The sequence below is a fragment of the Stenotrophomonas sp. 05N37 genome (assembly GCF_056397365.1).
In genome coordinates this window covers 1-115,343 of the sequence record NZ_JBFTNG010000005.1, presented here as the reverse complement: position 1 = coordinate 115,343, position 115,343 = coordinate 1, and the positions used below count along the sequence as shown (strand labels likewise).

88 protein-coding genes and 1 rRNA gene (1 of these 89 running past the window's edge) are annotated in these 115,343 nt (G+C 69.2%); 27 read left to right on the top strand and 62 right to left on the bottom strand.

From position 1 onward, the window contains the following. The 12 genes in view from AC1DGC_RS14785 to AC1DGC_RS14730 are tightly spaced (at most 22 nt apart) and all read right to left on the bottom strand, a layout consistent with a single transcriptional unit that may run on beyond the window. Nucleotides 1-1,694: the 5' portion of an MMPL family transporter gene (locus AC1DGC_RS14785; protein ID WP_478048232.1), read on the bottom strand. The gene continues 676 nt to the left of window position 1, outside the view; the window shows 1,694 of its 2,370 coding nt (coding positions 1-1,694); its start codon is at nt 1,692-1,694; the stop codon falls past the left edge of the window. Beyond that, complete coding sequence (locus tag AC1DGC_RS14780) at nt 1,687-2,316, bottom strand: outer membrane lipoprotein carrier protein LolA (protein WP_259209504.1); 630 nt, start codon at nt 2,314-2,316, stop codon at nt 1,687-1,689. Before AC1DGC_RS14780 ends, AC1DGC_RS14785 begins: the two co-directional genes overlap by 8 nt. Further along, entirely contained in the window at nt 2,313-2,735 is a 423-nt protein-coding gene (locus tag AC1DGC_RS14775) for an acyl-CoA thioesterase (protein ID WP_259209503.1), read from the bottom strand. The genes AC1DGC_RS14780 and AC1DGC_RS14775 overlap by 4 nt, the downstream gene beginning before the upstream one ends. Further along, nucleotides 2,722-4,269: an HAL/PAL/TAL family ammonia-lyase gene (locus tag AC1DGC_RS14770; protein WP_394163150.1), complete on the bottom strand. Its 1,548-nt coding sequence runs from the start codon at nt 4,267-4,269 to the stop codon at nt 2,722-2,724. The genes AC1DGC_RS14775 and AC1DGC_RS14770 overlap by 14 nt, the downstream gene beginning before the upstream one ends. Continuing rightward, nucleotides 4,259-5,206: an LpxL/LpxP family acyltransferase gene (locus tag AC1DGC_RS14765; protein WP_478048231.1), complete on the bottom strand. Its 948-nt coding sequence runs from the start codon at nt 5,204-5,206 to the stop codon at nt 4,259-4,261. The genes AC1DGC_RS14770 and AC1DGC_RS14765 overlap by 11 nt, the downstream gene beginning before the upstream one ends. Beyond that, nucleotides 5,203-6,006, bottom strand: a complete 804-nt coding sequence (locus tag AC1DGC_RS14760; protein WP_478048230.1) for a glycosyltransferase family 2 protein — start codon at nt 6,004-6,006, stop codon at nt 5,203-5,205. Before AC1DGC_RS14760 ends, AC1DGC_RS14765 begins: the two co-directional genes overlap by 4 nt. Then, nucleotides 5,999-7,684, bottom strand: a complete 1,686-nt coding sequence (locus tag AC1DGC_RS14755; RefSeq protein ID WP_478048229.1) for an ApeI family dehydratase — start codon at nt 7,682-7,684, stop codon at nt 5,999-6,001. The genes AC1DGC_RS14760 and AC1DGC_RS14755 overlap by 8 nt, the downstream gene beginning before the upstream one ends. Continuing rightward, complete coding sequence (locus AC1DGC_RS14750) at nt 7,677-8,228, bottom strand: COG4648 family protein (RefSeq protein ID WP_259209491.1); 552 nt, start codon at nt 8,226-8,228, stop codon at nt 7,677-7,679. Before AC1DGC_RS14750 ends, AC1DGC_RS14755 begins: the two co-directional genes overlap by 8 nt. Nucleotides 8,229-8,250: 22 nt before the next feature. Continuing rightward, nucleotides 8,251-8,508 (bottom strand): acyl carrier protein, encoded by a 258-nt coding sequence (locus tag AC1DGC_RS14745; protein WP_038685533.1) that lies wholly within the window; start codon nt 8,506-8,508, stop codon nt 8,251-8,253. Nucleotides 8,509-8,527: 19 nt separating this feature from the next. Then, a complete protein-coding gene (locus AC1DGC_RS14740) occupies nt 8,528-8,788 on the bottom strand; it encodes a phosphopantetheine-binding protein (RefSeq protein WP_228886160.1) in 261 nt (86 codons plus the stop codon). Next, nucleotides 8,775-9,578, bottom strand: coding sequence for a lysophospholipid acyltransferase family protein (locus tag AC1DGC_RS14735; protein WP_259209486.1), 804 nt, complete (start codon nt 9,576-9,578; stop codon nt 8,775-8,777). The genes AC1DGC_RS14740 and AC1DGC_RS14735 overlap by 14 nt, the downstream gene beginning before the upstream one ends. Further along, entirely contained in the window at nt 9,571-10,305 is a 735-nt protein-coding gene (locus AC1DGC_RS14730; protein WP_394163142.1) for a beta-ketoacyl synthase chain length factor, read from the bottom strand. Before AC1DGC_RS14730 ends, AC1DGC_RS14735 begins: the two co-directional genes overlap by 8 nt. A 231-nt stretch (nt 10,306-10,536) precedes the next feature. Between AC1DGC_RS14730 and AC1DGC_RS14725 the strand changes: the two genes are divergently transcribed. Continuing rightward, nucleotides 10,537-11,562 (top strand): chorismate transformation FkbO/Hyg5 family protein, encoded by a 1,026-nt coding sequence (locus AC1DGC_RS14725; RefSeq protein ID WP_478048228.1) that lies wholly within the window; start codon nt 10,537-10,539, stop codon nt 11,560-11,562. A gap of 346 nt (nt 11,563-11,908) precedes the next feature. Here the strand turns inward: AC1DGC_RS14725 and cydB are convergent, their stop codons facing one another. Both cydB and AC1DGC_RS14715 read right to left on the bottom strand, forming a co-directional pair. Further along, nucleotides 11,909-12,922, bottom strand: coding sequence for a cytochrome d ubiquinol oxidase subunit II (gene cydB / locus AC1DGC_RS14720; RefSeq protein WP_259209477.1), 1,014 nt, complete (start codon nt 12,920-12,922; stop codon nt 11,909-11,911). 1 nt (nt 12,923) lies between these two features. Further along, nucleotides 12,924-14,321 carry a cytochrome ubiquinol oxidase subunit I gene (locus AC1DGC_RS14715; protein WP_259209476.1) on the bottom strand — a complete coding sequence of 466 codons (1,398 nt, stop codon included), beginning with the start codon at nt 14,319-14,321 and terminating at the stop codon, nt 12,924-12,926. Between the two features lie 553 nt (nt 14,322-14,874). Between AC1DGC_RS14715 and AC1DGC_RS14710 the strand changes: the two genes are divergently transcribed. The 5 genes from AC1DGC_RS14710 (at nt 14,875) to hemF (ending at nt 20,845) form a co-directional block, all read left to right on the top strand. Continuing rightward, a complete protein-coding gene (locus AC1DGC_RS14710; protein WP_478048227.1) occupies nt 14,875-17,241 on the top strand; it encodes a S9 family peptidase in 2,367 nt (788 codons plus the stop codon). Then, a complete protein-coding gene (locus AC1DGC_RS14705; protein WP_478048226.1) occupies nt 17,238-17,657 on the top strand; it encodes an NUDIX hydrolase in 420 nt (139 codons plus the stop codon). Before AC1DGC_RS14710 ends, AC1DGC_RS14705 begins: the two co-directional genes overlap by 4 nt. Nucleotides 17,658-17,687: 30 nt before the next feature. Beyond that, entirely contained in the window at nt 17,688-18,287 is a 600-nt protein-coding gene (locus AC1DGC_RS14700) for a hypothetical protein (RefSeq protein ID WP_259209469.1), read from the top strand. A gap of 72 nt (nt 18,288-18,359) precedes the next feature. After that, a complete protein-coding gene (locus tag AC1DGC_RS14695; protein ID WP_478048225.1) occupies nt 18,360-19,892 on the top strand; it encodes a hypothetical protein in 1,533 nt (510 codons plus the stop codon). A gap of 56 nt (nt 19,893-19,948) precedes the next feature. After that, a complete protein-coding gene (gene hemF / locus AC1DGC_RS14690; RefSeq protein ID WP_478048224.1) occupies nt 19,949-20,845 on the top strand; it encodes an oxygen-dependent coproporphyrinogen oxidase in 897 nt (298 codons plus the stop codon). 150 nt (nt 20,846-20,995) lie between these two features. Here hemF and AC1DGC_RS14685 read toward each other — a convergent pair whose 3' ends face one another. Continuing rightward, nucleotides 20,996-21,472 (bottom strand): DUF421 domain-containing protein, encoded by a 477-nt coding sequence (locus tag AC1DGC_RS14685; protein WP_259209462.1) that lies wholly within the window; start codon nt 21,470-21,472, stop codon nt 20,996-20,998. A 372-nt stretch (nt 21,473-21,844) separates the two neighbouring features. Continuing rightward, nucleotides 21,845-24,616, bottom strand: a complete 2,772-nt coding sequence (gene polA / locus AC1DGC_RS14680; RefSeq protein ID WP_478048223.1) for a DNA polymerase I — start codon at nt 24,614-24,616, stop codon at nt 21,845-21,847. A 96-nt stretch (nt 24,617-24,712) separates the two neighbouring features. Between polA and AC1DGC_RS14675 the strand changes: the two genes are divergently transcribed. Further along, nucleotides 24,713-24,991, top strand: a complete 279-nt coding sequence (locus AC1DGC_RS14675; protein WP_259209459.1) for a DUF2782 domain-containing protein — start codon at nt 24,713-24,715, stop codon at nt 24,989-24,991. 85 nt (nt 24,992-25,076) lie between these two features. Beyond that, a complete protein-coding gene (locus AC1DGC_RS14670) occupies nt 25,077-25,316 on the top strand; it encodes a hypothetical protein (protein ID WP_259209456.1) in 240 nt (79 codons plus the stop codon). 49 nt (nt 25,317-25,365) lie between these two features. On the opposite strand, the gene AC1DGC_RS14665 is transcribed toward AC1DGC_RS14670, so the two are convergent. The 3 genes from AC1DGC_RS14665 to AC1DGC_RS14655 form a co-directional block, all read right to left on the bottom strand. Further along, the gene (locus AC1DGC_RS14665) at nt 25,366-25,812 is read right to left on the bottom strand and encodes a universal stress protein (RefSeq protein ID WP_259209455.1); all 447 of its coding nucleotides are present in this window, start codon (nt 25,810-25,812) and stop codon (nt 25,366-25,368) included. A 74-nt stretch (nt 25,813-25,886) separates the two neighbouring features. After that, nucleotides 25,887-26,447, bottom strand: coding sequence for a sugar O-acetyltransferase (locus AC1DGC_RS14660; protein WP_394163124.1), 561 nt, complete (start codon nt 26,445-26,447; stop codon nt 25,887-25,889). 71 nt (nt 26,448-26,518) lie between these two features. Beyond that, nucleotides 26,519-26,791 carry a hypothetical protein gene (locus AC1DGC_RS14655; protein ID WP_259209451.1) on the bottom strand — a complete coding sequence of 91 codons (273 nt, stop codon included), beginning with the start codon at nt 26,789-26,791 and terminating at the stop codon, nt 26,519-26,521. 254 nt (nt 26,792-27,045) lie between these two features. On the opposite strand from AC1DGC_RS14655, the gene AC1DGC_RS14650 reads away from it, so the two are divergent. Both AC1DGC_RS14650 and AC1DGC_RS14645 read left to right on the top strand, forming a co-directional pair. Next, the gene (locus tag AC1DGC_RS14650; protein WP_478048222.1) at nt 27,046-27,798 is read left to right on the top strand and encodes a DUF4386 domain-containing protein; all 753 of its coding nucleotides are present in this window, start codon (nt 27,046-27,048) and stop codon (nt 27,796-27,798) included. Continuing rightward, a complete protein-coding gene (locus AC1DGC_RS14645; RefSeq protein WP_478048221.1) occupies nt 27,776-28,207 on the top strand; it encodes a DUF6326 family protein in 432 nt (143 codons plus the stop codon). Before AC1DGC_RS14650 ends, AC1DGC_RS14645 begins: the two co-directional genes overlap by 23 nt. Here the strand turns inward: AC1DGC_RS14645 and rtcA are convergent. Further along, the gene (rtcA, locus tag AC1DGC_RS14640) at nt 28,197-29,213 is read right to left on the bottom strand and encodes an RNA 3'-terminal phosphate cyclase (RefSeq protein ID WP_259209439.1); all 1,017 of its coding nucleotides are present in this window, start codon (nt 29,211-29,213) and stop codon (nt 28,197-28,199) included. The two genes, AC1DGC_RS14645 and rtcA, sit on opposite strands and share 11 nt — an antisense overlap. A 49-nt stretch (nt 29,214-29,262) precedes the next feature. Further along, on the bottom strand, nt 29,263-30,483 hold the full coding sequence (locus tag AC1DGC_RS14635; RefSeq protein WP_259209435.1) for an RtcB family protein: 1,221 nt from the start codon (nt 30,481-30,483) through the stop codon (nt 29,263-29,265). 305 nt (nt 30,484-30,788) lie between these two features. Here AC1DGC_RS14635 and rtcR point away from each other — a divergent pair, with 305 nt between their 5' ends. Continuing rightward, the gene (rtcR, locus tag AC1DGC_RS14630; RefSeq protein ID WP_478048220.1) at nt 30,789-32,399 is read left to right on the top strand and encodes an RNA repair transcriptional activator RtcR; all 1,611 of its coding nucleotides are present in this window, start codon (nt 30,789-30,791) and stop codon (nt 32,397-32,399) included. 179 nt (nt 32,400-32,578) lie between these two features. Here the strand turns inward: rtcR and AC1DGC_RS14625 are convergent, their stop codons facing one another. The 6 genes from AC1DGC_RS14625 to rpmB form a co-directional block, all read right to left on the bottom strand. Then, a complete protein-coding gene (locus tag AC1DGC_RS14625; RefSeq protein ID WP_478048219.1) occupies nt 32,579-33,133 on the bottom strand; it encodes a hypothetical protein in 555 nt (184 codons plus the stop codon). Between the two features lie 511 nt (nt 33,134-33,644). Beyond that, a complete protein-coding gene (uvrD, locus tag AC1DGC_RS14620) occupies nt 33,645-35,837 on the bottom strand; it encodes a DNA helicase II (protein ID WP_394163111.1) in 2,193 nt (730 codons plus the stop codon). Between the two features lie 85 nt (nt 35,838-35,922). Continuing rightward, nucleotides 35,923-37,305 (bottom strand): FAD/NAD(P)-binding protein, encoded by a 1,383-nt coding sequence (locus AC1DGC_RS14615; protein WP_478048218.1) that lies wholly within the window; start codon nt 37,303-37,305, stop codon nt 35,923-35,925. Nucleotides 37,306-37,349: 44 nt separating this feature from the next. Further along, on the bottom strand, nt 37,350-38,768 hold the full coding sequence (gene cls, locus AC1DGC_RS14610) for a cardiolipin synthase (protein ID WP_259209425.1): 1,419 nt from the start codon (nt 38,766-38,768) through the stop codon (nt 37,350-37,352). Between the two features lie 566 nt (nt 38,769-39,334). Then, nucleotides 39,335-39,502 (bottom strand): 50S ribosomal protein L33, encoded by a 168-nt coding sequence (gene rpmG, locus AC1DGC_RS14605; protein ID WP_172407465.1) that lies wholly within the window; start codon nt 39,500-39,502, stop codon nt 39,335-39,337. A gap of 10 nt (nt 39,503-39,512) precedes the next feature. Beyond that, nucleotides 39,513-39,749 (bottom strand): 50S ribosomal protein L28, encoded by a 237-nt coding sequence (gene rpmB, locus AC1DGC_RS14600; protein WP_005411638.1) that lies wholly within the window; start codon nt 39,747-39,749, stop codon nt 39,513-39,515. Nucleotides 39,750-40,040: 291 nt separating this feature from the next. On the opposite strand from rpmB, the gene AC1DGC_RS14595 reads away from it, so the two are divergent. Continuing rightward, complete coding sequence (locus AC1DGC_RS14595; protein WP_478048217.1) at nt 40,041-41,282, top strand: glycosyltransferase; 1,242 nt, start codon at nt 40,041-40,043, stop codon at nt 41,280-41,282. 228 nt (nt 41,283-41,510) lie between these two features. Here the strand turns inward: AC1DGC_RS14595 and AC1DGC_RS14590 are convergent, their stop codons facing one another. The 15 genes from AC1DGC_RS14590 to AC1DGC_RS14520 all read right to left on the bottom strand — a co-directional run bounded on the left by AC1DGC_RS14590 (nt 41,511) and on the right by AC1DGC_RS14520 (nt 56,895). After that, on the bottom strand, nt 41,511-42,005 hold the full coding sequence (locus AC1DGC_RS14590; RefSeq protein WP_259209410.1) for a hypothetical protein: 495 nt from the start codon (nt 42,003-42,005) through the stop codon (nt 41,511-41,513). Nucleotides 42,006-42,186: 181 nt separating this feature from the next. Further along, a complete protein-coding gene (locus AC1DGC_RS14585) occupies nt 42,187-45,366 on the bottom strand; it encodes an efflux RND transporter permease subunit (protein ID WP_478048216.1) in 3,180 nt (1,059 codons plus the stop codon). A gap of 38 nt (nt 45,367-45,404) precedes the next feature. Further along, a complete protein-coding gene (locus AC1DGC_RS14580) occupies nt 45,405-46,385 on the bottom strand; it encodes an efflux RND transporter periplasmic adaptor subunit (protein ID WP_478048215.1) in 981 nt (326 codons plus the stop codon). Next, nucleotides 46,382-47,674, bottom strand: coding sequence for a TolC family protein (locus AC1DGC_RS14575; protein ID WP_478048214.1), 1,293 nt, complete (start codon nt 47,672-47,674; stop codon nt 46,382-46,384). The genes AC1DGC_RS14580 and AC1DGC_RS14575 overlap by 4 nt, the downstream gene beginning before the upstream one ends. A gap of 56 nt (nt 47,675-47,730) precedes the next feature. After that, nucleotides 47,731-48,102 carry a DUF2946 family protein gene (locus AC1DGC_RS14570; RefSeq protein WP_478048213.1) on the bottom strand — a complete coding sequence of 124 codons (372 nt, stop codon included), beginning with the start codon at nt 48,100-48,102 and terminating at the stop codon, nt 47,731-47,733. A gap of 100 nt (nt 48,103-48,202) precedes the next feature. After that, nucleotides 48,203-49,978 carry a DUF885 domain-containing protein gene (locus AC1DGC_RS14565; protein WP_478048212.1) on the bottom strand — a complete coding sequence of 592 codons (1,776 nt, stop codon included), beginning with the start codon at nt 49,976-49,978 and terminating at the stop codon, nt 48,203-48,205. Between the two features lie 170 nt (nt 49,979-50,148). Continuing rightward, on the bottom strand, nt 50,149-50,490 hold the full coding sequence (locus AC1DGC_RS14560; RefSeq protein ID WP_259209398.1) for a lipid-A-disaccharide synthase N-terminal domain-containing protein: 342 nt from the start codon (nt 50,488-50,490) through the stop codon (nt 50,149-50,151). Next, a complete protein-coding gene (locus AC1DGC_RS14555; RefSeq protein WP_259209397.1) occupies nt 50,490-51,212 on the bottom strand; it encodes a glycosyltransferase family 2 protein in 723 nt (240 codons plus the stop codon). Before AC1DGC_RS14555 ends, AC1DGC_RS14560 begins: the two co-directional genes overlap by 1 nt. Nucleotides 51,213-51,299: 87 nt before the next feature. Further along, entirely contained in the window at nt 51,300-52,265 is a 966-nt protein-coding gene (locus AC1DGC_RS14550) for an NAD-dependent epimerase/dehydratase family protein (RefSeq protein WP_478048211.1), read from the bottom strand. Nucleotides 52,266-52,316: 51 nt separating this feature from the next. Further along, nucleotides 52,317-53,045: a suppressor of fused domain protein gene (locus AC1DGC_RS14545; RefSeq protein WP_259209392.1), complete on the bottom strand. Its 729-nt coding sequence runs from the start codon at nt 53,043-53,045 to the stop codon at nt 52,317-52,319. 41 nt (nt 53,046-53,086) lie between these two features. Continuing rightward, nucleotides 53,087-53,395 (bottom strand): helix-hairpin-helix domain-containing protein, encoded by a 309-nt coding sequence (locus AC1DGC_RS14540; protein ID WP_259209390.1) that lies wholly within the window; start codon nt 53,393-53,395, stop codon nt 53,087-53,089. A 35-nt stretch (nt 53,396-53,430) separates the two neighbouring features. Beyond that, nucleotides 53,431-54,354 carry a ParB/RepB/Spo0J family partition protein gene (locus AC1DGC_RS14535; protein WP_259209388.1) on the bottom strand — a complete coding sequence of 308 codons (924 nt, stop codon included), beginning with the start codon at nt 54,352-54,354 and terminating at the stop codon, nt 53,431-53,433. After that, on the bottom strand, nt 54,354-55,151 hold the full coding sequence (locus AC1DGC_RS14530) for a ParA family protein (protein WP_259209386.1): 798 nt from the start codon (nt 55,149-55,151) through the stop codon (nt 54,354-54,356). The genes AC1DGC_RS14535 and AC1DGC_RS14530 overlap by 1 nt, the downstream gene beginning before the upstream one ends. Nucleotides 55,152-55,361: 210 nt before the next feature. Further along, complete coding sequence (rsmG, locus tag AC1DGC_RS14525) at nt 55,362-56,000, bottom strand: 16S rRNA (guanine(527)-N(7))-methyltransferase RsmG (protein WP_259209383.1); 639 nt, start codon at nt 55,998-56,000, stop codon at nt 55,362-55,364. A 295-nt stretch (nt 56,001-56,295) separates the two neighbouring features. After that, on the bottom strand, nt 56,296-56,895 hold the full coding sequence (locus tag AC1DGC_RS14520) for a 4'-phosphopantetheinyl transferase family protein (protein ID WP_394163085.1): 600 nt from the start codon (nt 56,893-56,895) through the stop codon (nt 56,296-56,298). A gap of 90 nt (nt 56,896-56,985) precedes the next feature. On the opposite strand from AC1DGC_RS14520, the gene AC1DGC_RS14515 reads away from it, so the two are divergent. Beyond that, nucleotides 56,986-57,237 (top strand): GlsB/YeaQ/YmgE family stress response membrane protein, encoded by a 252-nt coding sequence (locus tag AC1DGC_RS14515; RefSeq protein ID WP_259209379.1) that lies wholly within the window; start codon nt 56,986-56,988, stop codon nt 57,235-57,237. Nucleotides 57,238-57,294: 57 nt separating this feature from the next. Here AC1DGC_RS14515 and xth read toward each other — a convergent pair whose 3' ends face one another. After that, nucleotides 57,295-58,062: an exodeoxyribonuclease III gene (xth, locus tag AC1DGC_RS14510; protein WP_394163083.1), complete on the bottom strand. Its 768-nt coding sequence runs from the start codon at nt 58,060-58,062 to the stop codon at nt 57,295-57,297. 94 nt (nt 58,063-58,156) lie between these two features. Here xth and AC1DGC_RS14505 point away from each other — a divergent pair, with 94 nt between their 5' ends. Continuing rightward, entirely contained in the window at nt 58,157-58,492 is a 336-nt protein-coding gene (locus AC1DGC_RS14505; RefSeq protein WP_259209375.1) for a hypothetical protein, read from the top strand. Between the two features lie 164 nt (nt 58,493-58,656). Here the strand turns inward: AC1DGC_RS14505 and AC1DGC_RS14500 are convergent, their stop codons facing one another. From AC1DGC_RS14500 to AC1DGC_RS14490, 3 genes are all read right to left on the bottom strand, one after another. Beyond that, nucleotides 58,657-60,072: a coniferyl aldehyde dehydrogenase gene (locus AC1DGC_RS14500; protein ID WP_478048210.1), complete on the bottom strand. Its 1,416-nt coding sequence runs from the start codon at nt 60,070-60,072 to the stop codon at nt 58,657-58,659. Nucleotides 60,073-60,244: 172 nt separating this feature from the next. Continuing rightward, a complete protein-coding gene (locus AC1DGC_RS14495) occupies nt 60,245-61,900 on the bottom strand; it encodes an MFS transporter (RefSeq protein WP_259209371.1) in 1,656 nt (551 codons plus the stop codon). 61 nt (nt 61,901-61,961) lie between these two features. Next, on the bottom strand, nt 61,962-63,389 hold the full coding sequence (locus AC1DGC_RS14490) for a porin (protein WP_259209369.1): 1,428 nt from the start codon (nt 63,387-63,389) through the stop codon (nt 61,962-61,964). A 438-nt stretch (nt 63,390-63,827) separates the two neighbouring features. On the opposite strand from AC1DGC_RS14490, the gene acs reads away from it, so the two are divergent. The 3 genes from acs (at nt 63,828) to mntP (ending at nt 67,874) form a co-directional block, all read left to right on the top strand. Next, entirely contained in the window at nt 63,828-65,771 is a 1,944-nt protein-coding gene (acs, locus tag AC1DGC_RS14485; RefSeq protein ID WP_394163077.1) for an acetate--CoA ligase, read from the top strand. 198 nt (nt 65,772-65,969) lie between these two features. Beyond that, a complete protein-coding gene (locus AC1DGC_RS14480) occupies nt 65,970-66,635 on the top strand; it encodes a response regulator transcription factor (RefSeq protein WP_259209365.1) in 666 nt (221 codons plus the stop codon). Nucleotides 66,636-67,289: 654 nt separating this feature from the next. After that, nucleotides 67,290-67,874, top strand: a complete 585-nt coding sequence (mntP, locus tag AC1DGC_RS14475; protein ID WP_394163074.1) for a manganese efflux pump MntP — start codon at nt 67,290-67,292, stop codon at nt 67,872-67,874. Between the two features lie 23 nt (nt 67,875-67,897). Here mntP and AC1DGC_RS14470 read toward each other — a convergent pair whose 3' ends face one another. Together AC1DGC_RS14470 and AC1DGC_RS14465 are read right to left on the bottom strand one after the other, a co-directional pair. Further along, nucleotides 67,898-71,344 carry a hybrid sensor histidine kinase/response regulator gene (locus tag AC1DGC_RS14470; RefSeq protein WP_259209361.1) on the bottom strand — a complete coding sequence of 1,149 codons (3,447 nt, stop codon included), beginning with the start codon at nt 71,342-71,344 and terminating at the stop codon, nt 67,898-67,900. 33 nt (nt 71,345-71,377) lie between these two features. Further along, complete coding sequence (locus AC1DGC_RS14465; RefSeq protein ID WP_259209360.1) at nt 71,378-72,745, bottom strand: sensor histidine kinase; 1,368 nt, start codon at nt 72,743-72,745, stop codon at nt 71,378-71,380. A gap of 149 nt (nt 72,746-72,894) precedes the next feature. On the opposite strand from AC1DGC_RS14465, the gene AC1DGC_RS14460 reads away from it, so the two are divergent. Then, nucleotides 72,895-74,826, top strand: a complete 1,932-nt coding sequence (locus AC1DGC_RS14460; RefSeq protein ID WP_478048209.1) for a GGDEF domain-containing protein — start codon at nt 72,895-72,897, stop codon at nt 74,824-74,826. Nucleotides 74,827-74,838: 12 nt separating this feature from the next. Here the strand turns inward: AC1DGC_RS14460 and AC1DGC_RS14455 are convergent, their stop codons facing one another. From AC1DGC_RS14455 to AC1DGC_RS14435, 5 genes are all read right to left on the bottom strand, one after another. Next, nucleotides 74,839-75,849, bottom strand: a complete 1,011-nt coding sequence (locus tag AC1DGC_RS14455) for an OmpA family protein (protein WP_478048208.1) — start codon at nt 75,847-75,849, stop codon at nt 74,839-74,841. Between the two features lie 10 nt (nt 75,850-75,859). Beyond that, a complete protein-coding gene (locus AC1DGC_RS14450) occupies nt 75,860-79,216 on the bottom strand; it encodes a hypothetical protein (RefSeq protein ID WP_478048207.1) in 3,357 nt (1,118 codons plus the stop codon). Further along, nucleotides 79,213-87,096, bottom strand: coding sequence for an SdrD B-like domain-containing protein (locus AC1DGC_RS14445; protein ID WP_478048206.1), 7,884 nt, complete (start codon nt 87,094-87,096; stop codon nt 79,213-79,215). The genes AC1DGC_RS14450 and AC1DGC_RS14445 overlap by 4 nt, the downstream gene beginning before the upstream one ends. A 209-nt stretch (nt 87,097-87,305) precedes the next feature. Next, a complete protein-coding gene (locus AC1DGC_RS14440; protein WP_478048205.1) occupies nt 87,306-88,052 on the bottom strand; it encodes a response regulator transcription factor in 747 nt (248 codons plus the stop codon). A 76-nt stretch (nt 88,053-88,128) separates the two neighbouring features. Then, nucleotides 88,129-90,276 (bottom strand): S46 family peptidase, encoded by a 2,148-nt coding sequence (locus AC1DGC_RS14435; protein WP_478048204.1) that lies wholly within the window; start codon nt 90,274-90,276, stop codon nt 88,129-88,131. A gap of 128 nt (nt 90,277-90,404) precedes the next feature. Between AC1DGC_RS14435 and AC1DGC_RS14430 the strand changes: the two genes are divergently transcribed. The 3 genes from AC1DGC_RS14430 (at nt 90,405) to AC1DGC_RS14420 (ending at nt 95,093) form a co-directional block, all read left to right on the top strand. Beyond that, complete coding sequence (locus tag AC1DGC_RS14430) at nt 90,405-92,093, top strand: molecular chaperone HscC (protein WP_259209347.1); 1,689 nt, start codon at nt 90,405-90,407, stop codon at nt 92,091-92,093. Continuing rightward, nucleotides 92,090-93,619 carry a hypothetical protein gene (locus tag AC1DGC_RS14425; RefSeq protein WP_478048203.1) on the top strand — a complete coding sequence of 510 codons (1,530 nt, stop codon included), beginning with the start codon at nt 92,090-92,092 and terminating at the stop codon, nt 93,617-93,619. The genes AC1DGC_RS14430 and AC1DGC_RS14425 overlap by 4 nt, the downstream gene beginning before the upstream one ends. A gap of 70 nt (nt 93,620-93,689) precedes the next feature. Beyond that, the gene (locus AC1DGC_RS14420) at nt 93,690-95,093 is read left to right on the top strand and encodes a hypothetical protein (protein ID WP_478048202.1); all 1,404 of its coding nucleotides are present in this window, start codon (nt 93,690-93,692) and stop codon (nt 95,091-95,093) included. Nucleotides 95,094-95,132: 39 nt separating this feature from the next. On the opposite strand, the gene AC1DGC_RS14415 is transcribed toward AC1DGC_RS14420, so the two are convergent. The 4 genes from AC1DGC_RS14415 to glyQ form a co-directional block, all read right to left on the bottom strand. Continuing rightward, nucleotides 95,133-98,975, bottom strand: coding sequence for a translocation/assembly module TamB domain-containing protein (locus AC1DGC_RS14415; protein WP_478048201.1), 3,843 nt, complete (start codon nt 98,973-98,975; stop codon nt 95,133-95,135). Then, entirely contained in the window at nt 98,972-100,756 is a 1,785-nt protein-coding gene (locus AC1DGC_RS14410; RefSeq protein ID WP_259209340.1) for an autotransporter assembly complex protein TamA, read from the bottom strand. Before AC1DGC_RS14410 ends, AC1DGC_RS14415 begins: the two co-directional genes overlap by 4 nt. Nucleotides 100,757-101,034: 278 nt before the next feature. Then, nucleotides 101,035-103,131, bottom strand: coding sequence for a glycine--tRNA ligase subunit beta (gene glyS, locus AC1DGC_RS14405; protein ID WP_478048200.1), 2,097 nt, complete (start codon nt 103,129-103,131; stop codon nt 101,035-101,037). After that, nucleotides 103,128-104,039 (bottom strand): glycine--tRNA ligase subunit alpha, encoded by a 912-nt coding sequence (gene glyQ / locus AC1DGC_RS14400; RefSeq protein WP_259209335.1) that lies wholly within the window; start codon nt 104,037-104,039, stop codon nt 103,128-103,130. The genes glyS and glyQ overlap by 4 nt, the downstream gene beginning before the upstream one ends. A 117-nt stretch (nt 104,040-104,156) precedes the next feature. Between glyQ and AC1DGC_RS14395 the strand changes: the two genes are divergently transcribed. From AC1DGC_RS14395 to AC1DGC_RS14385, 3 genes are all read left to right on the top strand, one after another. After that, nucleotides 104,157-106,007 carry a GspE/PulE family protein gene (locus AC1DGC_RS14395; protein ID WP_259209333.1) on the top strand — a complete coding sequence of 617 codons (1,851 nt, stop codon included), beginning with the start codon at nt 104,157-104,159 and terminating at the stop codon, nt 106,005-106,007. Next, nucleotides 105,979-106,698, top strand: coding sequence for a glutamine amidotransferase (locus tag AC1DGC_RS14390; RefSeq protein WP_259209330.1), 720 nt, complete (start codon nt 105,979-105,981; stop codon nt 106,696-106,698). Before AC1DGC_RS14395 ends, AC1DGC_RS14390 begins: the two co-directional genes overlap by 29 nt. A gap of 128 nt (nt 106,699-106,826) precedes the next feature. Then, entirely contained in the window at nt 106,827-107,732 is a 906-nt protein-coding gene (locus AC1DGC_RS14385) for a BPSS1780 family membrane protein (protein ID WP_478048199.1), read from the top strand. A 56-nt stretch (nt 107,733-107,788) separates the two neighbouring features. Here AC1DGC_RS14385 and tatC read toward each other — a convergent pair whose 3' ends face one another. The 4 genes from tatC to AC1DGC_RS14365 all read right to left on the bottom strand — a co-directional run bounded on the left by tatC (nt 107,789) and on the right by AC1DGC_RS14365 (nt 110,301). After that, complete coding sequence (gene tatC, locus AC1DGC_RS14380; RefSeq protein WP_259209326.1) at nt 107,789-108,535, bottom strand: twin-arginine translocase subunit TatC; 747 nt, start codon at nt 108,533-108,535, stop codon at nt 107,789-107,791. After that, entirely contained in the window at nt 108,532-109,092 is a 561-nt protein-coding gene (tatB, locus tag AC1DGC_RS14375) for a Sec-independent protein translocase protein TatB (RefSeq protein WP_478048198.1), read from the bottom strand. Before tatB ends, tatC begins: the two co-directional genes overlap by 4 nt. Before the next feature lie 15 nt (nt 109,093-109,107). Then, on the bottom strand, nt 109,108-109,335 hold the full coding sequence (gene tatA / locus AC1DGC_RS14370) for a Sec-independent protein translocase subunit TatA (RefSeq protein WP_259209323.1): 228 nt from the start codon (nt 109,333-109,335) through the stop codon (nt 109,108-109,110). 75 nt (nt 109,336-109,410) lie between these two features. Further along, entirely contained in the window at nt 109,411-110,301 is an 891-nt protein-coding gene (locus AC1DGC_RS14365; RefSeq protein WP_478048197.1) for a lipid-binding SYLF domain-containing protein, read from the bottom strand. Nucleotides 110,302-110,505: 204 nt separating this feature from the next. Between AC1DGC_RS14365 and hemH the strand changes: the two genes are divergently transcribed. The 3 genes from hemH (at nt 110,506) to AC1DGC_RS14350 (ending at nt 114,445) form a co-directional block, all read left to right on the top strand. Beyond that, nucleotides 110,506-111,468, top strand: coding sequence for a ferrochelatase (hemH, locus tag AC1DGC_RS14360; RefSeq protein WP_394163044.1), 963 nt, complete (start codon nt 110,506-110,508; stop codon nt 111,466-111,468). Continuing rightward, the gene (locus tag AC1DGC_RS14355; protein ID WP_449334738.1) at nt 111,465-112,313 is read left to right on the top strand and encodes an alpha/beta fold hydrolase; all 849 of its coding nucleotides are present in this window, start codon (nt 111,465-111,467) and stop codon (nt 112,311-112,313) included. The genes hemH and AC1DGC_RS14355 overlap by 4 nt, the downstream gene beginning before the upstream one ends. A 416-nt stretch (nt 112,314-112,729) precedes the next feature. Continuing rightward, on the top strand, nt 112,730-114,445 hold the full coding sequence (locus tag AC1DGC_RS14350) for a methyl-accepting chemotaxis protein (protein ID WP_478048310.1): 1,716 nt from the start codon (nt 112,730-112,732) through the stop codon (nt 114,443-114,445). Nucleotides 114,446-115,234: 789 nt separating this feature from the next. Here the strand turns inward: AC1DGC_RS14350 and rrf are convergent. Continuing rightward, nucleotides 115,235-115,343 (bottom strand): 5S ribosomal RNA (gene rrf, locus AC1DGC_RS14345); the annotation flags it as partial.

Sequence of the window (115,343 nt, the reverse complement as noted above, 5' to 3'; positions counted from 1 at the left end):
GCCTCGCCCACCTTGCCGAGCACCTGCGGCTCGACCCGGGCGGTGAGCGCGGCATCGGCGTGCTGGCGCTGGCGGGAGGGCAACCAGTCGCTGATCGCGCGATAGCCGCCGATCTGCTTTTTGGTGGACAGCACGCGCAGGCGCTCGATCAGCGCCTCTTCGCGCTGCAGTACCTGCTCGGCGTCATCGCCCTGCACCAGGTAGAACTGCGCCGGGCTGGGCATGCCCAGCATCTGGCTGATGCGGATCTGCTGGTCGATCAGGGTCTTGGGCGAGGACTGCAGGCTGCGCAGGTCGTCGTTGCTGCCGAGGCGGGCGATGCCGACTGCCGAGAACACCGCCGCCACGCCCAGGAACAGGACGGTACGGCGGCCCTGCAGGCGGGGCCAGCGCTCCAGGGTGCCCCCCAGCCAGCGCGCGAACCGCGTGCTGCGGATCTCGCCGCCGTCCAGCCACGGGAACCAGAAGATCACCGTCAGGAACGCGGCGGCCAGCCCGACCACCGAGAACAGCGCCATCTGGCGCAGGCCGGGGAACGGTGCCAGGCCCAGCGCCAGGTAGGCCAGTGCGCTGGTCAGCAGGGCCAGCCACAGGCCGGGCAGCAGGTGCCGCAGCAAGCGCCAGCGGCGGTCGGCCGGCTCGGCCTGGCGCGAAGCGAACCAGTGGATGCCGTAGTCCTCGGCCACGCCGACCAGCGAGGCACCGAACACCAGCGTGAGCACATGCACCTTGCCGAACACCAGCACCGTCACCGCCAGCGCCACGCCGCAGCCGATCAGCAGCGAGGCCGCCACCAGCAGGATCGGGCGCAACGAACGGAACGCCAGCCAGACCAGCAGCAGCACCGCGGCCAGCGAGCCCCAGCCGATCGTGTTGATCTCGCGGTTGGCCTGCACCGCCGCGGCTTCGGCATGCAGCGGCACGCCGGCGCGCAGCACCTCCAGCCCCGGCGCCTGTTTGGCCGCGGCGGCGGTGGCCGCATCGAGCAGCAGATCGATATGGCGCTCGCCGTCGAGCTGGAACGCCGAGCCGACCGTGTCGTACTGCACGATCGACCAATGCTTGCCCTCGGCCTCGAGCAGGCCGTCATCGCCCACGCGCAGCCCGGACCCCAGCGCGCGCTCCTGCCACCACTGCGGCCACAGCGACAGCGGGTCCTGCCGCCATTCGGTCAGCCGCGGCGCGCCCATCGGGCCATACAGCGCGGCCAGTGCCGACGCGGCCAGGCCATCGACCGGCTCGGCCTGCAGGCGCTGGCGCTGGTCGCTGGTCAGCAGGCGGTCGCGGTACGGTGCATAGAACGCACGCGCCTGCTCGAACCAGCCTTCGATCGAACCACTGTCCACCAGCAACGCCTTGCCTTCGGCGCTGTCACGCAGCGCGCGGCGGAAGGCCTGCTCGGCCGCCTTGGTCCGCGCCGCGTCGGCACTGCCCAGCAGCACCACGATCTGGCGCGCATTGGCATCGGCGATGCGCCGGGTGACATCGGACAGCAGGCGGTCGTGCGCATCCTGCGGCAACAGCGCGAGGATGTCGGTGTCGATCCGCGACTGGCTTTTCCACAGGTGCCATTGCTGCGCGCCCAGGCCGATCAGCACCAGCAGCCAGAGGATGGCCAGCCAGCGCCACACGCGCTGCAGCCGTCCGTTCGGGGCCAGGGCGTTGCCCTGCCCCGCGTGCAGGGACTCATTCAAACTTGCGTCCCTCGTCCGCGCTCAGCTGCGCCGGGGTCTCGCGCATGCCGGCGAAGTGGATGCGGGTGACGTCCTGGTTGGCTTCGGTGATCTGCACCTCGCGCACGTAGCGGTCGCCGCTCAGCGCCAGCCCGGTGAACACCTTGGCCAGCATCGCCGAGCGCGGGCTCAGCTGCATCGTCCAGCCGTTGTTGGGCAACGCCTCCACCTTGACCGTGAACTGCGCCGACAGCGCCTGCGCATCGCCGCTCATCAGCGCGAACATGATCGCGTTGACCGACCGCATCGCCGGCTGCTGGCGGCCGTCCAGTTCCACCCGGCTGCTGCCGTCGCGCTGGCGGCTGAGGATGCGGTCACGGGTCACCACCACTTCGGACGGGAACGGCTTGAGCGTGGTCCAGATGACGCCGTGGTCCTGGGCCAGCACGAAGCTGCCCTGCGAGCGCAGCGGGTTCTTGAAGCCGGCCACCTGTTTCTCCTGGGTGAATTCACCGCGCAGCACGCCGACCTTGGCCACGCGCTGCTTGACCAGATCGACATCGGCGACCGCCGGCGCGGCCAACGCGGGCACGGCCACCAGCAACGACAACAGCACGACCAGCGTGCGCAGCAGAGCGTTCATTGCACTTCAACTCCCAGACGGTCCCACAGCACGGACGGGCACAGGTACAGCATTTCGTTGGTGACCGCGTCCACGGCCACCTGGATGGTGTGGGCGCGGGTCAGCACCGCGCCGCTGTCGGCATCGAGGATTTCGTAGGCGATCTTCAGCCGGTTTTCCCATTCGGTGATCGTCGCGCGCACGCGCAGCGCCTGCCCGTACAGCAATGGCCGGATGTACTTCACCCGCGCATCCACCACTGGCCAGAGGTAGCCGGACTCGCGCATCTGCGGGTAGTCGTAGTCGTAGCGCTGCAACAAGGCGCAGCGCGCAATCTCGAAGTACTTGAAGTAGTTGCCGTGCCACACGACGTGCATCGGGTCGCAGTCATGGAAGGTGGGCGACAGCGCCACCTCCCCACTGAGGTCAGGCCTGGTCATACAGGCTCCAGCGCTGGCCACGGATGTCCTCGAGCAGCGCCCGCAGTTCGCGATCCAGGGCACGGTCTTCATCGACCAGCGCGATACGTGCGCACAGGTCCTGGTACATCGCATCCAGTTCGCCATGCAGGGTGGCGTTCATGCCCACCCGCTGGCGCAGCGCCACGCCCTGGCGGGCGGTGATCAGCAGCGCGGCAACCACCTGCTCGGTCAGCTCGATCACGCGCAGGCAGTCGCGCGCGGCGATGGTGCCCATGCTGACCTTGTCCTGGTTGTGGCATTCGGTGGACCGCGAGAACACCGAGGCCGGCATGGTCTGCTTGAGTGCCTCGGCGGTCCACGCCGACACGCTGATCTGCAGCGCCTTCAGGCCATGGTTGATCGCCGCGCGCGGGCCGCTGGCGCCGGACAGGTTGGCCGGCAGGCCATGGTTGTAGCGCGCGTCCACCACCAGCGCCATCTGTCGGTCGAGCAGATCGGCCAGGTTGGCGATGGCGTTCTTCAGCGCATCCATCGCAAAGGCGATGTGGCCACCGTAGAAATGCCCGCCGTGCAGGATGCGCTCGCCGTCGGCGTCGATCAGCGGGTTGTCGTTGGCGCTGTTGAGCTCGGTTTCGATCAGCTGGCGGAAGAACGGCAACGCGTCCTGCACCACGCCGATCACGTGGGGGGCGCAGCGCAGCGAGTAGCGGTCCTGCAGGCGCTGTTCGTTGCGCGGCGGACGGTCGCTGTGCAGGTCCTGGCGCAGCCGCGCGGCGATCTGCATCTGGCCCGGGTGCGGCTTGGCGGCAAACAGCATCTCATCGAAATGGTGCGCGTTGCCGTCGCTGGCCAGCACGTTGAACGCGGTCAGGCGCGTGGCCAGCCGGGTCAGGTAATCGGCGCGGTCGTACGCCAGGCAGGCCAGCGCGGTCATCACCGCGGTGCCGTTCATGATCGCCAGGCCTTCCTTGGGGCGCAGCCGCAGCGGGGTCATGCCGATCTCGGCCAGGACCTCGGCGGCCGGGCGGCGCGCGCCCTGGTACATCACCTCGCGCTCGCCACACAGCACCGCGGCCACGTAGGACAGCGGGGTGAGGTCGCCACTGGCGCCGACCGAGCCTTCGGCCGGGATCAGCGGCAGCACGTCGTGGCGCAGCAGCGTGGCCAGGCCCTGCAGCAGCGGATGGCTCACCCCGGACATGCCGCGCACCAGCGAGGCCAGCCGCGCGGCGATCACCGCGCGCGTCTCGTTCTCGTCCAGAAAACGGCCCAGGCCGCAGCCATGGTAGGTGAACAGGTGGTGCGGCAGCTCGGCGACCAGCGCCGGCGGGATGTTGACCGTGCACGAGTCGCCGTAGCCGGTGGTCACCCCATAGATGACGCCGTCTTCGCGCAGCAGGCGGTCGAGGAAATCGGCCCCCTTCTGGATGCGTGCCTGGAAGGCCGGATCGTCGCTGACCACGGCCTGGGCCTGGCGCTGCGAGAGCGCGACCACGTCTTCGATGGTCAGCGGCGCATCGCCGAAGCGTATGTCGGGGGGATTACTTGCCATGAGATGCCTGATCCCAGAAGGGGAAGAAATTGAACCAGTCCAAGGGTGCCTGGGTGACCTGAACTTCCAGCCACCGGGCGAATTGTTCGGCCTGCGCGGTCAGCGCGGCATCGCGCGAGCCGCGCGGCAGCACGATGCGGTCGCTGAAGTGCTCGAAGCGCACGCGGTAGCCGTCGCCTTCGTGCAGGCAGGCCATCGTGTAGACCGGGCAGGCCAGCGCGGACGCCAGCACGTAGGCGCCGATCGGAAACTGCGCGACATGGCCGAGGAACGGGGCCGGCACGGTGCGCCCGCCGCGCAGCGGCACGCGGTCGCCGACGATGGCCACGAAGCCGCCGTCGGCCACGCGGCGCTGCAGCTCCACCGCCGTGGCCGGGCCCATGTCGGTGACCTGCATCAGTTCGACCGAGGCCAGCGGGTCCAGCCGCTGCATCAGCCGATTGAAGCGCTGTGCGTGCGCGGTATGCACCAGCACGGTGATGCGGAAGCCGGGCACCTGTTCGGCCAGCACCTGGCACAGTTCCAGGCAGCCGATGTGCGCGGTGAGGATCAACCCGCCCTCGCGGCGCGCGATCTTCTCCAGCATCAGGTCGCGCTGCAGGCGGATATGGCTGGGCGTATAGCGGCCGCCCAGGCCGAGCAGCTTGTCCAGCAGGGTGTCGGCGAACAGCGCGAAGTGTTTCAGGCTGGTCCAGCGCCCCGGCACGTGGCCGAGCACGCCGGTATGCGCCTGCAGCCGGCGCAGGTACTGCTGCGAGGACTGCCGTGCCACCCGGTTGCCAAGCCAGTGGCACAGCACCACCGGGTACACGCACAGGCGGAACGGCCAGCGCCCGAACCAGCGGTGCACCCAGCACAGGAACAGCACCCCGGCGGCCGAGGTGGTCTCGCCCAGGTCGGCCCAATGCGGAGCGGTGGCCGGTGCCGGCGCAGTCATGCCGGTGGCGCTCCCGCCGGCGCGGCACCGCGCAGGCGGCGCCACAGCAACCGTGGCGCGCGGGGCAGCATGCCGAAGAACAGGCGGGTATGCATGCGGCTGATGCGCACGTTGTCGCGCCACACATCGAAGTGCGACACGCCGTCGCTGGGATACGTGACCCTGGTCGGCAGGCTGATCACCGGCACGTCGCGCCAGAACAGCCGCACCAGGATCTCGCTGTCGAAGTCCATGCGCCGGCCGATGGTTTCCTCGCCCACCAGCCGCGTCACCGGCGCCAGCGGATACAGCCGGAAGCCGCACATCGAGTCGCGGATGTGCAGCGACAGCGTGTTGATCCACACCCAGATGTGGGTGGCATAGCGGCCATACAGGCGTGCCTTGGGCACGCTGGCATCGTAGGCGGGGATACCGCAGATCACCGCGTCCGGGTGCTGTCGGGCCAACGCGACGAAGCGCGGGATATCGCCCGGATCGTGCTGGCCATCGGCATCGATCTGCAGCACGTGGCTGTGCCCGCGCCGCGCGGCCTCGGCGAACCCGGCCAGCATCGCCCCGCCCTTGCCCTGGTTGTGCGGCAGGCGCAGCAGCGCCACCTGCGGCGCATGCGCCGTGGCGAGGGCATCCAGCACCTGCGCGCAGCCCGGGTGGGAGCCGTCATCCACCAGCAGGCAGGGCAACCCGCTGGCGAGCACGCCGCGCACCACCGCGCCGATGGCGTGTTCGTGGTCGTACACCGGGATCACCACCAGCGGGGCGAAGGGCGCCGCCGGCATCGCACGGGACGGCGTTTCATGCATCGCCGAACACCACACGGCCACTGGCATGCACGCCATGGTCGGACACGTAGCGGAAGGTCAGCACCGATTTGGCGGCATCCCAGCCCAGGCTGAGCTGCAGGCAGTCGCCCGGGCGCGCCACATGCTGGAACTTCAGCGCATCCATCCGCTCGAAGCGCGGCGGCATGCGGAACACCTGGCGTGCATAGTGGATCGCCCAATCCAGCTGGACCACGCCGGGCAGGATCTTCGCCTGCGGGAAGTGCCCGTCGAAGGCGATCAGGTCCGCCTCCAGCGGCAGGTGGAGCACCGCCGCGTCGGCCTCGCGCTGCTGCCACTGCACCGTCGGCAACACCGGCCGGAACAATGCCGCCAGCGCCGCGGCGGTCACCTTGCCCTGGGCATTGATCGGCAGTTCGTCGACGAAGCGCCAGCGCCGCGGGCGGGTCACGGCATCATGGCTGCTGGCCAGGTGCGCGCCGAGCGCCTGCGCCTGGCGACGGCGCTGCGCGTCATCCCAGCCGGCCACCCCGGCCGGCTGCGGCACGACCACGGCGGCCAGCTGCTCGCGCGCACCCGGCAGCACCAGCACGCGCACGTCCTGCACGTCCGGGTGGGTGCGCAGCTGGTGTTCCAGCGCGTCCAGCGAGACCCGGCGCTCTTCGATCTTGACGATGCGGTCGGCCCGGCCGAGCAGGCGGAAGCTGCGCCCGGCATCGGCTTCGACCCTGTCCTGGGTCTGCCACCAGGCACGGTCCTGCAGGTGCGGCGAGGACACCGACAGGCAGCCGCCCTCGATCCGCCACGCCACGCCGGGCAGCGGGTGCCACTGCGGCTGCTCGGCACTCCAGCGGCGCCAGGCGATGCCGCCGGTCTCGCTGCTGCCGAACACTTCGGTCGGCGCCACCCCCAGCAGTGCGCCGGCCTGCAGCGCGGCCTCTTCCGGCAACGGCCCGCCGGAGGAGAACACCGCGCGCAGGCGGCCCCGCAGCGAAGACCAGTCCAGCTGCCCGGGCAGGCGCTTGAGGTGGGCCGGCGTGGCCACCAGCACCGACGGCCCCTGCGCCAAGGCGCTGACCAGGTCTTCGTGGAAGAAGCGCCGCGGCTGGATCGCGCGCCCGGCCGCCAGCGGCCACAGCACGCGGAACAGCAAGCCATAGATGTGCTGGTGGGAGACGGTGCCATGCACCTGCGCACCCTCGAGCTGCTCGCCGAAGGCGGCATGCAGCGCATCCACCTCCCGGGTCAGCTGGTGCATGCGCTTGACGATCGCGCTCGGCGCGCCGGTGCTGCCGGAGGTGAACACCACCAGCTCCAGCCGGTCTTCGTCCAGCGGCAGCAGCGGTACATCGGCCAGCGCTTCGCGATCAGGGGGCAGCGGTGCGTAGCGGGCCGGCACGTCACCGGCGAACCCGGCCACCCGCGGGCTCAGCCCGTCCAGCGTGGCCGGCAGGTTGTCGCCACCGAGGAAGACCCGCTTGCCGGCATGCCAGGCCCCCAGCAGGGCGGCGGCGAACACCAGCGTGTCATCGAAGTACAGCGCCCAGTCGCTGCCGGGCGCGCGCGCGAACGCCTGCTGCCAGCACAGCACCTGCTGCCTGAAACGCGGGTGGTCGACCACCCCGTCCGGCGCGTGGCCCACGATCCGGCCCGGCAGCGCGGACACGGCCAGGCGATCCAGTGCGATCCATTCAGCCATGCGCGTGCGCTGCCTTGACCCGTCGCCGCACCAGCCATTCCCCACCAAACAGAGCACCCATCATCACGTACGCCAACAATCCGTTGTACAGCGCCCAGACCTGATTGGACGCCCACAGCGCCGTGATCAGGGCCAGACCCCCGTTGAAGACAAAGAAGCCGCACCACACCCAGGTGACACGGCGGGTATAGACCACCGCGAACGGCGGCAGGTCCGGCTCGCTCAGGCGCGCCAGGCGTTCCACCGCGCTGGGCGGGAAGCGCAGGCTGGTGGCGAAGATCACCAGCATCACCGCATTGACCAGCGCCGGGTACAGCTTCAGCGGCAGCGCCTGGTTGAACGCGGTGGCCACCAGCGCCAGCACCCCGGTGCCCAGCGCAGCCACCCACCACACCGGCTGGCGGGTGGTGAGCGCGCGCAGCGCAGCCAGGCTGAACAGCAGCAGCGACAGCCAGCGCGGCTCGAAGCGGCCCAGCGACAGGTACACCACCAGCGGGTATGCCAGCGACAGCAACGCAAACGCCGCGACGCGCACCCGGACCATGGTCAGTGTCCTGCGGCAGCCGTCAGGCGGCTGCTTGACCGGGCAGCAGCCCGTGCACCACGTCGACGATGTCCTGCACGGTACGCACTGCCTTGAATGCCTCCGGCTGCAGGTTGCGGCCGAGCAGCGGCTTGAGCTGCACGATCAGGTCGACCGCGTCGATGCTGTCGATGTCCAGGTCGTCGTACAGGCGGGCTTGGGGCGTGATGCGCGCCGGCTCGATCTCAAAGCTGTCCTTGAGGATCTTGACGATGCGATCGAAAAGTTCGTTCTTGGTCATGGCAAATCCTGACGCGCCGTTACGACGGCTGGCGTGCGGCGACAAACTCGCTCAGGGCACGCACGCTGGAGAAATGGCGACGGGTCTCTTCCGAATCCGCGGACAGGCTGACACCGTACTTTTTCTGCAGGGCCAAACCAAGTTCAAGCGCGTCGATCGAATCCAGGCCCAGTCCCTCCACGAACAGAGGGGCCGCAGGATCGATGTCTTCGGGAGTGATGTCTTCCAGTGAAAGCGATGAAATGATCAATTCCTTGATCTCGTGCTCAAGTGCCTGCACGGCTCGGTTCTCCAGCGAAGTCAAAGTAATGGGCAAGATGATCGGTCACGCGCCGCGCCGCCAAGGCATCCCCCCTGGGCGTGTCACCGGCTACTGCCAGGAAGGGGGCGATCGGGAGATCTTCCCCGACTTCCAGCTGAACGTGAAAACGCCGTGATGGCACACGATACCATTTCTGGCCCTTGGTCAGGGTAGGCGGGGTGCAGGTGATCCTGACCGGGGTTATGTCCAGCCGCCCGCGCACGGCGATGTTGGCCGCCCCGCGCTGCAGGCGCAGTGGCTGGCCGGGCACGGTCCGGGTGCCCTCGGGGAAGATGACCAGGTTGCCGCCGGCCTGCACCGCGGCGATGCAGTCGTCGATCAGCCCGGCCCCGTCGTCGTTGGAGACATAGCCGGCCGCGCGCACCGGGCCACGCATGAACGGGTTGCAGGCCACGGCCTGCTTGACCACACAGTCGGCATTGGGCAGCTGGGCGATCAGCAGGACCACGTCGATCAGGGTGGGATGGTTGGCCAGGATCAGCAGGCCGTTGCGCTGCAGGCGCTCGGCGCCACGGATCTCATAGGTCATCACCCCCAGCCGGCGCATCAGCCCGACATGGCTGGCGAAGCTGAATTGCACCAGGCGCCGGGCCAGGCTGCGGCGCCTGGCCGGGTGACGCACCAGGAACAGCAGCGGGAACAGCAGGCCGCCCAGCAGCAGGCCGCCGAGTCCGAACACGGCAAAGCTCAGGCCGGTGCCGAACACCCGCCAGGCATGGTTCAGACGGGCCGGCCAGCGCTCAGCCATGGCGCTGCCAGGTCCATTGTTGGCCGTCGGCGGCCATCTGCAGGCGACTGTCGCCGGCGAGCAGGAAGCGCATGGCATCCAGCCCGTGCGGCAGCGCGGCCGCCGGGCTGTCGGCGGTGGCCGCGCCCCAGCCCAGCGACAGCCGGATGCCGGGGCGGTCGGCCCGGGCCAGCCGCCAGCACCAGGCGTAATAAGGGTCGGGCTCGTCGGCAAAGCCGGCGTACACCGGGGGCAGCGGCGATTCGTAGATCACCACGCGGACTTCCTCGGCACCGTCGGCCAACAGACCATAAGCCTCGATGCAGGCGGCCTCGACCGTGGCGCGGCCGGCGGCCAGGGCCAGATAGTTGCCGCGGTGGCCGCGGGCGATGGAGTACAGCGCGGCCACCGCGTTGTGCACGGACAGGCCGAACGCGGTCGGGGACATGCTGTTGTCGGTGCGCAGGCTGTCCAGCAATTCCATCGAGCGGGCCACGTCGCCGTGCCGTGAGGCGAACACCAGCGGGACCTGGCCGTCGTCATCGGGCTGTTCGCACCAGCAGGCCGCCTGGATGGCCATGCGGCCCAGGCGCTCGATCCGGCGCCGCTGCATGGCCGGCACTTCGGACAGCGCAGGGGTGTCCTCGCCGTGCGGCAACGCGGGGGCCTGCGCCCATGCCTGCCAGTCCTGCTTCGACGCCAGGCCCGGTGCCCAGGCCGACCAATCCACCACTGAAAACTCGATCATTCACGCCAACATGTTGATGGGCACCCGGGGCGCAGTGCTTGAAGGGGGCGCGCCGGGGCCTTGGACGGAGCCTGCCCGACCCGCAGACACTTCCCCGTGTGTGCAGTGGGCAGCAGGCGCGAAGCGACGCGATGATCCCGGTGGCGCGGCTGGGACATCGCAGCGCACCGCCGTAAAAAGGAGCGCACGCTATCATGACACCCTTGGCACTGGCAGCATTCACAATCTGAAATGAGCAGCACCCTCCCGCACGCATCGACCCCGGCGCTGGCCTCCCCTCCCACCGCAGCCGCGCTGTTCAGCATCGCCTATCGGCCTGCCGCGCGGCGCGAGGCGGCGTTGGCCGACCCGTGCACCCTGGCGGTGTTCGGCTTCGGTGACCGCGATGCGCGGCTGGACGGGGACCCGCGCTGGCTGCAGGTGCCGCTGGCCGAGCACGGTGCGGCGCAGGTGGAAGTATGGCGTTCGCCGACGCCGGTGCGCTGCGGGGTGACCGACGGGGTCCGGTGGTCGCACAACGAGGCGGTGCTGTTCGGGGTGCTGGAGATCGCGGAGGTCGACGGCGATATCGAGTCGGCCGCGGCAGATGCCTACGCGAGGATGAGCAGCTTCCTGGCCAGTTGCGGATTTCCGCACCTGCTGCGGACGTGGAACTACCTGGATGCGGTGACCGAGGGCGACGGCGACCAGGAGCGCTACCGCCGTTTCTGCGTGGGCCGGGTGCGCGGGCTGCGCGAACTGGACGAGGCGGCGCTGCCCGCGGCGACGTGCATCGGGCGTTTCGACGGTGACCGACGGCTGCAGGTGTACTGGCTGGCCGCGCGCGAGGCCGGGCTGCCGCTGGAGAACCCGCGCCAGGTCAGCGCCTTCCGCTACCCGCGCCAGTACGGGCCGCAGTCGCCGAGTTTCTCGCGGGCGCTGCTGGCGCCGGAGGCGACCGGGCTGCCCTTGCTGCAGTCGGGGACGGCGGCGATCGTGGGCCATGTGTCGCAGCACACCGGTGCGGTGGACGAGCAGTTGCGCGAGACGCTGACCAACCTGCAGAGTCTGGTGGACGCAGCCCGCCGGCAACGGCCGTCGTTGTCACCGACGCTGGGCGCCGATTCGGTGCTGAAAGTCTATGTGCGCCGGGCCAGGGACATGCCGGCGGTGGCCGCGCAGATGGCCGCCCTGCCGGGCGCCCCGGCCTTCGTGGTCCTGCACGCCGAGGTCTGCCGCGCCGAACTGCTGGTCGAGATCGAAGGCCTGCACGGCTGAGCCGCGCCCGAACGCGTCCTGCCCGGCACGCACCGGCCAACCGTAGAGCCGACCGTCGGTCGGCTGCCTCAAACACGGCCCCGCCCGGTAGAGCCGACCGTTGGTCGGCTGCATGTCTCAAACCCGGCCCCGCCCGGTAGAGCCGACCGTTGGTCGGCTGCATGTCTCAAACACGGGACCCACCCCAGGTAGAGCCGACCGTTGGTCGGCTGCATATCTCAAACACGGCCCCGCCCGGTAGAGCCGACCGTTGGTCGGCTGCATGTCTCAAACACGGGACCCGCCCCGGGTAGAGCCGACCGTTGGTCGGCTGCTCTGGACCCCTTCCAGCGCCAGCGCCCGCCCCTCAGTGATACCCCGCGTCCGCCCGCACCTTGCCGCGGAACACCCGGTAGGACCAGGCCGTGTAGCCCAGGATCACCGGCAGCAACACCACCAGCCCGACCAGGCTGAAGCCCAGCGACGACGCCGGCGCGGCCGCCTGCCACAGGGTCATGCTCGGCGGCAGCAGGTACGGCCACATGCCCAGCACCAACCCGATGAAGCCCAGGATGAACAAGGCCAGGGTCAGCAGGAACGGCGGCAGGTCGCGCCTGGGGTGCATCGCGCTGCGCCACAACGCCACCGCCACGCCCAGGGTCAGCAACGGCACCGGCGACAGCCACCAGAAGTTGCCGTCGCTGAACCAGCGCGCCATCAGCCGCGAATCCAGGAACGGCAGCCAGGTGCTCACCAGGCCCATGAACACGATCACCGCCACCACCAGCGGCCGGGTCAACGTGCGCGCGAACGTCTGCTCGCGGCCCTCGGTCTTCAGGATCAGCCAGGTGCTGCCCAGCAGCGCGTAGCCGAACACCACCGCCGCGCCGGTCAGCATCGAGAACGGGCTGAACCAGCTGAACGCCCCGCCCACGTACCGGCCATCCACCACCTGCAGGCCCTGCACCAGCGCGCCCAGGATCACGCCCTGTGCGAACGCGGCCAGCAGCGAGCCCAGCCCGAAGGCCACGCTCCACAACCGCCGCGAGCGGTGCGCCTTGAACCGGAACTCGAACGCCACGCCGCGGAACACCAGCGCCACCACCAGCAGCAGTACCGGCAGGTACAGCGCCGACAGCAACGCCGCATACGCCTTGGGAAACGCCGCCATCAGGCCTGCGCCGCCCAGTACCAGCCAGGTCTCGTTGCCGTCCCAGATCGGCGCGGCGGTGTTCATCATGATGTCCAGCTGTTCCTCGTCCTCGGCCATCGGCGCGAGGATGCCGATGCCCAGCACGAACCCATCCAGCACCACGTACATCAGCACGCCGAAGCCGATCACCGCAAACCATGCCACCGGCAGCCAGGTTGTCATCTCCATCTCAGCGCTCCTCCAGCGGTTCGTCGGCACCGGACAGCGGCCGCGCCGGGGTATGGCTGCCGGCTTCCAGGGCCGGTGCCGGCGCATGCGGTTTGGGCCCGGTGCGGATGATCTTGACCAGGTACCAGATGCCCCAGCCGAATACGAACGCGTAACCGACCACGTACACGCCCAGCGACAGCGCGGTCATCCACGCACTCTGCGGGCCGACCGCGTCGGCGGTGCGCAGCACGCCATAGACCACCCACGGCTGCCGCCCCATCTCGGTGACGAACCAGCCGGATATCAGCGCGATGAAGCCGCTGGGCAGCATCCAGTTCCAGCCGCGCACCAGCCAGCGCGACTGCAGCAGCTTGCCGCGCCACCACTGGAACGCCGACACCCAGGCCAGCAGCAGCATCAGCGTGCCCAGCCCGACCATGATGCGGAAGGCGAAGAACACCGGCACCACCGGCGGCCGCTCGCTGGCCGGCACGGAGGTCAGCGGGTCGAAGGTGCCCTCCAGCGAATGGGTGAGGATCAGGCTGCCCAGCCGCGGAATCGCGATTTCATAGTCGTTGCGCTCGGCCTTTTCGTTGGGCAGCGCGAACACCACCAGCGGCACGCCCTCGCCTTCGCCTTCCGCATGCCAGTGCGCTTCCACCGCGGCGATCTTCATCGGCTGATGCTTGAGCGTGTTCAACCCGTGCATGTCGCCGACGAAGATCTGCACCGGCACGGTCAGCGCAGCGAACGCGACGGCCGCCAGCAGCATGGTGCGCCCGGCTTCCACGTGGATGCCCTTGCGCAGGTACCACGCGCCGACGCCGCCGATCACAAAGCAGGTGGTGATGAACGAGCCCAGCGCCATGTGCGCCAGGCGGTACGGGAAGGAGGGGTTGAACACCACCTGCCACCAGTCCTGCGGGTGCACGATGCCGTCGATCATCGCGTAGCCGGCCGGGGTATGCAGCCAGCTGTTGGACGACAGGATCCAGAACGTGGAAAACAGCGTGCCCAGCGCCACCATGCAGGTGGACAGGAAATGCAGGCGCGGCGACACCTTGCCCCAGCCGAACATCATCACGCCGAGGAAGCTGGCTTCCAGGAAAAACGCGGTGAGCACTTCATAGGTGAGCAGCGGGCCGATCACGCTGCCGGCCACTTCGCTCAGCCGCGGCCAGTTGGTACCGAACTGGAAGGCCATGACGATGCCGCTGACCACGCCCATGCCGAAGGACACCGCGAAGATCTTCTGCCAGAAGAAATACAGCTCGCGCCAGACGGGGTTGCCGGTGCGCAGCCAGCGCGACTCCACGAATGCCAGCCAACTGGCGGTGCCGATGGTGAAGGCCGGGAACAGCACATGGAAACTGATGACGAACCCGAACTGGATCCGCGACAACAACAACGCGTCCACGTGACGCCTCCGACGGGTTTCTGGAAATCCGCACCAGTCTGGGCCGGTATCCGTGAAAGGCACATGCGACCCGGTGACGCGCTGCTTCACTTTGTCGCAGGGGGGAGCCCGGTCTTGGGTTGGCGGGTGATTCAGAGGGCAAGGCCCTTCGCCCAGGGTTACCGCGAGCGTGAGGGCCCCGCAGTGGCCGGTAGGCCCCTGGTGCGGTGTCCCCCGGCCGCGTAGCGGCCTCCTCCTTTATTTTGCCCAGGAGCCTACCGGCCGCTACGGGCTCGGCTTGCGGTAAGCAAGTGGACGCCGGGCTTTTCGGGGCCTGTCGGTGGGTCGGGCGCTGGGGCCCCCTACCCTTGGAGGCGAAATAAAGGAGGAGGGGGCGGCCGCAGGCCGACACCGGGGGCGTCGCCGGAAAGGGTAGGGGGTCCCGGCGCCCGACCCACCGACTGCCGCGTTTGCCTCTCGCAGATCACCAACGCACGCCCATGACCTGTGGCCCCTTCCCGCGGCCCTTGCGGCTGCTACGCTTGCAGGGTTTTCTACTACGGTGCCGCCCGCAATGCCCAGAACGCTGCCCTTGTCCCTGCTGCTGCTCGCCGCCCTCGGCGGTACTGCCCACGCGGCGCCGACGCCGATCACCATCGAGCAGGCCATGGCCGACCCGGACTGGATCGGTCCGCCGGTCGAGAGCGCCTGGTGGTCCTGGAACAGCCAGCAGGTCGAGTACCAGCTCAAGCGCACCGGCAGCCCGGTCCGTGACACCTTCCGCCAGCCGCTCAGCGGCGGCGTGGCCGCGCAGGTGGCCGATGACCAGCGCGGCACCCTCGACGTGGACAGTCCGGTCTACGACAGCGCGCGCCAGCGTGCGGTGTTCGTCCGCAATGGCGATGTGTTCGTGCGCGACCTGCGCAGCGGCGCGCTGACCCAGCTGACCCGCAGCTCGGAGAAATCCAGCGCCGTCAATTTCGCCCGCGACGGCGGGGTGATCTGGCGCACTGGCCAGAACTGGTTCCACTGGACTGCCAACGGTGGCGTGCAGCAGGTGGCCAGCCTGAAGGCCGAGAAGAACCCCGACGACGCGCCCAAGGCCGACGTACTGCGCGACCAGCAGCTGCGCACCCTGGCCACCCTGCGCAACGACCGCGCCCAGCGCGAGGCGCTCAAGGCGCAGGAAGCGAGCTGGCGCCGCGCCGACGGCACCCGTGCGCCGGGCCCGGTGTACCTGGGCGCCGAGGTGGAGATCGTCGACAGCGTGCTGTCCCCGGATACCCGCAGCCTGATCGTGGTCACCAAGCCCAAGAGCTTCGATGAAGGCCGCGGCGGCAAGATGCCCAAGTACGTGACCGAATCCGGTTACGAAGAATTCGAGGACACCCGCACCCGTGTCGGCCGCAATGACCCCGAGCCGCACGCGCTGTGGCTGGTGGATGCGGTGAGCGGCACGGTCAAGCCGCTGTCGCTGGACGGCCTGCCGGGCATCGCCACCGACCCGCTGGCGTCGCTGCGCAAGGCCGCCGGCAAGGACGCGCTGAAGGGCAACCGCACCGTGGAAGTGCTCGGCGGCCCCGGCGCGCCCGGGATCCGCTGGAGCGCCGACGGCCAGCAGGCGGCGATCATGCTGCGCGCCAACGACAACAAGGACCGCTGGATCGCCAGCGTCAGCCCGGCCAATGCCAGGCTGGAGAACCGCCACCGCCTCACCGATGCGGCCTGGATCAACTGGAGCTTCAACGATTTCGGCTGGTCCAACGACAACCGCACGCTGTGGCTGCTGTCGGAGGAATCGGGCTACTCGCACCTGTACACCCAGCAGGGCACGGCCAAGCCGCAGGCGCTGACCGGCGGCAAGTGGGAAACCTCGATGCCGGTGCCCAGCGCCGACGGCCGCGGTTTCTACTTCCTGTGCAACCAGCAGAGCCCGGGCGACTACGAAGTGTGCGCGGTCGACAACGCCAGCAGGCAGGTGCGTGAGCTGACCTCGCTCAACGGCGTGGAAGACTTCTCGCTGTCGCCGGATGGCCAGCAGCTGCTGGTCCGCTACTCCGGCGCCTACCTGCCGGCGCAGCTGGCGGTGGTGCCCACCGGCGGCGGTCAGGCCAGGATCCTCACCGATACCCGTACCGCCGCCTTCAAGGCCCGCGAGTGGATCCAGCCCAAGCTGGTGCAGGTGCCGTCCAAGCATGGCGCCGGCGTGGTCTGGGCCAAGTATTACGGCCCGGAAACCCCCGAACCGGGCAAGCAGTACCCGATCGCCATGTTCGTGCACGGCGCCGGCTACCTGCAGAACGTGCACCAGCGCTACCCGGCCTACTTCCGCGAGCAGATGTTCCACAACCTGCTGGTCCAGCAGGGCTACATCGTGCTGGACATGGATTACCGCGGCAGCGAGGGCTACGGCCGCGACTGGCGCACGGCGATCTACCGCAACATGGGCCACCCGGAGCTGGAGGATTACAAGGACGGCCTGGACTGGCTGGTGGCCACCCGGCAGGGCGACCGTGCCCACGCCGGCATCTACGGCGGTTCCTACGGCGGCTTCATGACCTTCATGGCGCTGTTCCGCTCGCCGGGCACGTTCAAGGCCGGCGCCGCGCTGCGCCCGGTGGTGGACTGGCACCAGTACAACCACGGCTACACCGCCAACATCCTCAACACCCCGGACATCGACCCCGAGGCCTACCGCACCTCCTCGCCGATCGAGTACGCCGAGGGCCTGCAGGACCACCTGCTGATCGCGCACGGGATGATGGATGACAACGTGTTCTTCCAGGACTCGGTCAACCTCACCCAGAAGCTGATCGAGCTGCACAAGGACAACTGGTCCATCGCGCCCTACCCGCTGGAACGCCACGGCTACGTGCGTCCGGACTCGTGGCTGGACCAGTACAAGCGCATCCTCAAGCTGTTCAACGAGAACCTGAAGTGAGCCAGGCCGCGGCGCCGATCGAGATCGTCGCCGCGGTCATCCGCGACGCCACCGGCCGCGTGCTGGTGGTGCGCAAGCAGGGCTCGGATACCTTCATCCAGCCCGGTGGCAAGCCCGAACCGGGCGAAGCCCCGCTGCAGGCCCTGGCCCGCGAACTGGACGAGGAACTGGGCGTGCGGCTGGAGGCGGCCAGCGCCGTGCCGCTGGGGCGCTTCGAGGCCTGGGCAGTGCACGAAACAGGCCGTCGGGTGCGGGCCCAGGCGTGGCTGGTGCAGGTCGACGGCATGCCGCAGGCACGCGCGGAAATCGCCGAACTGGCCTGGGTGCCCGTGCAGCCGCCGCATGGACGACGCTTGGCAGCATTGAGCCAAGACCATATCCTGCCCGCGGCCGCACGTGCGGTGGTGGCAGGCTGACGCCTGTCGCCGACTCGACCAGGACACCGGATGTCATCGCTGCTTCCCCCGCCCCTGCCCAACGCCCGCGCTGCGGTCGATCCGTTGGCACCCCCGAAATTCCTCTCGCCGATGACCAAGTCGGTGCTGGCCCTGTGCGTGGTCTCGGCCGTGTGCTGGGTGGCTGCCGCCCTGGTCGCCGCACCGCTGTCCAGCGCGAGCTGGCTGCAGGAGCTCATGCACGACCAGGACCTGTCCTGGCTGGCGCCGTCGCTGCGCTGGCTGGGTGCCAACGCGGTGGCCTTCTGCGTGGCCATGCTGCTGGTCTCCGTGGCCGGCGTGGTGGCCTGCTGGGGCATGCTGTACCGCCAGCGCTGGGCGCTGTGGCTGTTCATCGTGCTGCTGGTGGTGACCGCGCTGTTCAACTTCGCCTGCAGCTGGGTGCTCGATGACGGCTTCCGCCACCTGCTGGACTATCTGGGCAGCGAGACAGCCGGCGTGGAGATGCGCGACCTGCGCAACGAACTGCTGATCCAGCGCATGACCTTCCTGGTGACCACGGTCACCTCGTCGATCGCCTTCGCCGGCCTGCATGGCTGGCTGGTGGTGCGCTTGCTGCGCGCTGACGTGACGGCGTGGTTCCAGCGCTGAGCCACCCGTGCGTTCGTGGCCGCGCCTCTGCCTGAGGCCGGCACGTCTCGTTTTCCGTTCAAGGATGCTGTCGTGACTCCTGCTGTTTTCGCGCGCCGCCGTTTTGCCGGCTGGCGCGCCCTGGCCGTCCTCGTCCTGGCCGCTGCCAGCCTTCCCGCCGCCGCCCAGTCGATGGCCTGCGGCAGCTACACCCGGGACGACGGCAATGCCGTGCTCATCATCGAGAGCGAGGGGCATGGCTTCCTGACCTCGCCCCATGCGCCCACCGAGGAACTGCGCCTGGCCCGCAGCGAAGACGTGCTGGGCATGGTCAACCTGGCCACCGGAGACATGGAAAACTGGTCCTTCGGCGAAGGCGACCGCACGCTGACCGGCGGTTACCACGACTTCGTGCGCCACACGGCCGCCGCCTGCAAGCCCTTCTACGCGGTTGAAGAGGGCAGCTGTCGCGCCGATCCCGTCGCCTGCCTGGAAGACTTCCTGGAGGCCGAGCCCGCGCAGCTGCGGCAGTGGTGTCGCGAGGACGTGCCGGTGGCCTGCAAGCGCCTGATCGAGCTGTACGAGCGCCAGGCCAACGAGGCCGCGCCGGAGCAGGCGCCTCCCTTCGAGAAACCGGCGCAATGCGATGAGACCGCCAAGGTATTCGATGCCGAGGTCTGCATGCGCCTGCTTGAGACGGTGGCCGGCGAGATCATGGGCAAGGCGCTCACCGGGCTGAGCCGCGCCCCGCAGGCCACGCTGCCCGCTGCACAGCTGGTCGAGCTGGCGGACCTGTGCCGGCAGCACCCGCGCGAGGAATTCTGCCAGAGCGTGGCGCAGGCGCTGTGGGACGCCGGCCGGCTGCTGGACGCACGCCAGGCCCTGCAGCATGCCTGCAGCGAGCGGCCGCAGGCCCAGGCCTGCAGCCTGGTCGCGCCGTTGCTCGGGCTGTCGGTGGCGGCGTTGTCGCCGCAGCCCACCACCACCCTGCCCTGTGGCACCTACCAGGCCGAAACCGGCTTGCCGTCGGGCCTTCGCTTCGGTGACGACGGCGTGGTGCAGGTGATCGGCTACGCCACCCGCCTGCGCGCGAGCGTGCAGGACGAGCGGATCCACCTGCGGCGCGACATCGGCGACGATTTCGTGCTGCAGGCCACCGAGGACGGCAACCTGGTGGGCATGGACGGCAGCACCCGCTTTGCCCATTACACGCGCCGGCCCGGCGCCACCGACGCCTGCAGCAGTGGACCGCGGGCGTTCCTGGAGATCGTCCAGCCGTTGGACTGCCCCACGCTGGACCGCGCGGGCGGCGCGGAGGCCTGCTGCAAGGCCGGCCAGCTGCTGGGCTGCAGGATCGCCGCCACCACGCGTGTCCGCGCGGACGACTGGCGCGGCGCGCAGCCGTACTACGCGGCGCTGTGCAGCGCAGGCGTGCGCGCAGGCTGCGTGGGCCTTGCCGAGGTCTTCGAACACACCGGTGACGAGGCCGTGCCGGCGGCCTTGAAGGCCATCTGCGTCGCCGGCGGGGTGGCCCATACCGCCTGTGACGTAGACGCTACGCGCGACTGGCCGGCGCTCCGCGCGATGGTGCGCGCGATCGCTGAGGACGCTGCACGCCGCGAGTGACGCCCGCGGCGGCCACGCCAACCGTGCGCGTCTGCGGCCTGCGGTAAAGTAGCGCCATGAATGAATTCGAGCGCGTGCGCAGTTATCTGACCGACCTGCAGGACCGCATCTGTGCGGCCGTGGAGGCGGCCGACGGCCGCGCCCGCTTTGCCGAGGATGTCTGGCAGCGCGCCGAAGGCGGCGGCGGGCGCACCCGCATCCTGCGCGATGGCGCGGTGTTCGAGCAGGCCGGGATCGGCTTCTCCGACGTGGCCGGGACCCGCCTGCCGCCGTCGGCATCGGCCAACCGGCCGGAACTGGCGGGGGCCTCGTGGCGTGCCACCGGAGTCTCGCTGGTGTTCCACCCGGCCAATCCCTACCTGCCCACCACGCACGCCAACGTGCGCTACTTCCGTGCCGAGCGCGACGGGGTGGAAGTGGCCTCGTGGTTCGGCGGCGGTTTCGACCTGACCCCGTTCTACCCGTTCGACGAGGACGTGCAGCACTGGCATGGCGTGGCGCGTGACCTCTGCGCGCCGTTTGGCCAGGAGCGGTATGCCGATCACAAGCGCTGGTGCGACGAGTACTTCTTCCTGCGCCATCGCAACGAGACGCGCGGCGTGGGCGGGCTGTTCTTCGACGACCTGCACGGCGACTTCGAACGTAATTTCGCCTACCTGCGCGCGGTCGGCGAGGGTTTCCTGGACGCGTACCTGCCGATCGTGGCACGGCGCAAGGACACCCCGTACGGCGAGCGCGAACGCGAGTTCCAGTTGTACCGCCGTGGCCGCTACGTGGAATTCAACCTGGTTTACGACCGTGGCACGCTGTTCGGCCTGCAGAGCGGCGGGCGCAGCGAGAGCATCCTGATGAGCCTGCCGCCGCGGGTGCGCTGGGAGTATGGCTTCCAGCCGGAGGCCGGCAGCGACGAGGCCCGCCTGGCCGATTACCTGGTGCCGCGCGACTGGGTGTAACCGAACGCGGCGCCGCAGCGGCCGCAGCGTTAGCGATGGGGGACGCGCATACGGCCGATGGTTGCCCCGGCGGGTAGAACCCCCCCGTGGGTGGCTGCGGTCCCGAACGATGGCATCCACGCACGGCGTGGATCTACGCCTTCTGCGGATCTACGCCTTCTTCGGCACGATGGTGATGTGGCCGTTGATTTCCAGCACCGCCAGGGCGACGTCGTCGATCGACAGGCAGCCCTGCTGGCGCAGCGCGGCGTCGAGGTCGGACTGGGTCACCATTTCGCGCCGGAGCACCGAGTCGAGCACCTTGCCATCGCGCGCGATCAGCACCGGCTCGCCTTCGACCAGCGTTTCCACGCGCCGGCTGCGCGTGCTCAGCCAGCCCACGCCGTAGTTGAGCAGGATCAGCGTGGCCGCCAGCAGCAGGCCACCGCCCAACGAGGTGTCCTTGCCCAGCAGGGCGTTCTGCACCGCGTTGCCGAGCAGCACGATCAACAGCACGTCGAAGGGCGTGATCTGGCCCAGCGCGCGCTTGCCCGACAACCGCACCATGCCCAGTACCAACACGTACACCACCACCGCGCGCAGGATGAATTCCCACCACGGCATGGCCAATGCAAACAGATCGCTCATGCGGCTCTCCCCGGTCAAGCCCACAGCATGGGCCGCCCGCAGGGTCCACGGCAATCGGCACGGCGCGCTCTGATCCGGGGCGCCGCGCAGGGGCTACGACGGCGCAAATAAAAAGCCCCGCCGACCAGGGGGAGGTCAGCGGGGCCGGGGAACGGGCGCTTGGGGAGGAGCCCCCGTTCCGAGATCTGCTCCAGGGGATGGGAGAGATCCACAACAGGCGTTGCGCCTGTCGAGGTCTATAAAAGCACCTCGAACATTGACACTTCGTGAAGGGGCCCAATTAATGAAAGCGCCACAGGGGAAACATTCATCCGACAGTCAGTTAATCGACCGCCAATGAACCAATTCAGCCATTTCCCCGTGATTTCCGTCTCAATGCGCTTCATCCCAGTTGTCGCCAACGCCCGCATCGACCACCAGCGGCACCCGCAACTGGACCGATGACGACATCAGCTCGACCACATTCAAACGCAAGGTATCGAGAAACTCGCTTTCGGTTTCAAATACCAGTTCATCGTGCACCTGCAGGATCATCCGGGCCTGCCCGGCCTGGCCCTGCAGCCAGTCGTCCACCTTGACCATGGCGCGCTTGATGATGTCCGCCGCGGTGCCCTGCATCGGGGCGTTGATCGCGGCGCGCTCCGCGCCGGCCCGCAGGCCCTGGTTGCGGGCGTGAATGTCGTTCAGGTACAGACGGCGGCCCTCCAGCGTCTCCACATAGCCCTGGTCGCGCGCCTGCTGGCGCATGCGCTCCATGAAGTCGCGCACGCCCGGGTAGCGGCTGAAGTACAGCGCCACGTAGTCCTGGGCCTGGCCGCGGTCGATGCCCAGGTTGCGGGCCAGGCCGAACGCGCTCATGCCGTACATCAGGCCGAAGTTGATCGCCTTGGCGGCACGACGTTCGTTGGGGGTGACCTCGTCCAGTGCCCGCCCGAATACCTCGGCGGCGGTGGCGCGGTGCACGTCCACGCCCTGCTCGAAGGCACGTACCAGGCCCGGGTCCTCGGACAGGTGGGCCATGATCCGCAGCTCGATCTGCGAGTAGTCGCAGGCCAGGATCTTGCGCCCCGGCGGGGCCACGAAGGCGCGGCGGATGCGGCGGCCGTCCTCGGTGCGGATCGGGATGTTCTGCAGGTTCGGGTCGGAGGAGGACAGCCGGCCGGTGGCCGCGCCGGACTGGTGGTAGCTGGTGTGGACCCGGCCGGTGTCCGGGTTGACCATCTCCGGCAGCTTGTCGGTGTAGGTGCTGCGCAGCTTGGCCAGGCCACGGTACTCCAGGATCACCCGCGGCAGCTCGTGCTGCTCGGCAATCGCCTCCAGCGCCTCTTCATTCGTGCTGGGCTGGCCCTTGGGGGTCTTCACCAGCGCCGGCAGCTTCAGCTCGTCGAACAGCACCGCCTGCAACTGCTTGGGCGAATCCAGGTTGAAGGTGTGCCCGGCCAGCTCGGTGGCCTTCTGCTGGGCCGCCAGCATGCGCACGCTCAGGTCCTGGCTCTGCCGGCGCAGCTCGGCCATGTCGATGTGCACGCCGTTGGCCTCGATCCGGGCCAGCACCGGCACCAGCGGCATCTCGATGCCGCGGTACACGCCATCCAGCGCCGGGATCGCCAGCAGCTGCGGCTGCAGCACCCGGTGCAGGCGCAAGGTGATGTCGGCATCTTCGGCGGCGTAGCGGGCCGCCTCGTCCAGGCCCACCTGCGAGAACGGGATCTGCTTGGCGCCCTTGCCAGCCACGTCCTCGAACTTGATCGTGGTGTACCCCAGGTAGCGCATCGCCAGCGAATCCATGTCGTGGCGGGTGGCGGTGGAGTTGAGCACGAAGCTCTCGAGCATGGTGTCGTCGTGGTAGCCCTGCACATCCACGCCATGCCGGCGCAGCACGTGCAGGTCGTACTTGCCGTGCTGGCCGAGCTTCTTCCTGGCCGGGTTCTCCAGCACCGGGCGCAGCGCGTCCAGCACCTGCGCGCGCGGCAGCTGCACCGGCGCGCCGGGATAGTCGTGGCCGACCGGGATATAGGCCGCCCTGCCCGGCTCGACCGCCAGGCTGATGCCCACCAGGTTGGCGCGCATCGCGTCCAGCGCATCGGTTTCGGTGTCGAAGGCGATCAGCTCGGCCGCTTCGGCGCGCTCCACCCAGGCCGACAGCTGCTCGGTGGTCAGCACGATCTCGTAGTCACCCGGCGCGGAGAGTGCCGGATCGAGCGGCACCGGGGCCTCGGCCGGGGCGCTGCGGGCGTAGCCGGCCGCGGTGCCACGCAGGCTCACCGTGGCGTCGCTGGCAGCCACCGCCGCCGCTGCCGGGCCACCCAGCTCCTTCAGCGCCTGGGTGAAGCCGTAGCGCAGGTACAGCTCGCCCAGCACGGGCACGTCGGGGTCGCGCAGGGCCAGCGTGCGCGGGCTGGCGTCCAGCGGCACGTCGGTGCGGATGGTCACCAGCTCGCGGTTGAGCGGCAGGCGCTCCAGCGCGGCGCGCAGGTTTTCGCCGATCTTGCCCTTCATGCCGGGCGCGGCGGCCATCACCCCGTCCAGGTGCTGGTACTCGGCCAGCCACTTGGCGGCCGTCTTGGGCCCGCACTTCTCCACGCCGGGCACGTTGTCCACCGCATCGCCCATCAGCGCCAGCAGGTCGACGATCTGGTCGGCGCGCACGCCGAACTTGTCCATCACCGCCGCATCCGAATCCATCCGGCTGCCGCTCATGGTGTTGACCAGTTCGATACCCGGGCGCACCAGCTGCGCGAAGTCCTTGTCGCCGGTGGAGATGGTGACGTGCAGGCCGTCCTGGTGGCCCTGCAGCGCCAGCGTGCCGATCACATCATCGGCTTCCACGCCGGGAATGCGCAGGATGCTCAGGCCAAGCGCCTCGACGATGCGGCACATCGGCTCGATCTGCGGGCGCAGGTCGTCGGGCATCGGCGGGCGGTTGGCCTTGTAATCGGCATACAGGTCGTCGCGGAAGGTCTTGCCGGGCGCATCGACCACGAACGCCACGTATTCCGGGCGCTCCTTCAGGGTGGCGCGCAGCATGTTGACCACGCCGAACAACGCGCCGGTGGGTTCACCGTGGGCATTGGTCAGCGGCGGAAGCGCGTGGAACGCGCGGTACAGGTAACTGGACCCGTCAATCAGGACTAATCGGCTCATGCGACGATTCTACGCGCCCGGCCCGGCGCGCCCTAGGCACGCGGCTCACGGGACGTGGGGCATAATCGGGCTCCCCTCGCCCTAGGACCTCGGCCCATGAGAACCCTGTTGCTGGTTGGCCTGCTCGCACTGGCCGGTTGCGCCACCTCCGGCGGCATGCCCCCGGTGGATGTCAGCGGCGCCGATGTCACGAACAAGACCCTGGCCAATGGCGATACGATCGACGAATACCGGGTCGGTGGCCAGCTGCGCATGGTCAAGGTGACCCCGGCGCAGGGCGCGCCGTACTACATGTACGACCGCAACGGCGATGGCCGCATGGACAGCGACAAGGACGGCGTCTCGCCGGTGTACTGGAAGCTCTACAGCTGGTGACCGCCGCCGCCGCGCTGCCCCTGCCTGCGGTGCTGGAACGCCGCTTGCAGGCGCAGCTGTCTCCCCTGCCGCTTCGTTGTACCGGATGAATACACCCGAACGCCGCCAGCCCCCCGATCCCGTCCAGCTGCGGGCCGGACTCACCGCCGAGCAACGCCAGGCGGTGGAGACGCTGGAACATTTTGGCTGGCAGCTGCGCTTCGTGCGCCGCCCGCTGTTCCGCGACCCGATCCCGGTGCTGTTCGACCGCGCCGGCGAACGCTACGTGGTGCTGCAGCCCGACGGCAGCCTGGATGAGTCGCAGACGCTGAAGCTGCGCGACTGAACCGAACGCGCCGCCGTCGAGCCGGGCCGGCGCCAGGCAGTGCCGGTCGTCAGCGGATCACCAGCACCGGCACGGTGCTGCGGGCCAGCACCTCGGCGGTCTGGCTGCCCAGCAATACGCGGGTCACGCCACGGCGGCCGTGCGAGGTCATCACGATGAGGTCGCTGCTGCGCTCGGTGGCGGTATCGATGATGCCGTCGGCGGCGTAGCGGTCCAGCACGTGGACGACGTTGGCGCGAAGGCCCTGGGCCTCGGCGGTGGCCTTGGCCGGCGCCAGCAGCTTCTGCGCGGTCTCTTCGCGGTCGGCCTTGTACTCGGGGCTGTTCATGTAGCCCACGCTCCAGCCCATCGCGTCGTACATGCCCACCGCCCACGGCTCGGACACCGTCACGATATCGACCTCGGCATCCAGGTCCCTGGCCAGTTCAAGCCCCTTGAGCAGCCCTTTTTCGGACAGCTCCGACCCGTCGGTGGCAATCAGGATTCGCTTGTACATGGCACGGCTCCATCCAGGGGAAAGGGGATGGCTACCATTGCACACCCCCTGTGGACGCCACGCCTTGAGCCGGATCAATCGCGCGGCGGTACGACCCGGGCCGGGTTGCCGACCACCGTCGCGCCAGCCGGCACGTCGCGGGTGACCACGCTGCCGGCGCCGACCACCGCCCCGTCGCCGATGCTGACCCCGGGCAGCACAATGGCGCCGCCGCCGATCCAGACATTGCGGCCGATCCGCACCGGCCGGGCCAGTTCCAGCCCGCTCGCCCGGGCCTGCGGGTCACGGGGATGGTCGGCCGCGTAGATCTGCACGGCCGGGCCGATCTGGGTGCCCTCGCCGATGCTGACCTCGGCCACGTCGAGGATCACGCAGTTGTAGTTGAGGAAGACGCCGGCGCCCAGGCGGATGTGGCTGCCGTAGTCGCAATGGAACGGCGGGCGGATCACCGCGCCATCGCCGACCTCGCCCAGTCGCTCGCGCAGCAGCTCGCGGCGCACCGTCGGCGATTCGGCCAGGGCGGCGTTGTAACGCACCATCCAGTGCTTGGCCGCGGCCATGGCGGCCTGCAGTTCCGGGTCGCCCGGCCGGTACGGCTGGCCGGACAGCATCTTTTCCTTTTCGCTCAGCGCCATGGTCGATCCTTGCTTCGGGCTGCTGATGATGCCGTGTTCGGCCCGCGCGGGGTGCGCCCCGCGACGCGCGTTCAGCGTAGTGACCGGGGCCACCGCGGCAGACGCGTGGCGGCCAGTGCCGATGCCGCCAGTCCGGCGGCGGTCGCCCAGAACGGCCAGGACCCCAGCAGTGCGCCCAGGCCGTCGGGGCGGGGTTCGCAGCGCAGCCGCACCAGGTCCAGCCCGCCACCGCCCTGCAGGCAGCTGTACGCATGCTCGAACAGGGCCAGCACCGGCGCCGCCCAGCCCGCCGACAGCGTCAGCGCGACAAGAACAGCCAGCAGGTACGGAATTCCCTTGTTCATTTGCGCGCTCCCAGCGGACAGCGCCAGACTCTGGGCGCCGGGCCGCGGCCCCACAAGCGGCACGCGACGAATCCCGGCAAATCCGGGATGAGTGCCGGGCCGGAGCCGACGAGTCGCGGCGGTGGTGGCCGCCGGCACCGGCGATGCGCTGTCCTACCGTCCGTCGGCGCGTGACTTCCGGCAGTCACCGCCGCCTGACCGGCCCCGTACGGTGGTGGCAACCGGTCCTTCCCACCGGTACCCGGAGCGGCGCGATGGCAATGCAGCAGCGGACCGGCCGCCTGGCCGGCGCGGTGTATCTGGTGGTGATCGCCACCGGCATCTTCAGCCTGGCCTACGTGCCCTCCCGGATCAGCGTCGGCGACGATCCCGCCGCCACCCTGGCCAACGTGACCGCGCAGGCCGGCCTGTTCCGCGCCGGCATCGCCGCCTTCGCCCTGGAGCAGATCGCCTTCCTGTTGTTGCCGCTGCTGCTGTACCGCGTGTTCGCCGCCGCGCATCGGCCGGCCGCCAGGCTGATGGTGGCACTGGCGGTCACGGGTGTACCGATCGCGCTGGCCGCGCTGGCCCATCGCCTGGACGCGGTGAACCTGCTCACCGACCCGGCGCTGGCGCGGGTGCTGGCGGCGGGGCAGCTGCAGATGCTGGCCATGGCCGCATTGAAAAGCTGGAGCAGCCACATCTTCCTGGCCAGTATGTTCTGGGGCCTGTGGCTGCTGCCGTTCGGCTGGCTGGTGTGGCGTACGCGCGCCATCCCGCGCGCGCTCGGCGTGCTGCTGATGCTCGGCGGCGTCGGCTACCTGCTCAATGTGTTTGGCGAGCTGCTGATCCCCGGCTATGCCGCGACGGTGCTGTCCGACTACGCCACGCTGCCGGCCTCGCTCGGCGAGATCGGCAGCGGCCTGTGGCTGGCCCTGTTCGGGGCGCGGGCCAGCATGGCCGGCCCGCCGCCGCCCGCATCCCACTTTCCCGACGAGAACGGCCATGAGCACATCCGCGTTGCATGACATACCGGTCCACGTGCGTTTCAAGCTGTCGGCGCTGTGGACCGCGCTGATGTTCTGCTACATCTACGGCGACTACTTCGGCCTGTACGTGCCAGGCAAGTTGCAGGGCATGATCAACGGCACCGGCCCGGTCGGACCGGTCAGCGAAGGCACGCTGGTGGGCACGGCCGTCATGCTGGCGATCCCGGCACTGATGGTGCTGCTGTCGCTGGTGGCGCCGGCGTCGCTGGCGCGCTGGCTCAACATCGGCTTCGGCCTGGTGTACGCGGGCATCATGCTGTTGACGATGCCCGGCGCATGGTGGTTCTACCTCACCCTGGGGGTGATCGAGATTGCGCTGTCGCTGGCCACCGTGGTGGTGGCGTGGCGATGGCCGCGCAGGGAGGTGGCGCGCGCGGTCAACGACTGACCGTCACCCGCCACCCGCCGTCGTGCGGCTGCCAGTCGAACTCGACCGGCAGGAATTTTTCGATCAGGCGTGCGTTGCTGGCCAGGTGCGCGCTGATCGCCCGGGTGGTGAAGGCGCCGGCGCCGGCCAGCGCCATCGGCAACAGCAGCTGGTCGGACAGGTACTCACCGACGCAGCCGCTGCCCTGCAGGTACTGACGCACCTGCCCGGCCAGGCGCGCGCCGACCTGCTCGGCCGACACGCCGCGCTCGCCGTGGCCGCTGAAGACCTCCACATGCTCGGCATGGCGCACATGCACCAGCGCCACGTTGCCCGGGCCCAATGCCGGGCGCACCGCGTGCACGTGGCGCGGATGCGGGTCCACGCCGAGTTTTTCGGCCAGCACCTGCAGCTCGCGCAGGCCGATGTCGCCCGGCAGCCCGGACATCAGCACCTTGGCCTCCATCGAAGCCAGCGCGCCGCGCGCGTCGAACACGCGCGGCTGCAGCGCCGCGCACGGCGCCACCTCGACCTGCATGACGCCGCCGCCGGCCGGGTGGAAGCCATGCTGCTGCAGCTGCAGCGACGCCTGCACGCCCATCTTCGCCAAGGCCGGCAGGTAGGCGTCGGCGATGAAATCCGCGCTGGGTGCCAGGGGGTTGTGGGTGCCACCTTCCAGCCGCAGCCGCGACGGCGCATCGGCCTGCCACAGTGCCGGGAGCACGGTCTGCAGCACCAGCGTGGCCGAGCCGGCGCTGCCGGTAGCGAACTGGTACTCGCCCGCGCACACCGGGCCCGGCTCGAAGCGCAGTGCGGTGGCACCGAGCTCCGCACCGTGCGTGCAGGCGCTGCCCACCCGCGCGGCCGCGTTGACCGCGGTGAGGTGCTGGCGCATCAGGCCGGGACGACGGCGCCTGGCGCGGATGTCCTGGATGGTGAAGCCGATGCCGGTGCACAGGCTCAGCGTCAGCGCCGAGCGCAGCAGCTGGCCGCCGCCCTGGCTGCCGTCGATCTCGATCATGTCCATGTGTGTGTTCCTCCTGCGCGCGGCGCAGTGTACGCCGCGCGCGATTGCCCTAGCCCTTGACGCATACCACCTGGCGCAGCGTGTGCATGATCTCCACCAGGTCGCGCTGTGCCGCCATCACCGCCTCGATCGGCTTGTAGGCGGCCGGCGACTCGTCGACCACCTCCACGTCCTTGCGGCATTCGACGTGCGCCGTGGCCTTGGCGTGGTCGTCCACGCTGATCAGCTTGCGCGCCTGGGTCCGGCTCATCACGCGGCCGGCGCCGTGGCTGCAGCTGTTGAAGCTTTCCTCGTTGCCGAGCCCGCGCACGATGAAGCTCTTGGCCCCCATGCTGCCGGGGATGATACCCAGCTCGCCCTTGCGTGCGCTCACCGCGCCCTTGCGGGTGACCATGACGTCCTTGCCGTAGTGGTGCTCGCGGCTGACATAGTTGTGGTGGCAGTTGACCGCCTCGGCCTGCGCCTCGAACGGCTTGCTGATGACCGTGCGCACCGCGGCCACGACGTTGCGCATCATGATCTCGCGGTTCATCCGCGCGAAGCGCTGCGCCCAGTCGACCGCGAACACGTAGTCGCCGTAATGCGTGCTGCCTTCGGGCAGATAGGCCAGGTCCTGGTCGGGCAGGTTGATCATCCAGCGACGCATCTCCTGCTTGGCCAGCTCGATGAAGTACGTGCCGATCGCATTGCCCACGCCACGCGAACCGGAGTGCAGCATGAACCACACGCGCTGCTCCTGGTCCAGGCAGATCTCCACGAAGTGGTTGCCGGTGCCAAGCGTGCCGAGGTGCTTGAGATTGTTGGTGTTCTTCAGCTTGGGGTGGCGCTCGCAGATCAGCGCAAAGTCCTCCACCAGCTGGGTCCAGCCCTCGACGGCCAGTTCCGGCGGCGTCTCCCAGCTGCCCTTGTCGCGGCCACGGCCGACAGTGCGCCCGTGCGGCACGGCGCGCTCGATCGCGCTGCGCACTGCCGAGAGGTTGTCGGGCAGGTCGCTGGCAGTGAGCGTGGTGCGGGTGGCGATCATGCCGCAGCCGATATCCACGCCGACCGCGGCCGGGATGATCGCACCGATGGTCGGCACCACCGAGCCGATGGTCGCGCCCTTGCCTAGGTGGACGTCGGGCATGACCGCGATCCAGCGGTGGATGAAGGGCAGCTGCGCGATGTTCTGCAGCTGCGCGCGGGCGGCGTCTTCCAACGCCACGCCACGGGTCCACAGCTTGATCGGGGCCGCGCCCGGCTGCTGGATGACGTCGTAGTTGTTGCTCATGTCCGTATTCCTTGTGCGATGTCCTGGGGGAAGCAGTGCGTGCAACGCCCGGTCCGGCCCGGCTGGCCCCATTGCCAGCCGGGCAGTGCCGCGTGCCGCATCCCTGCGGCTGCACCGTCTGCAGCGACCCGGCCGTGGTGGCCTTCGTCGCGTCCTGCAGGGGGTAGAGCAATCGGCGTGCCAACTTATTGCTGCTGGCTCCATGTCATTGATTTAGTAATGATTATCTTCATTCACCGGCAGGCACCGGCCCGCTTGTCCTCGGTTTTATATATATTCAGAGCGCGCCTTTTATAGGAATGGATATGGCAAAGCGACAGGTGGTGTTCGGTATGCTCGGCACCCAGCTCGACGCGGGCAGCGGCCCAGGCCGCTGGCAGAAATGGCGGCCGACGGTGGCGCTGGGCATGCACGAGGACTTCGTACCCGACCGGGTCGAGCTGCTGCTGGACGAGCGTCGCTTCGGCAAGCTGGCCGCGCAGGTGCGTGAGGACCTGGCACTGACCGCGCCGGAGATGGCCGTGCACGTGCACGACACCTACATGGCCGATCCCTGGGAGTTCGAGGGGGTGTATGCGTGCCTGCATGACTTCCTGGCCGGCTATCCGTTCCAGCCGGACGAGGAGGACTACTACATCCACATCACCACCGGCACCCATGTCAGCCAGATCTGCTGGTTCCTGCTGGCCGAGAGCCGGCATTTCCCCGGCCGGCTGCTGCAGACCTCGCCCCCGCGCAAACAGAATGCGGGGGCAGCAGGCACGTACGCGGTGATCGACCTGGACCTGTCGCGCTACGACCACATCGCCCAGCGCTTCGCCCGGCAACAGCTGCTGGACCGCGACCTGTTGAAGGGCGGCATCGCCACCCGCAATGGTGCGTTCAACCGGATGATCGAGCAGATCGAGACCGTGGCCACCCGTTCGCGCGCGCCGATGCTGCTGATGGGTCCCACCGGCGCCGGCAAGAGCCAGCTGGCCAAGCGCGTCTTCGCGCTGAAGAAGCTCAAGCACCAGTTGCCGGGCCGCTTCGTCGAGGTGAACTGCGCCACCCTGCGCGGCGATGGGGCGATGAGCACGCTGTTCGGCCATACCAAGGGCGCCTACACCGGAGCCTCGGCCGACCGCGCCGGGCTGCTGCGCTCGGCCGACAAGGGCCTGCTGTTCCTGGATGAAATCGGCGAGCTCGGGCAGGACGAGCAGGCCATGCTGCTGCGCGCACTGGAAGAGAAGCGTTTCCTGCCGGTGGGCAGCGACCGCGAGGTGGAGAGCGATTTCCAGCTGATCGCCGGCACCAACCGCGACCTGCAGGGGGCGGTGCGCCAGGGGCGCTTTCGCGAGGACCTGCTGGCCCGGCTCAACCTGTGGACCTACGCGTTGCCCGGCCTGGCCCAGCGCAGCGAGGACATCGAGCCGAACCTGGAGTTCGAGCTGGAGCGATGGTCGCGCGAACAGCACGAACGCGTGCGCTTCAACGTCGAGGCCAGGACGCGCTACCTGGCCTTCGCCACCAGCGCCGAAGCGACCTGGCGCGGCAACTTCCGCGACCTGGGCGCATCACTGATGCGCCTGGCGACGCTGGCCACGGCCGGCCGCATCCAGATCGAGGGCGTGGAAGAGGAAATCACCCGGCTGCGCGCGCAGTGGCACGACGGCACGACCGCCTCGCCGCTGGATGCGCTGCTGGGCGAGGCCGTCAACGGGCTGGACCGCTTTGACCGGGTGCAGCTGGAGGACGTGGTGCGTGTGTGCGCCCGCTCGGCGTCGCTGTCGGCGGCCGGGCGCGAACTGTTCGCGGTGTCGCGCGCGCAGCGGGCCAGCACCAATGATGCCGACCGGCTGCGCAAGTACCTGGCGAAGTTCGGGCTGGACTGGGAACAGGTGCGTGGGGCGGCGCGGGCGGTCGATACGGCGTGAGCGTTGCGGGGCTTCGGACGGCAGCCGACCAACGGTCGGCTCTACCCGGATCCGGCCCACCGTAGAGCCGACCGTTGGTCGGCTGCACGCACACCCCGCCCACCGTAAAGCCGACCGTCGGTCGGCTGCACGCACACCCGCCCCGCCGTAGAGCCGACCGTTGGTCGGCTGCACGCCGATCAGGCGACCTTCACCACCCGCGCGCCCTGGCACAGCGGATAGGTAGCCACCAGGTCGGCAATACGCTCGCGCAGGGTCTCGAACGACACGCCGTACAGGTACAGCGCGGTTTCAGTCGGCCCCTGCCACCAGCTGCAGATTTCGCCCACCCCGTCGATGCGCTCGACGATCTGCTCGAACACATAATTCGAGTCGCACTGCTCGTAGACCTCATCGGGCAGGTCGGTGCCGTTGAGGTACAGCGCCAGGCCTTCGGTGACGCCGAACGCCTGGTCGGGCTCGCCTGCACGCTGGATCAGCGAACCCTTCGGCGCGCCCAGTTGTTCCAGCAGTTCGACCACCGCCGGCAGCGAGGCCGCGTCGTTGAGCGCGATCTCGATGTCGCCGTACTCCACTTCACCGTCGTCGGACAGCGCGGTGCCGCCGCCGGTAAGCTGGCCCAACGCGGCGCTTTCCAGCAAGGCGTCGAGCGGGTCCTCGAACAGCTCGTGGCGGTGCTCCGGCTGGAGTTTCGCGTTCAACTTGACGGTGATGTGCAGCGGCGAATCGGTCATGGGGCGGTCTGCGCTAGCGGAATACCGGCCATTGTAGAGCCGAGCCATGCTCGGCTGCTGTGCGCGCTGCGATCGGCACGTTCGGGCTGCGCTCAATGTTACGCAGCCGAGCATGGCTCGGCTCTACCTTGTGGGGTGCCATCGGCACGTTTGGGCTGCGGTTGCTGTTGTGGGGCCGAGCATGGCTCGGCTCTACCTTGCGGGGTGCCATCGGCACGTTTGGGCTGCGCTCGCTATTGTGGAGCCGAGCATGGCTCGGCTCTACCTTGCGGGGTGCCATCGGCACGTTTGGGCTGCGCTCGCTGTTGTGCAGCCGAGCATGGCTCGGCTCCACCTTGCGGGGTGCCATCGGCGCGTTGGGGCTGCGGTTGCTGTTGTGGAGCCGAGCATGGCTCGGCTCTACCTTGTGGGGTGCCATCGGCACGTTTGGGCTGCGGTTGCTGTTGTGGAGCCGAGCATGGCTCGGCTCTATCGCGGGTGGGCGTGGCGCGTCGTCCCGGGCGCGCCAGCGTCAGATCACGGTCAGGTTGGCGTACGCCATCACCAGCCACTTGCTGCCGGCATCGGCGAACTCGACCTGCACGCGGGCGTGCTGCCCGTTGCCCTCGTAGTCGGTGACCATGCCTTCGCCGAACTTGGGATGGTTGACCATCGCGCCCAGCTTCAGCGGCGGTGCTTCCAGCGCGGTGTGGCCCATCACCCGGTTGGCGCCGAGCGAGGCGGTGCGCGAGACCTGCACCTTGGGGCGCACTTCGTTGAGCAACTCGCGCGGGATCTCGCGCAGGAAGCGCGAGGGCACGTTGTAGTTTTCCTGGCCGTGGATGCGCCGCGATTCGGCGTAGCTGAGCACCAGCTTCTGGCGCGCACGGGTGATGCCCACGTAGGCCAGGCGGCGCTCCTCTTCCAGCCGGCCGCTCTCTTCCAGCGAGCGGGCGCTCGGGAACAGGCCGTCTTCCATGCCGGCCAGGAACACGATGGGGAATTCCAAGCCCTTGGCCGAGTGCAGCGTCATCAACTGCACGCCTTCCTCGCCCGCCTGGGCCTGGCCTTCACCGGCCTCCAGCGACGCGTAGGACAGGAACGCGACCAGCTCGCTCATGGTCTCGCCGGTCTCTTCGACGTCGTCCTCGCGGCGCACGAAGCGCGAGGCCACCGAGACCAGTTCGTCCAGGTTGTCCGCGCGCGACTCCGAATCCAGCGCGTTGCGGCTTTCCTTGGACCAGTGTTCGCGCAGGCCCGAGCGCAGCAGCACGTGGTCGATGCGCTCGGCCAGGGTCATCTCGCCGGCTTCGCCGTGCAGCTGGTTGACCAGGGTCAGGAACCCGGCCAGCGCATTGCGCGCACGCGCGGCCAGTTCATTGCCCTGGGTGGTCAGCATGGTGGCCTCCCACAGCGAGATCGCGTGGGTGCGGGCCAGCCGGCGCACTTCGTCCAGCGTGCGGTCGCCGATGCCACGCGTGGGCGTGTTGACCGCGCGCTCGAAGGCAGCGTCATCGTTGCGGTTGGTCATCAACCGCAGGTAGGCCAGCGCGTCCTTGATTTCCGCCCGCTCGAAGAAGCGCATGCCGCCATACACGCGGTACGGCACCTGCTCGGAGATCAGCGCTTCTTCAAAGGCGCGCGACTGTGCGTTGCTGCGGTAGAGCACCGCGGCATCGCCGTAGCTGCCGCCATCGCGCACCCACTGGCGCGCGCGCTCGACCACGTAACGCGCCTCGTCCATTTCGTTGTAGGCCGCGTACAGGTCGATCGGGTCGCCGTCGCCGCTGTCGGTCCACAGCTCCTTGCCGATGCGGTCCGGGTTGTGCGCGATCACCGCGTTGGCCGCGCCGAGGATGTTGGCGCTGGAGCGATAGTTCTGCTCCAGGCGCACGGTCTGCGCGCCGGGGAAATCCTTGAGGAAGCGCTGTACGTTCTCGACCTTGGCGCCGCGCCAGCCATAGATGGCCTGGTCGTCGTCGCCGACCACGAACACGTGCCCGCTGTCGCCAGCCAGCACGCGCACGAAGGCGTACTGGATGGCGTTGGTGTCCTGGAACTCGTCCACCAGGATCTCGCGGAAACGCGAGCGGTAGTGCGCCAGCAGCGCCGGGTTGTCGCGCAGCAGTTCATGCGCGCGCAGCAGCAACTCGGCGAAGTCGACCAGGCCGGCGCGGTCGCAGCGCTCCTGATAGGCGATGTAGGCCTGGCGCATGGTTTCCAGCCACGCATCATGCGGCTCGGGCTGGATGTGCTGGGGACGGCGGCCTTCGTCCTTCTGCTCGTTGATCCACCAGGCGATCTGCTTGGGCGGGTGCTTGCTGTCGTCGATCTCCAGCTGCTGCACCACGCGCTTGACCAGGCGCAGCTGGTCGTCCGAGTCGAGCACCTGGAAGCTGTCGGGCAGCTTGGCATCCTGGTAGTGCAGGCGCAGCAGGCGGTGGGCCAGGCCGTGGAAGGTGCCGATCCACGCGCCGCGGCTGCCCTGCGGCAGCTGCAGGTCGATGCGGTGGCGCATCTCGCCGGCGGCCTTGTTGGTGAAGGTGACCGCAAAAATGCCATGGGTGGGCACGCCGCAGACTTCATTCAGCCAGGCAATGCGGTGGATAAGCACGCGGGTCTTGCCGGAACCGGCACCGGCAAGCACCAGATGGTGGCCGGGCGGGGCGGACACAGCTTCGCGCTGGGCGGGGTTGAGCCCGTCGAGCAAATGGGAGACATCCATCGGCGCATTTTACCCCGTGCGGGGCGATCCGACCGGCCCGGCGCCCAACCGATTCAGCGAACCCTGTCCATCGCGCCTGCCGGGTTCAGGCCACGGCAGCGCGCGCGGCCTGCTGTGCCTGCCCGCGCAGCTCGGGGATGGCCAGGCTTTCCCACAGCGTGCCGATGCGCAGGCTGCCGACCACCTGCACCGCCGGATGCGGCTGGCCGCTGGCATCCAGCAGCTGGCCGTGCTCGACCGAGGTATCCAGTCCAAGCCCGTGCGGACCCGGGCGCGCGTGGCCGTCGGCCAGCAACTGCTGCACCAGCGGATTGCGCATCGCGGTGGCGCGGGTTTCCACGCCGGTGGCGTTGATCAATGCGCTGACCTGCAAGGGCGCGAGGCCGCCATTGGCGCCATGCGCGTGCACCTGCAGGGTACCGTCCAGCACCAGCACCGTATCGAGGCGGGCGCGGTGGCGCTGCAGCTGGCCGGACCGCTCCAGCGCGTCCACCTGCGCGTGTACCTGTTCGGCGATGCGGTGACGGTGCACGTCCCAGTAGCGCACGGCATGGCGCAGGAAACGGCGCTGGTCGGCCGCGTCCAGGCCCCGCCACAGCGCCTGGCCAAGCGGACGGATCCTGTCCATTACCGCCTGCCACGGCAGGCCCTGTGCGGCAGCGTCGCGTGCGTGGCCGCGCAGGACGCGCAGTTTCTGTCGCAGTGACATGGCCAGCAGGGGTTGCGGATCGAATGTGGCCGCGCCGCCGTGCGCGTGCGCCAACGGCAGCAGCGCGTGACGCGACAGCACGTGGATGCGGCCGCGATGCCCGGCGTTGGCCAGCGCCACCACGCTGTCGGCCATGCTCAGGCCCGAGCCGATGATGGCCAGGTCGCCATCGCCGGCCAGCAGGCGTACGCCGTCGTAATCCCAGGCATCCACGACCTTGCCCGGTGGCAGGGCCTCGGCTCCCGGCACCGGCAGGGGCCGCATGCTGTTGCCGCAGGCCAGCACCACCTGGCGCGCCTGCCACTGTTCGCCGCTGGCCAACGTCAGCTGCTGGGACTGCGTGCCCGGCTGCAGGCCGAGTACCGCCGCGTGCACCACCTCCAGGCGTGCCGCACTGGCCGCGCCTGCCTGTTCCAGGCGTGCCTGCAGGTAGTCGGCGTAAAGGCGCCGCGGCGCATAGTCGGCGGCGAGTGCGTCGCGCGACCGGCCCGGGAACGCGTCGACCTGCAGCAGGTAGGCCAGGAAATCATCCGGCGCGTCCGGCAACGCGCTCATCTTGCCCACCGGCACGTTGAGCAGGTGTTCGGGCCATGGCGTGGCGTAGGCGATGCCCTGGGCCAGCGCCGAGGCCGGTTCGAACAGGGCGATGTGCAGCGCACGGGAGGCGCCGCGCAGGGCCTGCAACGCGACCAGCACGCCGGCCGCACCGCCGCCGACGATGGCCAGGTCGCACTGGCGGGAGATATCGGATGCGCTCATGGCCAGCATTGTAGGCGATGCCTGCGCGTGCGCTGGCAACGCGCTCACATCAGCGCGTCCGCCAATCGCGCGATGCCTTCGCGGCTGCGTCGCCACGCCGCACGCTGGCGCCAGGTGTCCAGCGTGAGGTGGCGGGACTGCAGCAGGTAGTCGCTTTCGATCTGCAGCAGCTGGGCGACGATGCCGGTGTCGTAGCAGAGCATGCCGATCTCGGCGTTGAGCGCGAACGAGCGGATGTCCAGGTTGATCGAGCCGACCAGCGCGATGTCTTCGTCCACGGTTAGGTGCTTGGCATGCAGGAAGCACGGTTCGTACAGCGCGATGCGCACGCCCGCGCGCAGCAGCTCGTCGTAATAGGCCTCCTGCGCCCACGCGGTGAGGCGCTGGTTGTTGCTGGCCGACAGGATCAGCTGCACCTGCACGCCGGACAGTGCGGCGATGCGCAGTGCGCTGAGGGTGGCCTCGTCGGGCACGAAGTACGGGGTGACCAGCACGATCCGCCGGCGTGCGAGGTGGATCAGGGCATTGACCGCATCGCGCGCGTTGCTGAAGGGGTAGGCGGGGCCGCTGGGCAGCAGCTGGGTGGCCACGTCGGCCGAGCACACCGGTACCGCGGTCATGACGTCCAGGCGCTGGCCGGTCTCCATGTACCAGTCGCTGGCGAACACCGCCTCCAGGTGGGCCACGCCGGGGCCACGCACGCGCGCGACCAGTTCCTTGTTGGGGAACCCCGGCACGAACTGTGGCTGGGCCAGGTTCTGCGAGCCGATGTAGCCGACGCGGTTGTCGATGACGGCGATCTTGCGGTGGTTGCGCAGGTCCATGCGGCCACTGCGGCGCCAGCGCAGGCCGCCGGGCAGCATCGCGCGCACGTCCACGCCCAGGGCCTGCAGCCGATGCCGGTAATGGCGCAGGCCGCGCTTGGCACCCACTGCGTCCAGCAGCAGGCGGCAATGCACGCCGCGGGCGGCGGCGCGCTGCAGGGCCTGCACGATCGCCTCGCCGACCGCGTCGTCGAGCATCAGGTAGTACAGCAGGTGGACGCGGTCGCGGGCCTGGTCGATATCCTCGATCAGGGCCTGCAGCGAGGCGTCATAGTCGACGAGCAGTTCGACCGCGTTGCCGTGGATGGGCATGAAATCGCCCTGGCGCTCGATCAGCGGGACGATTTCGGCGGTGGCGGTGTCGGGTAAGGGGGTCCAGCGCAGCGGCGGCTGCAGCGCCTGTTCCTCGCGGATGACCTGGGACGCCTCGGCCTGGCGCTGTACGCGCTGACGCGACAGCCATGGGTGGCCGAAGAGCAGGTACAGCGGCAGGCCCAGCAGCGGCACGAAGCCGACCAGCAGCAGCCAGCTGCGCGCGGCGCCCGGCGTGGTGCGGGTGGGGATCCAGAACAGCGCGGCCAGCCGGATCAGCCAATCCAGCATCAACAACCAGGAGCCCAGCAGCCACTCGAACAGCATCGCGTCGCCCGTCGGGAGGTATGCGGGCATTCTTACATGGGCGGTGTATGCACCCGGTAGTGCCGGGCACTGGCCGGTTCCTCGTCAATTCGGCCAGAGTCCGATCGAGCGTGGCATGAAAAGAGGTCCTTCTTCCGGTGGAAGGGAGCACCTGGTTTCAAGGGACGTGGCAGAGGGCACGCGGCGATATGCGCGTGGCCTGGAGTGCAGGCGCCTGCGGATCAGCTGCCGTCTCCGTTCGATTCTGTCGCGAGCGTGAGGGCCCCGCAGCAGCCGGTGGGCCCCTGGCGTAGTGTCCCCCGGCCGCAGGGCGGCCTCCTCCTTTATTTTGCCCAGGAGCCTACCGGCCGCTAAGGGGCTCGGCTTGCGGAAACGAGCGGGAAAGCTGGCTTCTGAGGGCCGTCGGTCGGTTGGGCGCTGGGCCCCCAGCGCCCAACCCACCGACCGCCGCGCTAAAAAAGATTCACAGCGCGCTTCGTGCTTGCCACGCAGATGAAAGAAGAACCAAAAAAAAACCCGCCACGAGGGCGGGTCTTTTTTCGGGGAAGCGCAAGCATCCTTGCGGATTACTTGATCTTGCCTTCCTTGTACAGGACGTGCTTGCGCACGACCGGATCGTACTTCAGGAATTCCATCTTCCCGGGGGTGTTCTTCTTGTTCTTGTCCGTCGTGTAGAAGTGGCCAGTGTTGGCCGTCGAAATCAGACGGATCTTGTCGCGCTTGCCTGCCATGATTAGTTACTCCTCAGACCTTTTCGCCGCGCGCACGCAGCTCAGCCAGAACGGAATCGATACCGTTCTTGTCGATGGTGCGCAGGGCATGCGCGGAAACACGAAGCTTGACCCAGCGGTTCTCGCTGGCAACCCAGAAGCGGCGCTCGTGCAGGTTGGGCAGGAAACGACGACGGGTCTTGTTGTTGGCGTGCGAGACGTTGTTACCCGTCTGCACTCGCTTGCCGGAAACTTGGCATACGCGGGACATTGCGCACCTCGATGAAAGTAATTGTCAGCCCATAGCCCGGGCGACGGCGGCCTCGGCGGTTTCCCGCCACACGTCATGAGAATCAAAGGGTTACGCTGTCGAGGGCGGGCCGGATGACGTGTTCCCGGCCGCCGATCCAAAGGTTTTTGGACACAGCGAGCCGCGCATTATGCCGCAGCCCCCGGGCTGGCGCAAGTTGTCCACAGGGCGGCGGCGGTCTGGCTACGCCGCCTGTTCGCGCCGCCACTGCAGCGGGGCGGCAATACTGGCCCTCCCCCACCGGATCCCCCCATGCGGCTGCTCGTCGTGACCTATGGCACCGAAGGCGACACCCGCCCCCTGGTGATGCTGTGCCACGGCCTGATCGCCGCCGGCCACGAGGTGATGCTGCTGGCCGAAGGCGGCACCCTGGGCAGCGCGCGCGCCCTGGGCGTACCGCATGCGGCGCTGGAAGGGGACATCCATGACGACGTGGTGGCGCTGGTATCGCGTGGCAACGACACCCTGGCCGCTTCGCGCGGGCTGGCGCGGATGGCCCGCCAGCACGTGCCGGCGTGGATGCGCCAGGCCGACGCGGCCGCGGCCGGCTGCGATGCGGTGCTGACCGGTGGACTGGCCGCGTTCGTGGGCATGTGCGTGGCCGAACGCCACGGCCTGCCGGTGATCGGCGCCGGCATGATCCCGCTGACCCCCACGCGCGCGTTCCTGTCCCCGTTCCTGCCCCGGCTGCGCCTGCCCGGCGCGCTCAACCGGCTCAGCTACACGCTGGTCAACCAGGCCGTCTGGCGGACCTTCCGCCAGCCGATCAACCGCGCCCGGCACGCGTTGGGCATGCCCCCGCGCCGCACGCTGTGGCGCGACCTGCCGATGCTGTACGGCATTTCGCCCACCCTGCTGCCGCCGCCCCCGGACTGGCCCGCCGACCACCGTATCTGCGGCCAGTGGCGCGCCCCGGACCTGGCCTGGCACCCGCCGGCGGACCTGCAGGCCTTCCTCGACGCCGGGCCGGCGCCGGTGTACCTGGGCTTTGGCAGCATGACCGGCTTCGATCGCGACCACGTGCTGCCCGCCCTGCTGCAGGCGCTGGCACCGCGCCGGGTGCTGCTGTTTCCCGGCTGGGCCGGCGTGCCCAGCGGCACCCTGCCCCCGCAGGTGTTCGTGGTCGGCCCCACCCCGCACGAGGCGCTGTTCCCGCGCTGTGCGCTGGTGATCCACCACGGCGGCAGCGGCACCACGCATTCGGCCTGCCGCGCCGGCGTGCCCTCGCTGGTGATGCCGTTCGCCGCCGACCAGTTCTTCTGGGCGGATCGGTTGCAGCAGTTGGGGGTCGCGCCGGCAGCGTTGTCGCCCAAGCGGCTGGATGCGGCCCGGCTGGCCAGTGCCATCGCTGTTGCAGAGCGGGCTGACACCCGATCGCGTGCCAACTCGCTTGGCCGGGCGATGACGGTCGAAGATGGGGTGGCCAACGCTGTCGCCCAGATCGAACGCTGGTTGGGCATCATCCCGGCACGTGAACTGGCAAGAGGGCCTTGAAATGAACATTAACGGGGCGCCCCATCCGGTTTTACATGGCTCCAACCGCATGCGATCATTCTCCCCAAGCACTGCTGATCGGGACCTGGCAACAGGAAGGTAGTGCAGCGGAGTCGGGCATGCCCTGTACTTTCCTCAGCCTTTGGCGGGATAAGCGAAAGCCGACGCGATAGAGAATCACCGAGAACGAAATTTGAAAGCGCCCCAGCGATGGGGCGCTTTTTTCGTTCAGGGGCGATGGATGCCCAGCTTGGCGGCAAGTACTTTGACCACACGAAACAAACCATGCCCATGCGGGAGTACTTGGCCCTGCCAATCGCGGTTGTAGGCGCTGGCCACCCAAACGTGCGCCCGGTTCTGCTCGGCGCGCCGCGTGATCCGGGTCCAGATGATGTCGCCATGGCCCATATCGGTGCAAAAGTACTGTTCGCGCGCCTGCCCGCGAACCTGGTGCACGTGCCGGCGAACTGACGCTTCGAAAAACGGACCGCGCATGTAGCGTGCGACGTCGTGACTCAACCGATAGCGATCCACGCAGAAGTAGCGCTCTTCAATGTGATGCTCGAATCGAGGGCCCTTGCCCTTCTGGTCGGTGAAAAGGTGGAAGCTGAACATCACATCCACCTCGACCCGCGTTCCGTACACCATCACCGAGACAGTGAAAGGATCCAGATGCGTCAGGTCGTAGATCTGTGTGCCGATCTGGAATTGCCGATACGACACTGCCGCTCTCCTTGCGCCGGCCTGCTGGCTGAGCGGTTGATGTTAGCGGCGATGGTCGAGCCATTAACGCGACGCATGCCACACGTCGAACAGCACGCTGACGGCAATACCGATCTGCCGCGCAGCAGGCACGTTGTTGCGTGCCTGCTGCGTCACGGTTCATTCGACCAGTGGCCAGGTGCTACCCGACAACCGGGACAGTCTCCTTCCGATGCAGCCACCGGTACAACACCGGCAGCACCAGCAATGTCAGCAACGTGGACGACACGATGCCGCCGATCACCACCGTGGCCAGGGGGCGCTGCACCTCCGAGCCGGCGCCGACGTTGAAGGCCATCGGCACGAAGCCCAGCGACGCCACCAGTGCGGTCATCAGCACCGGACGCAGGCGGCCGAGCGCGCCGTCGCGCACTGCATCGGCCAACGGCAAGCCGCTATCGCGCAGGCTGCGCACGAAGCTGATCATCACCAGGCCGTTGAGCACCGCCACGCCGGACAGCGCGATGAACCCCACGCCCGCGGAAATCGACAGCGGGATCCCGCGGGCGGCCAGGGCAAGCACGCCGCCGGTGAGCGCCAGCGGCACGCCGCTGAACACGATCGCGGCATCCTTGACCGAACCAAATGCCCAGAACAACAGCGCGAAGATGATCGCCAACGTCACCGGCACCACGATCGCCAGGCGCTGGCTGGCCGAGATCAGCTGTTCGAAACTGCCGCCGTACTCGATCCAGTAGCCGTTGGGGACCTGCACGTCGCGACCGATGCGCTGCTGCAGCTCGGTGACGAAACCGCCCAGATCACGGTCGCGCACGTTGGCGGTGACGACGATGCGGCGCTTGCCGTTCTCGCGGTTGATCTGGTTGGGCCCCTCGGTGTTGCCCAGCGTGGCCAGCTCGCGCAGCGGCACGGTGCGTGCACTGCCACTGCGCCAGCTGCCGGCGCGACTGGATTCGTCGGCATCGTCGGCCAGCGCGCTCTCCAGCGAGACCGGCAGGTCGGCCAGCGCGGCCGGGTCCTGGCGCAGCGCTTCGGGCAGGCGCACGACGATGTCGAAGCGGCGGTCGCCTTCGAACAGCTGGCCGGCCACCTGGCCGCCGACCGCGGTGGCCACGGTCGATTGCACTTGCCCCGGGTTGAGTCCGTAGCCGGCCAGCGCGGCGCGGTTGGGGGTGACGGTGAGCAGGGGCAGGCCGCTGGTTTCCTCCACCCGCACGTCGGCCGCACCGGGCACCTTGCCCGCCACTGCCGCAATCCGCTTGCCCACCGCCAGCAGCGTGTCCAGGTCATCGCCGAACAACATCACCGCCACGTCCGCCCGCACACCGGAGATCAGCTCGTTGGTGCGCATCTGGATCGGCTGGGTGAACTCGTAGTTGTTGCCCGGCAGCTGCTCCACGGCTTCTTCCAGTTCACCCAGCAGTGCCGCGCGCGACTTGCGCGGGTCCGGCCAGTCCTTGCGCGGCTTCATCATGATGAAGGTGTCGGCCACCGAGGGTGGCATCGGGTCGGAGGCCACCTCGGGCGTGCCGATCTTGGAGAACACCTTGTCCACTTCGGCGAACTGCACCAGCCGGTTTTCGATCTGCTTCTGCATCTGGATCGACTGGGTCAGGCTGGTGCCGGGGATGCGCATGGCGTGCATGGCGACGTCGCCCTCGTCCAGGTTGGGCACGAACTCGCTGCCCAGCCGCGTGGCCAGCAGGCCGCAACCGACCACCAGCACCAGCGCACCGGCCACCATCCAGCGGCCGCGACGCAGCGAGAACGCCAGCAGTGGTTCATAGCGCCGGCGCACCCATGCCATCAGGCGGTTCTCCTTCTCCTGCACGTGGCCGCCGAGGAACAACGCGATCGCCGCCGGGACGAAGGTCAGCGCCAGCACCATCGCACCGGTCAGCGCCAGCACCACGGTGATCGCCATCGGGTGGAACATTTTCCCTTCCACGCCGGTGAGCGCGAAGATCGGCAGGTACACCGCGGTAATGATGCCCAGGCCGAACAGGCTGGGGCGGATCACTTCGGCTGTCGCACGGGCGGTTTCGGCGAAGCGTTCGGCGCGGGTCATGTCACGGCCGAGGGCGTGCTGGCGTTCGCCGAAGCGGCGCAGGCAGTTCTCGATGATGATCACCGCGCCATCGACGATCAGGCCGAAGTCGAGCGCCCCCAGGCTCATCAGGTTGGCCGACACGCCACCGCGGGCCATGCCGGTCAGCGTGAACAGCATCGCCAGCGGAATCACCGCCGCGGTGATCAGCGCCGCACGGAAGTTGCCGAGCAGCAGGAACAGCACCACGATCACCAGCAGCGCACCTTCGACCAGGTTCTTGGCCACGGTCGCGATGGTGCGGTCCACCAGCGCGGTGCGGTCGTAGCTGGCGGTGACGGTGACGCCCTCGGGCAGGCTCGCCTGCGCCTGCTGCAGCCGCGCAGCCGCGGCCTGGGCGACATCGCGGCTGTTGGCGCCGATCAGCATCACCACGGTGCCCATCACCACCTCGTGGCCGTTCTGGGTGGCCGCGCCGCTGCGCAGTTCCGGCCCATCCTTGACCTCGGCCACGTCGTGCACGTGGATCGGCACGCCTTCGCGCCGGGCCAGCACGATGTTGCCGATCTCCTCCAGGTTGGCCACCTGGCCGGGGATGCGCACCAGGAACTGCTGGCCGTTGCGCTCGATGTAGCCGGCGCCGACGTTCTGGTTGTTGGCCTCCACCGCCTGCGCGACGTCTTCCAGGGTGAAGCCGAGCGCGCGCAGCCGCGCCGGGTCCGGGGTGATGTGCACCTGGCGCTGGAAACCGCCAATCGTGTTGACCTCGGTCACGCCCGGCACGTTGCGCAGCTGCGGCCGGATCACCCAGTCCTGCAGGGTGCGCAGGTCGGTGGCGGTGTACGGCGTGCCATCGGCCTTGCGTGCCTTGGGATCGGCGTCGATGGTGTACATGAAGATCTCGCCCAGGCCGGTGGAGATCGGGCCCAGCTGCGGGTCCAGGCCGTCGGGAATCTGCGACTTCACCTGCTGCAGGCGTTCGGCCACCTGCTGGCGGGCGAAGTAGATGTCGGTGCCGTCCTCGAACACGACCGTGACCTGCGACAGCCCGTAGCGCGACAGCGAGCGCGCCTGCTCCATGCGCGGCAGCCCGGCCATCACCGTTTCCACCGGGTAGGTGATGCGTTGTTCGGTCTCCAGCGGCGAGTAGCCGGGCGCGGCGGTGTTGATCTGCACCTGGACGTTGGTGATGTCCGGGGTGGCGTCGATGGGCAGCTGGGTGAAGCTCCAGACGCCGACCGCGACCAGCACGGCGGTGAGGGTCATCATCAACCAGCGATGGGCGATGGAGGCGCCAATGATGCGCTCAAGCATGCGGGCATCCTCCGCGCTGCGCCGCGCGCGGCACGCGATCAATGTTCATGCGATGCCCCCGCCTTGCCGATGTCGGCCTTGACCACGTAGCTCTGTTCGACCACGACGTCTTCGCCCGCCTTCAGCCCCTCGGTCACTTCGACCTGGCCGGCATCGCGCGCGCCAAGGGTGACGGCACGCGCGGTGTAGGTATCGCCGACGCGCACGAACACCACGTCCTTGCCGTCCATGCTCTGCACCGCAGCCAGCGGCACCACCAGCGCGGCCGGCTGGGTGGCCACCACGATGCGTGCCTTGACCGCCGCACCGGGCCGCCACAGGCCATCGTCGTTGCGCAGCGTGGCGCGGGCCACGGTGCTCTGGCTGGCGGTGGCGGTGCCGGGCAGCACGCGTTCCAGCGTGGTGGTCTGGCTGACGCCGTCGGTCATGCGCGACACGGTGACCGGGACGCCGGCGGTGATGTGCTGGGTATCGTTGCCGAAGATGTGCAGGTCCACCCACAGCGTGGACAGGTCGCCGATCTCGAACAGCGGTGCACCCTCGCCCGCCACGCCGCCGACCTGGGCCTGGCGCGCCAGCACCACGCCGCCGATCGGTGCGCTGACGGTGTAGGTGGTGAGGCTGAGGTTGCTCTCGATGCTGGCCAGCACCTGGCCGGCGCGGACGCTGTCGCCGACGTTGGCACGCAGCGAGCGGATCGGGCCGGGGAAGCGCGCCATCACCTGGGCGACGCGGCCATCGACCGGGGTCAGCAGGCCCTGCACGTCGTGTTCGTCGGCGATGGTGCCGGCAGCGACCGGGGCGACGCGGATGCCCGCCTGTTCGGCCATGGCCGCGGCGATGGTGGTGCGCTCCGGCGCGTCGTGGTCATCGTCGCCGTCGGTGTGGCCGGCGTCGCCATGGCCCTGGTCGGTGTCGGCGGGGGCCGTGGCGGGGGCGTCCTTGCCGCAGCCGGCCAAGGCCAGTGCGGCGAGCAGCAGCGTGGCGGCCAGCGCGATGCGATGTGCGGAACGGTTCATCGGCGGTCCTCCGTGGACACGTGGGGCGTGGGGGTGTCGCTGGCGGCGACCATGCTTTGGCCGGTCAGGCGCTGGATTTCGATCAATGCGGTCTGTGCGGCGATGGCGGCATCGAGCTGGCGTTGGCGCGCGTCGATGCGCATGGCCTGCAGCTGCGCCCATTCCATGTAGCTGATGGCACCGGCACGCCAGGCCTTCTCGGCGGCATTCTCGGCGCGCTTGAGCTGCGGCAGCACATCGCGCGCCATGCGCGTGACCTCCAGCTGCGCGGTCAGGTAGCGCCCGTGCGCCTCGGCCAGCGTGGCGTACAGCTGCAGCGCGCGCGCGTCGCGTTCGACGCTGTTGAGCGCCAGCTCGGCCTCGGCGGCGCGGATCTCCGGGGCGGCGCGGGCGACGCTGCCGAGCGGCAGGCTGAACCCGGCCACGAAGGCGGTGTCGCGGCTGTCGCGGGTGTTGCGGACGCCGACCTGCCAACTGAGATCCGGTCGCGCGGCGGTGCGCGCCAGTTGCACCTGCGCCTCGCGGATACGGCGCTCACCGGCGAGCAGGGCCAGTTCCGGGGTGCGCTGCAGTTCCTCGGCCAACACCGCAAAGTCCTGCAGCGCGGGCAGTTGCAGGGGGTCACCGGTGACCACGTCGAAGCCCGGATCACGCTGCCGCCAGAGCGCGGACAACGCGGCGCGCGCGGACTGGTCGGCCTGGCGCGCGCGATCCCGGTCCAGTTCGGCTTGGGCCAGCATCGCCTGCGCGGTCAGCAGCACCGATTCGGGCGAGGCGCCGGCCTGCAGGCGCAGACGCGCGGCGGCGACCGCGCGCCTGCGCTGCTCGATGTCGGTGCTGGCGATGCCCAGTCGCTGGCGCGCCTCGGTGATGGCGAGATAGCGGCGGGCGACCTCGGCCAGCAGATCCAGGCGGGCGGTTTCGCGCTGCGGGGCCAGGCTGTCGATGTTGGCCTGGGCCACGGCACGGCGCGCGTCCAACTTGCTGCCGCGTTCCAGCACGCCGGCCAGGGTGACGGTCAGCTCGGCGCTGCGGAAGCCGCTGGCATCGCCGGTGCCGAGCGCGTTTTCAAGCTCCACGCCGACGGTGAGCGGCGGCGTCAGCGCTGCCGCATCGCGGCGGGCGTCCCAGATCGGGCGCTGCGCATCGGCCAGGCGCAGGCCGGGGTGGTACTGGGCGACGCGCGCGATGGCGTCGTCGAGGGTCAACGGGTCAGGCGTCTTCGTACCCTGCGCATGCACGCACGGCACGAACGCGACGACAGCCAAGGCTGCCAGGCGCATCCACATGGGGAATCTCCAGATAACGGTTCAGATGGACAACGGCGGCGCGCGGCCGCGTGGCATCAGGACGCTATCGGGGGGCGCAGCAGGCTCTCGGGCGGCTGGGTACGCAGTTGCGCGGCCAGGCTGGTCGGCACGGCATGCGCGGGGGCCGCCGGCAGTACCCAGGGCAACGACGCCATCGGCAGCACGCCGCCGTGGCCATGGCAATGGCCGCAATGCACCAGGGTGTGCAGCAGGTCGCCAGCGTCGGGGTCGGCGTCGGGCGCTTCGCCGGCGACGTCATCGGCCCCATGCGCGGCATCGGCATGCAGGCTGATGTGGATGTCGGCCAGCGCCGACGCGGTGGCCGTGCCGAATACGCCCAGGCCGACCGCGACCAGCATCAGCAGGCGCAGCAGCAGGGACGGACGCGGGCGGGCATGGTGAAGCATGCCGGCAGGGTAGCCGGCGGCTCGTCCGTTACACAATCGCAGGCGCGGGCCGCGGTTCACGAAGGCGGGATCGGCCATGCGGCGACCGATCCCGCATGGATCAGCCCGCGGCCTTGCGCTGGGCGATGTAGGCCTGGATCTGCTGCTCCAGCACCGGCAGCGGCACCGAGCCCTGCTTGAGCACGGCGTCGTGGAAGCCCTTCACGTCGAAGCGGTCGCCCAGCGCCTTTTCCGCCTGCGCGCGCAGGCGCACGATCGCGATCTCACCCAGCTTGTAGCTCAACGCCTGGCCCGGCCAGGAGATGTAGCGATCCACCTCGGTGGTCACTTCATGCTCGCTCAACGCGGTGTGGTCACGCAGGTAGGCGATGGCCTGTTCGCGGGTCCAGCCCTTGTGGTGCACGCCGGTGTCGATGACCAGGCGCGCGGCGCGCCACATCTCGTAGGTGAGGCGGCCGAAATCCTCGTACGGGGTTTCGTAGATGCCCATCTCCACGCCGAGCTTCTCGCAGTACAGGCCCCAGCCCTCGCCGTAGGCGGAGATGTAGGCATTGCGGCGGAACTCCGGCAGCTGGCCCTGCTCGGCGGCCAGGGCACCCTGCAGCGCATGGCCCGGGTCGGACTCGTGCAGGGTCAGCGCCGGCAGGTTGTACAGCGGGCGCGCCGGCAGGTTGTAGGTGTTTAGCCAGTAGGTGCCCATGCCGCCACGGCCGGCGGTCCAGAACGGGGCGATGTCCGGCGGCACCGGCACGATGGTGAAGCGCGCGCGCGGCAGGGTCATGTACTTGCCGATCACCCCATCCACCCGCTTGGAGATCCACGCGGCGCGATACAGCAGCTCGTCCGGGGTCTTGGCGTAGAACTGCGGGTCGGTGCGCAGGAAGGTGAGGAACTGCGCGAAGCTGCCCTTGAACTCGACCTGCTTGATGACCGCGTCCATTTCCTTCTGGATGCGCGCCACTTCCTTCAGGCCGATCTCGTGGATCTGCTGCGGGGTGAGGTCCAGCGTGGTGTATTGATGGATCTGCTGCTTGTAGTACGCCTCGCCACCAGGCATCGCCTCGGCGGCCAGCGTGGTGCGCGCCTGCGGCACGTACTCGCCCACGAAGAAGGTGCGCAGTTTGGCGAAGGCCGGCACCACGCTGCCGCTGATGGCCTGCCGCGCCTGCGCCTGCAGCTGCGCCTGGTCGGCGGCGGGGATGCTGGACGGCAGCGTCTTGAACGGTGCGTACAGCGGAGAGGCGGTCGGGTCCTTCAGCTCGGACACGGTGGCGATGGAGACCTCGCGGCCGTCCAGCACCGCGCGCGGCACGCTGAAACCGCGCTTGAGCCCGGCACGCATGTTCCCGGTCTGCTGGTCGAAGTAGCGCGGCACATCGTTGAGGCGGGCGATGTAGTTGCGATAGTCCTGCGCGGTCTTCATCTCGCGGCGGGCCATGAAGGACAGGTTCGACCAGAACGAGGAGTCCGCGTTGAACGGCATTTCATAGCCGCCCAGGCGCACCTCGGCGGCCAGGTTGAACACCTGGTCGCGGTAGATGGCGTAGTTGACCTGGTTGTCCGGCGACAGCGCCGTGCGGTCGACCTTGTCGAGCTGGCCCAGCACGTCGTCCCAGACCTTCAGCCGCGCCTGCTGGGCAGCCGGGCCCACGTCGGGCATGCGGGTCGCATTGGCCGGGCCGTCGTCGTCCTCGCTGGCCGCACCACCGCCGTCCTGGCGCCACGTCCACTCCTTCTCGTAGATCGCGCGGAACTGCGCATCGGCGGGGCTTTCGGCGGCCAGGCTGGCCGGGGCGGCAGCCGGCGCGGCGGCCAAGGCAGCGCCGGCAGGAAGGGCCAGGGCGAGCAGCAACGCAGCAACGAGCGGTGATTTCACGATCAGGGGTTCCCGTGGGACGGCAAACCCCGATCATGGCACCCGATGCAGGCCCTGTGCATGGATCAAAGGTCCTGCCCGCCACGCGGGCAGGATGGGCGACCGGCCAACGGCCGGGACCCAAGCGCCGCAGGCGCGCGTAGATCCACGCCATGCGTGGATGCCCCTGCCTAATGCGACGCCTTGTCCCGCTTCCACCCACGGTGCTGGATGTCCAGCTTCAGGCTGTACAGCGCGGTGAACGCCGGGAACAGGTTCTGCAGCACGCCGACCGAGTCCTGCTTGGCCGAGAACAGGAAGTAGCTCAGCGTCATCAGGCTGCCGACCACGCTCATGTACCAGAACAGGCGCGGGATCACCGGCTTGCCGGCGCGCTTGGAGGCGACGAACTGCACCAGCCAGCGGCCGCCGAACATCAGCGCGCCGGTATAGCCGATCAGCTTCCAGCCGGTCACGTGCAGGCCGGTCCAGTACAGCCAGGTCAACGGTTGGTCGAGCCAGTGCAGCTCCATCAGCGTTCTTCCACGGCGGTGCGCTTGCTGCGCGTGATCAGCCAGGCCACCCCGCGCAGGTCGCGGATGCCGACCAGGGCACGGCCCAGGTTGTTGTACTTGGATACCCCGGCGGTGCGGTGGCGGTGGTTGACCGGCACGCTGACCGTCTTCCAGCCGGCGCGCTGCATCAACGCCGGCAGGTAGCGGTGCATGTGGTCGAAGTACGGCAGGTCCAGGAAGGCCTCCCGCTCGAACAGCTTGATGCCGCAGCCGGTGTCGGGGGTGTCATCGCGCAGCATGCGCGCGCGGATGGCGTTGGCCCACTTGCTGGCCCAGCGCTTGCTGCCCGAGTCCTGGCGGTTGACCCGCCAGCCGGCGAACAGCTTGACCTCCGGTGCGGCGGCCGCGCGCGCGGCCAGCAGCTTGGGGATGTCGGCCGGATCGTTCTGCCCGTCCCCGTCGAGGGTGGCGATCCAGGGCGCGCGGGCGTGCCGGACCCCGGTACGCACGGCGGTGCTCTGCCCGCTCTGGCTGACGTGGTGCAGCACCCGCAGCTCCGGGTTGGCGGCCTTGAGCCCCTGCAGCACGGCCAGGGTGTCGTCGCGGGAGTGGTCGTCGATGTAGACGATCTCGAAGGCGAGCTGGCCACGCAGGGCCGCGGTGATCTCGTCGATCAGGGGTTTGACGTTGTCGCGTTCATTGAAGACCGGGACGACGACCGACAACAGGGGGTGGCTCATGGTCGGGCTCTGCGAATGGCCAGTATCGAAAACGAGCGCGCATTGTCCGCACCCGGGGTTATCCAAAGATGAATGCGGAGCCGTGTGTCAGGCGTGATCGCCGAAATAGTCCCGGCACCAGGCCACCACCGGCGGCAGGCCGCGCTCGATCGGCGTGGCCGGATCGTAGCCGAAGGCGTCATGGGCGCGCGTGGTATCGGCCATGGTGCGGACCATGTCGCCGGGCTGCATCGGCTTGTAGACCTTGCGTGCCGGGCGTCCGGCGGCGGCTTCGATGACCCCGATGAAATGCTCCAGCTCGATCGGGGTGTGATTGCCGAGGTTGAACACACGGTGCGGCACGTCCTCGCCGGACGGATGCGCCAGCGCGCCGAGGATACCGGCCACGATGTCGGAAACATGTGTGAAGTCGCGCTGCATGTTGCCGTCGTTGAACACGTCGATCGGGCGGCCGGCCAGCACCGCGCGCGAAAACAGCAGCGGGGCCATGTCCGGGCGGCCCCAGGGACCGTACACGGTGAAAAAGCGCAGGCCGGTGGCATGCAGGCCATACAACTGCGCGTAGGTATACGCCATCAGCTCGTTGGCGGCCTTGGTGGCGGCATACAGCGAGCGCGGCTTGTCGATGCGTTGGTCTTCGGAGAACGGCGGGGTGGCCGAGTCGCCGTACACCGAGCTGCTGGAGGCATAGACCAGGTGGGCCACGCCGCGATGCCGGCACAGTTCGAGCATGTTGACGAAGCCGACCAGGTTGCTGTCCACGTAGGCGTGCGGGTTTTCCAGCGAGTAGCGCACCCCGGCCTGCGCGGCCAGGTGGATCACCCGGGTCGGCTTTACCTCGTCGAACAGCGCGGCCAGGCCGTCGCGGTCGGTCAGGTCGAGCACGCGGATGTCCGCGTCCGGGCACAGCGCGGCGACGCGGTCGCGCTTGATCTGCGGGTCGTAATAGTCGTTGTAGTTGTCCAGTCCGACCACCGTTTCACCCGCGTCGAGCAGGGCACGGACGGTGTTGGCGCCGATGAAGCCGGCAGCGCCGGTGACGAGAAGGGGCATGGCAGGGGTCCTGGAAATTCCTGTGGACAGGATATCGCCGATGCGCCGGGCTCAGAACAGCCCGAAGCGCTTCCTGGCGGCGTTCACCCGGCCAGGTTCGATGATGTCGCTGATGCCCTTGGCGTCGAAGCGGTCCAGCAGCGCGTCGCTGCCCTTCTTCAGTTTCAGGGCCAATTCTTCCGGATACAGCGGCACGATGGACATGAACACGATGGTTTTTTCATCGTTGATGACCAGATGGCCGAACGCCTCGGGGGCGGTGACCGGCGGCAGCACGATCGCGCCGTCGAAGCCCACGCCCGGCGCATAGGGTTCGGCCGGGTGGCCGTTGGGCACGGTGTGGCCGAAGCCCAGCCAGGTATCGAACTTGTGCGGCAGGCGTGCCAGCACCTTGAGCAGGCGGATCGGCCAGTAGTGGCGCTCGTCCTCGAAGTCGGCCTGCTGCAACGGCCAGTCGGCCGGCAGCGTCACCATCAACTCCATGTACTGCGGTGAACCTTCCGCGCCAGCCGACAGGGTCATCGGCAGATCGCTCATGCCCGACGTCACCAGCCGCAGGTGCGGGAAATCCTCCGTGGCCGGCACCACATGCACGTCGATGTGCACGGTATCGGACACGATCTCATGGAATACGTGGGCGATCGGGCCGAGATGCTGCTCGATATGCGCGCTGATCTGTTCGATGCATGCATCACCGGCAGCCGGCGCGAAGTCGCTGGGTCGGGTGTGCATCAGCATCGGACTACCGCCCGGGCTTACGTCATCGTAGGGAGTGCTCATGCACGGCTCCTTGTTGGTGGCCAGCGCCTGCCACGGACGCATCACCACAAGGTGAGCGGTGCGTCCTTGGCCAGCGTGGCCTTGCGTTCCTTGCTGAAATCCCACCAGGGGCGCGGCGCTTCGCCCTGCATGAAGCGCAGGATCGACAGGAACACGTCGATCACGCAGGGATCGTGCATCACGCCAGTACGCAGGCACAGCTGCGCGTACATGTCATAGGCATCGCGGCCGCGCAGGTGCGCGGGGACGCGGATGCCGATCAGACGCAGATCTTTCTCACAGGCCGGCCCGACATTCGGCAGGTCGGTCAGACGCAACAGATGGTTGCGGTCGACCTTGGTGGGGTTCATTACGGTGGGGTAATCCTCTTGCGCAGGCGGGGGACTCAGCCCTTCTGTACGCGGAGTCGTTCGAGCACGCCATCCAGCGTGTCCAGGTCGGTGTAATGGATGATCAGCTTGCCCTTGCCGCCACGGCCGTGGTTGATCGCCACGCGTGCGCCCAGCGACTCGGACAGCTCGGTCTCCAGCGACGCGATATCGGCCTGCGGTGCGCTGGCGGTGGGCTTCTTGCGCAGTGCGCCCGGTACCTTGCCGGCGGCGAACTGCTGCGCGCGGTGCTCCACTTCGCGCACCGACCAGCCCTGGTCGGCCGCTTCCTGGGCGAGCTTGCTGGCCAGTTCCGGGGCCAGGGTGAGCAACGCACGCGCGTGGCCCATTTCCAGCCGGCGGGTTTCCAGCAGCAGGCGGATGGCGATCGGCAGCTCCAGCAGGCGCAGCAGGTTGGACACCGCCGCGCGCGAGCGGCCGACGGCCTGGGCGGCCTCGGCGTGGGTGAGCGCGAATTCGCTGATCAGGCGCTGCAGGGCCTCGGCTTCTTCAAGCGGGTTGAGGTCTTCGCGCTGGATGTTCTCGATCAGCGCCATCGCGATGACGGTGCGGTCTTCCAGTTCGCGCACCACCACCGGTACTTCGTCCAGGCCGGCCAGCTGGGAGGCGCGCCAGCGGCGTTCGCCGGCGACGATCTCGAAGCTGTCCGGGCCGAGCTGGCGGACCAGGATCGGCTGGATCACGCCCTGCGCCTTGATCGACTCGGCCAGCTCGGCGAGCTTGGTTTCGTCCATGTCGCGGCGTGGCTGGTACTTGCCCGGCTGCAGGTGGCCCACCGGCAGCTTGCGCAGCACTTCACCGGGCAGCGGTTCGACCACGGCGGCAGCCTGCACCTGAGTCACCGCGCCCTTGGGCCCCAGCAGCGCATCGAGGCCGCGGCCGAGGCCGCGTTTCTTGCCGAGGGCGGGCTTGGTGCTCATCAGGCGGTCTCCAGGGCCTTGTCGGCCTTATTGCGTTGTTGGTGGCGGCGGATGATTTCCCCGGCCAGGCCGAGGTAGGCGACGCCACCGCGCGAGGCGCGGTCGTAACCGACGATGCTCTGCCCGTGGCTGGGCGCTTCGGCCAGGCGCACGTTGCGCGGCACGATGGTGCGGAACACGCGGTCGCCGAAGTGGTCGGTGAGTTCGGCCGACACCGCGTTGGCCAGGTTGTTGCGCACGTCGAACATGGTGCGCAGCACGCCCTCGATCTCCAGGCTGGGATTGAGGTTGGCGCGCAGCGCTTCGATGGTTTCCACCAGCGCGCTCAGGCCTTCCAGCGCGTAGTACTCGCACTGCATCGGCACGATCACCGAATCGGCGGCGGCCAACGCGTTGAGGGTGAGCAGCGACAGCGCCGGCGGGCAATCGATCAGGATGAAGTCGTATTCGTCGCGGACCGGGGCCAGGGCGCGCTTGAGGCGCTGCTCGCGTTCGCCCTGGTCCATCAGCTGGATCTCGGCGGCGGTCAGGTCGATGTTGCCCGGTAGCAGGTCGAAGCCTTCCGGGGTGGTCACGCGCACTTCGACCGCGGTGGCTTCGCCGAGCAGCAGGTCGCAGGTGGAGGCGGCCACTTCACGCTTGTCCACGCCGCTGCCCATGGTCGCATTGCCCTGGGAATCGAGGTCGACAAGGAGCACGCGCTTGGGTGCAGCAGCCAGGGAGGCGGCCAGATTGACGGCGGTCGTGGTCTTGCCGACGCCACCTTTCTGGTTGGCGATGGCGATGATGCGGGCCATGCGGGTGAGCCTCATCGGCAGGGAGTGGGACTGGTCATTATGCGTATATGGGGCGTGTCATGCACTGTGAGATGCGCGCCGGGCCGCGCCCGCGACCGGCCGGGGACGCATGGGATGCGCCCGGTGGACAGCGCAACGGCTGCTGTGACGGGCGCTGCCGCCGATATCCGCCCGCGTGCCGGCAAGGGCGCTGGTACGCAGGCGGTGGCCTCAAGGACCGGCCACGACCACCAGATGGCGCTCGCCGGTGAGCCCGGGCACGTGCAGCGGCAGTACCTGCTCGACCTGCCAGCCGCTGGGCAGCTGGGCGATTTCATCGTGCGGGTGCACGCCCTTCATCGCCAGCAGGCGGCCGCCGGGCCGCAGCAGGTGGCCGCCGACCTGGATGATCCCGGCAAGGGTATCCATGGCGCGCGCGGTCAGGTGGTCGTAGGCGCCGGGTTCGGCCAGGGCCTCGGCGCGTGATTCGGCGACGCGGGCATTGCCCAAACCCAGCTGGCGGACGGCCTCGCGCATGAAGCGGGCCTTCTTGCCATTGCTTTCCACCAGGGTGACCTGCAGCTGCGGGCGGGCGATCGCCAGCGGGATGCCGGGTAGCCCGGGGCCGGTGCCGAGGTCGGCCAGGGTGCCGCTCTCCAGGAACGGCTGCATCGCCAGCGAGTCGAGCAGGTGGCGGGTGACCATGTCCAGCGGATCGCGGATGGCGGTGAGGTTGTAGGTGCGGTTCCAGCGGTCGAGCAGGGTCAGGTAGGTCAGCAACGGCGGCGCCAGGGCGGCATCCAGGTCCATCGCGGCCAGGCCACGCTCAAGCGCTGCGGCCACGCCGGCCGGGAGTGTGTGTTCGGTCATGGGGCGATTATCGCAGGTCGACAGCGGGGCAAGGGCAAGGGCGGCACACGGATTCCCCCACGGAGGGCGGGCGTCGATCCCGCCCACGGGTAGAGCCGAGCCTGCTCGGCTGGCCTTGGTAGAGCCAAGCCACGCTCGGCTGGCCTTGGTAGAGCCAAGCCACGCTCGGCTGGCCTTGGTAGAGCCAAGCCACGCTCGGCTGGCCTTGGTAGAGCCGAGCCATGCTCGGCTGGCCGCGCGCAGCGCGGCAATGATCGGCGCCTTCAGCAGGCCATCGCCCGGCAGGCCCCGTCGCTCAGACCGCGTGCCAGGCCAACGCGGCGCGGAAATCATCGGCCGCGGCCCATTCGTGCAGGTGCCAGCGCGCGGCGTCGCCCAGCTCGGGGTCGCACCAGGCCAGGTGCAGGGCGGCGTCGGGGGCTGGCGCCAACTGCAGGCGGTGCAGGCCGAAGGAAATGCCCTGCCCCTGTGCCTTGAGGATGGCCTCCTTGGCGCACCAGACCCGGAAGAACCAGCGCTGGCGGGCGTCTTCGTCCAGCCCAAGCAGCCAGTCGACCTCGCCCGGGTGGAAGAAACGTTCGATGATCTCGCGCATGCGCGGCCGCGGCCGCAGCGGCTCCAGGTCCACGCCCAAGCGCACGCCCTCGCCCAGCGCGACCAGCAACCGGCCGTGGCTGTGGCTCCAGCCGGTGCCCAGGTGCGCAAACGCAGCGTGCAGCTCCGGGCGGCCACGCGGGTCGCGCTGCAGCGGCAGGGTATCCGGGTCGGTGCCGAGCTGCCCCGCCAGCAGCACCCGCGCCTGCGGCTCGCCGCGGGTGCCGTTGACGTGCGGCAGGCACCAGACCGTGACAGGGCCGAACCGCCAGGGACCGCCGAGGCCGCTATCGGTGCTCATGCGTGCGCGCGGTGAGGACGGCTGCACGGTGATTTCACGGGCGCTGCCGTCAACTGGTGCCGTCGTTCACACCACCTGGGAGTCAAGACTATGGGCATCATCATCTGGTTGATCGTTGGTGGCATCGTGGGCTGGCTTGCCAGCATCATCATGCGACGCGACGCGCAGCAAGGCATCATCCTCAACATCGTGGTCGGCATCGTCGGCGCACTGATCGCCGGTTTCCTGTTCGGCGGCGGCATCAACGAAGCGATCACCATCCGCACGTTCCTGTTCTCGTTGATCGGCGCAGTGATCCTGCTGGCCATCGTGAACCTGTTTACGCGCAAGAGCATCCGCTGACCAACGCGCGATGGAGTCAAGGACAGGGCCCGGCATTGCCGGGCCTTGTCGTTTCTGTCACCCCAGCTGCACCCAGGCCGGCGCGTGGTCGCTGGGGCGGTCCCAGGTGCGTGGCTCACGGTCGATGCCCGAGGCGATGGCGCGGGCCTTGAGCGCATCGGAGACCAGGGTGAGGTCGATGCGCAGGCCCAGGTTGCGGCGGAAACCGGCGGCGCGGTAGTCCCACCAGCTGAAAATGCCTTCTTCCTCGCTGTGCAGTCGGAAGGCGTCGTGCAGGCCCAGCTGCAGCAGCTTGTTCAGCGCGCCACGCTCGGCGGTGGAGGTCAGGATGTGGTTCTCGTTCCAGACCAGCGGGTCATTCACATCGCGCGCGTCCGGGGCGATGTTGAAGTCGCCCATCACCACCAGCTCCGGGTACGTGGCCAGCTCGGCCTCGACCCAGGCGTGCACGGCCTCCAGCCAGCGCAGCTTGTAGGCGTACTTGTCGGTGCCCACGTCCTGGCCGTTGACCACGTAGAGGTTGATGATGCGCACGCCGTTGACGGTGCCGGCGATGACGCGTTTCTGCTCGTCCTCGAAGCCCGGGATGCCGATCTGCACGTCCTGCGCCGGCTCGCGCGAGAGCAGCGCCACGCCGTTGTAGGTCTTCTGCCCGGCAAACACGCTGCGGTAGCCCAGCCCGGCCAGCACCGCGTCGGGGAACTTGTGGTCCTCCATCTTGGTTTCCTGGATGCCGACCACGTCCGGCGCGAACGCGGTGAGCCACTGTTCCAGGTGCGGCAGGCGCACGTTGAGCGAATTGACGTTCCAGGAGGCGATTTTCATGGGCGCCATTCTACCGGGTCGTGCCGGCCGTTGGCCGGCAGCCCTGGGGCCTGGTTCCACGCTAGGCTGTGGGCCCTCATCGCACGCAGACCCCATGGACGCAGACACCTTCGTCGCCAACTGGTACGCCGAGAAAGAGCAGCTGCTGGCCGCCGCCTGGACCCCGGGCACGGCGTCCGCGGCAAGGATCGCGTCCATGGCGCTGTCACCCGGGCAGGCGCAAGCGTTGCGGGACATGCTCGACGTGTTCGTCAGCGATGCCATGTACACGCTGCTGCTCGGACTGGATGGCAGCGCCGCACTGGGAGGCGACCAGCGCCACTACACGCTGTTGGACGAAGATGGCTCGGTGGTCGCGGAGGAAGGCGATCTGGAGGCTGCTGCCTATGCGTGGTTCCACGAAGGACGGCGCTCGCGGCCTGGCTCCTGATCGTTCCTGTCAGTCGGGCTGATTCGGGCCGGTCCGGACGTGGTTGCGCGGTCGCGTGAGCCGAAGAGGCGGGCCATTGGCGCATCCGACGCGGTTTGCGGGGTCATGGGCGGTGCCAGGCGCAGCCGAGCATGGCTCGGCTCTACCCTTGGGGTTGGCTGCCGCTAGCGCAGCAGTGCCTTCAATATCCCGGCGATCTTCGAATACGGCGGTTTGAGCAGGTCGCTGGCGGCCCAGCGCGACTGCCACAGGATCGGCAGCTGCTTGCTCAGGCCATCGAAGCCGGCGCGGCCATGGTAAGCGCCCATGCCGCTCGGCCCCACCCCGCCGAAGGGCAGGTCGTTGACGGCGAAATGCAGCAGGGTGTCGTTGACGGTGACGCCACCGGCCACCACCTGGCCCAGCACGCGCTCGACGCTGTCGCGCTGCTGGCTGAAGACGTACAACGCCAGCGGCCGGTCGCGGCCCTGCACCTCGGCCAGTGCCGCATCCAGGTCCGGGTAGGCGCACACCGGCAGGATCGGGCCGAAGATCTCCTCGCGCATCAGGTCCAGGTCGGCCGGCGGATCGAGCACGATGGTCGGCGCGATCAGGCGCTCGCGGCGCGCGCGCTCGGGATCCACGTTGGCCAGTTCGATCACCGGCACGCCGCGCGCGCGGGCCTGGTCGAGGTAGCCACGCAGCCGCTGGTACTGGCCTTCATGGATGATCCGGGTGTAGTCCGATGCATCGCTGAAATCGCCGTAACGCGCGCGCACCTGGGTCTGCAGCTGCTGCACCAGTTCGCGCTGGCGGGCGCCATCGATGAGCACGTAATCCGGCGCGATGCAGGTCTGGCCGGCGTTGAACCACTTGCCGGTGGCCAGGCGTGCGGCGGCCTTGTCCAGCGGGTAATCGCTGCAGACGATGGCCGGCGACTTGCCGCCCAGCTCCAGGGTCAACGGGGTGAGGTGCTCGGCCGCGGCGGCCATCACCTTGCGGCCCACCGCGGTGGAGCCGGTGAACACGAGGTGGTCCAACGGCGAGCCGGCCAGCGCGCTGGCCAGCGCGGCGTCGCCCTGCACCACCGCCACGCGGTCGCGCGGAAACACCTCGGCCAGCAGCGCCTGCAGGAAGGCGCTGGTGCGCGGGGTGTGCTCGGAGGGCTTGAGGATGACGTGGTTGCCGGCGGCGATCGCGGTGGCCAGCGGGATCAGCGCGAGGTTGACCGGGTAGTTCCAGGGCGAGATCACCGCGACCACGCCCAGCGGCACCGCGCGGGTCTGCGCGCGCGCCGGCCAGAACCGCCAGCCGACACCGACCCGGCGCGGCCGCATCCAGCCGCGCAGGTGGCTGCACAGGTGGTCGATATCGCCGAGCACGGTCATGCCGTCGGCGATCAGCGATTCATGGGTGGAACGGTGGCCGAAGTCGGCCGAGATGGCCTCGGCCATCTGCGGCAACCGCGCCTTCAGCGCGGCGCGCAGGCGCTGCAGGTCGCCGCGGCGCTGGTCCAGCGACGGGCGCTGGGCCTGCCACGCGCTGCGCAGGCTGTGCAGGATCGCGGGTAGCGCGGCGGGATCGGTGTGGGCTTCGCTCATGCGGCGACTATAGCGGCAGGGGGTGTGATGGGCGGTCGTGCCGGCCGCTGGGCGGGGACGTCCTGCACCGCCGGATGGGGTTGCCTGGTTGCCGGCCAACGGCCCGCACTGCGGGAATGAAAAGGGCCGCGATCTGCATCGCGGCCCCTGTTTCATACCGTGTGGTGCACCGTTACTTGGTGATGTCCACCCCGCGCGTCTCGCGCAGGAACAGGCCACCGACCACGACCGTCATCAACGCGATGATGATCGGGTACCACAGGCCGTAGTAGAGGTTGCCGGTGCCGGCCACCAGCGCGAAGGAAATCGCCGGCAGGAAGCCACCGAACCAGCCGTTGCCGATGTGGTACGGCAGCGACATCGAGGTGTAGCGGATGCGGGTCGGGAACAGTTCGACCAGGTAGGCGGCGATCGGGCCGTAGACCATGGTCACGTACAGCACCAGCAGCCACAGCATGAAGATCGTGCCGGGGATGTTGATGCGCGCGTTGTCGGCCTTGGCCGGGTAACCGGCGGCGGTGAGCGCGGTCTTCAGTTCGGCGCCGAACGCATCGGCCTTTGCCTTGCCGTCTTCCTTGGTGAGCCCGGCCGCCTCGTAGGAGGTGACGCTGGCGCTGCCCACGTTGACGATGGCCAGGGTACCGGCGGCGGCCGGCTTGACCTCATACGGCACGCCGGCCTTGGTCAGGGCCGCGGTGGCCACGTCGCAGGAGCTGGTGAACTTGCGCATGCCGACCGGATCGAACTGGAACGAGCAGGTGTTCGGGTCGGCCACGACCAGCGCCGGCGAACTGGAGCGGGCTTCTTCGATGGCCGGGTTGGCGAAGTGGGTCAGGCCCTTGAAGATCGGGATGTAGGTGACGGCCGCGAGCAGACAGCCGGCCAGGATGATCTTCTTGCGGCCGATGCGGTCGGACAGCCAGCCGAAGAAGATGAAGAACGGCACGCCCAGCGCAAGGGCGGCGGCGATCAGCAGGTAGGAGGTGGTGGCATCGACCTTGAGCATGCTGCTCAGGAAGAACAGCGCGTAGAACTGACCGCCGTACCAGACCACGGCCTGGCCAGCGGCGGCACCCAGCAGCACCAGCAGCATCAGCTTGAGGTTGCCGTCCTTGAGGCTGTCACGGAACGGGGTCTTGGAGCCCTTGCCTTCGGCCTTCATCTGCTGGAACAGCGGCGATTCGCTCAGCTGCAGGCGGATCCACACCGAGACGCCGAGCAGCACGATGGAGACCAGGAACGGAATGCGCCAGCCCCAGGCTTCGAACGCCTCGTTGCCGAGGAAATAGCGGCAGGCGAGGATGATCAGCAGCGACATGAACAGGCCCAGCGTCGCGGTGCACTGGATGAAGCTGGTGTACAGGCCACGCTTGTCGACCGGGGCATGCTCGGCCACGTAGGTGGCCGCGCCGCCGTACTCGCCGCCCATCGCCAGGCCCTGGGCCAGGCGCAGGATGATCAGGATCACCGGGGCGGCAAAGCCGATCGAGGCGTAGTTGGGCAGCACGCCGACCAGGAAGGTCGAGATGCCCATGATCAGGATCGTGACCAGGAAGGTGTACTTGCGGCCGATTCGGTCGCCGAGGCTACCGAAGAACGCCGCGCCGAACGGGCGCACGAAGAAGCCGGCGGCGAAGGCCAGCAGGGCGAAGATCATGCCCGTGGTTTCGTTGACGCCACTGAAGAACTGCTTGGCGATGATCGCCGCGAGCGAGCCATACAGGAAGAAGTCGTACCACTCGAAGACGGTACCCAGGCTGGACGCGAAGATGACCTTCTTGTGTCCCTGGGTAAGTTGGGCTTTCGCCGGTGCAGGTGTTGTTGACATGGGACGCTTCCCCTCCGAAGCAATCGTTGTTGGCAGGTGCCGACCGTGGGCCGGCACTCATTTAGAAACTGTATTTCGTGGTGAACTGCAGGCGGTTGATGTCGCCCTTGCGCCCGTCCTCGATCTCGCGCACGCCGTACATGTATTCGGCGCCGATATCGACCTTGGGCATCGGGGTGTAGAAGATGTTGCCGCGGATGCTCTGCACGCTCTTGGTGACCAGTGGGCCCAGGCTGCCGTCGTTGTCGTAGTCGCTGCGCGCGTAGATCAGGTTGGTGCGCAGCTTCGGGGTGAAGGCGTGGCGCCAGCCGACGTAGCCGGCCAGCACGCCGGTCGGGTTGAGCTCGTCGCGGGCCACGTCATAGGCGGTATCGGCGGTGACGCCGAGGCCGACGTAACGGGCGATGCCTTCGCCGCCGCTGATCTGGTAGTGCAGGGTATCGGTGCTGCCCATCACCCACTTGCCGCCCAGGGTCAGGCCGCCGCCGATCTTGTCCGCGTCGGCGCCGGTGGCCTGGTTGTCCACCTTGAGCTGGCGCACCACCGCACCGACGCCGAAGGTGCCCCAATCGCCCTTCCAGCCGTAACGCAGGGTCAGGTCGGGCAGCGCGCCGCGGTCGGAGTTGCTGGCCACATTGGTCCACGCCCCGGTGATCGGGTTGCGGGTGCCGGTGAGCAGGGTGGTTTCCGGGTTTTCCAGCGCGACGCTGAAGCCGCCCTGGGTATAGCGGATCTGCGCCTGGCGCACGAACAGCACGCCGTCGGTGGGACCGACGAAATCGGCCGCTTCCGGCAGCGAGGCCGCGTCCATGAAGTTGGACCAGGTCTGGCCGGCGAGCCAGTTGTTCCAGTACATGTAGGCATGCCGCAGGGTGACGCCGTAGGTGTTGGTGGCGGTCTGGTTGCCCAGCGAGTTGCCGAAGAAGTCCATCTCGAAGAACGCACCGGCCTTGTTGCCGGCATCGCTCACGTTGTCGATACCCAGGTTGAAGCGCGAGAACTTGGCGTGGGCGTTGTAGTCCACGTCCGAGCGCTTGCCGCTGCCGCCGGCCCCGGCGACCGGGGTCTGCCCGGGCAGGTACAGCGCGCGGCCGGTGGCATCGTCGGCCAACTGGCCATCGCTGGTCTGGGTGGCGAGGAAGTCGGCCTTGATGAAGCCACCGATCTTGACCGTGGTGCCCGGCGCGGCGCCCGGGGTGATGGTGGTGACCTGGATCGGCTGCTTGCCTGCCGGCACCTGCGCGGCCACCGGCTGCTGGGCCTGCACGGTCTTGACCGCGGTGACATCGGTCTGGGCCTGGCTGATCTGGGTCTGTTGCTGCTGGCTGGTGTTGACCAGCATCTGCACCTGGCGCTCCAGCTCGGCGATGCGCGCTTCGAGCGCCTTTTCTTTGGCGGTGTCGGCGAACGCCACGCCTGGCGCGATCAATGCAACGAACAGGGCGGCCGCCAACGGCCGGCGTGTCGTCTTCAGTAAACGGTGGCTCATGTTGCCCTCTCTCCCGGGTGGCAATGCGAACGCCGCGCTGGGCACGGTCGAGCCGACAGTGCGGCTGTGCCACCGGCAGCGGCTATTGGCCATTAGTCGTACTCGCCCCACCGGGCGAGCACGACCCGGGCGCCGCGGGCGAACGGCAGGTGCCGCCGACACCCGGGCGGGTTCCGACCATTGGCCGGTACGCTTTCACCCGCAGACGAGGCCACACCAACCCACCGCCGCCGCAAACGCGCCGCGTACCCGTCGACCGTCGGTCGTGGCCGCCCTGCCGCACGCCAGGCGTCGCGCCCTGCCCGGGGTCTCCCGGGTTCGACCAAGGTCTAACCACCCAGGCAACGCGAAGGAGGGTGGATGCGGCAAACTGAGGGGGAAGGGTCGCGGGTTATGCTGCGATCGCACAACCCAAGTCCTAGTGCAAGTGAGGGTGCCATGGCCGATCTTTACCCCGTCAAGGCGGATTTCTCCGCCAAGGCGCGCATTGACAAGAACACGTATGAAGCGCTCTACCGCGAGTCGGTGGAGCACCCGGATGCTTTCTGGGGCAAGGCCGCCGAGCGCCTGCAGTGGTTCAAGAAGCCGACCACGATCAAGAACGTCAGCTACGACCTCGACGATTTCCGCATCAAGTGGTTCGAAGACGGCGAACTCAACGCCAGCGTCAACTGCCTGGACCGGCAGCTGGACACGCGCGGCGACAAGGTCGCCCTGCTGTTCGAACCGGACAGCCCGGATGCGCCCGCGCAGGGCGTCACCTATCGCCAGCTGCATGAGCGCGTGTGCCGGCTCGGCAATGCGCTGCGCAGCCTGGGGGTCAAGAAGGGCGACCGGGTCACCATCTACCTGCCGATGATCGTCGATGCAGCCGTGGCCATGCTCGCCTGCGCGCGCATCGGTGCGGTGCACTCGGTGGTGTTCGGTGGCTTCGCGCCCAACTCGATCGCCGACCGGGTGATCGACTGCGGCAGCAAGCTGATCATCACCGCCGACGAAGGCCTGCGCGGTGGTCGCAAGGTGCCGCTCAAGGCCAACGTCGACGCCGCGCTGAAACTGCCCGGCACCACCACCGTGGAAACGGTACTGGTGGTGCGCCACACCGGCGGTGCGGTCGACATGCAGGCCCCGCGCGACCGCTGGTTCCACGACGTGGTGGACCCGCAGCCGGCGCAGTGCGAACCTGAGCGGATGAACGCCGAAGACCCGCTGTTCATCCTGTATACCTCCGGGTCCACCGGCAAGCCCAAGGGCGTGCTGCACACCACCGGCGGCTACCTGCTGTACGCCGCCTACACGCACGAAGCGGTGTTCGACCTGCGCGAGGACGACATCTACTGGTGCACCGCCGACGTCGGCTGGGTCACCGGCCACAGCTACATCGTGTACGGGCCACTGGCCAACGGCGCGACCTCGCTGATGTTCGAAGGCGTGCCGAACTTCCCGACCACCTCGCGGTTCTGGGAGGTGATCGACAAGCACCAGGTGAGCATCTTCTACACCGCCCCGACCGCGATCCGCGCGTTGATGCGCGAAGGCGATGCCCCGGTCAAGCGCACCTCGCGCGCCTCGCTGCGCCTGCTGGGCAGCGTGGGCGAGCCGATCAATCCCGAAGCCTGGCGCTGGTATTACGACGTGGTGGGCGACAGCCGCTGCCCGATCGTGGACACCTGGTGGCAGACCGAAACCGGCGGCATCCTGATTTCCCCGCTGCCGGGCGCGGTCGACCTCAAGCCCGGGTCGGCCACCCTGCCCTTCTTCGGCGTGCAGCCGGCGCTGGTCAATGCCGAGGGCGAGATCCAGGACGGCCCCACCGAGGGCAACCTGATCATCCGTGATTCGTGGCCGGGCCAGATGCGCAGCGTCTACGGCGACCACCAGCGCTTCATCGACACCTACTTCCGCACCTATCCGGGCAGCTACTTCACCGGTGACGGCTGCCGTCGCGACGAGGACGGCTACTACTGGATCACCGGCCGCGTGGACGATGTGATCAACGTGTCCGGCCACCGCATCGGCACCGCCGAAGTGGAAAGCGCCCTGGTCTCGCACCCGAAGGTGGCCGAGGCCGCCGTGGTCGGCTTCCCGCACGACATCAAGGGCCAGGGCATCTATGCCTATGTCACCCTGATTGCCGACGAGACCCCCAGCGAGGAACTGCACAAGGAACTGATCGCCTGGGTGCGCAAGGAGATCGGCCCGATCGCCGCGCCCGACCACCTGCAGTGGGCGCCGGGCCTGCCCAAGACGCGGTCGGGCAAGATCATGCGCCGCATCCTGCGCAAGATCGCCGAGAACGCGCCGGACCAGCTGGGCGACACCTCGACCTTGGCCGATCCGTCGGTGGTGGCGTCGCTGGTGGAAGAGCGCAAGGTGAAATAGTCCTCCGGCACCCGGCGCAGAATGGGACCGCGTCAGCGCATGTGCGCTGCCGCGCCCACCTCCGCAACCGGATCGTGGGCCCGGTCTCACCCGCACCCGCATCCCGCCGCTTCGCGGCCGCCCCCTGACTCAGGGGGCTGGCCCCTCGCTACACTTTTTCGTTGCGTCGCTGCACTCCTCCGCAACATGGCCCCCACCATGACAACCCTCCTGATTGCCGACGACCACCCGCTGTTCCGCGAAGCCCTTCGCGGGGCCGTGCAACGCGTCATCCCCGGCGTGCAGCTGTTCGAGGCCGACAGCGTGGAAGCGCTGTACCAGCTGGCCGACCAGCACACCGATGCCGACCTGGTCCTGATGGACCTCAACATGCCCGGTGCCCAGGGCTTCAACGCGCTGGTGCACATGCGCGCCCTGCACCCGCAGCTGCCGGTGGTGGTGGTGTCCGCGCGCGAGGAAGCCACGGTGATGCGCCGCGCGCTCGACCATGGCGCGTTCGGCTTCATCCCCAAATCCGCCGATTCGGACACCATCGGCCACGCCTTGGGCACCATCCTCGATGGCGAGACCTGGGCCCCGCCGGAGGCGCACAACGTGCCGCCGACCGGGCGCGAGGAGCGCGAGATCGGCCAGCGCCTGCGCGAGCTCACCCCGCAGCAGTTCCGTGTGCTGCAGATGCTCGGCGCCGGCCGGCTCAACAAGCAGATCGCGTACGACCTCAACGTGTCCGAGGCGACGATCAAGGCCCACGTCACCGCGATCCTGCGCAAACTCGGCGTCACCAACCGCACCCAGGCGGTGCTGATGGCCGGCAAGCTGGCGATCGACGACGAACAGATCGTGTTGCCGCCGGAAGAAGAGTAGATCCACGCCACGCGTGGATGGCGCGATGCCGGAACGGAGAGCATCCACGCATGGCGTGGATCTACGCGATTTGGAGCATCCACCGGCGATCGACGACGAACAGATCGTGTTGCCGCCGGAAGAGGAGTAGATCCACGCCATGCGTGGATGGCGCGATGCCGGAACGAAGAGCATCCACGCATGGCGTGGATCTACGCGATTGGGAGCCTCCGCTGGCGATCGACGACGAACAGACCGTGTTGCCGCCGGAAGAAGAGTAGATCCACGCCATGCGTGGATGGCGCGATGCCGGAACGAAGAGCATCCACGCATGGCGTGGATCTACGCGCTTGGGCTGGGACGCCGAAGGCATCGGAGCAGCCGAGCATGGCTCGGCTCTACCCGATTGGGCTTATAGCCGGGGCTATGAAATCCAGCGTTGCCTGCGCAATTGCTGGTGAACGCTCCAATCCGCAGGCCCGGTGCTAAGCTTCGCGTCCCCTTGGGGAGTAGCCTGATTCCTGCTGCAGGAATCGCCCGCATCAACATACTCGGCCAGTGCGCCGTGGTGCGGGTAGCCATGATGGTTGGCGAGACCAGCGGTCCGCGTGCGCAACGACAGGTTGGGCGCGAGCGCGGTCCGTTGCCTGCCATTGCCCAACCTGCCGTGTCCCCATGTCCCCCCTCTCGATTCTGTTGATCGGCTTTGCCATGTCCACCGATGCCTTCGCCGCGGCGATCGGCAAAGGCGCGGCCATGCGCAAGCCGCGGTTCCCCGATGCGTTGCGCGCCGGTCTCATCTTCGGCGTGATCGAAGCCATCACCCCGATCATTGGCTGGCTGCTGGGCCGCGCCGCCCTGCAGTACGTCGAGGCATTCGACCACTGGATCGCCTTCGGCCTGCTCGGCGCGCTGGGCGTGCACATGATCATCAACGGCATCCGGCCCGATGACGGCGACGAGGACGAAGACGAGGACACCCGCAAGCATCACGGCTTCTGGCGCCTGGCCGTCACCGGCTTCGCCACCAGCATCGACGCCATGGCGGTCGGCATCGGCCTGGCTTTCCTGGATGTGCACATCGGGGTGATGGCGCTGGTCATCGGCCTGTGCACCTTCACCATGGTCACCGCCGGGGTCATGCTCGGCCGCGTGCTCGGCAACATGGTGGGCAAGCGCGCGGAGATCATCGGCGGCATCATCCTGATCATCATCGGCGCCACCATCCTGTACGAACACCTCAGCGGCGCCATGGCCTGACGGCGCGGCCCGGCGCCGCGTGGCTACAGGTCGCCGCGCGGCGCGTGGAAGGCGGCCAGGAAGGCGCGCAGGGAGGCCGGCTTGATCGGCTTGGTCAGCAGGCGGTAGCCCCGCTCACGCGCCATCCGCTTCAACTCGTCGCGACCGTCGGCGGTCAGCAACGCCCCGGGAATCGCCCGGCCGGCCTTGTCGCGCATCGCCACCAGCGTGTCCAGCCCGTCCAGGCGGTCGTGCAGGTGGTAGTCCACCAGCATGACATCCGGCTGCGCATCCACCTTTTCCAGCGCCTGGTCCACGGTGCTGGCGGTGATCACCTCCACCTGCCAGCGGCCGAGCAGCGCGCGCATGCCATCCAGGATCTCCTGGTCGTTGTCCACGCACAGCACCCGCATGCCGGCCAGCGAATCGGTGCGCGGCGGTGGCGCGGGCGCGGTGGCCGCGGCCTGGGGCAGGGCCGGCGCCTCCACCCGGGGCAGCATGATCGAGAACATGCTGCCACTGCCCACCCGGCTGCGTGCATTGAGGCGGTGGTCGAGCAGGCGCGAGATGCGCTGGCAGATCGACAGCCCCAGCCCCAGGCCCTGCTCGCCCCAGTCGAACGGCTGCTGGTAGCGGTGGAACTCGTCGAAGATCTGCTGCATGTGGTGCTCGGGAATGCCCGGCCCGGTGTCCCAGACCTGCAGCTCCACCTCGTCGCCCCGATGCCGCACCGCCAGCACGATCCGGCCCTGCCGCGTGTAGCGCAAGGCATTGGCCAGGAAGTTCTGCAGCACGCGCCGCAACAGGCGGCGATCGCTGCGGATCCACGCCGGGCGCGCGAACAGGTCCAGGCGCAGCCCGCGGCCGGCCGCGACCGGTGAATACTGCGCGGCCAGCTCGCGCATCAACAGGCTGACGTCGAAATCGCCGATCACCGGGTGCAATCCGCCGGCATCCAGCCGCGACACGTCCAGCAGGCCGTCCAGCAGTTCTTCGGCGGCACGCAGCGAAGCGTCCACGCGCTCGGCCAGATGCCGCTGCTCTTCGTTGTGGTGGTGGCTCTCGCGCAATGCCGACGCGAACAGGCGTGCCGCGTTCAGCGGCTGCAGCACGTCGTGGCTGATCGCGGCCAGGAAGCGGGTCTTGGACTGCTGGGCCACCTCGGCCTCGTGCGAGCGCTCGGCCACGCGCTGCTCCAACGTTTCGTTGGCCTCCAGCAGCGCCTTCTCCGCGTGCTTGTAATCGGTGATGTCGTTGTAGCTGGTGACATAACCACCGCCGGGCAACGCCTGCCCGCGCATCTCGATGACCTTGCCGTCGCTGCGGGTGCGCTCGAAGATATGCGGCGAGCCGGCGCGCATGTAGCCGATGCGGCGGTTGATCTGCACCTCGATGTCGCCCTCGCCGAGCTCGCCGCGCTCGGCGTTGTAGCGGATCAGGTCGGCCACCGGGCGGCCCACGTAAAGCATGCCGTCGGGGTAGCCGAACATCTGCTGGTAGCGGCGGTTCCACGCGGTCAGGCGCATGTCCGGGTCGACCACGCTGACCCCGGCGCTGATGTTCTCCAGGGTGGTGGACAGGATCTCGCGGTTGAAGCGCAGTTCCTGCCCGGCCTCGTCCAGCACCGCCACCACTTCGCCCAGGTCCATGCCCGAGCCGCGCAACAGGCTGGTCAGCAGCAGGCGCGCCGAGGCCGCGCCGATCGAGGCGGCGAGCAGGCGCTCGGTGAACTGCACCCAGGCGCGGTCGGCCGGCGCCGAGGCCTGCAGTTCGCGGCCCATCGACTGGGCCTGCTCCAGGAACGAACGCCGCGCGTGCCGGTCGCCCACCACCCGCGAGGCCAGCGCCAGCAGGTCTTCCACGTGCACGTGGCCCGGCCACGCGCCGGCCACCGAGGGCCGCTGCGCGTACGGGTCGAGGAACGGCGCCGCGCGCAGGCGCTCGTCCACGCCCGGGCGCCAGCGCACCGAGACCAGCAGCATCGCCGCCACATTGACCAGCAGCGACCAGAACGTGCCATGGGTCAGCGGATCCCAGCCGCTCATGCCGAACAGGTGCTGCGGCTGCAGCCAGGCGATGCCGAACGGCCCCTGCACCAGCCACGTCGCGTCCATCCAGCCGGCGTGGGTCAACGCCGGCAACAGCAGGGTGTACACCCAGGTGCCGAAGCCGAGCAGCATGCCCACCTCCACGCCCCGCCGGCTGGCGCCGCGCCAGTACAGGCCGCCGATCAGCCCGGGCGCGAACTGGGCCACCGCGGCGAACGCCATCAGCCCGTAGGAGGCCAGGGTGCTGTCGTTGCTGCTGCCGCGGTAGTAGCTGTAGGCGACCAGTGCCAGCAGCAGGATCGCGGTGCGGCGGATCCACAGCACGCGCGAGGCGACGTCGGCCGCTTCCTGGTGGTCGCCACTGCGGCGCAGCAGCACCGGCATCACCAGGTCGTTGCTGACCATGGTGGCCAGCGCGATGGAGGCCACGATGACCATGCCGGTGGCCGCCGAGAAGCCGCCCACGTAGGCCACCAGCGCCAGGAACTTGCGGCCCTCGGCCAGCGGCAGGGCCAGCACCATGCTGTCGTCGGCGACGCTGCCACCGGTGCCGAACAGGGTGACGCCGGCGGTGGCGATCGGGATCACCATCGCCGAGATGATCACCAGGTACGCACCGAACATCCAGCGCGCGCGGCGGATGTCGCGCACGTCGCCGCACTCCACCACGGCCACGTGGAACTGGCGCGGCAGGCAGATGATCGCCAGGAAGCTGAGCAGGGTCTGCGAGATGAAGCCCACCGGCGGCAACCCACTGAACAGCGTGTGCGCGGACTGCAGCACCGCATCGGTATGGTCGTTGAGCCACAGGTAGGCGAACAGGCCGAGCGCGACCATCGCGATCAGCTTGATCATCGATTCCAGCGCGATGGCCAGCATCATGCCGTGGTGGTGCTCGGTGGCGTCCACCTGGCGGGTGCCGAACAGCGTGGCGAACAGCGCCATCAGCAGCGCCACGTACAGCGCCGGATCGGTGAAGAAACCGGTCGGCCCGACGTTGCCGGTGAGCACCTGCAGGCTCATCGCCACTGCTTTGTACTGCAGCGCCAGGTACGGCACGATGCCGATCAGCGCGATCACCGCCACCAGCGCGGCCAGCCGCCGCGAGCGCCCGAAGCGGGAGGAGATGAAGTCGGCGATGGACACCACGTTCTGGCTGCGTGCGACCAGCGCCAGGCGTTCGATGATGCGCCAGCCGAACAGCCACAGCAGCAACGGCCCCAGGTAGATCGGCAGGTAGCCGATGCCGTTGCGCACCGCGGTGCCGACCGCGCCGTAGAAGGTCCACGACGAGCAGTACACCGCCAGCGCCAGGCTGTAGACCACCGGGCGCAGCCACGGCCGGTCCGGGTACATCGGGCGACGGTCGCCCCACCACGCCACGCCGAACAACAGCGCGGCGTAGGCCACCGATACCAACAGCAGGATCCAACTGGAGACCACGGGATGATTCCGTGCGAGCAGACCGCTAGTAGATCACGACGCTTGCTCGACAGGGGCAGCGCGCGCCGGCAGGCGGATGTCCACGCAGGTGCCGTGGCCAAGCCGGCTTTCCACCTCGATGCGGCCACCGGCGGCCGCCACCAGGCTGGCGCTGACGGCCAGCCCCAGCCCGGTGCCCTGCCCGACCGGCTTGGTGGTGAAGAAGGGTTCCAGGCAGCGCGCCCGGACCTCCTCGCTCATGCCCAGGCCGGTGTCGGCGGCCTGTATCGACAGCTCGCCGGCGTCGGGCAACCACCCCAGCCGCAGCGCGAAGCGCCCCCCCTCGGGCATCGCCTGGCCGGCGTTGACCGCCAGGCTGAGCAGGATCGATTCCAGCTGCGCCGGGTCGAAGTGGACGCGGCACTGCACCTGGCCGCTATCGACATGGCAGTGGACGCTCTCGCCGAAGACCTGGCGCAGCGTCGGCGCCATCGCGTCGATGGTCGCGGCGGCATCGAGCAGCTGCGGCCGGCTTGCCTCCAGCCGGCTGAAATCCAGCAGCCGCCGGCTGACCGCGCTGGCCCGGCGGGCGGCCGAGTCGATGCCCTGCAATGCCTCGGCCACGGTCGCCGGGTCGGGCGCGCGGCGCGCCTTGCCCACGTACCCGTGCACCAGCGCCAGCAGGTGGTTGAAGTCATGCGCGATGCCGCTGGCCAGCCGGCCCACGTTTTCCATTTTCATCGCGTGCACCAGTTGGTCGCGCGAGCGCTCCTTCTCCTGCATTTCCAGCTGCAGCTCATCGCGCTTGCGCGCCAGCTCGACGCCGTGCTGCCGCGCCACCTGCAGGCTCTCACGCAGGCCGGTGACGCTGTGGTGCAGCAGCCAGGCCACCAGTACGCAGCCGAACACGCACACGCCCAGGTCGGTGACCACGTGCGCGACGCGGTCGGGGCGGAACAGGATGCCGGCCAGGTCGATCCAGGCGCCCAGCAGCATCGCCAGGCACGCCCAGAGCGTGGCCCAGCGCAACGGCGCCGCGCCCAGCAGCGCCGCCACCAGCAGCACCGGCACCACCTGCACGAGTTGGACCCGCGACAGCGACGCCAGGCCCCAATAGCCTTCGGTCACCGACAGCAGCAGCAACTGGCCGACCACGAACAGCGTCGCCGCACGCACCCCACGGCCGCGCCGCTGCTCGACCAGGCAGCCCACGCACACCGCCAGGTGCGCCCCGGCCAGGGCCAGGACCAGGGTGTCCACTCCGTCGCCCAGGCGCAGCAGCAACCAGCTGGCGGTCAGCAGGTGGAAGGCCGCCACCAGCAGCCAGAGGCCGCGCAACATGGCGTCGGTGCGCTCGCCCAGGCCCGGTGTGGCCGCGCCAGGCGCATCGTCAAGGAGGGAGGAGAACGGGGTAATCGGCATGTACGGCGGGTCCGAACGGGCCAGAAGCGTCAAGTTTTGTCGACAACGCCGGTATATTAGCCTTCCACGATCCGGCATCCCCCGATTGGCGGCAGCCTTCTCGCCGCCACGCCCGCCTCCGCCGGATCGCCGCCAGGATGTTGTGGACCATGAACTGCTTGTCGCGTGTCCGGCGCAGTCTGCCTGCGCTGCTGTGCGTTGCCCTTGCCGTTTCCACCTTGCCTGCGCTGGCACAGCGCCCGGGCGATGGGCGGCCGTTGATCGCCCAGGTGGAGCAGTGCAATGCCCTGCTGGCCAGCACCCCGGAGACATCGCTGCAGATCGCCACGGCATTGCTGGCGCGACCGACGCTGCCCACCTCGGTGGAGATCGGGGCGATCGGCTGCCTGGGCATGGCGCTGCGTTCGCAGGGCCGCCTGGCGCAGACCGAGGGCCTGCCCGAGCGCCTGCTGGCCGCCGCCGCACGCGCCGATGCCAGCGCCGAGGACACCCAGCGCGCACGTGCGCTGGCCGCGCACCTGCTGCTGTGGCGCGGCGACCAGGCCCAGGCCCTGGAGCTGACGCGCACCCTGCTCGACGATGCGGTACGCACCCGCGACGTGCACGGCCAGATCAGCGCGCTGATGCAGATCGCGATGATCCGCGGCGATGCGATGGGCGATGCCCAGGGCGCGCTGACCTACCTGCAGAAGGCCGCCTCGCTGAGCGAGCACCTGCGCCGGCCGCCCAACCCGGGCGACCTGTTGATCCACTACAACGTCGGTTATGCGCTGCTGTCGATGCAACGCTACGAAGAGGCGCAGACCGCCTTCGATCGTGCGGCCGCGATCGGCGCACGGCTCAACGGCCAGGAGCTGCTGATGCACCGCATCGGCAGCCACCGCGCCGAGATCCAGCGCGTGCGCGGCGAACTGGACCGGGCCCAGAAGGGGCTGGACCAGGCCCTGGCCTGGCAGACGACGCAGGACGCGCAGGGCCGGATCATCACCCTGCAGCGCCTGGCCCGGGTGGCGCTCGACCGCGGCCAGGCCGCCCAGGGCCTCGCCCTGGCCGAACAGGCGCAGGCGCTGGCCGACAGCGGCCACTTCACCGATGAGATCCGCCATGGCCTGGATGTGCTCGGCGATGCCTACACGCTGCTCGGCCTGCGCCAGCAAGCGCTGCAGGTGGCCCGCCAGGCGCGCGACCTGGACCAGGCGCGCAGCAAGGGCGACACCCTCAACCGCCTGGCCAGGCTGCAGGCCAGCGCCGAGCGCCACGTCGCACCGGCCGAGGTCAACGCCGAACAGGACCTGGGACGGGTGCGGGTGGTCCGCAACAGCGCGGTGGCCGCGCTGCTGGCGGTACTGGCGATCGCGGCCGTCCTGATCCTGCGCCTGCGCCGCCAGCGCCACGAACTGGCGGCGCTGAGCCGGACCGATGCGGTCACCGGGCTGCCCAGCCGGCACGAGGCCGAACGCCTGCTGGGCGATGCCCGGCCATCGGGCCAGCGGCGCAGTGCGCTGCTGCTGCTGGAGATCGACGACTTCCAGGCACTCAACGACCGCCACGGCCAGGCGGGCGGCGATGCGGTACTGCGCGCGGTGGCGCGCTGCCTGCGCAGCGCCGTGGACCGCGGCGACCTGGTGGCCCGCTGGGGTGGCACCCGCTTCCTGGTCGCGCGCCACGACACCTCCGAGGCCGCCGCGCAGGCGCTGGCCAACCACCTGCGCACCCGCATCGAGCACCTGCTGGTGGACACCCGCCCCGGGCAGCCGATCACCCTCAGCGCCAGCCTGGGCCTGGCCCCGCTGCCGTTGTTCGCCGACCAACCCGCGCACCTGGACGACAGCCTGCGCGCGGCCGACCGCGCCCTGCAGAGCGCGCGCCGCAGCGGCCGCAACGCCTGGGCCAGCCTCTGGGGCGCAGCCACCGGCAGCGAGGTCGACCTGTACAGCGTGCTGCACGACCCGACCGAAGCGCAGGTGCTGGGCTGGGTGACGCTGGCCGGCAGCCGGCCGCTGCCGTGGACACCGCCGCGGCCGGAGCCGGCGCGGCCCCACCCGGCTACCACCGAGGCGGCAACCGGGCCCCGCGACTGAGGGCCTGTCGCCTCAGCGCGTCACGTCGAAACGCACTTCCACCCGGCGATTGGGCAGCAGGCATTCCAGCAGCGCCGCGCGCGGACGCACGCCATCGCACTGCTGCACCTGCTGGGTATCGCCGCGGTACTCGTAGCGGATCAACGCCGGGTCGATGCCGCGGCCGACCAGCAGATCGCGCACGGTGCGGGCGCGCCGCTCGGACAGCGCCTGGTTGGCATCGAAGCCACGCCCCTGCATGCGGTCGGCGTGCCCGACCAGCGCGATGCCGCGCAGCTGCAGCGCTTCGCTGCGCACGCTGGCCAGTGCGCGGTCCACGCTCTCCAGCGAATAGGTGCGGATGTCGCGGTAACCGTCGCGGTCGAACTCGAACAGCACGTTGGCCACCAGCGGGGTCGGTGACGCCGCGGCCGGCGTGCCCACCGCGCACTGGCGTGCCGCCGCTTCGGCATCGTTGACCAGCTCCTCGGCGATCTGGATGTACGGCTTGGAATGGCGCCACTGCTGCTGGTTGAACTCGTTGCCGGCATGCACCAGTTCGACCTCGCCACAGGCCACCTGCTGCTGCGCGCAACTGAACCCCGGCGCGCCGTGGAGCACGCGCAGGCGCTGCCACAGGTCATCGCGCAGGTACTTGGCGCCATTGACCAGCGGCGTGTCGGTCGGCAGCGGCGAGGTGCCCTGCTCCATGCCCACGATCAGCGTTTCCGACTCGGTCAGCGCCTGCTGCGGGAAGTCGCTGCGGTCGTTGCGGCTGTACTCGTGGAAGGATACGTCGAGCCAGCACTGCGCCTTGGACAGGTGGTAGTCGCGGATCGGCCGGCCGCCGTCGTTGAGCGCCTGGATGCGGCCCTGGGTCGCTTCGTAGGCCTGGTGGTCGGCATGGATGGCCGCATCGGTGATGCGCTGCTGCTCCGGCCGCAGCCGGGTCTGCTGGGCAGCGGCGGTACCGGCCAGCGTGGTGGCGATGGCCACCACCAGCAGCGCGGGGACAACTCGGGAAATCGGGGAAAGCGTGGTCATCGGGGCATCCTCAGCGTGCCGGGTCGCGGTAGCGGACGGGGTCCGGCCGGAAAAGGTCTTCATCGAACTTGAAGCGCAGGCGCACGAACACGCCCTGCTGGGTGTACTCGTAGCCATTGAGATCGCGGTCGCCGGTGAAACCGCTCCAGTTGTAACCGGCCGACAGCCACAGGTTCTGGCGCAGCAGGCGCCCGACTTCCATGCCCCAGGCGTACTGGTTGGCGCCGGTCTGGCCGCGGAAGGTCGAGCCGAGCACGCCGATGTCCCAGTTTTCGGTGATGTCATACACCACCCGCCCGGACACCAGCACCGCATGGAAACGGCTGTTGACGCGCACCCCGTCGCCGTAGGCGAACTGGTCCTGCTGCCACTTGCCGGCAATGCGCCCGGTCAGCCACCACGGCCGCGACGGATGCCAGTCGGCATGGGTGGAGACGATGTGCGCGCGCGTGCGCACGTCCTGGCTGCTGCCATCCACGGCCGCGCCATCGGACAGGGTCAGCCCGCTCTCATCGCGTTCGAGCTTGTACTCGTAGCGGGCCAGCGCATTGATCCGGTTGCGGTCGGTATCGCGGTAGGCCACGCCGAGCTGGAAGCGGTCCTGCAGCACGTCGCCACGCGCGTCGTAGCGGGTGCTGAGCAGGTAGTTGCGGGCCAGCAGCGTCCAGTCGCGGCTGAGCTTGCGGGCCAGCATGGCCTGCAGCAGCGTGGTGTTGAAGGCCTCGTTGGTCGCGGTGTCCGGCACATCCTCGGAGATCCGGTGCTCGGCGCGGATCGCACCGCGCCACAGCGGGTTGGCGCTGTAGTCCAGCGCGAGCGCCAGGCCGGTGGTGTCGCCGGCGCTGCCGTCGATCACCTTGACGTGCTCGGCCGAGCTGCCCAGGCGCAGGCCCTCGGCGATATCCCAGGTGTTGCGGATGCCCGATGCGGCCTGGACGTCGCGGCCGCTGATCGAGTCGCGCAACCGGTACTCGCTGAAGGTCTGGGTATCGCGCAGGTAGCTGCTGTCGATGCCGAACACCAGCGCATCGGCCTCGCGGTCGGTGGTGGTGATGCCATACGCGCTGGTCAGGCCGGTCTGCTTCTCGTACCGGCCGTAGACGCGGCTGCGTTCGAACACCTGGTAATCCAGGCCGGCCGCCAGGCGCTTGCGATCTTCGCCGCTGACGCTCTGCTCCACCTCGGCACCGGCGCTGAGGCGATCGCTGACGCGATAACCCAGGCCGATGCGGGCACTGTCCGACGCCAGCTCGGTGCCCACCGGCAGGTCGCTGGTGATCGGGCTGCCGCTGCTGCTGCCGTTGATCACCATCAACCCGGTGAGCGGATCGAGCGCCTGCTGGCCGTAGCCGAGCGCGCCGCCACCACTGCCGGTGGCAAAGCCACCGGTGAGCCCGCCCGCGTCACCGAAGGGAGCGCCCGACGACCACGGCGAGGTCACGCCGATGGTCTCGCGGATGCTGCGCACGCCCACGTCCACGGTGAGCCGCTCGCTGGCGCCAATGCGCACGCCGGCACCGCCGGCGTCGCGCTTGCCACCGTCCGGGTTGCGGTCTTCGCTGCGCAGGCCTTCGGCGTAAAGCTCCAGCCGCGGGCCGACCCGGTAGCCGAGCCGGGCGTTGTATTCGCCACGGCCGCCGTACAACGGCGCCGCCGGATTGTTGAAGGCCGGATCGGTGCGCGCGGCGAACAGACGCGCGTCGAAGCGCGCGCCGTCATGCGCGAACTCGACCCGCCACGCATCGCCCTCGACCTCGCCGGTGACGTCCTTGAGCCCCTGCGAGGTGACCTGGTTGATGGTGTTGGTGTTGACCTCGCTGCGGGTACGCGCGAACTCGGCCACCAGCAGCGTACTGTCGCCGAAGCGGTAGCTGGCGTTGGCGCTGCCCATGCTGAACTCGGCATACGGGTTGCGGTCGTCGACCACCGCCGCCCCCACTTCCATGCGCTCGCCCAGCTTGACCTGGGCATCGGCACCGACCACCCAGAACTTCTCGGTGTCCTGGTCCAGTTCGTAGGTGATGCGCAGCGAGACCGTGTTGAGGTCGCTGTCGAACGCCGGCAGGAACTGGTTGAGCAGGATGCGCCCGGAGAACGGCTCGAAACTGTAGTCGACCAGCCGCGCCAGCGCGCGCACCGAGACGATGCGGGTGGGCTGGTTGCGGTCGCGCACGATCACTTCCACCCGCTCGCTGCCTTCGAGTACGGCGTTGTTGCGCAGCGCGTACGGGCCGCTGCCCTGGCTGCGGAACTCCTCGATCACCTGGCGCAGCGAATCCTGCATCGCAAACACGTTGCTGCGCACGCGCTCGCTTTCGAAATGCCAGCCCAGGCCGGTGGCGGTGCGGTTGTAGGTGCCCAGGCTGCGCTGCGGCAGCGCGCCGCTGCCGCCGATGCCGGTAGCCGTGGCCAGCCCGTCGCCGGTCTGGAAGTCGCCATACAGCAGGTAGCTGCGGCGGTTGTCCACGCGCACGTACAGGCGCTCGGCCGAGCGCGCATCGAAGCCGCGCAACGATGCGTCGCCGTAGACCGGATAGAATTCCTCCGGCTGGATGTCGCGCAGCAGCCGGCCGCGGGTGTCCTTGTCCGAATCGTAGGCCGCGGTGAGCAGGTACTCGCCCTTGATCCGGCCCTTGACGAAGAACGCGGTGCGCGCGGCGGCATTGGCCTTGCCGTTGTTGAACTGGCGTTCCCAGCGGCGGATATCGCGGTCGAACGCGTCGTCGTGGTCCACCGGCGCGACCAGCCCGGCCGTGTTGCGACGACGGAAGTTGACCACGCCCTCGATCAGGCCGGTGGCCAGCATCTCGCGCATTTCCGGCAGGAAGGCGATGCTGCCCTGCGCAGTCTCCGCCCCCGCGGTGACCCGCAGCAGCACGTCCTGCGGATCGTGCGGGGCCAGCAGGTCGAACTCGGCCAGGCCATCGACCACCTGCAGCTGCACGCCCGGGGTGATCGTGTCGGCATCCAGTGCACCGGGGCCCAGCTCATCGGTACGCGAGCCCGGCAGGCGGATGCGACCGGCGCTGTGTTCGATCGTGGCGTAGCGGCTGCCGCTCAGCGCGCGGCCCTGCGCATCCAGCAGCTGCACGCGCACGTGCACGGCGCTCTGGCCATCGGCCGGCACGCCGTCGCGATCCAGCTCGACCACGATGCGGTCCAGGGTGCCCGCCGCGGCACCGTCCAGCGCGCGCGGCGCGGCGTCGGTGCTGGTGGCACTGCGCGGATACAGGCCGGAGGCCTCGCCGAGCACCGGGGTGAAGCGGCCCGGGGTGCCCACGCTCTGCGCCATCGCCGGCGCGGCAGCCAGCGCACACGCCAGCAGGCTCAGCCGCGGCAGGCGGGTCAGCGGATGGCGGCGGCTCATGGCTGCACCTCCACGGCGGCGCCTGCGGCAGGCGGGAGGGTCCTGGGATGCACGATCGGTCTCTGGTTGGCCGAGTCGGTCGCCTGCTGCGGCGCCCGCGCGGGTTTGCTGTCAAAGCGCAACGGCGGCTGCCCGGTTTCGGTTTCCGGTGCGCGCACCTCGCCCTGGGTGCGGCGCGCCTTGACCTGCTCGAGCACCGGGTTGGCGCAGCTGCCCTCGATGAAGTCGGCGCGGTGCAGCTCGCCGTTCTTGAGGTCCAGGAACAGGCTGTCGGCATCGCCCAGGTTGCGGTTGCTGCTGGTGGTCAGGCGCGCCCCCAGCGGCAGGGTGGCGGCATCCACCTTCAGGGTGTGGCTCTGCGGCGGCAGGCCGCAGTAGCTGTACTTGCCCTCCGAATCGCTGATCACCCAGGTGCCGTCGGAGAAGTACAGGCGCACCCCGGGGATGCCCAGTTCCTCGCGGTCCTGCACGTGGTTGTTGTTGCAGTCCACGAACACCTTGCCGAGCACGCAGGCCTGGTCGGTGAACACGCCGCCGGTGACCCGCACGCGGTACTCGGCGCGGTTGGAGGGCAGCGCGCCGGGTAGCGGGGTGAGGCTGTCGGTGATGCAGCCGCCGTCGAAGGCGCAACCGAACGCCTGCGCGCGGTTGATGCCATCGCCCTGCTGCGCACCCACGCCGACCCGCACGCGGTAGGTCAGCACGATCTGGCCCCCCACGCTGATCGAGCCAAGGCGGAAGCCCAGCAGCGGGCCCGGCTTGCCGTCCGGGTCGACCACGGCGCGGCCATCGGCACGGGCAGTGCCGTCGATGTAGGTGAAGCCACGCGGCAGGCGGTCGACCACGTTGACGGTGCGCAGCGCGCTGCCGGCGGTCTGGCGCACGGTGATGGTGTACTGCACGGTGTCGCCGATCTCGGCGGTCTGGCGGTCACCGTTCTTGCTGATCGCCAGCCCGGTGGCCACCGCGGTGTCCAGCGGCAGGTGGTTGTGCACGATCGCGGCGGTGTCCGAACCGCCGAACAGGCCCAGGTAGTACTGGGTGGCCGTGCCGACCGCGCCGGTGGGCGCTGCGGTGTTGGGCTGGACCACGTGGTTGGCGCCGCCGCCGCCGAGCGGCGACAAGGTACCGTCCTGCGGCGGGATCAGGGTGGACACGAACGCATAGCCGCCCGGCGGGGTCACGCTGATCTGGAACTCGCAGCGGGCCGGCGCGGCGGGGCCGAAGGCGAACTGGTAGAAGCCCTCGCTGCCCACGGTCATCGAGATCGTGTTGCCCTCGATGCGGTAACCGCCCTGGCCTGCATTGAGCACGGCGGTGCGCGGGTCGTAACCGCTGCACATGCCCACCGGCGACAGGGTCACGATCGCACCTGGCACCGGGTCGCGCGACACCGCGTCGTAGACCACGCCGGACGGATCCACCGGCAGGCTCTGCTGCGGCAGGTACTGGCCCGGTGCCAGCACCACCTCGAGCACGCTGCTGGCGTTGTCGTTGACCTGGCAGGCGCTGGTACCGGCGCGCGCGATGGCGCCGGCGGCGTCGCAGATGGCCTGCACGCCGGCCACGCTCTCGCGGGTGACCGGGTGCGGCCAGACGATGTTCGAGCGCGGGTCGCGGAAGCGGATGTTCCACTTCACTCCCGGCAGCACGTCGTTGAACCGGTAGCTGCCATCGGCCGCGGTGACCTGGCTGGCCACCACCTCGCCGGTGGCCGGGTCGACCAGTTCGACGATCCAGGCCGGCAGGCGCTGGTCGCCGCCATCGAGCAGCTGGTCATCGCCGCCCACGTCGTACCACACCGTGCCCCCCACCGAGGCGCTGAGCTGCACCTTGCTGGGCACGCGGCACACGTTCAGGGTGATCGCCGGATCGCACTCGGGCAGCGCGGTGACATCGCCCTCGAACGCCGCGCGTTCGGCCGGGCTCGGGCCGTGCGGCGCATCTTCGCCACCGCCCTGGACCAGCACCGCGTTGTGCACGGTGCTGCCATTGGCCGCGTCGGCGCCCACCTTCACCTTGACCGTGATCGCATCGGGCAGGGTCGCACCGGCAGCGATCAGCGTGCTGCTGCGGCACACGAAGCGCTGCGCACCGGCCGCACCTTCGCACAGCCAGCCGTTGCCGGTCGGCGTGTCGAGCAGGGTCAGGCCGACCGGCAGGCGGTCATGCACGTCGTAGCCGGCCAGGGTCTGGCGTGGGCCGATGTTGCGCACCTGGATCTGGTACTCGGCTGCATGGTTGACGGTGAACACCGCCGTGGTGGCGCGCTTGCTGACCACCAGGTCCGGGGTGTCGGCCACTTCGCCGAAGTTGTTCTGCACCGACTGCATGCCCGCGCCCAGCACCACCTGGCTGATCGCCGACGGTACCGTCGTGCGGTCGGTGGCCACGCCCACCACGCTGCCCTGCACGGTGCCGGCGCTGGTGATGCCGTTGGTGGTGTAGGCCGGCTGGTCCGGTTCGGTCAGCACGTAGCTGCCCGGGCGCAGGTTGGGGAAGCTGTAGTTGCCCTGCGCATCGGTGCGGGTGGTGAGGTTGACCGGCTGCCCGGCGTCATCGGTGCCGGTGAGCACGATCTGCACGTCGGCGATGCCGGTTTCGTCGGCGTCGATGCTGCCGTTGTCGTTGTTGTCGTAGTACACGCGGCCGGCGATCGAGGCGATCGGGATCTCGCCGAAGTTGTAGGCCGCGGCCGCTTCGTTGCTGCCCAGCACGATCGTGCTGATCGCCGATGGCACGGTCTCCGGCGCGGTCGCGGTGCCGCCCTTGTCGCCGGGCACGGTGGTGCCGTTGAGGGTGTTGCCCGGCTGGGTCGGTTCGGTCACCACGTAGGTGCCCGGCAGCAGGCCGACGAAGGCGTAGCTGCCGTCGGCGGCGGTGGTGGTGGTCAACTGCACCGGCTGGCCGTTGCGGTCGGTGCCGGTGAGCACGATCTCCACGCCGCCCAGGCCGGTTTCGGTCGGGTCGATGACGCCGTCGTTGTCCAGGTCCAGCCAGACCCGCCCGGCGATCGAGCTGCCGTTGGGGTTCTCGCCGAAATTGAAGTTCTCCCCATCGGCACCGGTGCCCAGGTCGATACCGGTGATGCGGTCGGTGCTGGCCGCGTCCGGCCCGCCCGGGCTGGCCACGCCGGTGCCCACCACGCACGTGCCGACGGCGCAGGCCGCGGCACCGATGGTGCCGGCGTTCACGGCGCTCGGCCGGTTGGTATAGGGGCCATTGGGCAAGGGCTCGCGCACGGCGTACAGCAGGTGCGGGTCCAGGTCGTCGAAACGGTAGTGGCCGTTGGCGTCGGTCTGCACGGTGGCCAGCACCGCGCCGGTGTTGGCGTCCAGCAGCTCCACGCTGGCACCGACGATGGCGCTGTCGGTGCCCACGGTGCGCTGGTTGTTGAAGTCCAGGTCCACGTAGACGTAGCCGGACAGGCTGGGGCGCCGCACTTCGGGGAAGTTGTAGTTCACCGCCACCGCGCCGACGCTGCCGATCGTGCCACCGGGCACGGCCACGTCGGTGCCCAGCAGCACCACGTAGCGGCTGTCCGGGCTGCCGGCCTGGTAGCTGTCCGGGTTGAAGCTCGCGGCCTGCGCGCCACTGGTGGGCGGATCGATGCGGCCATTGGCATAGCCGGCCGGCTGCACTTCCAGCACGGTGTAGCCGGCCGCGTCGGACGGGGCCAGGTTGTCGAAGCGGTACTGGCCGCTGGCATCGGTGGTGACGGTCAGGTTGACCGCCTGGCCGTAGGCATCGGTGCCGCTCAGGCGGATCGACACACCGGCGATGCCGGCTTCACCGGCTTGCACGGTGCCGCCGTTGCCGGCGGCCTGGTCGCTGTCCACGAACACCTTGCCGGCGAGCGACAGGTTGACCACGTCCAGCGGCACATCGACGCTGTCGTTGGCCGGGTTCTCGTCGACCTGCTCGGTGCTGATCTGCGCATGGTTGCTGGCACTGCCACGCGGTGCGGTGCTGCCGGCCGGCAGCTGCGGCCACATCGCCGGCACCAGGATGCGGACCTGGCCGGGGTTGCCGGTGGCGAAGGTGGTGTCGCCCACTTCGCAGGTCACCACCCGGTCGAGCACGCTGCAGGTGCCGCTGCCGTCGGGGGTGGCCCCGGCGTAGGCCGGGCCCTGCTTCTGCCAGGTGACCGGGCCGGTGACCTGGACGCCGGCCGGCAGCGTATCCACCACCACGGTGCCGGTACCACGCAGCTGCGCGGTGGCGCTGCGGTCGCGCGACAGGCTCTGGCCGGGGCCATTGTTGACGCCGGTGATGACGTACCAGAACGGCTGGCGCACGGTGACGCCGGCCACGCTGGCCGGCAGTGCCACGCTCGGGGCGGCCCCCGGCGACACGGTCACCATGGTCTTGCGCACGGTCATGTCCGAGCGCATGAACACGCTGGTGGTTTCGGTGGTGCTGTTGTCGGCGCGGTTGGCATCGCCGGCGGTCAGGTCGGCGCCCTGGCGGGTTTCGGCCGAGTGCGCCAGCGCGGTGTTGCTCAAGGTATCGCCACCGCCGCCCGGCGCGCTGTCGTAGCGGTAGCGCAGGAACAGTTCGCTCTCCGCGCCGGCGGCCACGGTGCCGTCCTCGTTGCTGCCGGCAAAGCCGGCGCCCGGCATCAGGCAGTCCAGCACCATCGCGCTGCTGCCGTTGCCGGTGAACGGGTTGGTGCCCTCCACCACGCTGCAGCCGGCCACGTTGAAGCTGCCGCCAGCCGTCGTCGATGCGCCGATGAAGGTCACGGTGCGGCCATCCGGCGGCACCAGGCTGTCGCGGATGCGGGTATCGCTGGCCAGCGACGGGCCCTGGTTGCCCACCGTCACCCGATAGGTGAGGTAGTTGTTGGCCGGCACCTGCGGGTCGAAGCCCAGCGGGTCGATGCCACCGGCAAAGCCCTGGTCGTTCTTCTGCACCAGCAGGTCGACCCGGCCTTCGCCGAAGGTCAGCCGCGCCTGCCGGGTGTCATCGGCCGCGGTGCTGACCAGGTTGTAGTTCCAACTGCCGTTGGCATCGCTGCCGGTGGCGCCATCGGGGAAGCTGAAACCGGCCACGTTGTCGAACACACGGCCGGTGTTGCTGGCGTTGACGTTCGGGCGGATGCCCAGGTTGACGGTGTCCACCGCGCCATTGGCCAACGCCACCGCCGGGCAGGTCAGGGTCAGCGTGCGCGGGTTCGCGGTATCGGTATTGCGGTAGGAAATGCCGCCGGCGGTGTTGCTGGCGGTGATGCCCGTCTCCATCGCGGTGATGGTGCAGGCCTGGTTGTTGGAGGCCAGACGCGCGTTGACCAGCACGAAGCCGCTGTCGCCGGCCGGCAGGGTGAAGGTATCGGTGAAGGCGACCCGCGGGATCGCCGACGGGCCCTGGTTGCGGTACTGGATGCGGTAGTCGGCGACCACGCCGGCACGACCGCTGTTGTCGCCGCTGGTGATCACCTTCTCGACGGTCTGCATGTTGGCCACGCGCTCCACGCGCAGCCAGTCGGTGGCGTAGTTGTCGCTCCAGTCCGACTCGCCCACCGAGCCGGTGATGCGACCGTCCACGCCAACGCCGGCGCGGTTGCAATGGAAGTGGCCCGACGCCGGTACCGTGCCGGCCGCCACGCAGGCCGCGTTGGCGCCACTGGCGGCGGTCTTGCCGACGCTGTCGAACAGGATGCCCGGGGTGTTGCCGGCCGTGCGCAGGCGCAGGCGGATCACCGCGGTGGCGTTGCGGGCCAGGACCACGTTGCCCGATTCGCAGATCAGGCTGCCGCTGTTGATGCGGCAGTTGGCGGCCGGCCAGCCGGCTGGCGCGGTGATGTCCACCACGGTGCGGTTGTTGTCCAGGAAGCCCGGCAGCGGGTCGTTGACCACCACGCCGGCGGTATCGGCACCGCTGTTGCGCACGGTCAGCAGGTACTCGGCCCAGGTTTCGGTGACGCCCACCACCTTGTCGCCGCCGGCTTCGGTGCTGGCGACCTTGGTGATCGACAGGTTGGCCGCATCGTCGGTGGCGCGGATGCCGCTGCCGGCGCAGTCGTTGCCGGTGATCTTGTCCTGGTTGACGCCGCTGTCGGTGGTCGGCTCCACCGAGGCCGGGCCACCGCTGGGTGCCGAACCGCCGGTGCAGGCGTTGTTGGTCAGTACCCCGGCCGCGCGCGCGCGGGTGGTCATCACCAGCGTGGCGAACGCGTTGCCATTGCCGGTGCCGGTGGCGACGGCCACCGGGTAGGTGCCGGTGAAATCGCAGGTCACCACCTGGCGCGTGCCCGGGGTGTACGCGGCCGGCACTGCCGAGCAGCTGAACGGTCCGGTGGTGGCGATGAATTCCTCGCCATCGGCCAGCACGTCCACGATCTGCGCACCGGCGGTGATGCGGGCCGGGCCGTTGTTCCACAGGCGCAGGGTGGAGGTCATGTTGCTGGCCGAGGTGGTCCCGACCGGCACCACTTCGCCGTTTTCGTTGCTGCCCAGCTTGCTCTTGGCCAGGCGCAGGTCGGCGCCATCGGCGAGCACGGTCAGCGCGGTGGTGGCGATGTTGTTGTTGGTGCCATGGGTGGCATCGTTCGGGTCGGGGGTGAGCGCCGACTGGATCTGCACGGTGGCCGTGACATTGCCGGGCGTGGCCGGGGCCGTCGCCTGGATCTGCAGGATGTCCTTGCTGCCAGCCGGCATCGCACCGCTGCGCGAACAGGAGAACGTGGTCGGGGTCGGGCTGGTGCAGGTCCAGTTGGCCGGCAGCGAGCCGGTGCCGGTGAAGCTGAAGCCCGCCGGCAGCTGGCCGGTCACGCTCACGCCGCTGGAGGCCTCCGGGCCAAGATTGTCGGCGGTGACGGTGAACACCACCGGCCCGTCGGTGGCGGCGGGGGCCGGCGAAGCGACCATCGCCACGGTCACGTCGGCACCGGTGGTCACCACGGTGTTGGCGGTGGCCACGTCGTTGTCCGGACGGGGGTCCGGAGTGCCGTTGGCGGCCACGCGCGCGGAGTTGGTGACCGCGCCGCTGGACACGTTGGCCTTGGCACGGAAGGTGAACGTGCTGGTCAGCCCATTGGCCAGGCTGCCGGCGTGGGTGGCCGTGGTGGAGCCGTAATTGAAGGTCCAGCCGGTGCCGCTGAAGCTGCCCGGGACCACCGCGAAGCCGGCCGGCAGCGTGTCGATCACCTGGAAGTTGGTGGACGGGCTGGGGCCGGCGTTGCGCACGGTGAGGGTGTAGGTCACCTCGCCGCCGGCAATCACCGAGGCGGGGTTGCCACTCTTGGTCAGGCCCAGGTCGGCGCCGGCGGTCAGCGTGGTGTTCTGTTCGAGGCGGTTGTTGGCCGGGTTGCTGTCACCGGCGAAGAACGGATCGGCGTTGGTCAGGCTGGCGACCGGCGTGGTCGACGGCGGCAGGGCCGATTCGTTGCCGATCGCCGCCACCACCTTGGTGGTGCCCGGCTGCGCGTTCTGGGTATCGACCTTGAGCTGGAAGCTGATGCCACCGGCCGCCTGGCCGGGGAAGCTGGCGTAGCGGCAGACGATGCGCGTATCGGTCTGCGCGGTGCAGGCGGCAGGCAGCTGGTAGGCGCGGGTATTGGCCGGCAGGTCGAAGATCGCCGCGACGCCGCTGGCTGCGGCGGTATCGCTGTTGGACAGGGTGACGTCGTACACCACGATCGCCCCAACCGGCGCTGGATCGCTGCTCGCCGTGCCCGAGGCGGTGCCATCCCCACGCAGCCAGCCGCTGGTCGAGTCGGACAGCTGCGACACGCTGAGGTTGGCGGCCATGGCGGCGGGCGCGAGCAGGCAGCCCAGCAGGCTACCGCACAGCAGCTGCCAGCCGCGTACGCGCCACGACGAACCCCACGACGATGCGATGCCTGCGACGGCATCCGTCCGAACCTGCTGCTTGTGCACGACTGTTCCCCTGCTGGCGACAAAGCCAGGGCCGCAGCCGCGATTGCAGACCCGCCTCCCTGGCATTCATGGCGCGCCGTCGACGACGGACGCGCGGCCTCGGCCGGTTGGCCGGAGGCGGCAGGGATTCTGGTGAGGGCGGCGTGCAAAGGCAGTACCAGCACCTCACGGTTGCTCTCACTTGCTCACACGCACCCCATGGGTCGGGCTCAGGACGCCTCGTCGGTCCACAGGTAGCCGGCCCCGCGCAGCGCGCGCACCGGCAGGGTCAGGCCGATCCCCCCGCGCACCCGCGTGCGCAGCCGATGCACCAGCACTTCCAGCCGATGCGGATCGAAGTCCCAGGGTTCATCGGTGACCGCGGCGATCAGCGCGTCGCGCTCGACCGGGCGGCCGGGCGCGGCCAGCAGCGCCCGCAGGAAACCACGTTCGGCGCGGGTGATGGCCAGCACCGCGCCGTTGGGGGCGCAGAGGTCCCACCCGTCCGCCTGCAATCGCCAGGTACCGGTTGCAGGTGCGGCATGCGCGATCGGTGCCGCCGCGGGCAGGCGGCGGCGCAGGCTGGTGAGTGCGGCAGCCAGCAGGTCGCCGTCCAGCGGTTTCACCAGGTAGACATCGGCACCCAGCGACAGCCCGTGGGCCATCTCATGGGAACTGCCACGCCCGGTCAGCATCACGATGCCGATATCGGCGATCCGGCGCAGGTGCCGGGCCACGGCATAGCCGTCTTCGCCGGGCAGGCCGACGTCCAGGACCACGATGTCGCAACGGCCCACCGCCAGGGCCCGGTACAGCGCCTCGGCGCTGTCCAGTCCCATCACCTCGGCGCCCCGCCAGCGCAGGTCGTCCACGCTGAGCGCAAGCAGCTCCGGATCATCCTCGACCACCCATACCCGAAGCCCGTGCAGATCCCGCCGTGCCGTCGTCGGCGTCGTGCCTTCGTCCTCGTCCTGCATTGCCACCACGTGTGTCCGCTCCCCAGCGCCAGCACGCAGTGTAGGCCACGACCGGCGGTCGTGGCCTACCCGCGGGTCATTCGGCCGGGACGCCCATTTCCTTCAGCAGCTCGGGCGCCGGGTAGACCTTGGCCAGCAGCCAGCGCAGGTAGCGCATGTCCACGTGCACCGCGCGCTTGTAGCGCGGGTCGAACCACCAGCTGGCACTGACCGACTCCCAGTTGCTGTCGAAGTTCAGCCCGATCAGCTCACCCTTGGCATTGAGCACCGGCGAACCGGAGTTGCCGCCGGTGGTGTCCAGGTTGGTCAGGAAGTTGACCGTCTGGGTCTTCAGCACCGGATCGGCGGTGGAGCCGAAGTCGCCCTTGGCGATCGCGGCCAGCAGCGGCTTGGGCGCATCGAACGGGTAGGCGTTGGTGTTCTTCTCGACGATCCCGGCCACCATGGTCACCGGGTCGAAATGCACCGCATCGCGCGGCGACAGCGCCTCCACCTTGCCGTAGCTGATGCGCAGGGTGCGGTTGGCATCGGGGTACACCGCACGGCCCTGGCTGGCGCGCCAGGCGAACAGGGCCTGCATGTAGGCCGGGCGCAGGCGCAGCTGCTCGCCGGCGCGCTCCTTGGCCTGGTCGTCCAGGCGCACCTGCGCGGCCACCAGCGGGCCGGCCAGGTCGATCAGCGGATCACGGGCCAGTGGCTTGCCTTCCCTGGCCGCGTTGAAGCGCGACAGGCGCTGGGCCTCGTCGCCCAGCGTGGTGGCGGCATACAGGCCATCCAGCGCCTTGGCCAACGCCGCCGGGGTGCGGCCGAAGGCCGCATCGAACTCGGGCACGCGCTGCGCGTCGGGCAGCTGCTGGTAACGGGTGAGCAGGCTGGTCAGCAGGGCTTTTTCCACGGCCGGCGCATAGCGGCGCTGGACCTGCTTGAGCACGCCTTCGATCAGCGCCAGGTCGCGCTGCTGGTAGCCGCTCTCGCGCTCGGCATCGGGCTTGGCCGACTCGATGCGCAGCCGTTCCAGGGTGAGTGCCGAACGCAGCAGCTGGCTCTGCGTCGAGAGCAGGTCCAGCAGCAGGTCGCGTTCGCCCACCGAGGCGCCCTGCGACAGCGACCCCAGCAGGGACTGGATGTCGCCCTGGTACCGCGCGTCGGTGGCCTTGAGCATGGCCGTTTCATCGGCGGCACGCTGGGCCTTGGCATCGCTGCGCAGCAGGCCTTCCAGCTCGCCGGCGGCGCGCTTGCGGTTGTTCTTCAGCGATTGCAGCTGCGAGGCATAGCGGGTGCGCGCCTGCGCATCCTTGGCGGTGGCCGCCTCGATGGTGTCGATCATCTGCTGGAACACCGCCACCCGGCGCGGCAGCACCGCATCGATCTGCCCGGCGAACTCGGCGGCGGTGCGGTGGCGGTAGGTGATGCCCGGGTAACCGGCCAGCATCGCGTAGTCGCCGGTTTTGGGCCCATCGATGGCCATCTTCAGGTGGGCCGGCGGCTGGTAGGGCACGTTGTCCGGGCTGTACGGGGCCGGCTTGCCATCCTTGCCCACGTAGGCGCGCAGCAGGGTGAAATCGCCGGTGTGGCGCGGCCACATGAAGTTGTCGATCTCATCGCCGTAATTGCCGATCGCACGCGGCGGTGCGTACACCAGGCGCACATCGCTCAGCTCCAGCTGGCGGATCCGGTAGAAATCGGTGCCGTAGTACATGTCGGCCACGCTGCAGCGCACGTTGCCGTCCTTCTCGCAGTCGGCCACCAGCTGCTTGCTGGCACGGTCCACGGCATCGAAATAGGCCCGGCCGGTCTTGCCGCGCGCCGCGCCCAGTACCTGCTCGGTGACCTTGTCGAAGCCGGTGGTGACCAGCACCCGGAAGTCCGGGTTGGCGGCGCGTTCGTCGCTGCGGCCCTGGGCGATGAAGCCGTCGTCGATCAGGTTGTGCTCGGGCGAGCTGTTGTACTGGATCACGCCCATCGCCACGTGGTGGTTGGTGAGCAGCAGGCCGTCGCCGGACACGAACGAACCGGTACCGCCACCGGCCCGCACCACCGCGCTCAGCGGCGCGGCGGTCACGTTGGCCAGGTCGGCCGGGTCGCCCTTGAAGCCGGCCGCCTTCAGCGGCTTGGCCAGTTCCGGCAGCTGGGTCGGCATCCACATGCCTTCATCGGCGTGGGCGCCGGCGGCGAGGGTGAGGCCGAGGGCCAGGGCGGCGGTCAGGGGGTTGCGTGGCGACATGGGCACATCCGGTACGTCAGAACGAGCCGGAACCATAGCCATTGGGGCGGCGTCGGGCAACGCCCGATGGTCAGGGGTGCGCTGCGCTCCTACAATCGCGTTTTTCTGCACACAACGGACGGACGCAGATGATCGTCGGTATCGACCTGGGCACCACCCATTCGCTGATCGGCATCCATGGCACGGATGGCCCACGCTTGTTCCCCAACGCGCACGGCGAGCTGCTGACCCCCTCGGTGGTCAGCCTGGTCGATGACGCCGTGCTGGTCGGCCAGCCGGCCCGCGACCGCCTGGTCAGCCACCCGCAGCACAGCGTGGCCAACTTCAAGCGCTGGATGGGCAGCGACCGCGAGGTCCGCCTCGGCGGCCGCCGGTTCCGGCCGGAGGAGCTGTCCGCGCTGGTGCTGCGCTCGCTGCTGGCCGATGCCGAGGCCGCGCTCGGGCAGCCGGTGGAGGAAGCGGTGATCAGCGTGCCGGCCTACTTCTCCGATGCACAGCGCAAGGCCACGCGCGCGGCCGGCGAGCTGGCCGGCATCCGCGTGGAACGGCTGATCAACGAGCCGACCGCCGCGGCGCTCGCCTACGGCCTGCAGCAGCGCGACGAGGAGGGCCGCGTGCTGGTGCTGGACCTCGGCGGTGGCACCTTCGACGTCTCGATCCTGGAGCTGTTCGACGGCGTGATCGAAGTGCATGCCAGCGCCGGCGACAACTTCCTCGGCGGCGAAGACTTCCTGCACGTGCTGGCCCAGGCCTTCCACGCCGAGAACGACCTGGACCCGGCCAGCCTGTCCAGCGCCGAGCAGGCCCAGCTGCTGCGCCGGCTGGAGCTGTTCAAGCGCGAGCTGAGCCAGCAGGGCGACGGTCGCCTGGAGATCGCGCTGGGCAGCCGCGAGCTGTCCTGGCAGCTCGACGAAACCCGCTACGCCCAGCTGTGCGAGCCGCTGCTGCAGCGCATGCGGGCGCCCATCGAACGCGCCATCCGCGACGCCCGGCTCAAGCCGGAGGCGCTGGATGACATCGTGCTGGTCGGCGGCGCGGTGCGCATGCCGATGATCAGCCGCCTGGTCACCCGCATGTTCGGCCGGCTGCCGCTGCGCCACATCCACCCCGACCAGGCGATCGCGCTGGGCGCGGCCGTGGCGGCGGGCCTGAAGGACCGCGACCAGAGCCTGCGCGAGATCGTGCTCACCGACGTCTGCCCCTACACCCTGGGCACCCAGGTATCGCGGCGCGGGCCGGACGGCAGCGAGCGCAGCGGGTACTTCCACCCGATCATCCAGCGCAACAGCGTGGTCCCGGTCAGCCGCGAGGACCGCTTCTTCCCCATGCGCGACGACCAGCGCGAGGTGGTGATCGACATCTACCAGGGCGAAAGCCCGACGGTGGACAAGAACATCAAGCTGGGCGAACTGCGCGTGCCGTTGTCGCGCCAGGGCACGGCCGCCGACAAGGCCGTCACCACCCGCTTCACCTACGACGTCAATGGCCTGCTGCAGGTGGAAGTCACCGAAGACGCCAGCGGCACCCGCCACGAACTGATCCTGGAACAGAATCCCGGGCTGCTCTCCGCGCAGGACATCCGTGAGCGACTGCTGGCCCTGCAGGACCTGAAGATCCACCCGCGCGACCAGCAGCAGAACCTGGCCACCGTGGCCCGTGCCGAGCGCCTGTACGAGGAGTACCTGGACCAGCGCGACCTGCTGCAATCGTGGCTGGAACAGTTCCGGCACGCGCTGGACAGCCAGGACATCAAGCGCATCGACCAGCACCGCGGTGAGCTGTCCGCGGCGATGGACGCGCTGGAACGCGACGCATGAGCTGGGGCCACGCGGCCCTCGACCTGGCGGAGGATGCCGACGAGCGCGCGGTCAAGCGCGCTTACGCCGCGCGCCTGCGCACCACCCGGCCCGACGATGACCCGGTCGCGTTCCAGCAGCTGCACCAGGCCTACCAGGCCGCGCTGGACTGGGCGCGCCATCGCGCGCACTGGCAGGACGAAGACGAAGACGAGGACGAGGACAACCGCGGGCACGACCTGTCCGCCGCGCAGGCCAGCGGCATCGCAGAAGCGCTGCCGCTGGACCAGGCGCTGGCGCGCTCGTTCGCCCACGACGCCACCGCGGCGCCGGCCGAGGTGGTCTGGACGGCCGTGGTCGATGACGCGGACGCGCACGACCAGGTGCGCATCCTGGACCGGGGTGACACCACCTTCCCGCCCGCTGCCCCGGCCGCACCCGCGCGTGCGACCGAGCCGCTGCCGCAACCGGCAGCGGCGCAGCTCGATCCGGGCACCTTCGCGCAGCGGGTCATCGCCGAAGCCCAGCAGTCCGAACCGGCCGCGTTCGAGCGCTGGCTGCAGCTGCGCCCGGAACTGTGGTCGCTGCGCGACAAGCCGCTGATCGGCGACCACGTGCTGCACCACCTGCTGACCCACGATGCGCCGATCTGCGCCGACAACTTCGACCTGCTCGCCCAGTGCTTCGGCTGGGACGACGTGGGCAGCGGCCTGGACCCTTACGAAGCGAATGCGTGCCGGCTGCGACTGCATCGGCTGTGGGTGCTGCAGCCGCGCAACCAGCACGGGCTGGCGCGCTACCTGCACCGCCCGCAGGCACCGGTCAATGCGGACGAGGCGCGCACCCGCCTGCAGCGCCTGACCCGTCCCTGGCAACCCTGGCGCGCGCTCTGGGACGCATGGCCGGCACATCGCGTGGCCGCCATGCGCGACACCCTCGACCTGCTCGGCGTGCACGATGCCGACGATGCGGTCCCGCCGCTGCGGCCGGCACAGGTCGCGTTCTGGCGCGCACTCGCCGATGGCCAGCGGCTGAGCTGGCCACGCATGCAGCTGGCGCTGCTGCGCAGTGCGTTGTGCGCGCTGGTGGTGCTTGCGGTGATGACGCTGCTCGGCGTGCTGGGGCGCGCTCCCGCCGTCGCGATGCAGGGTGTGTACGCGGCGCTGCTGGTGATGGGAGTGGGCGCCTTGCTGTTGCCGCTGCGCAGCCTCGGCCAATGGCAACTCGCCGAGGAACACCCGCCGGTGCGCTGGCCGCTGCTGCGGCTGTGGCTGATCCCGCTCCTGGCGATCGGGGCGCTGCTGATCATCCACCTCGCCGATGCGCGCATCGCCGGCAGCGCGCTGGCCTGGGCCACGCTCGGCCTGTCGATCCGGCGCTGGTGGCATCGCGCCGGCTACGTCTTCCAGTTCAATGGCTGGCTGCTGCTCGGGATCTGGCCGTTCCTGAAACTGGGCGGGCTGGCGCTGATGTTCGGCGAGATCGCCGTGGTCGGCGCGCTGCTGGCCTGGACGGTGGATGCGATGACCAAGGTCGTGCATCGGTGAGGCGCCACGCAGCGCGCCCCGGGCCGGCGCGTCCGGGCACCGCCGGCGCGCTGCGCCTTGAACAGCGCGCATGAGCTGGGGCCTGACCTGGCTGGGCCTGGATGACGGCACGCCGGTCGACGTGCGCGCGGTCAAGCGCGCGTACGCGCAACGGCTGCGGGTTACCCGGCCGGACGACGATCCGGAGGCGTTCCAGCACCTGCACGCGGCCTACCAGGATGCGCTGGCCTGGGTGCAGGCGCAGGACGATGGCCCTCCCCCTCCCGGCAGGGGCGTCCCTGCCCGTGCCCGTGCCGACGCGCCTGCAGCGGCCCCGGCACGGCCATCGGCACCGGCAGTGGATGTCGACGCGGTAGGCAGCCGCATCGCCGCCTTCGCCAGGGAGCACGACGCCGTCACGCTCGAGGCCTGGCTGCAGCAGCAACCGGAACTGTGGTCGCTCGGCGACAAGCCGGCCATCGGCGAGGCCGTGTTGCAGGCCCTCCAGGCCGGCGACCCACCGCTGCCGCCGCCGGTGGTCGCCTGCCTCACCGCATGCTTCGCCTGGGACGACCTGCGCGGAGACATCGATCGCTGGGACCTGGAGGCCGCCGTGCGCCGTTGGCACCAGGCCTGGCTGCTGTCGCCGCAGGGCGCCGCCAGCCTGGCCCAGCGCTACCTGGACGTCACCGACAGCCTGCTGCTGCCCGACAGCAGCGTGTTGCGCAGCCTGCGCCAGGACCGCCCGCTGTGGCGCAACCTGCTGACCACGCTGGTGCCCCCGCGCGTCAACGAAGCCATCGGCGTGCTGCGCGCCCTGGACTTCTGGACCACCCGGGAGACACCGCCTGGCCTGGCCCCTGCGCAGGTCGCGTTCTGGGCGCGCTTCGGCAACGAAGGCGATCGCATCCACCTGCTCAGCGGCGCGCTGCGCGCCGGCACGCTGGCCGCCTTCTGCGGGCTGGTCTGCCTGTGGGGCGTGCTGGGCAGCTGGCCGTTGCCGCCGACCGGCGATGGCCAGTTCAGCGGCACCCAGCGCGCCATCCTCATCATGCTGATCGGAACGCTGTTCGTGCCGACGCTGTGGTTGTCCGGCGTGGCCCTGCGCGCGCTGGTGCGTTGGCAGCGCGCGCCGGAACAGATGCCCACGGCCCTGCCCGGGTTGCGCATCCTGACCATTCCACTGCTGGTCGCCAGCGCCATGGGCAGCCTGTGGCTGGCCCTGCGCCTGACCCCCGGCATCCCGGTGGCCGCGCTGGCGGGCCTGCTGGTGGCCAACGCGATCATCCTGCATGTCGCGTGGCAGCGGCTGCTGGCCCGCTGCGGTCCCTTCACTCCCAACGCCGATGAATTCCGGGGACTCTGGCGGGTGCTGGCGCTGCTGACCATCGTGCCCGCCTGGGGGATGGCCCTGGTGTGGTGGGCGCAGGACCTGCACCAGCACCGCGACCGGCTGCGCTGGTCCAATCGCACGGCTCACGACCCGCGGTCGTGAGCCGCCGATGACGCGCCGACGCAGGTGCGCCGTCGCCCCTTACTTCTCGCGCCGCCAGTTCAACGACCCGCGGTTTTCCACCGTGCTCGATTCCACTTCGATATCGAAGCCGCGGCGCAGCAGGTACTTCAACGTCAGCACCGAGCCGCTGCCGACCAGCGAAACGCCGTAACCGACGTACAGCTTGGGCGAGATGTACTTGCCCACGCCGATCACCGATCCGCCCAGCGCGCGCGACTGGCTCACCCCGGCATCGTCCAGGCCCAGCTTGGCGCCCAGCTGCGACGCCAGCAGGCCGCTGCCGGCCGACAGCGCCGCCGAGGCCGCGTTGACCTGCTGGGCCTGGTCGCTGCTGGCGCCGGTCAGGCTGCGGCCCAGCACCAGGTAGGCCAGCGCTTCGGACTGCGACATCGCCGGGGTGGACCACACGTCCACGCGCGGCGACTGCGCGCGACCGGTCACATCGATACCGGCCACGACATCACCGATGGTGCGTTCGGCGCGGATGTTGATGCGCGGGTCGGAGACCGCGTTGTAGTTCCAGTTGAGGTTGCCGCGGGTGATGGTCAGGTCCTGGCCGTAGGCCTTGTAGCGCCCGCTCACTTCCAGCCCGCCGTTGGCGGTCATCTCACGGCCCGGCCGCGACCACACCTGCATCTTGCCGCCCAGCGCGCCCTTCAGGCCGAACCCGCTCATCTTGACCTTGTCGCCCAGGCTCACGGTCAGGTCCATGTCCAGCGGCGAGGTCGGGGTCTCTTCCGGATCCACCGGGTCCAGCACCACCACGTCTTCGGACACCGAGGTGCCGCGATCCAGCCGCTCCAGGTCGAGGTCGGCCTCGGGCACGTGCACGCTGCCGCGCAACTGCATCGCGGTGCCGGCCAGGGTGAAGTCGAGGTTGGGGTTGGCGATCACGCGCAGCTCGCTGGTATTGGCCAGCAGCACGTTCTCGCCATGGATGTGCAGCTGCAGCGGCTGGGCATCGCCGAACCACGACAGCCCGCCATCCACGAACAGCGTGCCCTTCCCGGAATTGGCCTGCGCGGTGATCTTGGCCGAGCCATCCGGCTGCGCGGTGAAGCTGCCCTTGCCCTCATCGAAGGTCAGGCCCAGCGCCGGGAACTCGCCCTTGAACTTGCTCAGCGTGGCCTCGCCACCCAGCGACGGCGTACCGCGCGTGCCGCGCAGGCTGACGTGGCCTTCGATCAGCCCGGTCGGGCGCACGATGTCGGGTGAGAACAGCTCCAGCCAGTACAGCCGCGCGATGTTCATGTACAGCTCGCCGGTCAGCGGCGCGTTGGCGTCCCAGCCGGTCTGCACCTTGGCATCCACGAAGCCGTCGCCCTGGAAGCCGACGCCGAGCTTGCCGTTGATCTGCGACTGGGTCATCTCCACGTCCACCGAGAAGTGGTCGTAGCGCACCAGTTCACCGCGCGCGTTGTCGCCCAGCCGGATCCCGCCTTCGGCCGAGGCGATCTTGGCGCTGCCTTCCCACGCGTTGCCGCGCGGGCGGATGCGCCCATCCAGGGTCAGCTCGCCGCGCAGGTACATGCGGCGGCCGGATTGCGGTGGCAGCCACGGCTGCACCAGCGCCAGCGGCAGCGCATCGCCGCGGACCAGCAGGCCCTCGCGCGGCCAGTTGGCACTGGCGCACAGCGCACCGCCGGTGGCCGCGCCCAGGCAGGCGTCGCTGAGCGTGACGTTGCTGCCCTGCACGCTGAAGGTCGCCGGCGCACGCAGGCTCCACGCATCGCCCTTGACCGGTGCGATACGCAGCGCGCCCAGCTCGCCACGCCACGCCTGGCCCTGCTGGCGCACGCTGCCACTCAACGCCACCGCGCCCAGCTCGTTCTTCGTCTGCGCATCCAGCCGCAGGTTGGACACACTGCCGCGGGCGTCCACGTTCACGCTGTCCAGCAGCATGCCCACCTGCACCTTGCTGCCCTGCACCGCCAGCGTGCCGCTGTCGCCCTGCCACGGCAGGCGGCCCTTGATGCTGATCGCCTCGGCGCTCCAGTCGTCCCAGCGCAGGCCATTGCCGACCAGGTCGGCGGTGATGTCCGGCGCAGTCCGCGGGCCCTTCACCAGCACGTGGCCGCGCAGGCTGCCGCTGCTGCCGGGCAGCAGGTCGTCCAGCTGCACCGGGTCGAGCTGTGCATCGATATCGAGCCGGTCACCGACCGAGCCCTTCGCGGTCAGGCGGCTGTTGCCCACCGCCAGCTTCACGTTGCCCTCGCCCTGTTCGCCGCGCAACGCGAACCGGCCCTGTGCATCCACCGCGCGCTTGCGCAGCGTGCCCTTGATCCCGGGTACGTCGACGGTCGCCTCGTAACTGCCGGCGGTGCCCACCGGGCTGCCCGCCGGTGCCGGCAACTGCCGGCCCTTGGAGGCCAGCGCGCCGGATAGCTTGCCGTCCCAGCCCGGGACGAAATAGCCCGGGTCGAACGCGGCCAGCTTGACCGCCACATCCCAATCCAGCTGCGGTGCCCAGGCCACCTGGCCGGTCACATCCAGCGACCCGCCCGGGGTGCTGGCCAGCAACTGCTTGATCGCGGCGGCCTGGTCATTGCCGCGCACGTCGAACTGCAGGTCGGCGCTCTGCTTCTCGCGCTCGACCGAGGCCTTGCCCACGGCCGCCCAGTTCTTCAGCGTGCCCGCCAACCCCAGCCGGGCCTCCTTCAGCGTCACCGGCACCGGTGCGGCAGCGCCGGCGGTGGTGGTGTCGGGCGCCGGCACGAAGGTGAGGTCGTTGGCCACCACCGAGAAGCGCAGGCTGGCGTTCTCCTTGTCGGTGAAATCGGCCTTGCCCTGCAACCGCGCCTGCCCACCGAACGCCTTGATCTGCAGCGGTGCCACGGTCAGTACCTGGTCGGCCAGGCCGACCTTGGACGGGGCCAGTTCCACCGCGATGTCGCCCTGCTTGAAGCTGCCTTGCAGGTTGGCCTGGCCGCCTTTGCCGTCGGCCTGCACATCCAGCGCCATCGGCGTACGGGTGGTCGCGTCCATGCCCGGCACCAGCAGTGCCAAATCCAGTTCCCTGCTGCGTGCGCCGGCCTTCCACACCGGGTCGGTGCGGCCGTCGAACACCAGGCTGGCCTGCAGCGGCGCCGGTGCATGGCCGGCAATCGCCACTTCCATATGGCCCAGGTCGCCGCGTGCGACCAGGCCCAGCCGCGCCGGGGTGCGCCCGCGCGGCGCCGGCAGCAGCGCGCCGATGGTGATGTCGGTGTCGTAATCGCTGCGCGGCAGGTAACGCCCGTCCACGCGGAAATCGCCCATGTCGCTGTCGACCTTGAGCTGGCTCGCGCGGAACTCGCCGTTGGCGATCTCCACCCCGCCGCGCACCTTGGCGATGTCGATCAGCGGCTGCTGGGCCTGGGTGATGCGGAAGCCATCGATGATGATGGTGTCGGCCTGGATCGCCAGTGGCATTTCGATCTGCGGCAGCGACTCCGGCCACGACGGCAGTTCGAACGGCTCATCGCTCTTGGCCAGGTTCAAGGTGGCGTTCTTGAGCTGCAGCGCATCCAGTTGCAGCTTGCGCCCGAGCAGCGGCCGGATGTCCGGATCCAGGTAGGCGCGCTCGGCGGTGAAGTGGATGTCGTCGTAACGGAAGTCCAGGTCGTGCAGCACCAGCGGCCCGGCCACCGGGCCGTCGACCTTGCTCCAGGTCAGCGTCGCACCGACCGGCAACCGCGCCACCACCTGGGCCAGCAGCACGTCGCGGCCGGCCACCGTCTGCAGCAGCCAGTACAGCAGCAGCAGCGCCAGCAGCACCAGGCCCAGCACGGTGAACCCGGACCACGCCCAGAAGCGGCGCTTGCGGTAGAAACGCACGCGATGCGGCGGTGTCGGGGTGGCGGGAGGCGTCGGCGTGCTCACAGGTCCGCTCCGATGTTCAGGTACAGCTGGAACTGCGAATCGGGGTCATTCAAGCCATGCGCGATGTCCACGCGCACCGGACCCACCGGCGATTTCCAGCGCACGCCGAAGCCCACGCCGGTGTGCAGGTCGATGGTGTTGTCGAACGCGCTGCCGGTATCGACGAACACCGCCGCACCCCACGGCCCGCCCTTGAAATAATGCTCGTACTCGGCCGAGCCGATCACCAGGTTTTTCGCGCCCAGCGCGTATTTGTCCGGTGCGGGTGTGCGTGGGCCGACTTCGCGGTAGGCATAGCCGCGGATGCTGCGATCGCCACCGGCGAAGAAACGCAGGCTCGGCGGCATCGCCACCAGGTCGCTGGTCCACGTCGTGCCGCCTTCGCCACGCAGGATCAGGCGGTCGCTGTCGCCGATCGGCACGTACCAGCGCAGCACCATGTTGGCCTGCACGAAGCTGGTGTCCGAGCCCGCCCCTTCCACGCCGCCGCGCAGCGTGGCGCTGCCGCTCACGCCCCTACGCGGGAACAGGTCGTCGTCCACGTTGACGTAGTCGGCCACCAGCTGCGGGTACACCAGCGTGGAGGTGTTGTAGACCGCGTCGGTGAACTCGGTGCCCGAGGCATAGCGCCAGCGCTCGCGCAGTGCGTTGATCGACGCGATCGCGGTCCAGTGTTCGTTGATCTCGCCGCTGCGGCTGGCCGACAGCTTGAAGTTGCGCAGGTCGATGTAATCGGTCTGCTCGTCATACGCACTGGCGGTGAACGCATACCAGCCGTCCAGCCAGGCGAACGCGGGAATGCGGTAGCTGGTCACCAGGCTCTTGCGCTTCTGCGCATAGTCCAGCTGGGTGTTCATCTTGTGGCCGCGGCTGTTGAGGAACCGCCGCTCCAGGCCGCCGCGCACACCGGCGCCGCTCTCGCTGCCGTAGCTCAGGCCCGCGGTGTAGATGGTGCGCTTGGCGCGGGTAAGGTTGACGTCCACCGGCACGTCGCCATTGTCGTCGGCCTGGTCCGGGCGCGGCTGGATGTCGATCACGCTGAAGTAGTCCAGCTTGGTCAGCGACTCGCGCAACCGGTCCAGCTTGCCTTCGTGGAAATAGCTGCCCTTGTCCCAGTACACCAGCGGATCGAACAACGTATCGACGAAATAGTCCTGGTGGAAGCGGATATCGCCCATGTTGTAGCGGCGGCCGCTGTCCCAGGTCAGGTCGATGTCCGCGGCGTTCTCGGCGCGGGTGATCTGCACCTGGCGCTGGGTGTAGTCGGCGTCGAAGTAGCCGCGCTCGGCCAGGCGCCGGGTCACCGTGATCTTGCTGGCTTCGTACTGGGTATGCTCGAAGCGCTGGCCCTTGCGCGGCTTGAACTTCTCCAGGTCTTCCTGCAGGTACTGATCGTTCTGCGCCGGGCCGGTGATGTCGATGTTCTCGCGCCGCACCAGGGTCGGCGGCCCCTTTTCGACGTGGATCACCACGCGCAGGTTCTCGCCCTCGCGCGGGCTCTCGACCTTGATCACCGGGTTGTAATAGCCGAATGGCTCCAGCGCCTCGCGGGTCTGGCGCTCGGCCTGGGACAACAGGTATTCCAACCGCGATTCGCCCTGCGGCTTGCCGATGGTGTCGTACAGCGACAGCGAGACCTCGATGTTCTCGATCATCTCCGCGTCGTCGCCCTTGTCCAGTCCGTTGATGTCCACCTTGTCGATCGTTCCGCGGGCGTGTGCCACCGAAGCGGTGGCCAGCGACAGGAACATCAGGGGAAGGGCGTAATTCTTTGGCTGCATGGACACAGCATAACGGGCCATCGCAAGCATGCGAAATCGGCGTGGCTGTTTCAGAACGGCAGTGAAGGACCCGTTAAAATCGGCCAGAAGACGGCGTGTGACGTTAACTGCCTGATCGATGCCGGCAGGTGGTCGGACAGAACCGTCCGCAACGGTTCGCCCGCCCCTCGCCACGCGGCCCCACGATGCGGGGGAACGCCGGAAAAACAGAAGGCGCGAACGGCGTTGGCCATTCGCGCCTTCGGAGGTTCCACGGGGCAATGGATGCCCCGGCCACCTCAGCTGGACAGATGCTCGATCGCCGCCACGCTGCCCAGGCGGTCGCCCAGGCGCTTGAGCAGGGCCAGGCGATTGCCGCGCAGCGCGGGATCCTCGGCGTTGACCATCACCGCATCGAAGAACGCATCCACCTGCGGGCGCAGGCGCGCCAGCCGGTTCAACACGCTCACATAGTCCTTCTGGTGCAGGCTGGCGTTGCTGTCGTCGATGGCCGCTTCCACCGCTTCGGCCAGTTCGCTCTCGGCCGGCTCGGCCAACAGCGCCGGATCGACCATGCCCGGGATGTCGCCCTCGACCTTGCGCAGGATGTTGCGGATGCGCTTGTTGGCGGCGGCCAGCGCCCCGGCCTCCGGCAACGCCGCGAAGATGCCGATGGCATCGATGCGGCGGTCGACGTCGTACAGCGAGGCCGGCTTCAGTTCGGCCACCGCGTTGAAATGCGTGGCCGGCACGCCCTTGTCGGCGTAGTAGCCGCGCAGGCGGTCGAGGATGAAGTCGTACAGCTCCTGCGGCAGCGCCTCGGTCTTGCGCTCGGCACTGGGCTGCACGCCCGCCGGCAGCCCGGCGATGGCGGTACCGATCAGCGCGCGCAGGTCCAGGTCGAACCCGCTCTCGATGATCGTCCGCGCCAGGCCCAGCGCATTGCGGCGCAGCGCGAACGGGTCCTTGTTGCCGGTCGGCTTCAGGCCCGCGGCAAAGCCGCCGGCCAGCGTGTCCAGGCGCTCGGCGATGGCCAGCACCTTGCCCAGCACCGACAGCGCGATGTCGTCGCCGCCGAAGCGCGGCTGGTAGGCCTCGTCGATGGCCAGCGCCACCTCGGGCGACTCACCACCGGTCAGCGCGTAGTGGCGGCCGGCGATGCCCTGCAGCTCCGGGAACTCGTTGACCATGCGCGACTGCAGGTCGTTCTTGGCCAGCACCGCGGCGCGCCTGGCCAGCACCGGATCGGCGCCCACCTGCGGCGCGATCGCCTCGGCCAGCGCCACCACGCGGGCCACCTTGTCGGCCACGCTGCCGAGCTTGGCCTGGTAGGTGACGGTCTTCAGGCCGTCGCCCATCGCGTCCAGGCCCTGCTTGAGGTCTTCGTCGAAGAAGAACTTGGCATCGGAGAAACGCGGACGGATCACCCGCTCGTAGCCCTTGGCCACCTCGGCCACGTCCTTGGATTCGATGTTGGCAATGCCGATGAACTTCTCGGTCAGCTTGCCGCCGGCATCCAGCACCGGGAAGAACTTCTGGTTGATCTCCATCGTCTCGATCAGCGCTTCCTGCGGCACCGCCAGGAACTCGCGTTCGAAACTGCACAGCACCGGCGCCGGCCATTCCACCAGGTTGACCACCTGTTCCAGGTTGTCATCGGTAATCCGCGCCTGGCCACCGGCCCGGGCGGCTTCGGCATTGACCTGCTCGACGATGCGCGCGCGGCGCACGTCGGCATCGACCAGCACGAAGGCAGCCTGCAGCGAGCTCACGTAGTCTTCCGGCGAGGACAGCCACACGGTCTTGTCGTGCATGAAGCGATGGCCCCGGCTCATGCGGTCGGCCGTCAGGCCCAGCAGCTCGGCTTCCACGATGTCCTTGCCGTGCAGCAGCACCAGCCAGTGCACCGGCCGGGCGAAGCCGTAGGCATGGCTGCCCCAGCGCATCGGCTTGGGGATCGGCATCGCCGCGATCGCCTCGCGCAGGATCTCCGGCAGCAGCGTCGCGGTGCGCGCGCCCGGGGTGGTGGAGCGGTGCACGAAGCGCTCGCCCTTGGCATCGGAGGTGCGCTCCAGCGCCGTCCACTCGATCCCGGCCTTGGCCGCGAAGCCCTGCAGCGCCTTGGTCGGCTGACCCTCGGCATCCAGCGCGATGTTCAGGTACGGGCCCAGCACTTCGCTGTGCTGTTCCGGTTGTTCGACGGCCACGCCAGGCAACAGCACGGCCAGGCGGCGCGGGGTCGACAGCGGCTTGGCATCACCCATCTCGACCGCGATGCCGCGCTTGGTCAGGCCGTCCACGATGCCATCGAACAAGGCCTGGGCCAGGCCCGGCAGCGCCTTCACCGGCAATTCTTCGGTGCCCAGTTCGATCAGCAGCGGCAGCATCGTGCTCATGCCTGCACCTCCTTGGCGGCGACGGCTTCGAGGCGCTTGGCCTCGTACAGCTTGGCCACCGCCTGGGCCAGCGCGCGCACGCGCAGGATGTAGCGCTGGCGCTCGGTCACGCTGATCGCGCGGCGCGCGTCCAGCAGGTTGAAGGCATGGCTGGCCTTGCACACCTGCTCGTAGGCCGGCAGCGGCAGGCCGACGTCGACCAGCGTCTGTGCTTCCTTTTCGCACGCATCGAAACGGTGGAACATTTCCTCCACGTCGGCGTACTCGAAGTTGTAGGTGCTCTGCTCGATCTCGTTCTGCAGGTACACATCACCGTAGGTGACCGGCGTGCCATCCGGACCGTAGGTCCAGACCAGGTCGTAGACGTTGTCGCAGTTCTGCAGGTACATGCACAGGCGCTCGAGGCCGTAGGTGATCTCGCCGAGCACCGGCTTGCACTCCAGGCCGCCGGCCTGCTGGAAGTAGGTGAACTGGGTGACTTCCATGCCATTGAGCCAGACTTCCCAGCCCAGGCCCCAGGCGCCCAGCGTCGGCGATTCCCAGTTGTCCTCGACGAAGCGCAGGTCGTGCACCAGCGGGTCGATGCCCAGCGCCTTGAGCGACTCCAGGTACAGCTGCTGGATGTTGTCCGGGCTCGGCTTCATCGCCACCTGGTACTGGTAGTAGCGCTGCAGGCGGTTCGGGTTTTCGCCGTAGCGGCCGTCGGTGGGACGACGCGAGGGCTGCACGTACGCCGCGTTCCAGCTTTCCGGACCGATCGAGCGCAGGAACGTGGCCGGGTGGAAGGTGCCCGCACCGACCTCCAGGTCCAGCGGCTGGATCAGCACGCAGCCCTGCTGCGCCCAATACTGGTTGAGGGTCTGGATCAGGCCCTGGAAAGTGATCGGAACGCTCTTCGTGACGGACATGCGGCGGATTCTTGCCTGCAGGAGGGGTGCGCTAGTATAGCCAGCGACTGCGTTGCCGCCTCCCGGACGGCCCCACCCCATTACTGCGCGCCCGGCGCGCTACGAGGACTTTGGCGGATGGACCAGCGCCCCCCGGACCTTTCCGGCCCTGCCCCCGACCCTGCGGTGGCCGCCCCGGTGCCACTGCCGACCGGCCGCCTCGGCTTCGACCAGGTCGCCACCGCGCTGGTCGCCGACGGCCTGGTCGCCGATGCCGACCTGGAACGGATCCGTTTTTCCGCCCAGGGCGCGCGCAACGCCAGCGAAGTGCATCCGCTGGTCCTGCTGGCCAACCTCAAGCTGACCGCCAGCGGCGGCGGCGAGCTGGGCCTGGAACGGCTGACCGAATGGCTGGCCGAACGTACCGGCAGCCGCTACCTGCGGATCGACCCGACCCGGGTCGACGTCGCCTCGGTCACCGCGCTGGTCTCCCATGCCTACGCGCGCCGCCATCGCTTCCTGCCGCTGGCGGTGGATGGCGAACGCCTGCTGGTGGCCACCAGCGAACCGCTCGCCCAGGAATGGCTGCGCGACCTGCAGCACCTGACCCGGCGCCGGATCGAGCTGGCCATGGTCAACCCGCTCGACCTGCACCGCTACACCATGGAGTTCTTCGGGGTCACCCGCTCGGTGCGCGGTGCCCGCGGCGACGTGCGCGGCGAAACCAACGGCACCCTGCCCAGCTTCGAGCAGCTGGTCGAACTGGGCCGCGCCGGCGACGTCAACGCCGACGACCAGCACATCGTGCACATCGTCGACTGGCTGCTGCAGTACGCCTACGAGCAGCGCGCCTCGGACATCCACCTGGAGCCGCGCCGCGACATGGGCCGCATGCGCTTCCGCATCGACGGGGTGCTGCACAAGGTGTTCGAGGTACCACCGGCGGTGATGACCGCCGTGGTCAGCCGGATCAAGGTGCTCGGGCGCATGGACCTGGCCGAACGGCGGCGCCCGCAGGACGGCCGCATCAAGACCCGCTCGCCGGGGGGCCGCGAAGTGGAAATGCGCCTGTCCACCATGCCCACCGCGTTCGGCGAGAAGTGCGTGATGCGCATCTTCGACCCGGATGCGGCGTTCAAGAGCATCGACCAGCTCGGCTTCAGCCCGCAGGAAGCGGCCGGCTGGACCGCCCTGGTCGAGCGCCCGCACGGCATCGTGCTGGTCACCGGCCCGACCGGCTCGGGCAAGACCACCACCCTGTATTCCACGCTCAAGCGCCTGGCCACCCCGGACGTCAACGTCTGCACGGTGGAAGACCCGATCGAGATGATCGCCCCGGAATTCAACCAGATGCAGGTGCAGACCAACATCGACCTGGACTTCGCCAGCGGCGTGCGCACCCTGCTGCGGCAGGACCCGGACATCATCATGATCGGCGAAATCCGCGACCTCGAAACCGCGCAGATGGCGGTGCAGGCCTCGCTCACCGGCCACCTGGTGCTGTCCACCCTGCACACCAACGACGCCCCCTCGGCGATCACCCGCCTGCTCGACCTGGGCGTGCCCCACTACCTGCTGGCCTCCACCCTCAACGGCGTCCTGGCCCAGCGCCTGGTGCGCACCCTGTGCCCCCACTGCAAGGTGCCGCGCCCGCTCAGCGCCGCCCAATGGGCGGTACTTTCTGATGCCGAAGAAGCATTACCTCAGGCACCCACGCCATATGCACCGGCCGGCTGCATCGACTGCCGACGCACCGGTTACCTGGGTCGGGTCGGGCTGTATGAGTTGCTGCCATTGGGCTCGCGCCTGCGCAGCCTGATCCGCGCGGACATGGATCTGGCCGCATTCAACCGGGCTGCGCGTGCTGAAGGGGTGCGAACCCTGCGCCGCGCGGGACTTGAAAAGGTGGCCGCAGGGCTGACTACAATCGAGGAAGTCCTGTCAGTGCTGCCGCCCCCGGATGAATTCCGCCCCGTTCCTGATTCTTGAAACCGGCCAACCCGTCGCCTCGCTGCGCCGCTACGGGCGGTTCCCGCATTGGATCCGCGTGGCCGCCGGGCTGGACGCGGACGAAACGGTGGTGGTGGACGTCGAACATGGCGGTGCCCTGCCCGACCACCGCCACTTCGCCGGCGTGATCGTCACCGGCTCGGCGGCCTACGTCACCGACCGGGCCGAGTGGAGCGAACGCAGCGCTCAGTGGCTGCGCAGCGCCGTCCACGACGAGCGCCCGGTGTTCGGCATCTGCTACGGCCACCAGCTGCTGGCGCATGCCCTCGGCGGCGAGGTGGCCTACAACCCGGCCGGCCGCGAGTCCGGCACCATCGAGCTGGCCCTGGACCCCTCGGCCAGCAGCGACCCGCTGTTCGCCGGCCTGCCCGAGCGCTTCCCGGCCCACGCCACCCACCTGCAGACGGTGCTGCGTGCACCGGACGGGGCGGCGATCCTGGCGCGCTCGGCCCAGGACAACTGCCATGCCTTCCGCTTCGGCCGCCAGGCCTGGGGCGTGCAGTTCCATCCGGAGTTCGCCACCCACCACATGCGCGGCTATGTACGCGCCCGCGCCGAGTGCATCCGCAGCCACGGCGGCTGCGCGCGCAGCGTCGCCCGCGGGGTCAGCGCCGCGCCGTTGGCGCGGCAGTTGCTGCGCCGTTTCGTGCGCCAGGCGCGCAACGCCTGAGCCGCGCGCCGGGTGTGCCGATGGCGTGTCCCGGCCAACCCACCCGGCCTTCAGGTGCCGCGCACGGAAAACAGGGATAATCCAAAGGATTCGGGGCCAACAGGCCCCTTCCCCTGTTCCGGAATGGTATGAGCGAGATTCGCAAGCTGCCCGCCTCTGCGGGCGCCCAATGGCTGCTGGACGCGTTTTCCGTGTATGGCCGAGCCCCCATGCAGTTGGCGGTGCTTGGCGTGATCGGCATGCTGGTCAGCTCGCTGATCCTGGTGCTGGCGCAGATGCTGCCCGGCTGGCTCGGCGTGCTGGTGCAGCTGCTGTCGCTCGCGGTCGGGCCGCTGGTGTTCGGCGGCATGTTGTGGGCGGTGGGCGAAATCGACCGTGGCAACCGCGCCGTGCCCAACCACCTGCTGCAGCCGATCCGCGATCGCCGCGTCACCCACCTGCTGGTGCCGCTGGCCATCCAGCTGATCGCGGTGATCGCGCTGGGCACCCTGCTGTTGGCCCTTGTCGGTACCCAAGGCCTGGCCGCCTCCAGCGAGATGCTGCAGAAGCTGCAGGAACTGCAGCAATCCACGGCCCAGCCCAGCAACGATCAGATCATGGCCGTGATGGCCGATGTGCCGGTCAAGCGCATCCTGCTGTGGATGGTGATCGCGTTCGCCGCGTTCGTGGCGCTGAGCATGGCCATGTTCACCCAGCCGGCGCTGGTCGTGTTCGACCGCCAGAGCGGCATGCATGCGCTGCGCATGAGCCTGCAGGGCTGCCTGGAAAACTTCGGCGCGATGGCGGTGTTCATGGTGCTCGGCCTGATCGCCACGCTGTGCATCTACTTCCTGGTGTTCGTGCTGATGCAGGTGGCGCTGCTGGTCGGCGGCATGGGTGCGGCGACGTTCGTGATGCAACTGGCGGTGGCCACGGTGATCATGCCGCTGTATGTCGGCGCCGTGTACGCTGCCTGGAAGCAGATGTTCGCGCACCGCGGCCGCACCACGCCGCCCCCGGCACCGGGTGGCCCAGGCAACGTGTTCGCGGCCTGATGCGCCAACAAAAAACCCCGGCCAAGGCCGGGGTTTTTTGTTGTTGACGCGGCCCGTCACCCGGCCGGCTTCACCACCGAGGAGGGCACCAGCCACCTGGCCGCGTGGATCCCCAGCTCGTAAAGCACGCACATCGGGATTGCCAGCAACAGCTGCGACACCACATCCGGCGGCGTCAGCACCGCCGCCACGATGAAGATACCCACCACCGCGTAGCCGCGGCTGTCCTTGAACTGCTGCGGCGTCACCCAGCCCAGCAGCACCAGGATCACCATCGCCACCGGCAGCTCGAAGCTGCTGCCGAACGCGAAGAAGATCGCCAGCACGAAGTCCAGGTAGGCGTTGGCATCGGGGGTGATCGCGATCACCTCCGGGCGGAAGGTGGTCAGGAAGTGGAACACCGCCGGCAACACCAGGAAGTAGGCGAACGCGCAGCCCAGGTAGAACAGCAGCACCGACGACACCAGCAGCGGCACCGCCAGGCGTTTTTCACGCGCGTACAGCCCCGGCGCCACGAACGACCACAGCTGGTACAGCAGCCACGGCACCGCCACGAACACGGCCACGAAGAAGGTCAGCTTGAGCGGTGCGAAGAAGGCACCGGCCGGATTGGTCGCAATCATCGTCTGCCCGTTGGGCAGCTGCGAAATCAGCGGTTCGGCCAGCCACGTATAGATCGTGCGCGAAAACGGCAGCAACAGCAGCAGCACCACCAGCAGGCCGATGATCGCGCGCACCAGGCGCGCACGCAGCTCGATCAGATGCTCCACCAGCGAGCTTTCCGGATACTCGTGGTCGCTCATCGCGGCGCCTCGTTGCCCGGCGACGGCGGTTCGGCCGCTGCGTCGTCGGTGTGCGGCCGTCGCGCGGGGTCCGGCGCGACCGGTGCCGGGGTCGCGCGCGGCGAGGTGCCATCGATACCCGGCGGCGCCATCGCGTCACGCGGCGGCGTCTGGGCGTCGGCCGCATCCGGCGCCACCACGTGCTGGGCAACACTGGCCGGCGAACCCGGCGCCGGGCCGGTCATCACCGGTTCGTCGCTGGCCGCAGCGGCCACCGCATCGCCGTGGCGTGCCACGTCCTGACGCATCATCTCGGCCTCGCGGCGCACCGCTTCGCCACTGGCGCGCAGCTGCGCCTCGGTGTCCCGCACGGACGACTGCACGTCGCGGAACTGTCGCTTGATCTCATCGGCGTGCAGTTCGCGCTCCAGCTCCTGCTTCACCGAATCCCACTGGTTGCGCGCACGGCGCACCCACAACCCGGCAAAGCGCGCCGCCTTGGGCAGGCGCTCGGGGCCAAGCACGACCAGGGCCACCACCGCGATGACCAGCAGTTCACTGAAGCCGATATCGAACACGCCGATCCGTCCCGATCAACGCGGGTCGCGGTCGTGCTCGGTCTGCGACGTCGTCGTCGAGTCCTGCGGACGCGAGCTGTCGCCGAGCTGCGCGTTCGGCTTGTCCTCGTCGCGCATGCCCTTCTTGAATTCCTTGACGGCGCTGCCAAGGTCCTTGGCGCCGCTGGTCAGTTTCTTGGTGCCGAACACCAGCAGAACGATGACCAGCACGACCAACCAATGCCAGATGCTGAAACTGCCCATGAGCGGCTCGCGTTACGTAGTGATCAGACGGTTGAGCATAGCGCACCGGCCATGGGCCGGCGCGCGTGACGAAAGTCAGTTGCCGTCCAGCGATTCAGTGCGGACCTCGCCCTCACCCACCGACTGGAAACCCTGCTGCGGCGCCGGCTGGGCCGGGGTCGGCTGCAGCGGTGCGGTGGTCGCCCCACCCACCGGGGCCTGTTCAGTCACGGGCGCGGCAACCGGGGCGGCCTGGCGTGCCGCCGGGGCCGGCGCCGTGCCGGCGGTACCGCGCTTCTCGCGAGCCGTATAGGTGGCTTCTTCCAGGCGATCACGGAAGGCCACCACGTCGATCGACGGCGGTTCGCCCATGCGACCTTCGAACACCATGCGGGGGGTGGTGTTGGTGCCGTAGGCATCCAGGTTGGCCGCATCATCGATCTGCAGCACCGCGCCATCCAGCGCCACGCCGGCAAACAGGCCGCGCGCCCGCGACCACGACCAGATCTCGGCCTTCAGCTGGCCATCGGTGGCGGCCGCAGCATTGCGGCCGACCGGGCCAGCGGCCACGCCGGCATCGGCGCCGAGGGTGAACTTGCCGTTGACCAGATTGTCCAGGCTGCGGTCATTGCGGAACACCAGCACCACGTCCGAGGACTGCACCCCGGCCTGGAAGCCGATGCTGCCCCCGGTGAGCTTCACGAAAACCGGGTTGGACCAGCTCCCGTCGGGGTTCTTGACCGACATCAGGCCATGGCCACGGCGCCCGCCAATCACCAGGCCTGCCTTGATCGTGTCGGGAATGACCACGATCGCGCGGCCTTCATCCAGCAACTTGTCCGGAATGCCCTGCTCAGGGATCTCCTGGATTTCATTGAGCACCCGCACCGCGTTGCGGGCGCGCTGGTCTTCCTGCGGCCCGGCCATCGCCTGGGAGGACAGCATCAGGCTGGCGGAGATCAACAGTGCAAGGCTAAGGCGGCGCATGGTGGGCTCCAGAAGTCGATTCAGACAAAGATAAAGCAAGTCGGCGCGGGCAACGTCGCGCAAGGGCGATCAATATGCTTTCCCGACGTTAGAAGCACGCCGATGAATCGGCAATGAGTGATACCGCCTATGGATATGCGAAACACATGACATCCATTGGTTGATTCCATCCCGTCAATCGCGCAGACCTGCGAGAATGGCCCCATGCTCGACGCACCCGACACCGCCGTGCTGGCGGTCAATCTAGGCACGCCCGAGACGCCAACCGCCCCGGCGGTGCGTCGCTACCTTGCTGAATTCCTCAGCGATCGCCGCGTGGTCGCGATCCCGCCGATCCTGTGGAAACCCCTGCTGTACGGGCTGATCCTGCCGCTGCGCAGCGGCCGCTCGGCGGCCAAGTACGCCCAGGTCTGGCTGCCCGACGGGTCGCCGCTGATGGTGTACACGCGTCGGCTGGCCGAGGCCATGCAGGGCCTGATGCCCAACCTGCGGGTGCGCCATGCGATGCGCTACGGCGCCCCCGCCCTGACCGCCGAGCTGGACCGGCTGGCGGCCGAGGGCATCCACCGGATCGTGGTGCTGCCGCTGTATCCGCAGTACTCCACCACCACCACCGCCTCGATCGAAGACCAGGTCCGCGATTGGCAGCCGCGCCATCCGGGCGTCACGGTCACCCTGGTGCGCGATTACGCGGTCGATCCGGACTGGGTGGAGGCGGTGGCCGAGAGCATCCGCCAGTGGTGGGCCGAACACGGTCGCGGCGAGCAGTTGGTGTTCTCCTTCCATGGCATCCCGCAGCGGCTGGCTGACGCCGGCGATCCCTATCCGCAGCGTTGCCAGGCCAGTGCGCAGGCGATCGCGCAGGCGCTCGGGCTGCCCGACGACGCCTGGCGCCTTACCTACCAGTCGCGCTTCGGCCGCGAAAAGTGGCTGCAGCCCTATGCCGAGCCCACCCTCTGGGCGATGGCCGAAAGCGGCGTGCGCCGGATCGACGTGGTGTGCCCCGGGTTTGCCACCGACTGCCTGGAAACCCTGGAGGAAGTCGCGCTGGGGTTCACCGAGACCGTGGCCGAACGTGGCGCGCAGATGCGCTACATCCCCTGCCTCAACGATGCCCCCGGACACGCGCTGGCCTTGTCGCGGCTGAGCATCGCGGCGTTGGCATGACCCTGCAGCCGTTCTCCATGACGGTGGGCGGCTTCGTTGCCGCCGGGCTGCGCGCCGCCAACCCGGACGGGCGGCGCGTCCTGGCCCTGCACGGCTGGCTCGACAACGCGGCCAGCTTCGTGCCGCTGGCCGCGCAGTTGCCGGGCCTGGACCTGGTCGCGCTCGACCTGCCTGGCCATGGCCACAGCGCGCACCTGCCCGCCGGCACCCAATACAACACCCCCGGTGCAATCTGCCACGTACTCGACGTGGCCGATGCGCTGGGCTGGGATCGCTTCACCCTGCTCGGCCACTCGATGGGGGCCGGCATCGCCAGCCTCACCGCCGCTGCCGCGCCGGAGCGGGTGGAGCGGCTGGTGGCCATCGAAGCGCTGGGGGGCCTGCGCGGCCCGGAGGATGAAACCGCCACGCGCCTGCGCGAGCACGTACGTGCCGCCCGCGCGTTGCCGGGAAAGAACCTGCGCGTGTTTACCGACCTGGCCGCGCCGATCCGCGCCCGCATGATGACCAACCAGCTCAGCGAGGCGTGCGCGCGCCTGCTGGTCGAGCGTGGGGTCAAGCCGGTGGAAGGCGGGTACAGCTGGTGCAGCGACCCGCGCCTGATGCTGCCCACGGCGATGCGCCTGAGCGAAGCGCAGATCGACGATCTGCTCGCCGCCATCGAGTGCCCCACCCAGGTGATCTATGCCACGCCAGCGCAGTCCTACTATCCCGAGCCGCTGCGCAGCCAGCGCATCGGCCTGCTGCGCGATGGCCGGCTGGCGGTGTTTCCCGGCACGCATCACCTGCACATGGAACATCCGCAGCGCGTCGGCGACGTGATCAACGCGTTCCTCGCCGACTGAGCCCATCGGTCGCGAGGTACTGCGACAACCTGACGCACTCAATTTCCACGCGATTGGACCGATACCGATAAGGCAGGACGATGTCTTCGTCCTGTGCCGTCGCATGCTCCGCCGCCGCGAAGCCGCGCACCACCCCAAGGCTTCAGGGAACGTCGTCGCAATGCCGTGTTGGCCGTGCCACCGCCCAAAGGACCGGGCCATGCCGGCGGTGCTCCGTACCGTCGCCGCGGCCACGTGCGCCGCGCGCCGCCCCCCCATCTTCCGCATCCTCGCAGCGCCCACCGTATCGGTGACCGGCGCTCCCCCGGCCTGTCCGCATCGCTGCGCGATGGGCTTTTCCGCCTGTTTCTGACCCCGGAGTCGTCATGTCTGCCCATCCGCTCGCCCCGTCACGCCCGCCCGACCCCGTCCGCGCCATGCAGCCGCCGGTCGTCCGCCACACGGCGCATGCCCTGCTCTGCATCGCCGCCGCGCTGCTGCTGGCCATCACCGGCGGTGCCGCCATCTGGCAGTCACAGCCGTGGTTGTTGCTGCCGCTGGCACTGGCCACGGTGGTGCTGAGCATCCTGGGCGCGCGCCTGCGCCGGGACGCCCAGGAGCTGCAGCGCGAGCTGCGCCGCGCCGAAAGCGACGCGCGTGCCCGCGCCGACGTGCACGCAGGGGCCGCCGCGGGGCACGCCGAGAACGCGCAGATCCGCCAGGCGCTGGATGTGTCGCGCACCGCGATGATGATCGCCGACAACGACCACGTCATCCGCTACGTCAACCAGTCCGTGGTGACCTTGCTGCGCAACCAGCAGGTCAGCCTGCGCGAGGCCTTCCCGGACTTCGACGCCGAACGCCTGGTCGGCAGCAGCATCCATCGCTTCCACGTGGACCCCGACCGCATCCGCGCCATCCTCAACACGCTGCAGCAGGTGCATCACGGTCGCGTGCGGATCGGGCCGGTGCATTTCGCCCAGGTGGTGACGCCGGTGTTCGACGCGGCCGGCGCGCGCCTGGGCTTCGCGGTGGAATGGCATGACCGTACCCAGGAACTGCAGCTGGAGACGGCGGTGGCCGACATCGTGGCCGCTGCCACCCGGGGCGACCTGGACCAGCGCCTGCCGACCGCCAACGCGGGCACCAGCTTCCTCGACGGCCTGACCGGCGGGATCAACCACTTGCTGGAGAGCGTCGGCGGCACCGTCGGCGAGATCCGTCGCGTCCTGTCCGCCCTGGCCCAGGGCGACCTGGACCAGCGCATGCAGGGCCAGTTCGACGGCGCGTTCGCCGCCATGCAGCGCGACGCCAATGCGACCGCGGCGCAGCTCACCGCCATGGTCGAGCGCATCAAGCAGTGCACCGGTGCCATCTCACTGGCGGCTGGCGAGATCGCCACCGGCAACAGTGACCTCTCCGAGCGCACCGAACGCCAGGCCGCGCACCTGGAGGAAACCGCCGCCTCGATGGAGGAACTCACCTCCACCGTGCGCCAGAATGCCGAGCACGCACGCCAGGCCACTGCGCTGGCGCAGGGCGCGCAGGACGTGGCCAGCCGCGGCAGCGACGTGGTCGGGCGCGTGGTCACCACCATGGAGGCCATCCAGGCCGCGTCGCGGCGGATCGGCGACATCACCGGCGTGATCGACGGCATCGCCTTCCAGACGAATATTCTCGCCCTCAATGCCGCCGTCGAAGCCGCGCGTGCCGGCGAGCAGGGCCGGGGCTTTGCGGTGGTGGCCAGCGAGGTACGTACCCTGGCGCAACGCTCGGCCGACGCCGCCAAGGAGATCAAGGCCTTGATCGACGCCTCGGTGCTGCAGGTCGCCGATGGGGCGCGCCTGGCGCACGATGCGGGCAGCACCATGACCGAGATCGTCGGCAGCGTGTCCGCGGTCAGCGGGATCATGGCCGAGATCTCCTCGGCCTCGCAGGAGCAGGCCAGCGGCATCGACCAGGTCAACCAGACGGTGGCACAGATGGATGACGCTACCCAGCAGAATGCGGCACTGGTGGAGGAAGCCAGCGCGGCCGCGCGCCTGCTGGAGGAACAGGCCGCCGAACTGACCGAGGCGGTGGCCGTGTTCCGGCACGCGCAGCAGGCGCCACCGAGCGCGCTGCTGCGCCAGGCCCAGGCCGTGCCGGCCTGACACCGCGGCATCGGAAGTGCGGCAGGTCATTGCTGCAGGGCTGACAGACGAACGGCGCCCGCAGGGGCGCCGTTTTTCTGCGTGCGTGCAGCAAAGGCCTTCTCGGGATGAGGATGCGGGTCCGGGCCGAACTGCATGCCTTGGCAGCGTCGCATCCTGATCGATCGCCGGAGAGGCCCATGCGTCGACGCGGTCGCAGGCAAGATCGGGGGCGGAGTGTGAAACGACCGTGCCGGGTAGGGCCGAGCCATGCTCGGTAGCTCAGGTGGGTTCATTCCTCGCGATCGGGTAGTCCCGAGCCATGCTCGGCAGCCCAGGTGAGTTCATTTCCCGCGATCGGGTAGTGCCGAGCCATGCTCGGCAGCCCAGGTGAGTTCATTTCGCGCGATCGGGTAGTGCCGAGCCATGCTCGGCACCGCAGCGGTGGGGATCATGCAGAGGTGTCGGGACAGCAGCCGAGCATGGCTCGGCTCTACCGAGGCGGGRAYACGCGGAACCGACRCCGGGAGCGGAGCGCGCCATGCGTCGCACCTCAGGTGAACGCATTCCTCGCAGCCCAGTAGTGCCGAGCCATGCTCGGCACCGTAGCGGTGGCGCTCATGCAGAGGTGTCGGGAAAGCAGCCGAGCATGGCTCGGCTCTACCGAGGCAGGGACACGCGGAACCGACACCGGGGCAGGGACACGCTGAAGCGACGCCGGGACTGTGCCGAGACAGGAGCACGATCGACGCCGGGAAGACGCACAAAGAAAAAACCCCGCTGCGTGAGCAGCGGGGTTTTGGGTATAAACCCTGGCGATGACCTACTCTCGCATGGCTTGAGCCACACTACCATCGGCGCAGCTGCGTTTCACTTCCGAGTTCGGGATGGGATCGGGTGGTTCCACAGCGCTAATTTC

Coding starts and splice junctions, on each gene's coding strand:
- AC1DGC_RS14585 (WP_478048216.1), bottom strand. CDS start 45,366: ATGCTTGAGCGCATCATTGGCGCCTCCATCGCCCATCGCTGGTTGATG.
- cydB (WP_259209477.1), bottom strand. CDS start 12,922: ATGGAGATGACAACCTGGCTGCCGGTGGCATGGTTTGCGGTGATCGGC.
- AC1DGC_RS14670 (WP_259209456.1), top strand. CDS start 25,077: ATGAATACACCCGAACGCCGCCAGCCCCCCGATCCCGTCCAGCTGCGG.
- AC1DGC_RS14500 (WP_478048210.1), bottom strand. CDS start 60,072: ATGAGCGAAGCCCACACCGATCCCGCCGCGCTACCCGCGATCCTGCAC.
- AC1DGC_RS14685 (WP_259209462.1), bottom strand. CDS start 21,472: ATGAGCGATCTGTTTGCATTGGCCATGCCGTGGTGGGAATTCATCCTG.
- AC1DGC_RS14540 (WP_259209390.1), bottom strand. CDS start 53,395: ATGAACCCCACCAAGGTCGACCGCAACCATCTGTTGCGTCTGACCGAC.
- rtcA (WP_259209439.1), bottom strand. CDS start 29,213: ATGGACATGATCGAGATCGACGGCAGCCAGGGCGGCGGCCAGCTGCTG.
- AC1DGC_RS14745 (WP_038685533.1), bottom strand. CDS start 8,508: ATGACCAAGAACGAACTTTTCGATCGCATCGTCAAGATCCTCAAGGAC.
- AC1DGC_RS14730 (WP_394163142.1), bottom strand. CDS start 10,305: ATGATCGAGTTTTCAGTGGTGGATTGGTCGGCCTGGGCACCGGGCCTG.
- tatC (WP_259209326.1), bottom strand. CDS start 108,535: ATGAGCGACCACGAGTATCCGGAAAGCTCGCTGGTGGAGCATCTGATC.
- AC1DGC_RS14775 (WP_259209503.1), bottom strand. CDS start 2,735: ATGACCAGGCCTGACCTCAGTGGGGAGGTGGCGCTGTCGCCCACCTTC.
- AC1DGC_RS14425 (WP_478048203.1), top strand. CDS start 92,090: ATGAGCTGGGGCCACGCGGCCCTCGACCTGGCGGAGGATGCCGACGAG.
- hemH (WP_394163044.1), top strand. CDS start 110,506: ATGCTCGACGCACCCGACACCGCCGTGCTGGCGGTCAATCTAGGCACG.
- AC1DGC_RS14625 (WP_478048219.1), bottom strand. CDS start 33,133: ATGACCGATTCGCCGCTGCACATCACCGTCAAGTTGAACGCGAAACTC.
- AC1DGC_RS14520 (WP_394163085.1), bottom strand. CDS start 56,895: ATGAGCACCGATAGCGGCCTCGGCGGTCCCTGGCGGTTCGGCCCTGTC.
- mntP (WP_394163074.1), top strand. CDS start 67,290: ATGTCCCCCCTCTCGATTCTGTTGATCGGCTTTGCCATGTCCACCGAT.
- AC1DGC_RS14515 (WP_259209379.1), top strand. CDS start 56,986: ATGGGCATCATCATCTGGTTGATCGTTGGTGGCATCGTGGGCTGGCTT.
- glyS (WP_478048200.1), bottom strand. CDS start 103,131: ATGAGCACGATGCTGCCGCTGCTGATCGAACTGGGCACCGAAGAATTG.
- AC1DGC_RS14395 (WP_259209333.1), top strand. CDS start 104,157: ATGGACCAGCGCCCCCCGGACCTTTCCGGCCCTGCCCCCGACCCTGCG.
- acs (WP_394163077.1), top strand. CDS start 63,828: ATGGCCGATCTTTACCCCGTCAAGGCGGATTTCTCCGCCAAGGCGCGC.
- AC1DGC_RS14435 (WP_478048204.1), bottom strand. CDS start 90,276: ATGTCGCCACGCAACCCCCTGACCGCCGCCCTGGCCCTCGGCCTCACC.
- AC1DGC_RS14465 (WP_259209360.1), bottom strand. CDS start 72,745: ATGCCGATTACCCCGTTCTCCTCCCTCCTTGACGATGCGCCTGGCGCG.
- AC1DGC_RS14615 (WP_478048218.1), bottom strand. CDS start 37,305: ATGAGCGCATCCGATATCTCCCGCCAGTGCGACCTGGCCATCGTCGGC.
- polA (WP_478048223.1), bottom strand. CDS start 24,616: ATGAGCCGATTAGTCCTGATTGACGGGTCCAGTTACCTGTACCGCGCG.
- AC1DGC_RS14735 (WP_259209486.1), bottom strand. CDS start 9,578: ATGGCTGAGCGCTGGCCGGCCCGTCTGAACCATGCCTGGCGGGTGTTC.
- AC1DGC_RS14780 (WP_259209504.1), bottom strand. CDS start 2,316: ATGAACGCTCTGCTGCGCACGCTGGTCGTGCTGTTGTCGTTGCTGGTG.
- AC1DGC_RS14495 (WP_259209371.1), bottom strand. CDS start 61,900: ATGTCAACAACACCTGCACCGGCGAAAGCCCAACTTACCCAGGGACAC.
- glyQ (WP_259209335.1), bottom strand. CDS start 104,039: ATGTCCGTCACGAAGAGCGTTCCGATCACTTTCCAGGGCCTGATCCAG.
- AC1DGC_RS14410 (WP_259209340.1), bottom strand. CDS start 100,756: ATGCAGCCAAAGAATTACGCCCTTCCCCTGATGTTCCTGTCGCTGGCC.
- AC1DGC_RS14635 (WP_259209435.1), bottom strand. CDS start 30,483: ATGAGCAACAACTACGACGTCATCCAGCAGCCGGGCGCGGCCCCGATC.
- AC1DGC_RS14750 (WP_259209491.1), bottom strand. CDS start 8,228: ATGGTCCGGGTGCGCGTCGCGGCGTTTGCGTTGCTGTCGCTGGCATAC.
- AC1DGC_RS14655 (WP_259209451.1), bottom strand. CDS start 26,791: ATGAACAAGGGAATTCCGTACCTGCTGGCTGTTCTTGTCGCGCTGACG.
- AC1DGC_RS14430 (WP_259209347.1), top strand. CDS start 90,405: ATGATCGTCGGTATCGACCTGGGCACCACCCATTCGCTGATCGGCATC.
- AC1DGC_RS14755 (WP_478048229.1), bottom strand. CDS start 7,684: ATGGCTGAATGGATCGCACTGGATCGCCTGGCCGTGTCCGCGCTGCCG.
- AC1DGC_RS14570 (WP_478048213.1), bottom strand. CDS start 48,102: ATGCTTCACCATGCCCGCCCGCGTCCGTCCCTGCTGCTGCGCCTGCTG.
- cls (WP_259209425.1), bottom strand. CDS start 38,768: ATGCTGTTCGAGTGGCTGCTGGGCTCCTGGTTGTTGATGCTGGATTGG.
- AC1DGC_RS14595 (WP_478048217.1), top strand. CDS start 40,041: ATGCGGCTGCTCGTCGTGACCTATGGCACCGAAGGCGACACCCGCCCC.
- AC1DGC_RS14530 (WP_259209386.1), bottom strand. CDS start 55,151: ATGGCCCGCATCATCGCCATCGCCAACCAGAAAGGTGGCGTCGGCAAG.
- AC1DGC_RS14760 (WP_478048230.1), bottom strand. CDS start 6,006: ATGCATGAAACGCCGTCCCGTGCGATGCCGGCGGCGCCCTTCGCCCCG.
- AC1DGC_RS14350 (WP_478048310.1), top strand. CDS start 112,730: ATGCAGCCGCCGGTCGTCCGCCACACGGCGCATGCCCTGCTCTGCATC.
- AC1DGC_RS14355 (WP_449334738.1), top strand. CDS start 111,465: ATGACCCTGCAGCCGTTCTCCATGACGGTGGGCGGCTTCGTTGCCGCC.
- AC1DGC_RS14770 (WP_394163150.1), bottom strand. CDS start 4,269: ATGGCAAGTAATCCCCCCGACATACGCTTCGGCGATGCGCCGCTGACC.
- AC1DGC_RS14490 (WP_259209369.1), bottom strand. CDS start 63,389: ATGAGCCACCGTTTACTGAAGACGACACGCCGGCCGTTGGCGGCCGCC.
- rpmB (WP_005411638.1), bottom strand. CDS start 39,749: ATGTCCCGCGTATGCCAAGTTTCCGGCAAGCGAGTGCAGACGGGTAAC.
- AC1DGC_RS14420 (WP_478048202.1), top strand. CDS start 93,690: ATGAGCTGGGGCCTGACCTGGCTGGGCCTGGATGACGGCACGCCGGTC.
- AC1DGC_RS14700 (WP_259209469.1), top strand. CDS start 17,688: ATGTCATCGCTGCTTCCCCCGCCCCTGCCCAACGCCCGCGCTGCGGTC.
- AC1DGC_RS14480 (WP_259209365.1), top strand. CDS start 65,970: ATGACAACCCTCCTGATTGCCGACGACCACCCGCTGTTCCGCGAAGCC.
- AC1DGC_RS14545 (WP_259209392.1), bottom strand. CDS start 53,045: ATGAGCACTCCCTACGATGACGTAAGCCCGGGCGGTAGTCCGATGCTG.
- AC1DGC_RS14710 (WP_478048227.1), top strand. CDS start 14,875: ATGCCCAGAACGCTGCCCTTGTCCCTGCTGCTGCTCGCCGCCCTCGGC.
- AC1DGC_RS14665 (WP_259209455.1), bottom strand. CDS start 25,812: ATGTACAAGCGAATCCTGATTGCCACCGACGGGTCGGAGCTGTCCGAA.
- AC1DGC_RS14575 (WP_478048214.1), bottom strand. CDS start 47,674: ATGTGGATGCGCCTGGCAGCCTTGGCTGTCGTCGCGTTCGTGCCGTGC.
- AC1DGC_RS14645 (WP_478048221.1), top strand. CDS start 27,776: ATGAGCACATCCGCGTTGCATGACATACCGGTCCACGTGCGTTTCAAG.
- AC1DGC_RS14535 (WP_259209388.1), bottom strand. CDS start 54,354: ATGAGCACCAAGCCCGCCCTCGGCAAGAAACGCGGCCTCGGCCGCGGC.
- AC1DGC_RS14550 (WP_478048211.1), bottom strand. CDS start 52,265: ATGCCCCTTCTCGTCACCGGCGCTGCCGGCTTCATCGGCGCCAACACC.
- AC1DGC_RS14440 (WP_478048205.1), bottom strand. CDS start 88,052: ATGCAGGACGAGGACGAAGGCACGACGCCGACGACGGCACGGCGGGAT.
- AC1DGC_RS14460 (WP_478048209.1), top strand. CDS start 72,895: ATGAACTGCTTGTCGCGTGTCCGGCGCAGTCTGCCTGCGCTGCTGTGC.
- AC1DGC_RS14385 (WP_478048199.1), top strand. CDS start 106,827: ATGAGCGAGATTCGCAAGCTGCCCGCCTCTGCGGGCGCCCAATGGCTG.
- tatA (WP_259209323.1), bottom strand. CDS start 109,335: ATGGGCAGTTTCAGCATCTGGCATTGGTTGGTCGTGCTGGTCATCGTT.
- AC1DGC_RS14365 (WP_478048197.1), bottom strand. CDS start 110,301: ATGCGCCGCCTTAGCCTTGCACTGTTGATCTCCGCCAGCCTGATGCTG.
- AC1DGC_RS14650 (WP_478048222.1), top strand. CDS start 27,046: ATGGCAATGCAGCAGCGGACCGGCCGCCTGGCCGGCGCGGTGTATCTG.
- hemF (WP_478048224.1), top strand. CDS start 19,949: ATGAATGAATTCGAGCGCGTGCGCAGTTATCTGACCGACCTGCAGGAC.
- xth (WP_394163083.1), bottom strand. CDS start 58,062: ATGAAAATCGCCTCCTGGAACGTCAATTCGCTCAACGTGCGCCTGCCG.
- rsmG (WP_259209383.1), bottom strand. CDS start 56,000: ATGACCGAACACACACTCCCGGCCGGCGTGGCCGCAGCGCTTGAGCGT.
- AC1DGC_RS14560 (WP_259209398.1), bottom strand. CDS start 50,490: ATGGAGCTGCACTGGCTCGACCAACCGTTGACCTGGCTGTACTGGACC.
- AC1DGC_RS14765 (WP_478048231.1), bottom strand. CDS start 5,206: ATGACTGCGCCGGCACCGGCCACCGCTCCGCATTGGGCCGACCTGGGC.
- AC1DGC_RS14580 (WP_478048215.1), bottom strand. CDS start 46,385: ATGAACCGTTCCGCACATCGCATCGCGCTGGCCGCCACGCTGCTGCTC.
- rtcR (WP_478048220.1), top strand. CDS start 30,789: ATGGCAAAGCGACAGGTGGTGTTCGGTATGCTCGGCACCCAGCTCGAC.
- AC1DGC_RS14675 (WP_259209459.1), top strand. CDS start 24,713: ATGAGAACCCTGTTGCTGGTTGGCCTGCTCGCACTGGCCGGTTGCGCC.
- AC1DGC_RS14455 (WP_478048208.1), bottom strand. CDS start 75,849: ATGACCACGCTTTCCCCGATTTCCCGAGTTGTCCCCGCGCTGCTGGTG.
- uvrD (WP_394163111.1), bottom strand. CDS start 35,837: ATGGATGTCTCCCATTTGCTCGACGGGCTCAACCCCGCCCAGCGCGAA.
- AC1DGC_RS14660 (WP_394163124.1), bottom strand. CDS start 26,447: ATGGCGCTGAGCGAAAAGGAAAAGATGCTGTCCGGCCAGCCGTACCGG.
- AC1DGC_RS14725 (WP_478048228.1), top strand. CDS start 10,537: ATGAGCAGCACCCTCCCGCACGCATCGACCCCGGCGCTGGCCTCCCCT.
- AC1DGC_RS14555 (WP_259209397.1), bottom strand. CDS start 51,212: ATGAGCCACCCCCTGTTGTCGGTCGTCGTCCCGGTCTTCAATGAACGC.
- AC1DGC_RS14505 (WP_259209375.1), top strand. CDS start 58,157: ATGGACGCAGACACCTTCGTCGCCAACTGGTACGCCGAGAAAGAGCAG.
- AC1DGC_RS14450 (WP_478048207.1), bottom strand. CDS start 79,216: ATGAGCCGCCGCCATCCGCTGACCCGCCTGCCGCGGCTGAGCCTGCTG.
- AC1DGC_RS14390 (WP_259209330.1), top strand. CDS start 105,979: ATGAATTCCGCCCCGTTCCTGATTCTTGAAACCGGCCAACCCGTCGCC.